At 59.6% G+C, this 114,759-nt stretch carries 104 protein-coding genes, 4 tRNA genes, 1 pseudogene and 1 riboswitch (2 of these 110 only partly in view); of the genes and pseudogenes, 53 read left to right on the forward strand and 56 right to left on the reverse strand.

Annotated features, from left to right (window positions below; translation table 11 throughout):
* The 3 genes from ACV8MC_RS24695 to ACV8MC_RS24705 all read left to right on the forward strand — a co-directional run.
* Positions 1–467, forward strand: the 3' portion of a protein-coding gene (locus tag ACV8MC_RS24695) for a Smr/MutS family protein (protein WP_252883427.1). It extends 91 nt beyond the left edge of the window; 467 of the gene's 558 nt are visible here — the last part of the coding sequence; its start codon lies off the left edge, out of view; the stop codon is at positions 465–467.
* Positions 468–544: 77 nt separating this feature from the next.
* On the forward strand, positions 545–1,090 hold the full coding sequence (folE, locus tag ACV8MC_RS24700) for a GTP cyclohydrolase I FolE (protein ID WP_011062625.1): 546 nt from the start codon (positions 545–547) through the stop codon (positions 1,088–1,090).
* A gap of 102 nt (positions 1,091–1,192) precedes the next feature.
* Positions 1,193–1,564, forward strand: coding sequence for a glutathione S-transferase N-terminal domain-containing protein (locus tag ACV8MC_RS24705; protein WP_056784038.1), 372 nt, complete (start codon positions 1,193–1,195; stop codon positions 1,562–1,564).
* A 167-nt stretch (positions 1,565–1,731) separates the two neighbouring features.
* Here ACV8MC_RS24705 and ACV8MC_RS24710 read toward each other — a convergent pair whose 3' ends face one another.
* Positions 1,732–2,898 carry an aminotransferase-like domain-containing protein gene (locus ACV8MC_RS24710; RefSeq protein ID WP_457263865.1) on the reverse strand — a complete coding sequence of 389 codons (1,167 nt, stop codon included), beginning with the start codon at positions 2,896–2,898 and terminating at the stop codon, positions 1,732–1,734.
* Between the two features lie 81 nt (positions 2,899–2,979).
* Between ACV8MC_RS24710 and ACV8MC_RS24715 the strand changes: the two genes are divergently transcribed.
* The 5 genes from ACV8MC_RS24715 to ACV8MC_RS24735 all read left to right on the forward strand — a co-directional run bounded on the left by ACV8MC_RS24715 (position 2,980) and on the right by ACV8MC_RS24735 (position 11,430).
* A complete protein-coding gene (locus ACV8MC_RS24715) occupies positions 2,980–3,426 on the forward strand; it encodes a MarR family winged helix-turn-helix transcriptional regulator (protein ID WP_056786765.1) in 447 nt (148 codons plus the stop codon).
* A gap of 289 nt (positions 3,427–3,715) precedes the next feature.
* Positions 3,716–5,065, forward strand: coding sequence for an NCS2 family permease (locus tag ACV8MC_RS24720; protein ID WP_024012217.1), 1,350 nt, complete (start codon positions 3,716–3,718; stop codon positions 5,063–5,065).
* A gap of 85 nt (positions 5,066–5,150) precedes the next feature.
* Complete coding sequence (locus tag ACV8MC_RS24725) at positions 5,151–5,780, forward strand: LysE family translocator (RefSeq protein WP_041479336.1); 630 nt, start codon at positions 5,151–5,153, stop codon at positions 5,778–5,780.
* 193 nt (positions 5,781–5,973) lie between these two features.
* Complete coding sequence (locus tag ACV8MC_RS24730) at positions 5,974–9,495, forward strand: calcium-binding protein (RefSeq protein WP_457263868.1); 3,522 nt, start codon at positions 5,974–5,976, stop codon at positions 9,493–9,495.
* A gap of 96 nt (positions 9,496–9,591) precedes the next feature.
* Entirely contained in the window at positions 9,592–11,430 is a 1,839-nt protein-coding gene (locus ACV8MC_RS24735; protein WP_457263870.1) for a hypothetical protein, read from the forward strand.
* A gap of 127 nt (positions 11,431–11,557) precedes the next feature.
* Here the strand turns inward: ACV8MC_RS24735 and uraH are convergent, their stop codons facing one another.
* On the reverse strand, positions 11,558–11,911 hold the full coding sequence (gene uraH / locus ACV8MC_RS24740; RefSeq protein WP_041479332.1) for a hydroxyisourate hydrolase: 354 nt from the start codon (positions 11,909–11,911) through the stop codon (positions 11,558–11,560).
* 420 nt (positions 11,912–12,331) lie between these two features.
* Between uraH and puuE the strand changes: the two genes are divergently transcribed.
* From puuE to ACV8MC_RS24780, 8 genes are all read left to right on the forward strand, one after another.
* On the forward strand, positions 12,332–13,258 hold the full coding sequence (gene puuE / locus ACV8MC_RS24745) for an allantoinase PuuE (protein ID WP_056784025.1): 927 nt from the start codon (positions 12,332–12,334) through the stop codon (positions 13,256–13,258).
* Positions 13,255–13,770 carry a 2-oxo-4-hydroxy-4-carboxy-5-ureidoimidazoline decarboxylase gene (uraD, locus tag ACV8MC_RS24750; protein WP_016773760.1) on the forward strand — a complete coding sequence of 172 codons (516 nt, stop codon included), beginning with the start codon at positions 13,255–13,257 and terminating at the stop codon, positions 13,768–13,770. Before puuE ends, uraD begins: the two co-directional genes overlap by 4 nt.
* Before the next feature lie 87 nt (positions 13,771–13,857).
* The gene (alc, locus tag ACV8MC_RS24755) at positions 13,858–14,859 is read left to right on the forward strand and encodes an allantoicase (protein WP_024012212.1); all 1,002 of its coding nucleotides are present in this window, start codon (positions 13,858–13,860) and stop codon (positions 14,857–14,859) included.
* Between the two features lie 120 nt (positions 14,860–14,979).
* Positions 14,980–15,483, forward strand: a complete 504-nt coding sequence (locus ACV8MC_RS24760; RefSeq protein ID WP_016773758.1) for an ureidoglycolate lyase — start codon at positions 14,980–14,982, stop codon at positions 15,481–15,483.
* A 51-nt stretch (positions 15,484–15,534) separates the two neighbouring features.
* Complete coding sequence (locus tag ACV8MC_RS24765; protein ID WP_236169474.1) at positions 15,535–16,848, forward strand: urate hydroxylase PuuD; 1,314 nt, start codon at positions 15,535–15,537, stop codon at positions 16,846–16,848.
* Positions 16,849–17,016: 168 nt separating this feature from the next.
* A complete protein-coding gene (locus ACV8MC_RS24770; RefSeq protein WP_252877736.1) occupies positions 17,017–18,369 on the forward strand; it encodes a nucleobase:cation symporter-2 family protein in 1,353 nt (450 codons plus the stop codon).
* Between the two features lie 162 nt (positions 18,370–18,531).
* On the forward strand, positions 18,532–19,317 hold the full coding sequence (locus tag ACV8MC_RS24775) for an outer membrane protein OmpK (RefSeq protein WP_457263873.1): 786 nt from the start codon (positions 18,532–18,534) through the stop codon (positions 19,315–19,317).
* Positions 19,318–19,688: 371 nt separating this feature from the next.
* Positions 19,689–20,474 carry an outer membrane protein OmpK gene (locus ACV8MC_RS24780; RefSeq protein ID WP_056784020.1) on the forward strand — a complete coding sequence of 262 codons (786 nt, stop codon included), beginning with the start codon at positions 19,689–19,691 and terminating at the stop codon, positions 20,472–20,474.
* Positions 20,475–20,565: 91 nt separating this feature from the next.
* Here the strand turns inward: ACV8MC_RS24780 and ACV8MC_RS24785 are convergent, their stop codons facing one another.
* Positions 20,566–21,738, reverse strand: a complete 1,173-nt coding sequence (locus tag ACV8MC_RS24785) for a patatin-like phospholipase family protein (RefSeq protein WP_457263875.1) — start codon at positions 21,736–21,738, stop codon at positions 20,566–20,568.
* A 35-nt stretch (positions 21,739–21,773) separates the two neighbouring features.
* Positions 21,774–22,706: a lipid A biosynthesis lauroyl acyltransferase gene (locus ACV8MC_RS24790; protein WP_041479319.1), complete on the reverse strand. Its 933-nt coding sequence runs from the start codon at positions 22,704–22,706 to the stop codon at positions 21,774–21,776.
* 117 nt (positions 22,707–22,823) lie between these two features.
* Here ACV8MC_RS24790 and minC point away from each other — a divergent pair, with 117 nt between their 5' ends.
* The 9 genes from minC (at position 22,824) to ACV8MC_RS24835 (ending at position 31,753) form a co-directional block, all read left to right on the forward strand.
* Positions 22,824–23,561, forward strand: a complete 738-nt coding sequence (gene minC, locus ACV8MC_RS24795) for a septum site-determining protein MinC (protein ID WP_041479318.1) — start codon at positions 22,824–22,826, stop codon at positions 23,559–23,561.
* A 169-nt stretch (positions 23,562–23,730) separates the two neighbouring features.
* Positions 23,731–24,543, forward strand: coding sequence for a septum site-determining protein MinD (minD, locus tag ACV8MC_RS24800; RefSeq protein WP_056784017.1), 813 nt, complete (start codon positions 23,731–23,733; stop codon positions 24,541–24,543).
* Positions 24,543–24,797 (forward strand): cell division topological specificity factor MinE, encoded by a 255-nt coding sequence (gene minE, locus ACV8MC_RS24805; RefSeq protein WP_003223146.1) that lies wholly within the window; start codon positions 24,543–24,545, stop codon positions 24,795–24,797. Before minD ends, minE begins: the two co-directional genes overlap by 1 nt.
* A 169-nt stretch (positions 24,798–24,966) precedes the next feature.
* A complete protein-coding gene (locus ACV8MC_RS24810) occupies positions 24,967–25,602 on the forward strand; it encodes an RluA family pseudouridine synthase (protein ID WP_024012204.1) in 636 nt (211 codons plus the stop codon).
* A 152-nt stretch (positions 25,603–25,754) separates the two neighbouring features.
* Positions 25,755–26,597, forward strand: coding sequence for a protein kinase family protein (locus ACV8MC_RS24815; protein WP_056784015.1), 843 nt, complete (start codon positions 25,755–25,757; stop codon positions 26,595–26,597).
* A 93-nt stretch (positions 26,598–26,690) separates the two neighbouring features.
* Positions 26,691–27,785 (forward strand): hypothetical protein, encoded by a 1,095-nt coding sequence (locus ACV8MC_RS24820; RefSeq protein ID WP_457263878.1) that lies wholly within the window; start codon positions 26,691–26,693, stop codon positions 27,783–27,785.
* 78 nt (positions 27,786–27,863) lie between these two features.
* Complete coding sequence (locus tag ACV8MC_RS24825; RefSeq protein WP_457263880.1) at positions 27,864–29,153, forward strand: M18 family aminopeptidase; 1,290 nt, start codon at positions 27,864–27,866, stop codon at positions 29,151–29,153.
* 192 nt (positions 29,154–29,345) lie between these two features.
* Complete coding sequence (locus tag ACV8MC_RS24830) at positions 29,346–29,522, forward strand: hypothetical protein (RefSeq protein WP_016773747.1); 177 nt, start codon at positions 29,346–29,348, stop codon at positions 29,520–29,522.
* 74 nt (positions 29,523–29,596) lie between these two features.
* Entirely contained in the window at positions 29,597–31,753 is a 2,157-nt protein-coding gene (locus ACV8MC_RS24835) for a mechanosensitive ion channel family protein (RefSeq protein WP_457263882.1), read from the forward strand.
* 47 nt (positions 31,754–31,800) lie between these two features.
* Here the strand turns inward: ACV8MC_RS24835 and ACV8MC_RS24840 are convergent, their stop codons facing one another.
* Both ACV8MC_RS24840 and ACV8MC_RS24845 read right to left on the reverse strand, forming a co-directional pair.
* Positions 31,801–32,076 (reverse strand): bacteriocin immunity protein, encoded by a 276-nt coding sequence (locus ACV8MC_RS24840; protein ID WP_290127533.1) that lies wholly within the window; start codon positions 32,074–32,076, stop codon positions 31,801–31,803.
* On the reverse strand, positions 32,051–33,958 hold the full coding sequence (locus ACV8MC_RS24845) for an S-type pyocin domain-containing protein (RefSeq protein WP_457263885.1): 1,908 nt from the start codon (positions 33,956–33,958) through the stop codon (positions 32,051–32,053). Before ACV8MC_RS24845 ends, ACV8MC_RS24840 begins: the two co-directional genes overlap by 26 nt.
* Before the next feature lie 304 nt (positions 33,959–34,262).
* Between ACV8MC_RS24845 and ACV8MC_RS24850 the strand changes: the two genes are divergently transcribed.
* Positions 34,263–35,597 (forward strand): amidohydrolase, encoded by a 1,335-nt coding sequence (locus ACV8MC_RS24850; protein WP_041479306.1) that lies wholly within the window; start codon positions 34,263–34,265, stop codon positions 35,595–35,597.
* A gap of 528 nt (positions 35,598–36,125) precedes the next feature.
* On the opposite strand, the gene phnR is transcribed toward ACV8MC_RS24850, so the two are convergent.
* A complete protein-coding gene (gene phnR / locus ACV8MC_RS24855) occupies positions 36,126–36,839 on the reverse strand; it encodes a phosphonate utilization transcriptional regulator PhnR (protein WP_236169468.1) in 714 nt (237 codons plus the stop codon).
* A gap of 349 nt (positions 36,840–37,188) precedes the next feature.
* Here phnR and ACV8MC_RS24860 point away from each other — a divergent pair, with 349 nt between their 5' ends.
* The 6 genes from ACV8MC_RS24860 (at position 37,189) to ACV8MC_RS24885 (ending at position 42,499) form a co-directional block, all read left to right on the forward strand.
* Entirely contained in the window at positions 37,189–38,256 is a 1,068-nt protein-coding gene (locus ACV8MC_RS24860) for an ABC transporter substrate-binding protein (protein ID WP_041479304.1), read from the forward strand.
* Between the two features lie 133 nt (positions 38,257–38,389).
* Entirely contained in the window at positions 38,390–39,196 is an 807-nt protein-coding gene (locus ACV8MC_RS24865; RefSeq protein WP_236169467.1) for an alkaline phosphatase family protein, read from the forward strand.
* Positions 39,197–39,201: 5 nt separating this feature from the next.
* Positions 39,202–40,038, forward strand: a complete 837-nt coding sequence (locus tag ACV8MC_RS24870) for an ABC transporter permease (protein ID WP_162245414.1) — start codon at positions 39,202–39,204, stop codon at positions 40,036–40,038.
* Positions 40,025–40,825, forward strand: coding sequence for an ABC transporter permease (locus ACV8MC_RS24875; RefSeq protein WP_016773742.1), 801 nt, complete (start codon positions 40,025–40,027; stop codon positions 40,823–40,825). Before ACV8MC_RS24870 ends, ACV8MC_RS24875 begins: the two co-directional genes overlap by 14 nt.
* Positions 40,822–41,811: an ABC transporter ATP-binding protein gene (locus tag ACV8MC_RS24880; protein WP_457263889.1), complete on the forward strand. Its 990-nt coding sequence runs from the start codon at positions 40,822–40,824 to the stop codon at positions 41,809–41,811. Before ACV8MC_RS24875 ends, ACV8MC_RS24880 begins: the two co-directional genes overlap by 4 nt.
* A 34-nt stretch (positions 41,812–41,845) precedes the next feature.
* A complete protein-coding gene (locus ACV8MC_RS24885; protein ID WP_095180777.1) occupies positions 41,846–42,499 on the forward strand; it encodes an HAD family hydrolase in 654 nt (217 codons plus the stop codon).
* A gap of 97 nt (positions 42,500–42,596) precedes the next feature.
* Here the strand turns inward: ACV8MC_RS24885 and ACV8MC_RS24890 are convergent, their stop codons facing one another.
* Complete coding sequence (locus ACV8MC_RS24890; RefSeq protein WP_457263891.1) at positions 42,597–43,559, reverse strand: zinc-binding dehydrogenase; 963 nt, start codon at positions 43,557–43,559, stop codon at positions 42,597–42,599.
* Between the two features lie 138 nt (positions 43,560–43,697).
* Between ACV8MC_RS24890 and ACV8MC_RS24895 the strand changes: the two genes are divergently transcribed.
* Positions 43,698–45,782, forward strand: a complete 2,085-nt coding sequence (locus tag ACV8MC_RS24895; protein ID WP_252879691.1) for a carboxy terminal-processing peptidase — start codon at positions 43,698–43,700, stop codon at positions 45,780–45,782.
* Between the two features lie 118 nt (positions 45,783–45,900).
* A complete protein-coding gene (locus tag ACV8MC_RS24900) occupies positions 45,901–47,679 on the forward strand; it encodes a bifunctional diguanylate cyclase/phosphodiesterase (RefSeq protein WP_457263894.1) in 1,779 nt (592 codons plus the stop codon).
* 57 nt (positions 47,680–47,736) lie between these two features.
* Here the strand turns inward: ACV8MC_RS24900 and ACV8MC_RS24905 are convergent, their stop codons facing one another.
* The 7 genes from ACV8MC_RS24905 to ACV8MC_RS24935 all read right to left on the reverse strand — a co-directional run bounded on the left by ACV8MC_RS24905 (position 47,737) and on the right by ACV8MC_RS24935 (position 55,793).
* Positions 47,737–48,093: a hypothetical protein gene (locus ACV8MC_RS24905; protein WP_457263896.1), complete on the reverse strand. Its 357-nt coding sequence runs from the start codon at positions 48,091–48,093 to the stop codon at positions 47,737–47,739.
* Positions 48,093–52,859 (reverse strand): RHS repeat-associated core domain-containing protein, encoded by a 4,767-nt coding sequence (locus tag ACV8MC_RS24910; protein WP_457263898.1) that lies wholly within the window; start codon positions 52,857–52,859, stop codon positions 48,093–48,095. Before ACV8MC_RS24910 ends, ACV8MC_RS24905 begins: the two co-directional genes overlap by 1 nt.
* A gap of 239 nt (positions 52,860–53,098) precedes the next feature.
* Positions 53,099–53,506, reverse strand: coding sequence for a sel1 repeat family protein (locus tag ACV8MC_RS24915; RefSeq protein ID WP_457263900.1), 408 nt, complete (start codon positions 53,504–53,506; stop codon positions 53,099–53,101).
* Positions 53,507–53,878: a hypothetical protein gene (locus tag ACV8MC_RS24920; protein WP_003223109.1), complete on the reverse strand. Its 372-nt coding sequence runs from the start codon at positions 53,876–53,878 to the stop codon at positions 53,507–53,509. It lies immediately after the preceding gene.
* Complete coding sequence (locus tag ACV8MC_RS24925; protein WP_056783977.1) at positions 53,875–54,216, reverse strand: helix-turn-helix domain-containing protein; 342 nt, start codon at positions 54,214–54,216, stop codon at positions 53,875–53,877. Before ACV8MC_RS24925 ends, ACV8MC_RS24920 begins: the two co-directional genes overlap by 4 nt.
* 112 nt (positions 54,217–54,328) lie before the next feature.
* Entirely contained in the window at positions 54,329–54,784 is a 456-nt protein-coding gene (locus ACV8MC_RS24930; RefSeq protein WP_016773733.1) for a YkvA family protein, read from the reverse strand.
* 292 nt (positions 54,785–55,076) lie between these two features.
* Positions 55,077–55,793 (reverse strand): FKBP-type peptidyl-prolyl cis-trans isomerase, encoded by a 717-nt coding sequence (locus ACV8MC_RS24935; RefSeq protein WP_016773732.1) that lies wholly within the window; start codon positions 55,791–55,793, stop codon positions 55,077–55,079.
* Between the two features lie 269 nt (positions 55,794–56,062).
* Here ACV8MC_RS24935 and ACV8MC_RS24940 point away from each other — a divergent pair, with 269 nt between their 5' ends.
* Both ACV8MC_RS24940 and ACV8MC_RS24945 read left to right on the forward strand, forming a co-directional pair.
* Complete coding sequence (locus ACV8MC_RS24940) at positions 56,063–57,874, forward strand: di-heme-cytochrome C peroxidase (RefSeq protein WP_457263903.1); 1,812 nt, start codon at positions 56,063–56,065, stop codon at positions 57,872–57,874.
* Positions 57,871–59,040, forward strand: coding sequence for a catalase family protein (locus ACV8MC_RS24945; protein ID WP_236169113.1), 1,170 nt, complete (start codon positions 57,871–57,873; stop codon positions 59,038–59,040). Before ACV8MC_RS24940 ends, ACV8MC_RS24945 begins: the two co-directional genes overlap by 4 nt.
* 89 nt (positions 59,041–59,129) lie before the next feature.
* Here the strand turns inward: ACV8MC_RS24945 and ACV8MC_RS24950 are convergent.
* From ACV8MC_RS24950 to ACV8MC_RS24965, 4 genes are all read right to left on the reverse strand, one after another.
* Positions 59,130–59,206, reverse strand: a tRNA-Asp gene (locus ACV8MC_RS24950).
* Between the two features lie 19 nt (positions 59,207–59,225).
* Positions 59,226–59,301: transfer RNA gene (locus ACV8MC_RS24955), tRNA-Val, on the reverse strand.
* A gap of 190 nt (positions 59,302–59,491) precedes the next feature.
* Positions 59,492–59,568: transfer RNA gene (locus ACV8MC_RS24960), tRNA-Asp, on the reverse strand.
* Between the two features lie 19 nt (positions 59,569–59,587).
* Positions 59,588–59,663, reverse strand: a tRNA-Val gene (locus tag ACV8MC_RS24965).
* A 159-nt stretch (positions 59,664–59,822) separates the two neighbouring features.
* Here ACV8MC_RS24965 and rdgC point away from each other — a divergent pair.
* The 3 genes from rdgC (at position 59,823) to sugE (ending at position 62,287) form a co-directional block, all read left to right on the forward strand.
* A complete protein-coding gene (gene rdgC / locus ACV8MC_RS24970; RefSeq protein ID WP_457263905.1) occupies positions 59,823–60,743 on the forward strand; it encodes a recombination-associated protein RdgC in 921 nt (306 codons plus the stop codon).
* Positions 60,744–60,886: 143 nt separating this feature from the next.
* A complete protein-coding gene (locus ACV8MC_RS24975; RefSeq protein WP_130900882.1) occupies positions 60,887–61,852 on the forward strand; it encodes a bile acid:sodium symporter family protein in 966 nt (321 codons plus the stop codon).
* Positions 61,853–61,972: 120 nt separating this feature from the next.
* Positions 61,973–62,287, forward strand: a complete 315-nt coding sequence (gene sugE, locus ACV8MC_RS24980) for a quaternary ammonium compound efflux SMR transporter SugE (protein WP_041479526.1) — start codon at positions 61,973–61,975, stop codon at positions 62,285–62,287.
* 103 nt (positions 62,288–62,390) lie between these two features.
* Here sugE and ACV8MC_RS24985 read toward each other — a convergent pair whose 3' ends face one another.
* The 3 genes from ACV8MC_RS24985 to ACV8MC_RS24995 all read right to left on the reverse strand — a co-directional run bounded on the left by ACV8MC_RS24985 (position 62,391) and on the right by ACV8MC_RS24995 (position 66,813).
* Positions 62,391–64,262, reverse strand: a complete 1,872-nt coding sequence (locus tag ACV8MC_RS24985; RefSeq protein WP_353188234.1) for an MFS transporter — start codon at positions 64,260–64,262, stop codon at positions 62,391–62,393.
* Between the two features lie 96 nt (positions 64,263–64,358).
* Complete coding sequence (locus ACV8MC_RS24990) at positions 64,359–65,510, reverse strand: TDT family transporter (RefSeq protein ID WP_457263909.1); 1,152 nt, start codon at positions 65,508–65,510, stop codon at positions 64,359–64,361.
* 115 nt (positions 65,511–65,625) lie between these two features.
* Positions 65,626–66,813, reverse strand: coding sequence for an MFS transporter (locus tag ACV8MC_RS24995; protein WP_423522856.1), 1,188 nt, complete (start codon positions 66,811–66,813; stop codon positions 65,626–65,628).
* 103 nt (positions 66,814–66,916) lie between these two features.
* Between ACV8MC_RS24995 and ACV8MC_RS25000 the strand changes: the two genes are divergently transcribed.
* Positions 66,917–67,459, forward strand: a complete 543-nt coding sequence (locus ACV8MC_RS25000; protein ID WP_457263911.1) for a TetR/AcrR family transcriptional regulator C-terminal ligand-binding domain-containing protein — start codon at positions 66,917–66,919, stop codon at positions 67,457–67,459.
* Between the two features lie 257 nt (positions 67,460–67,716).
* A complete protein-coding gene (locus ACV8MC_RS25005) occupies positions 67,717–71,187 on the forward strand; it encodes a hybrid sensor histidine kinase/response regulator (protein ID WP_122880937.1) in 3,471 nt (1,156 codons plus the stop codon).
* Positions 71,188–71,763: 576 nt separating this feature from the next.
* Here ACV8MC_RS25005 and rmuC read toward each other — a convergent pair.
* Both rmuC and ACV8MC_RS25015 read right to left on the reverse strand, forming a co-directional pair.
* Positions 71,764–73,128, reverse strand: coding sequence for a DNA recombination protein RmuC (gene rmuC, locus ACV8MC_RS25010; RefSeq protein WP_457265601.1), 1,365 nt, complete (start codon positions 73,126–73,128; stop codon positions 71,764–71,766).
* 175 nt (positions 73,129–73,303) lie between these two features.
* Positions 73,304–73,627 (reverse strand): SEL1-like repeat protein, encoded by a 324-nt coding sequence (locus ACV8MC_RS25015; RefSeq protein ID WP_024012181.1) that lies wholly within the window; start codon positions 73,625–73,627, stop codon positions 73,304–73,306.
* Positions 73,628–74,536: 909 nt separating this feature from the next.
* Between ACV8MC_RS25015 and ACV8MC_RS25020 the strand changes: the two genes are divergently transcribed.
* The 3 genes from ACV8MC_RS25020 (at position 74,537) to ACV8MC_RS25030 (ending at position 76,933) form a co-directional block, all read left to right on the forward strand.
* Positions 74,537–74,761: a hypothetical protein gene (locus ACV8MC_RS25020; protein WP_016773719.1), complete on the forward strand. Its 225-nt coding sequence runs from the start codon at positions 74,537–74,539 to the stop codon at positions 74,759–74,761.
* A 271-nt stretch (positions 74,762–75,032) separates the two neighbouring features.
* Positions 75,033–75,515 (forward strand): hypothetical protein, encoded by a 483-nt coding sequence (locus ACV8MC_RS25025; protein ID WP_073472662.1) that lies wholly within the window; start codon positions 75,033–75,035, stop codon positions 75,513–75,515.
* A gap of 146 nt (positions 75,516–75,661) precedes the next feature.
* Positions 75,662–76,933 carry an OmpP1/FadL family transporter gene (locus tag ACV8MC_RS25030; protein ID WP_076566733.1) on the forward strand — a complete coding sequence of 424 codons (1,272 nt, stop codon included), beginning with the start codon at positions 75,662–75,664 and terminating at the stop codon, positions 76,931–76,933.
* A gap of 203 nt (positions 76,934–77,136) precedes the next feature.
* Here the strand turns inward: ACV8MC_RS25030 and ACV8MC_RS25035 are convergent, their stop codons facing one another.
* From ACV8MC_RS25035 to cobO, 14 genes are all read right to left on the reverse strand, one after another.
* Entirely contained in the window at positions 77,137–77,697 is a 561-nt protein-coding gene (locus tag ACV8MC_RS25035; RefSeq protein ID WP_071171497.1) for a glutathione peroxidase, read from the reverse strand.
* A gap of 54 nt (positions 77,698–77,751) precedes the next feature.
* Positions 77,752–77,874 (reverse strand): hypothetical protein, encoded by a 123-nt coding sequence (locus ACV8MC_RS25040; RefSeq protein ID WP_423664655.1) that lies wholly within the window; start codon positions 77,872–77,874, stop codon positions 77,752–77,754.
* Entirely contained in the window at positions 77,871–79,079 is a 1,209-nt protein-coding gene (locus tag ACV8MC_RS25045) for an MFS transporter (RefSeq protein WP_056783951.1), read from the reverse strand. The genes ACV8MC_RS25040 and ACV8MC_RS25045 overlap by 4 nt, the downstream gene beginning before the upstream one ends.
* A 52-nt stretch (positions 79,080–79,131) precedes the next feature.
* The gene (locus ACV8MC_RS25050; protein ID WP_016773714.1) at positions 79,132–79,536 is read right to left on the reverse strand and encodes a MarR family winged helix-turn-helix transcriptional regulator; all 405 of its coding nucleotides are present in this window, start codon (positions 79,534–79,536) and stop codon (positions 79,132–79,134) included.
* 174 nt (positions 79,537–79,710) lie between these two features.
* Positions 79,711–80,433 carry an adenosylcobinamide-GDP ribazoletransferase gene (locus tag ACV8MC_RS25055; RefSeq protein WP_457263916.1) on the reverse strand — a complete coding sequence of 241 codons (723 nt, stop codon included), beginning with the start codon at positions 80,431–80,433 and terminating at the stop codon, positions 79,711–79,713.
* Position 80,434: 1 nt separating this feature from the next.
* On the reverse strand, positions 80,435–81,010 hold the full coding sequence (gene cobC / locus ACV8MC_RS25060) for an alpha-ribazole phosphatase family protein (protein WP_236169118.1): 576 nt from the start codon (positions 81,008–81,010) through the stop codon (positions 80,435–80,437).
* On the reverse strand, positions 81,007–82,062 hold the full coding sequence (cobT, locus tag ACV8MC_RS25065) for a nicotinate-nucleotide--dimethylbenzimidazole phosphoribosyltransferase (RefSeq protein ID WP_236169119.1): 1,056 nt from the start codon (positions 82,060–82,062) through the stop codon (positions 81,007–81,009). Before cobT ends, cobC begins: the two co-directional genes overlap by 4 nt.
* Positions 82,059–82,580 carry a bifunctional adenosylcobinamide kinase/adenosylcobinamide-phosphate guanylyltransferase gene (cobU, locus tag ACV8MC_RS25070; protein WP_039763697.1) on the reverse strand — a complete coding sequence of 174 codons (522 nt, stop codon included), beginning with the start codon at positions 82,578–82,580 and terminating at the stop codon, positions 82,059–82,061. Before cobU ends, cobT begins: the two co-directional genes overlap by 4 nt.
* A 120-nt stretch (positions 82,581–82,700) precedes the next feature.
* Entirely contained in the window at positions 82,701–84,152 is a 1,452-nt protein-coding gene (locus tag ACV8MC_RS25075) for a cobyric acid synthase (RefSeq protein WP_252879678.1), read from the reverse strand.
* Positions 84,149–85,141 (reverse strand): threonine-phosphate decarboxylase CobD, encoded by a 993-nt coding sequence (cobD, locus tag ACV8MC_RS25080; RefSeq protein WP_150636724.1) that lies wholly within the window; start codon positions 85,139–85,141, stop codon positions 84,149–84,151. Before cobD ends, ACV8MC_RS25075 begins: the two co-directional genes overlap by 4 nt.
* Positions 85,134–86,042 (reverse strand): adenosylcobinamide-phosphate synthase CbiB, encoded by a 909-nt coding sequence (gene cbiB / locus ACV8MC_RS25085; RefSeq protein WP_095180761.1) that lies wholly within the window; start codon positions 86,040–86,042, stop codon positions 85,134–85,136. Before cbiB ends, cobD begins: the two co-directional genes overlap by 8 nt.
* Complete coding sequence (gene bluB, locus ACV8MC_RS25090) at positions 86,039–86,689, reverse strand: 5,6-dimethylbenzimidazole synthase (protein WP_457263921.1); 651 nt, start codon at positions 86,687–86,689, stop codon at positions 86,039–86,041. Before bluB ends, cbiB begins: the two co-directional genes overlap by 4 nt.
* On the reverse strand, positions 86,686–88,068 hold the full coding sequence (locus ACV8MC_RS25095; protein ID WP_457263923.1) for a cobyrinate a,c-diamide synthase: 1,383 nt from the start codon (positions 88,066–88,068) through the stop codon (positions 86,686–86,688). Before ACV8MC_RS25095 ends, bluB begins: the two co-directional genes overlap by 4 nt.
* Positions 88,065–88,676: a cob(I)yrinic acid a,c-diamide adenosyltransferase gene (gene cobO, locus ACV8MC_RS25100; RefSeq protein ID WP_150636720.1), complete on the reverse strand. Its 612-nt coding sequence runs from the start codon at positions 88,674–88,676 to the stop codon at positions 88,065–88,067. The genes ACV8MC_RS25095 and cobO overlap by 4 nt, the downstream gene beginning before the upstream one ends.
* Before the next feature lie 83 nt (positions 88,677–88,759).
* Positions 88,760–88,989, reverse strand: a riboswitch (cobalamin riboswitch).
* A 161-nt stretch (positions 88,990–89,150) separates the two neighbouring features.
* On the opposite strand from cobO, the gene ACV8MC_RS25105 reads away from it, so the two are divergent.
* Together ACV8MC_RS25105 and ACV8MC_RS25110 are read left to right on the forward strand one after the other, a co-directional pair.
* The gene (locus ACV8MC_RS25105; RefSeq protein WP_457263926.1) at positions 89,151–89,735 is read left to right on the forward strand and encodes a hypothetical protein; all 585 of its coding nucleotides are present in this window, start codon (positions 89,151–89,153) and stop codon (positions 89,733–89,735) included.
* A gap of 66 nt (positions 89,736–89,801) precedes the next feature.
* Positions 89,802–91,115 (forward strand): PQQ-dependent sugar dehydrogenase, encoded by a 1,314-nt coding sequence (locus tag ACV8MC_RS25110; RefSeq protein ID WP_457263928.1) that lies wholly within the window; start codon positions 89,802–89,804, stop codon positions 91,113–91,115.
* A gap of 127 nt (positions 91,116–91,242) precedes the next feature.
* Here ACV8MC_RS25110 and ACV8MC_RS25115 read toward each other — a convergent pair whose 3' ends face one another.
* From ACV8MC_RS25115 to ACV8MC_RS25135, 5 genes are all read right to left on the reverse strand, one after another.
* On the reverse strand, positions 91,243–91,779 hold the full coding sequence (locus ACV8MC_RS25115) for a C40 family peptidase (protein ID WP_150741317.1): 537 nt from the start codon (positions 91,777–91,779) through the stop codon (positions 91,243–91,245).
* Between the two features lie 215 nt (positions 91,780–91,994).
* Positions 91,995–92,612, reverse strand: a complete 618-nt coding sequence (locus tag ACV8MC_RS25120; RefSeq protein WP_016773699.1) for a C40 family peptidase — start codon at positions 92,610–92,612, stop codon at positions 91,995–91,997.
* A gap of 191 nt (positions 92,613–92,803) precedes the next feature.
* Entirely contained in the window at positions 92,804–93,508 is a 705-nt protein-coding gene (gene hda, locus ACV8MC_RS25125) for a DnaA regulatory inactivator Hda (protein WP_007919828.1), read from the reverse strand.
* 206 nt (positions 93,509–93,714) lie between these two features.
* On the reverse strand, positions 93,715–94,788 hold the full coding sequence (locus ACV8MC_RS25130) for an AI-2E family transporter (protein WP_095180755.1): 1,074 nt from the start codon (positions 94,786–94,788) through the stop codon (positions 93,715–93,717).
* Positions 94,789–94,822: 34 nt separating this feature from the next.
* Positions 94,823–95,887, reverse strand: a complete 1,065-nt coding sequence (locus ACV8MC_RS25135; protein WP_252877705.1) for a DUF2066 domain-containing protein — start codon at positions 95,885–95,887, stop codon at positions 94,823–94,825.
* A 373-nt stretch (positions 95,888–96,260) separates the two neighbouring features.
* Between ACV8MC_RS25135 and purM the strand changes: the two genes are divergently transcribed.
* The 3 genes from purM to ACV8MC_RS25150 are packed head-to-tail and all read left to right on the forward strand — an operon-like array spanning position 96,261 to position 98,691.
* The gene (gene purM / locus ACV8MC_RS25140; RefSeq protein ID WP_016773695.1) at positions 96,261–97,319 is read left to right on the forward strand and encodes a phosphoribosylformylglycinamidine cyclo-ligase; all 1,059 of its coding nucleotides are present in this window, start codon (positions 96,261–96,263) and stop codon (positions 97,317–97,319) included.
* Complete coding sequence (purN, locus tag ACV8MC_RS25145; RefSeq protein ID WP_150741314.1) at positions 97,319–97,969, forward strand: phosphoribosylglycinamide formyltransferase; 651 nt, start codon at positions 97,319–97,321, stop codon at positions 97,967–97,969. Before purM ends, purN begins: the two co-directional genes overlap by 1 nt.
* Before the next feature lie 8 nt (positions 97,970–97,977).
* Positions 97,978–98,691: a DUF3108 domain-containing protein gene (locus ACV8MC_RS25150; RefSeq protein ID WP_056783915.1), complete on the forward strand. Its 714-nt coding sequence runs from the start codon at positions 97,978–97,980 to the stop codon at positions 98,689–98,691.
* A gap of 240 nt (positions 98,692–98,931) precedes the next feature.
* Here ACV8MC_RS25150 and ACV8MC_RS25155 read toward each other — a convergent pair whose 3' ends face one another.
* The 3 genes and pseudogenes from ACV8MC_RS25155 to ACV8MC_RS25165 form a co-directional block, all read right to left on the reverse strand.
* The gene (locus ACV8MC_RS25155; RefSeq protein WP_371699267.1) at positions 98,932–99,795 is read right to left on the reverse strand and encodes a methyl-accepting chemotaxis protein; all 864 of its coding nucleotides are present in this window, start codon (positions 99,793–99,795) and stop codon (positions 98,932–98,934) included.
* A 39-nt stretch (positions 99,796–99,834) separates the two neighbouring features.
* Positions 99,835–100,557, reverse strand: a pseudogene (locus ACV8MC_RS25160) (MCP four helix bundle domain-containing protein); the annotation flags it as partial.
* 138 nt (positions 100,558–100,695) lie between these two features.
* Entirely contained in the window at positions 100,696–101,742 is a 1,047-nt protein-coding gene (locus tag ACV8MC_RS25165) for an amidohydrolase family protein (protein ID WP_150741312.1), read from the reverse strand.
* A gap of 129 nt (positions 101,743–101,871) precedes the next feature.
* On the opposite strand from ACV8MC_RS25165, the gene ACV8MC_RS25170 reads away from it, so the two are divergent.
* A complete protein-coding gene (locus ACV8MC_RS25170) occupies positions 101,872–102,288 on the forward strand; it encodes an OsmC family protein (protein ID WP_457263933.1) in 417 nt (138 codons plus the stop codon).
* A 61-nt stretch (positions 102,289–102,349) separates the two neighbouring features.
* Positions 102,350–103,216 carry a pirin family protein gene (locus ACV8MC_RS25175; RefSeq protein ID WP_457263935.1) on the forward strand — a complete coding sequence of 289 codons (867 nt, stop codon included), beginning with the start codon at positions 102,350–102,352 and terminating at the stop codon, positions 103,214–103,216.
* Between the two features lie 457 nt (positions 103,217–103,673).
* Here ACV8MC_RS25175 and ACV8MC_RS25180 read toward each other — a convergent pair whose 3' ends face one another.
* From ACV8MC_RS25180 to ACV8MC_RS25195, 4 genes are all read right to left on the reverse strand, one after another.
* Positions 103,674–104,402 (reverse strand): dienelactone hydrolase family protein, encoded by a 729-nt coding sequence (locus ACV8MC_RS25180; protein WP_252879670.1) that lies wholly within the window; start codon positions 104,400–104,402, stop codon positions 103,674–103,676.
* A 69-nt stretch (positions 104,403–104,471) separates the two neighbouring features.
* Entirely contained in the window at positions 104,472–106,376 is a 1,905-nt protein-coding gene (htpG, locus tag ACV8MC_RS25185; RefSeq protein ID WP_071171478.1) for a molecular chaperone HtpG, read from the reverse strand.
* Positions 106,377–106,458: 82 nt separating this feature from the next.
* Positions 106,459–106,911, reverse strand: a complete 453-nt coding sequence (locus ACV8MC_RS25190; RefSeq protein WP_236169132.1) for a PaaI family thioesterase — start codon at positions 106,909–106,911, stop codon at positions 106,459–106,461.
* Positions 106,908–107,384, reverse strand: coding sequence for a PaaI family thioesterase (locus ACV8MC_RS25195; RefSeq protein ID WP_024012154.1), 477 nt, complete (start codon positions 107,382–107,384; stop codon positions 106,908–106,910). The genes ACV8MC_RS25190 and ACV8MC_RS25195 overlap by 4 nt, the downstream gene beginning before the upstream one ends.
* 158 nt (positions 107,385–107,542) lie before the next feature.
* Between ACV8MC_RS25195 and ACV8MC_RS25200 the strand changes: the two genes are divergently transcribed.
* Positions 107,543–107,779: a hypothetical protein gene (locus tag ACV8MC_RS25200; RefSeq protein ID WP_007959016.1), complete on the forward strand. Its 237-nt coding sequence runs from the start codon at positions 107,543–107,545 to the stop codon at positions 107,777–107,779.
* A gap of 62 nt (positions 107,780–107,841) precedes the next feature.
* Here ACV8MC_RS25200 and ACV8MC_RS25205 read toward each other — a convergent pair whose 3' ends face one another.
* Both ACV8MC_RS25205 and ACV8MC_RS25210 read right to left on the reverse strand, forming a co-directional pair.
* A complete protein-coding gene (locus ACV8MC_RS25205; RefSeq protein ID WP_056783897.1) occupies positions 107,842–108,243 on the reverse strand; it encodes an MAPEG family protein in 402 nt (133 codons plus the stop codon).
* Complete coding sequence (locus tag ACV8MC_RS25210; RefSeq protein WP_016773682.1) at positions 108,243–108,980, reverse strand: DUF599 domain-containing protein; 738 nt, start codon at positions 108,978–108,980, stop codon at positions 108,243–108,245. Before ACV8MC_RS25210 ends, ACV8MC_RS25205 begins: the two co-directional genes overlap by 1 nt.
* Positions 108,981–109,212: 232 nt before the next feature.
* Here ACV8MC_RS25210 and ACV8MC_RS25215 point away from each other — a divergent pair, with 232 nt between their 5' ends.
* Complete coding sequence (locus tag ACV8MC_RS25215) at positions 109,213–110,442, forward strand: NHL repeat-containing protein (protein ID WP_236169133.1); 1,230 nt, start codon at positions 109,213–109,215, stop codon at positions 110,440–110,442.
* Between the two features lie 95 nt (positions 110,443–110,537).
* Here the strand turns inward: ACV8MC_RS25215 and brnQ are convergent, their stop codons facing one another.
* From brnQ to lpdA, 4 genes are all read right to left on the reverse strand, one after another.
* Positions 110,538–111,851 (reverse strand): branched-chain amino acid transport system II carrier protein, encoded by a 1,314-nt coding sequence (brnQ, locus tag ACV8MC_RS25220; RefSeq protein ID WP_056783892.1) that lies wholly within the window; start codon positions 111,849–111,851, stop codon positions 110,538–110,540.
* Positions 111,852–112,333: 482 nt separating this feature from the next.
* Complete coding sequence (gene sucD / locus ACV8MC_RS25225) at positions 112,334–113,218, reverse strand: succinate--CoA ligase subunit alpha (protein WP_016773680.1); 885 nt, start codon at positions 113,216–113,218, stop codon at positions 112,334–112,336.
* On the reverse strand, positions 113,218–114,384 hold the full coding sequence (gene sucC, locus ACV8MC_RS25230; RefSeq protein ID WP_016773679.1) for an ADP-forming succinate--CoA ligase subunit beta: 1,167 nt from the start codon (positions 114,382–114,384) through the stop codon (positions 113,218–113,220). Before sucC ends, sucD begins: the two co-directional genes overlap by 1 nt.
* Positions 114,385–114,566: 182 nt before the next feature.
* A protein-coding gene (gene lpdA / locus ACV8MC_RS25235) for a dihydrolipoyl dehydrogenase (RefSeq protein ID WP_016773678.1) crosses the window boundary here: on the reverse strand, positions 114,567–114,759 show its 3' end. It continues 1,244 nt past the right edge of the window; only the last 193 of its 1,437 coding nucleotides appear in the window; the start codon falls outside the window, past its right edge; it ends in the stop codon at positions 114,567–114,569.

The raw sequence follows: 114,759 nt of genomic DNA on the forward strand, positions 1-114,759 counted from the left end.
CTGACCGCGCGCAGATTGCCAAGCTGCGTCAGTCCGCCACCGTGCGCAGCGAAACCACCATCATTGACGGCTTGTCCGACCAGTTCGTGATCGACGTCGGCCCGGAAGACGAACTGATGTGGTCCCGCGACGGCGTGCAGGAAAGCCAGATGCGCAAGCTCAAGGTCGGGCAGATCCCGTTCGAAGGCAGCCTCGACCTGCACGGCATGAGCGTGGAAAAGGCCCGGGAAACGCTTTGGGCCTTTCTCGCCGAAGCGACCAAGTTCGAAATCCGCTGCGTGCGCGTGACTCACGGCAAGGCCGTGCGCCTCGATGGCAAGCGGCCAATGATCAAAAGCCATGTCAACACCTGGCTGCGCCAGCACGCCCAAGTCCTCGGCTTTTGCTCCTGCCAGGCCCGTCACGGCGGCGCCGGCGCGGTTTATGTGATGCTGAAACGGACGATGATGGAAGGCCGCGACGAATAAAGCCATCACACCGAACTTGCAGGGTTGTGTCCGCCACCGTACCCTTGCCCTTTGCGAAAATCCCCACAGGTAGTTTCATGTCCCTGGAACAGAATTACACCGCGATTCTCGGCCAACTGGGCGAGGACGTGTCCCGCGAGGGCCTGCTCGACACGCCAAAGCGTGCCGCCAAAGCCATGCAGTACCTCTGCCGCGGTTATGCACAGACGCTCGAAGAGGTCACCAATGGTGCCCTGTTCAGCTCCGACAACAGCGAAATGGTGCTGGTCAAGGACATCGAGCTGTATTCGTTGTGCGAACACCACTTGCTGCCGTTCATCGGCAAGGCGCATGTCGCCTATATCCCGAGCGGCAAAGTGCTGGGCCTGTCGAAGGTTGCGCGGATCGTCGATATGTACGCCCGTCGCCTGCAGATTCAGGAAAACCTCAGCCGCCAGATCGCCGATGCGGTGCAGCAAGTCACCGGCGCACTGGGCGTGGCCGTGGTGATCGAAGCCAAGCACATGTGCATGATGATGCGCGGCGTCGAAAAGCAGAATTCGTCGATGATCACTTCGGTGATGCTCGGTGAATTCCGCGAAAACGCGGCAACCCGTAGCGAATTCCTCAGCCTCATCAAGTAATTCGCAACAGAAAAGAGCCGGCGTTGATCGCCGGTTTTTTTTCGCCCGTGAAAAATCGGGTAAGCTGCGCGCCTTCTTCATTTGCACCGTGAGGCTTTCAACGTGTTCGTCAAAGCGCTTCGTGTCGGCCTCGGCCAACTGGTTATCTTCATCGACTTTATTACCCGCCCGGGGAAGAAAAAACGCCCCACCGCTGCTCAGGCGCAAGTCGACGCTGCCGCGAAGGACCTGACGCTGTATCAATTTCACGCCTGCCCGTTCTGCGTGAAAACCCGCCGCGCCCTGCATCGCCTGAATGTGCCGGTAGCGCTGAAAGACGCGAAGAACAACGAGCAGGATCGCCAGACCCTGCTGGAACAGGGTGGCCGAATCAAAGTGCCTTGCCTGCGAATTGATGAGAATGGGCAGACAACCTGGATGTATGAATCCAAGGTGATTATTGATTATCTGGATAAGCGGTTTGCTGCAGTCTGACATTGATGTGCTGTGGCTGATGGCGCCATCGCTGGCAAGCCAGCTCCCACATTGATCTCAGGTTGTAGACAAGAATTGTGGGAGCTGGCTTGCCAGCGATGAGGCCCGTCAAATCATCACAAAACTCAGACAATGATAAACCGGCCCTCCAGCCGGTTTATTGCTTATCAGGCCGCCCTCTCCATCTGCGCCCGCCGCACCACCGCCGCCAACCGCTTCAACCCCTCATCCAGCCGCGCCGGATCAATGTGGCTGAAGTTCAAGCGCAAATGCCCATGATGCTTGTCCGGCTCGGGAAAGAACGGCTCACCGGGCATGAATGCCACATCATTGGCCAACGCCTCATTGAGCAAAGTGCGCGTATCCAGCGGTTGCTTCAGCGTCAGCCAGAAGAACAGTCCGCCTTGCGGCATGTCCCAGTCAGCCAGATCGGCAAAATGGCTTTCCAGCCCCAATTGAAACGCATCTCGCCGCAGCCGATAGAAATCCCGCAACTCACTTAAATGCTGTTGATACTTTTCCGAGCCGATCCATTGCAGCGCCTGCCACTGACCGATGCGATTGGTGTGTAGATCCGCCGATTGCTTGAGCTTGAGCAGGTGCGGGAACAGATCCGCACTGGCAATCAGGTAACCGACACGTAAACCCGGAAGCAGGGTTTTCGAGACGGTGCCGGTGTAGATCCAGCTGGCTTTTTTCAGGCGCGCCGCAATCGGTTTTGCGCTGCCACCATCGAAAGTCAGTTCGCGGTATGGCTCGTCTTCGATGAGAGTGACGCCGAATTCATCGAGCAATGCCGCGACCGCTGCGCGCTTGGCCTCGCTGTAGCGCACGGCGGATGGATTCTGAAACGTCGGGATCAGGTAGATAAACGCCGGGCGGTGTTGTTCCAGACGCTTGCGCAGTTGCGCCAGGTTGGGGCCGTCGGCTTCTTGCGGCACGGTCAGGCAATCGGCGCCGAACAGTTGAAAGATTTGCAGCGCGGCCAGATAAGTCGGCGCCTCCAGCAAAATTTCCGTGCCCTTGTCGATATACAGTTTTGCCGCCAGATCCAGAGTTTGCTGGGAACCACTGACCACCAGCACCTGACTCGCATCGCACTCGAGGCCCAGCGCCCTCGCCTCTGCCGCCAAAGCTTCGCGCAAGGCCGGCTCGCCTTCGCTCATGCCGTACTGACCCAGCGATAACGGCATCTCGTCCCACTCCACCTTCGGCAACATCGCCTCAGCGGGCAAACCGCCGGCGAACGACATGACCTCCGGAAGCTGGGCCGCCGCGAGGATTTCTCGGATCAAAGAACTTTTAAGGCGCGAGACACGTTCGGAAAAAGCCATGGAGGTCACCGTAGCAAGGCATGCAGGAAATGAGTCAAACTGGTTGACTGAAACTACGACAGCTTGAGCGAGTACGTCAATATGCTTGACCTTAAAAACCCCTCCACTCAGCAACAGGCCATGGAAGCGTTTTTCTTCGGCTATCAGGCATTCACTGCCAAGGCTGATGAAATGCTCGAGCGTCGCGGCCTCTCGCGGGTGCATCAGCGCATCGTGTTTTTCATCGCGCGCTATCCGAACCTCAGCGTAAAAGAGTTGCTGGCCCTGCTGGGCGTGAGCAAACAAGCGTTGAACATGCCCCTGCGCCAGTTGCAGGAAATGCACCTGGTCGACAGCGTCGCTTCGCAGACGGACAAGCGTAAGCGCCTGCTTGAGCTGACGGCGGAAGGCGCGAAGTTCGAGCAAGCGCTGCGCCGTGAGCAGGTGAAATTGCTCGAGCGGGTATTTGCCGAGGCTGGGGAAGCGGCGGTGAATGGGTGGTTGGCGGTGAATCTGGCGCTTGGGGGGAATCAGCTGCAACTCGATTGACAGGACCGCCCTCTTCGCGAGCAGGCTCGCTCCCACATTGGAACGCATTCTCCTGTGTGAGCGAGCCTGCTCGCGTAGCCATCCTGATAGCCATATATCCCTATCGGCAAAAAAATCGGCGACAAAAACCAAAACAATATTTGCTTTATTTGTACACAAAAGCATAATCCACTGCGTGCGAGTTCCTGACTATACGGTCAACAAATTCGCGTATGCCTCAAAGGGCCGCTGCCACCCCTCATGGGTCCGGCCCTGGAAATAACAATAAAACTCTTGAGGAGTACTCGCTGTGGAAAGCCGCAAATCCGAAGCACCGCCGCTCGAGCTCACGCCGCCATTACGCAATGGCCTGCTGGAGCGTCTGTTCAAACTCAGCTTGCATGGCACCACGGTGAAGACCGAGCTGATTGCCGGTCTGACAACCTTCATCACCATGGCTTACATTATTTTCGTCAACCCGAACATCATGGCCGACGCAGGCATCGATCACGGTGCGGCCTTCGTCGCCACCTGCATCGCCGCTGCGCTCGGTTGCCTGTTGATGGGGCTCTATGCCAATTGGCCGGTGGGTCTTGCACCGGGCATGGGCCTCAATGCTTTCTTCACCTACACCGTGGTCGGCACCATGGGCTACAACTGGGAAACCGCCCTCGGCGCGGTGTTCGTCTCGGGCGTGCTGTTCATGTTCCTGACCTTTTCGCGGATCCGCGAGTGGCTGCTCAACAGTATCCCGGTCAGCCTGCGGTTCGCGATGGGCGCCGGTGTCGGTCTGTTTCTGGGCCTGATCGGTCTGAAGACGGCCGGTATCGTCGTCGACAGCCCGGCGACGCTGATCAAGCTGGGTTCGCTGCGTGAACCTGGCCCGCTGCTCGCCGCGATCTGCTTCCTGATGATCGCGATCCTCAGTTACCACCGCGTGTTCGGTGCGATCCTGATCAGCATCATCACCGTCACGCTCGCCGGCTGGGGCCTGGGTCTGGTGCACTACGAGGGCATCATGTCCGCGCCGCCGAGCCTGGCACCGACCTGGATGGCAATGAATGTCGCCGGCGTGTTCAACGTCAGCATGATCAGCGTGGTGCTCGCGTTCCTCTTCGTGCACATGTTCGACACCGCCGGTACGCTGATGGGCGTGGCCCAGCGCGCCAACCTTGTCGCCGCTGACGGTCGCATCGAGAATCTTTCCCGAGCCATGAAGGCTGACAGCGCATCCAGCGTATTTGGCGCCGTGGTGGGGGTTCCACCCGTGACAAGTTACGTGGAAAGTGCCGCTGGCGTGGCCGCTGGTGGTCGGACTGGTCTTACCGCAGTTACCGTGGGTGTGCTATTTATAGCGGCCATGTTTTTCGCACCGCTGGCTGGCATGATTCCCGCTTATGCCACAGCAGGTGCACTGATCTACGTGGCGATGTTGATGATGGGCGGTATGGCCCACATCGAATGGGACGAAGCGACCGACGCCATTCCGGCGATCGTCACGGCGATCATGATGCCGCTGACCTTTTCGGTCGCCGACGGCATCGCGCTGGGCTTCATCACTTACGTCGCGTTGAAGGCTGGCACCGGCAAGTACAAGGAAATTTCCGTCAGCCTGTGGGTGCTCTGCGCGATCTTCATCGCCAAGTTCATCTTCCTGTAAACGCTGCGCGGTTCAGGCTTCAAACCAGCCTCACCCTCACCGGTGGGGCTTTTGCACATCTCGATAACAACAAAGGAGCAATACGATGAGTCTGGAAACCTGGCTGCTGTTCAGTGGCGCTGCGCTGGTGGTGATCCTGATCCCGGGACCGCTGTCATTGCTGATGATCAGCAACAGTCTGAATTACGGTTTGCGCCGGTCGTACCCCGCGTTCCTGGGTGGCGTGATCGCCTCGATCTGCCTGCTCAGCGCGTCGGCACTTGGCCTCGGCGCATTGCTAATGGCTTCGGAGCAGTTGTTCAGCGCACTGAAAATAGTCGGTGCGCTGTACCTGTTCTACCTCGCCTGGCAGAGCTGGCAGCAGTCGCGGCAGCCATCGACGGGCGCCGAAGTACCTGAGGCTGCACCGGTGCCGCGCTTTCGCACATTGTTCGGACGCGCCTTTGTACTGGGTGCGAGCAATCCGAAGGACATCCTGTTTTTCGCCGCGTTTCTGCCGCAGTTCCTCCGCGCTGAGCAACCTTTTCTGCCGCAATTGCTGATCATGATCGCGACCTGGGTAGTGCTCGATCTGTGCTGCAAGCTGGCCTATGGCCTGGGCGCCCATGGCGCCGCACGTTATCTGCGCAGCGGCAAAGGCCAGAGTTGGTTCAATCGGGTCAGTGCCGGACTATTTGGTGGTGCTGGCGCCGCGTCGTTGCTTGGCAGCCACTGAAAAGCGCCACTATTGATCATCCTGCCGGAACGGACCTCGGGCGGGATGATGTGTTGTTTTGAATCAATTCAACTCGAACAACATTCAATCTTTGATATGCAATAGATAGCAACAACCCCCCGATATACAGCTCTGGAAAAGCCAACGTAATATTCTTCGCCTTAACGACAATTGCCGGAACAAGGAAGTTCTAATGGCCACACTGATAAGCGAAGCAACAGCACAAACCGACCCTTCAATACACGCGGACCTGCAACCTGTTTCCGATACCGTAATAATCATGGATCTGGGCTATGAAGCCAACGAATACAAGCCCTCAACCATTGATCAGAGCCGAACTAACGAAAAATCGAGTCAGTTGCAAATGGTGGACGAAGTGTTCGGCCCCTTGGAAATTGGCGATATTTCAATTACCCGTACCGCACTCGACGGATTAGGCGCGACCATTGACGGTCAGCCGTTGAATGGCGAGAACAGTTTCTTTCGCCGCCCCAAGCGCTCTTTTATCAATAGCCTGCAGTTCGACGCCAATAAAGTTGAACACTACCTGAAAACTTCAACGGGCAGCGATAGCTACTTGTTGCCCACGCTCCTGTTTGAAATGGCCAGCCAGCGCCCGCTCACCGCTCCCCGGCTCTTGAGGGAGAGTGCTGCAGATACTGTATCCGGCAATTACCGCGACAAACTTGTCAAACTTCTGAGTGCCGCACAGTCGCTTGATCTGCAACACGTGCACGTCCCCAAACATCATCCCCGCTGGGCCGCATTGACCAAAAGTTACGCGACGCTGGGCTCCAGCGTGGGCATCCAGGGCTTCGGCATCTTCATGGGAATTCGCGGCGTTGTCGATGCGATCAAAGCCGAAAACACTGCTGAAATAGCGATAAACAGCGCAGGCATTGTATCGGAGCTGGGCTCCATCGCGGCCGATGTCGCGGTGAGCAAGATAGCCACGCAGATGCTCACAGCCGGGCAAAGTGCTTATCGGGACTTCGCCAAAACCCGCTTTGCACTCAGATTGGGTCGATCGGGAGGGTTGGTCGGCGGCATGCTGACGCTGCCCTTCGACATCTTTACCGCCGTGAGGTCGATGAACGCCGCTCAGAATGCCACCGGCAAAGAAGCGATGGATCACTACGTCAGCGCTGGTCTGAGTATTACCAGTGCAGCCATGACTGTCATCCTCGGGTCCGCCGCGATGGCCGGGTTCTCGTTTGCCGGCCCTGTCGGACTTGCAGCCGGCGCGATTCTCGCCATCGGCTCACAGGTCTACGGCGCAGTACGTATCGTTGACGATATAGATGACTACATTGAATTGACTGTCGATGAACGGTGGCGTAGCGGTTGGTTTTCGTTCTGCATGATGGAGGTCGATCAAAGCGTTCAAAACCGCTATATCAAGGCAAAGACGCTGTTGCAGCACTCTCTGCAACTGAAAAAGTCCGCCAGAACGCTGCTCGACGGCCCCTTGAAAGAGACCACCGAAGCCATCGTCAACGGCAAGTTCGATGTGCGCCTGAAACCAACCCGGGTCTGGAAACGAAACTGGTGGACCAAACAGGATGCGTGGGAATCGGTCAATGTCCCTGAAGTGGTAGGCACCGATGACATCATTGATGCACGCGCAGGGGTAACAAAAGATACACCCGGCGCGGAGTTGGGGGTCGCCGCAGAGGGCAAGAACGTTCTCTGGTTCATCAGCGAGGGCAACGACTCGATCAAAGGGGTAGAAAAAAAACCCAACACCTTCCATTACAAGTCAGGAAAAAAACAACTTTCGGGCGGCGAAGAAAATGACCAGTTCCTGTTTGAGAACGCAGCGGACTTCCTTGAAAGGGGTCGCCATGTCGCAGATCATTCGACGCTGAGCGGCGGCGCAGGAAATGACACACTGGTACTCGGCGGCAGCTACTCCTCCCGTAATACCAACAGAACTGGCTATGACGTAGATCTGCTGGCTGGAACATTGCAGATCATCACGAGCGATGTCGATGCCGACAATAACCGGATATTTATCCTGCACAGTTTGCTGGACAGCATCGAAAACGTTGAGACAGTCCATCGCGCGGCAAGCGTGGTAACGGGCTCCGCGCAAAACAACATCATCAAATCCCGGGGCAGCGACAGCATTGAAGCTGGCGCTGGGGACGACCAGATATTTCTCTCTCACGAAAGAGCAAAAGCGTCGGGAGGCGCCGGCACCGATCAATATTACATTGCGCATGTGGCGGGCCGTTTTTCCATTGTCGATGATGGTGAACAGACCAGCTACATCGTCATGAACTGGCGCAAGGAGTTGATTGAATCCTTTGATATCGAGGGTAACGATCTGGTCATCCGCTCAGGTTTCGAAACGTCTGACCACCTCAAAAACGTGTTGACCATTCATGACGTTTATACGAACACCGAACACACTAGAAAGTTGAGCAACAAAAACCTGGTTTTCGTAACCAGCGATGATTTCCATTTCAGACTTGATCTGCCAGACACAATCCCGGACGGCCACACCGTAGAAATAACCGAAATTTTCCTCAAACGAGGAAAACCGGTAAACCCGATCATTATTTATGCAGCGGAATGCTGGATCCGCCACCGCAAACCCGCTGCCTATTACGTCCCGAGAACCGGCAAGACAACCACTTTTTACGCAGTTTTACGTTCTGATGTAATCACCCGGATATATCTGGATTTCCGCAGCGACGAGCTGACAAAAGCGGAGGCGCATTTTTTCTCGGACAAACCCAAGTCATATCACCTGACTGTTGGTTGCCATCTCGTCTATCACTTCGGCGCGAAAAGCATCAAGCTCAATTATTACTCCGCTGCGCGTAACGAAGACGATCACGACAATATTACGAAAATCCTGCGCACCATGGCTGTTCGTCCGTTCAGCCGTTACGTATTGATTTTCAAGGACGGTGTCGTTGCAGATGCCGAGCTTACAGCGCAAACCGAAATCGCACCTGCCTTTACGGATTTCACGGTATCGCGGGATTGGGTGACCCAGATGAAACTGCCGCTCGAGGTTCGCTCTCAGCGTTACTTTCACAATCTGGCTGAAAAAGCAGCTGAACCGATGGGCCGTACAAGAGTTTGCGCAACGCCGATTCGACTGGCCGTGCAAACCGACATGGACAACTACGAAGGAGAGGGTTCGAGTTATCTCATCCACGTACTCCCGGACATGACCATCAAACTCTCGACTCCCGGCGCACTTGCCGATGCCAAAGTTCGCCTGCCCTATTCATCCACTTGGGAACTTGATGCAACGCAGCTCGGCAAGGTCGAAATAAGGCTGGAAGAAAACCGGCTCTCCATCGGCACCACCACTTTTTATCTGCCGGTCTATGGAAGCGAAGATCTGATAGATCAAATCCGCGTTATTACCACCGGTGGAGTTGTGCACACGGTCGATCTGGTCTTTGATCGCATTTATCTGGATGGGCTTGATGCACGTTTTTTCGAAGAGCCAGACGCCTCAAAAGCGCTCCCGCCATATCTTGCCGCATTGGCCAACGACGAAGTCAAAGTCTGGAACGTTATCTGCGTCAACGACGAAACCGCGCGCGTGGGCTACAACCTGGCCGCCCATGGCTGGGTATTGCGTGCCGACAAATCCCGCATCGAAAAGTCTGCGTTAAGAGTAGTGAATCGCTGCAGTCACCAGACCAACATTTTCCGCCCTGTTTCGCTGATGAAAGTGCCTCCCGCGTAATTCGCGGTAACCCGTCAACAAACACCCTTTTTTTATCAGCGTACTGTCTACGCGGCACCCGCACGCGTCTGCGCGCTCTTTTTCCGAGTATTTCCCATGGCCAAATCACCCAAAAAAATCCCGACCATAAAATCGCCCGATTCGCCCGATGCCACACATCCCGGATCACCGCCCCTCGTCAAAAATGTGGGCCTGGACATGCCTGACGCCCTGCTCCTGGGCATCGATTCGCCGGCGATCAGCCAAGCGCCAGCCACCTCTGCCGCAGCCAACGCAGTGCCCACGGTCAGCCTTCATGCCTTGCTAGATGCAGCGCATGATTTCAGCGCCACTCGGAACGCAATCGCCTGGCCGCAAGAGCGTTTCCACGAATTGGTACCGGTGACGCAGAACGATGGCTTGTTCACTGGACCGGATCAGCGCACCTACGCTCAAATCGCCAATGAAGGCCAATTTGTCGTCGAGCAGGACGGGCAAGGCAACTACCATGTGCCACTGACCTTCGCGCCCGGCGTGCCCGGCCTGCCTCTGACGCGAACCGAGGGTCAGGCGATCTGGCAAATCCAGCGGCCCGCGAGGCCCTCCAACCGGCTTGCGTCCTCCACGCCACACTTGCCCTCATACATCTCGCCGGCCGACGCCATGACGTTGACCAAGCCGGAAATGGCGACAGAAGGCCTTCGTTACAACAGACTCAGGCAGACCTTCGTAACCACGGTAGACGGCACCGTCATGGTGCGCAAAAACCAGGACGGTGAATATCAACAAGCGTTTGCCTCAACGACCAATGCACCCGACGTTTTCTTCGAGCAAATCCCCGGCACCGTTTTCTGGCGGCGAAAAACACCCGGGACGAAGCCATCAGGTACCAAGCCCGAAGCCAGCCAGTCCGACAACGCAGTACCCGGCCCGAGCAAGCGTCCACGACTTGCCGAGGCCACAGAAACGCTAACCGCGCCGAAAGCCACGACTCCGCCTGAGGAGCTGACCCCGTATTTCTGGCTTCCGTGGGGGCACCTGAACAAACCTGTGCACATCGAATCGGTACAGCTTGGCTGGCTGCATTATCCAATCGTCCCTGTCGGCTCGAACACGACACCCAAAGTGTATTTCGTATGTCATCCCGAGTTTGTCCCGACAGATTTCAATACTTTCGAAAGCATGCTGATAAACATGCCCGAGCGACAGCCGGTAGCGACTTTTCGCATCGGCAGTGATCCGGGTGAGGTCAATCCGGGCAAACGCTTTTTTGAAGAGCCGATATCAACGTCCGTCGCTCGCGCGTTCCCCGATTTCTCTGAAGCAACAGCAAGGGCCGTCGCCCGCAGGTTGTTCGAACTCGCTGATCACTCCGAGACGATTACCGGCACCGGATTGATCAATGTCCAGGCCGTTCTGCATCAGTGGAAACAACTGCCGTTTTCCACAGCTCCCGATTTTGCCGACCCGCTGAACATGCTGGCCGTTGCGCCGGACATCGACCTGGGAAGCAAACGGCTTATTCCGATGCCTTCCCAGACCGACAGCGAATTGCAACGCCTGAGCTTCGATCCGCAGCATTTCCCCTCTGCCTGGAATCATTACAAGACCTATCCCTCGGATCTGAATCTGCGGCGATTGCTCGGCGCGTTGCTGGTCGGCTGTGGTTACGAGCTGTTTCCACTGACTTATGAGCACAGAATGCCGACGCTGGTCTTCAAACGAGCCGGTCACGATCAGATCTTCTTTTTGAAACTGGGAGCGATCAGTCAGGCCGGCCTGACTCATGTGCCTGGCAACGAACTGGCGGAACCGGGCTTGCCCGCCAGAATCGGTCAGGACGCCTTCAAGGCACTGACCGATGCAGCCGCGCAGAACAAAGTGGTATGGCTGATCGGGGGCGTATTGAAGGTCGCGTCCACGCCAGATTCGGTATTCATTATCCGCGAGCGCTGAGCAGCTACCCGCCTGCACCGGCAGATGAGCTGTAAACAGGCATAAAAAAAGCCCGCAGTGTGAGCGGGCGAAAGACCAAAGAAGCTATATGCGCAGTCGCTTCCCGGTGGGGGCAGCTGCTTGGGGGTCAGCTGCCCCGATACGTGGAATAGCTGTAAGGCGAAATCAGCAGGGGCACGTGATAGTGCTCCTGCTCGGCGGAGATGCCGAAACGCAGCACCACCACGTCCAGGAAGGCCGGCTCGGGCAGTTGCACGCCCCGGGCGCGGTAGTAATCGCCGGCATGGAACTGCACCTGATAAACCCCGGTGCGGTAATCATCGCCTTGCAGCAACGGCGCATCGACCCGGCCATCGCTGTTGGTTGTCGCACTGGCGACCAATTCCAGGTGCGAACCTTCAACGCGGTACAGCTCGACCTTGATCGAACTGCCCGGGCAACCGTGTGCAGCGTCCAAAACGTGTGTTGTCAAACGTCCCATTGATTCTGCGCGCCCGGCCGCAACAAGCGGTCAGACCTCGCGCCTCCCGAAGTCAGTTGAAAAGGAGACCGCACCGTTTCGGAGCACGAAACGCTGCGGCGAGCGACTGATTAAGACACTTTTCAAAAAAATTGTACACAATAAAAACGACATTTTTCGCCTCACCCCCGCCATCCGGGCCTTTATCGCCAATCTGTAGCCAAAGCGCCTGATCATTGAACCTTCTATTCATTAGCTGACTGGTCAGGCAGGTTTCTTGCAGGCCGGAACCATTAACAGCAAAAGATGACAGCCGGTGAAAAATGCGAAAATTCAGGCTTACAAAATGTAAATAAAGTTGTATACAATCAGCCCATCGCTGTGACGCCAGCCTGCCAGGCCGCCACACCAATCTGTCAACGTACAAGAAGGAAGACTGCAGTGAGCGCTGACTACCCACGCGACCTGATCGGTTACGGCAGTAACCCTCCTCACCCACACTGGCCGGGCAATGCCCGGATCGCCCTGTCCTTCGTGCTCAATTACGAAGAAGGTGGCGAGCGCAATGTTCTGCACGGCGACAAGGAATCCGAAGCCTTCCTGTCGGAAATGGTCGCTGCCCAGCCGCTGCAGGGCGCGCGCAACATGAGCATGGAATCGCTTTACGAGTATGGCAGCCGTGCCGGCGTCTGGCGCATTTTGAAGCTGTTCAAGGAATTCGATATTCCGCTGACCATCTTCGCCGTGGCCATGGCCGCCCAGCGTCACCCGGACGTGATCCGTGCGATGGTCGAGGCCGGCCACGAAATCTGCAGCCACGGCTACCGCTGGATCGACTACCAGTACATGGACGAAGCGCAGGAACGCGAGCACATGCTCGAAGCGATCCGCATCCTCACCGAACTGACCGGCGAGCGTCCGCTGGGCTGGTACACCGGCCGTACCGGGCCGAATACCCGTCGCCTGGTCATGGAAGAAGGCGGTTTCCTCTACGACTGCGACACCTACGACGACGACCTGCCCTACTGGGAACCGAACAACCCGACCGGCAAGCCGCATCTGGTGATCCCCTACACCCTCGACACCAACGACATGCGCTTCACGCAAGTGCAGGGTTTCAACAAGGGTGACGATTTCTTCGAATACCTCAAAGACGCGTTCGACGTGCTCTACGCCGAAGGTGCCGAGGCGCCGAAAATGCTCTCGATCGGTCTGCACTGCCGCCTGATCGGCCGTCCTGGTCGCCTCGCTTCGCTAAAGCGCTTTATCGAATACGCCAAAAGTCATGAACAGGTGTGGTTCAGCCGTCGCGTCGACATCGCGCGTCACTGGCAAGAAACCCACCCGTACCAAGGGACTGCAAAATGAGCCGCTTTCAAACCCTGCAACCGTCGACCCTGAGCCGCGACGCTTTCGTCAAAGCCTTCGCCGACATCTACGAACATTCGCCATGGGTGGCCGAAAAGGCCTACGACCTCGGTGCGGACGCTTCGATCGACGAGATCGAAACCCTGCACCAGCGCATGAGCGATATCCTGTTGAGCGCCGATCATGCCAGCCAGCTGGCCCTGATCAACGCTCACCCGGACTTGGCCGGCAAAGCTGCCGTCCAGGGCCAACTGACCGAAGCCAGCACCAATGAACAGGCTGGCGCCGGTATTCACCAATGCACGGCCGAAGAGTTCCAGCGCTTCACCGAGCTGAACGACGCCTACAAAGCCAAGTTCAAGTTTCCCTTCATCATGGCGGTAAAAGGCAGCAACCGGCATCAGATCCTCGCGGCGTTCGAAACGCGCATCAACAATTCGGTGGAAGCCGAGTTCAAATGCGCGCTGGCGGAGATCAACAAGATTGCCCTGTTCCGTTTACTGACTCTTTAGCAAGCCTGGCCCGAGCGTGAATGAACGCGCAAACGCCCAGGGCCCTGCGAGCATCCCCAGCCAACTTATCAAAGGCAGACAAGAAGAATGAAAGCTTACGCCGTACCTTTCGAAAAATACGTCAACCTGGCCGACGCCCGTCTGGGCACCAAGATCATTTCGGTCACCGATGACTGGTTCGCAGACGCCAATCGTCTGTTCCAACCGACCCCGGCCGTATGGAAGGAGGGCGTGTTCGATGACAACGGCAAGTGGATGGACGGCTGGGAGTCGCGCCGCAAGCGCTTCGAAGGTTTCGACAGCGCGGTGATCCGTCTGGGCGTACCGGGCTCGATCAAAGGCGTGGACATCGACACTTCATTCTTCACCGGCAACTACCCGCCATCGGCCTCGCTGGAAGCGTGCTTCCTGGCCTCGGGCGAGCCGGATGAAAACACCCAGTGGACCGAAGTGCTGTCGGCCGTCGAGTTGCAGGGCAACAGCCACCACTACCACGAAATCAGCAACGACAAAGCGTTCAGCCACCTGCGCTTCAACATCTACCCGGACGGCGGTGTGGCCCGTCTGCGCGTGTACGGCATTCCGTTCCGCGACTGGTCCGCTGTGGGCGACAACGAGCAGGTCGATCTGGCCGCAGCCCTTAACGGTGGCCGCGCCCTCGCCTGCTCCGACGAACACTTCGGCCGCATGAGCAACATCCTCAACCCGGGCCGTGGCATCAACATGGGCGACGGCTGGGAAACCGCGCGTCGTCGCACGCCGGGCAATGACTGGGTGATCGTCGCCCTGGGTCATCCGGGCGAGATCGAAAAAATCGTCGTCGACACCCTGCACTTCAAAGGCAACTACCCGGACACCTGCTCGATCCAGGGCGCGTTCGTCAAGGGCGGCACCGACAGCCAGATCGAAACCCAGTCGCTGTTCTGGCGCGAACTGCTACCAAGCCAGAAGCTGGAAATGCACGCCGAACACACCTTCGTCGAGCAGATCAAGGCACTCGGCCCGATCACCCACATCCGCCTGAACGTGTTCCCGGATGGTGGCGTGAGTCGCCTGCGTGTATTGGGCAAGGTCGCTAAACAAGGTTGAACCCAATCGCTGGCAAGCCAGCTCCCACAGGTTTTGTGAACGCCACAGTCCACTGTGGGAGCGGGCTTGCCCGCGATGGCGATAGATCTAACAACACAGAATCCGGATAAGAAGAACAGCATGCGCACATTGACGATTGAACCGCTGACCAAAGAAGCCTTCGCCCCTTTCGGTGACGTGATCGAAACCGACGGCAGCGATCACTTCATGATCAACAACGGTTCGACCATGCGCTTCCACAAACTGGCGACGGTCGAAACCGCGACGCCTGAGGACAACGCGATCATCAGCATTTTCCGCGCCGACGCGCAGGACATGCCGCTGACCGTTTGCATGCTGGAACGCCATCCGCTGGGCAGCCAGGCTTTCATACCGCTGCTCGGCAACCCCTTTCTGATCGTGGTCGCGCCAGTTGGCGATGAACCTGTATCAGGCTTGGTCCGCGCCTTCGTCACCAACGGCAGGCAGGGCATTAATTACCATCGCGGCGTTTGGCACCACCCGGTGCTGACGATCGAAAAGCGGGATGACTTCCTGGTGGTTGATCGCAGTGGCACAGGCAATAACTGCGATGAGCATTTTTTCAAAGAGGATGAGCGGTTGATCCTCGCCCCCCACCAATAAGAGAAGGTCTGATCACTCGACAACAAGAGTGACAGGCGAGAGGTAAAGACTGTGGAAGCACATCTGTTGGAATGGCTGAACCTGAGCGTGCGCTGGGTTCACATGATCACTGGCGTGGCCTGGATCGGCGCGTCGTTCTACTTCGTCTGGCTGGAGAACAACCTCAACCGCGTCAACCCGAAAACCGGTCTGGCCGGTGATCTGTGGGCGATCCACGGCGGCGGCATCTACCACCTGGAAAAATACAAACTGGCCCCACCGTCCATGCCGGACAACCTGCACTGGTTCAAGTGGGAAGCCTACTTCACCTGGATGTCGGGGATCGCGCTGCTGTGCGTGGTGTTCTACTCCAATCCGGTGCTCTACCTCGTGGCACCGGGCAGTGGCCTCAGCGGTCCTGAAGGCGTGGCCATCGGTATCGGCTCGCTGATCGTCGGCTGGTTTGTCTACGACTTCCTCTGCGATTCGGCCCTGGGCAAGAAACCCGCCCTGCTCGGCTTCATCCTGTTCGTGCTGATCATTGCCGCCGCCTATGGCTTCAGCAAAGTGTTCAGCGGTCGGGGTGCGTACCTGCACGTCGGCGCGATCATCGGCACCATCATGGTCGGCAACGTGTTCCGCATCATCATGCCGGCGCAACGGGCACTGGTCGCGGCGATTGCCGAGAACCGCACGCCGGATCCGGCCCTGCCGGCCAAGGGTCTGCTGCGTTCGCGTCACAACAACTACTTCACCCTGCCAGTGCTGTTCATCATGATCAGCAACCACTTCCCGAGCACTTACGGCAGCCAGTACAACTGGTTGATCCTCGCCGGGATCGCGGTGTTGGCGGTATTGGTGCGTCACTACTTCAACACCCGTCACGACAGCCACAAGTTTGCCTGGACCCTGCCGGTGGCAGCGGTGGGCATGATCTGCCTGGCCTACGTCACTGGCCCGGCGCCGATGTCGAGCGCACCTGAAGTGGCCAAGGCACCGGCGAAAATCGAGTACCAACCGCTGCCGGAAACGGCACTGGGCGGTGGCGCGAAACCGGCCGAAGCGGCGCAACCTGCGGCACCCGCAGCCCCTGCGGCGGCACCCGCGCAAGCCTCGAATGCCGGCCCCGGTTTCGACAAGGTGCACAACGTGATTCAAGAGCGTTGCACGGTGTGCCATTCGTCCAAGCCGACCAGCCCGTTGTTCAGCGCAGCCCCGGCCGGTGTGATGTTCGACACCCCCGAGCAGATCCGCCAGAACGCCGCGCGCATTCAGGCGCAAGCCATCACCACGCAGATCATGCCACTGGGCAACATCACCCAGATGACCCAGCAGGAACGTGACCTGATCGGTGCCTGGATTGCCCAGGGAGCACAAACCAATTAATCGTTAAAAGCATCGCTGGCAAGCCAGCTCCCACAGGGTTTTGCATAGCCTGTGTGGGAGCGGGCTTGCCCGCGAATGGCCGCTCCGCGGTCTGCCTGATGCAAAGAAACAGCTGCAAGCAACCCGGCAGCTGTTAATCACAAGAATAAAAAAGATCCGAGGTGTTGCATGTCCGAGCTGTCCAAAGCGCGCATCCCCGACGCACCCGCCATTCAGCGTTTGCCCCTTTTGCAACTGATCCTGGTCGGTCTGCAACATGTTCTGCTGATGTACGGCGGTGCCATCGCGGTGCCGCTGATCATTGGACAGGCCGCTGGCCTGAGTCGTGAAGAAATCGCCTTCCTGATCAACGCCGACCTGCTGGTCGCCGGCATCGCCACCATCGTGCAGTCGCTCGGCATCGGCCCGATGGGCATTCGCATGCCGGTGATGATGGGCGCCAGTTTCGCTGCGGTCGGCAGCATGGTGGCCATGGCCGGCATGCCCGGCATCGGTCTGCAAGGGATCTTCGGTGCGACGATAGCTGCCGGTTTCTTCGGCATGCTGATCGCGCCGTTCATGTCCAAGGTCGTGCGTTTCTTCCCGCCACTGGTGACCGGCACGGTCATCACCTCGATCGGTTTATCGCTGTTCCCCGTGGCCGTGAACTGGGCCGGTGGCGGTGTCGACGCCGCGCAATTCGGTTCGCCGATTTATCTGGCCATCGCTGCGCTGGTGCTGGCGACCATTCTGCTGGTTCATCGCTTCATGCGCGGATTCTGGGTCAATATTTCGGTGCTGATCGGCATGTGCCTGGGCTATGTACTGTGCGGCGTGATCGGCATGGTCGACCTCAGCGGCATGGCCAGCGCACCGTGGATTCAGTTCGTCACCCCACTGCATTTCGGCATGCCGAAATTCGAGCTGGCACCGATTCTGTCGATGTGTCTGGTGGTGGTGATCATCTTCGTCGAGTCCACCGGGATGTTTCTCGCGCTGGGCAAGATCACCGGCCAGGAAGTCTGCCCGCGCATGCTCCGTCGTGGCTTGTTGTGCGATGCCGGCGCGTCGTTCTTCGCCGGTTTCTTCAACACCTTCACCCACTCCTCGTTCGCGCAGAACATCGGCCTGGTGCAGATGACCGGCGTGCGCTGCCGTTCGGTGACCATCGTTGCCGGTGGCCTGCTGATCGTCCTCAGCTTGTTGCCGAAAGCGGCGTTTCTGGTGGCATCGATTCCACCGGCGGTGCTGGGCGGCGCGGCGATTGCGATGTTCGGCATGGTCGCGGCCACTGGCATCAAGATCCTCCAAGAGGCCGACATCGGTGACCGCCGCAATCAGTTGCTGGTCGCGGTAAGCATCGGCATGGGCCTGATCCCGGTGGTGCGTCCGGAATTCTTCGCCCACTTGCCCATGTGGATGAGCCCGATCACCCACAGCGGCATCGCCATGGCCACCCTCAGCGCGCTGACCTTGAACCTGCTGTTCAACATCCTCGGCGGCAAGGAGCGTACGGCGATCAACGATTGCCATGCGCACTGATTGAAACCACCACACCACCTGTGGGAGCGAGCCTGCTCGCGAAAGCGCTGTGTCATTCAACATTGATGGCGACTGACACAACCGCTTCGCGAGCAGGCTCGCTCCCACAGGGACTACGCAACTGCTTGTGCCTCAAACAATAAAAACAACAGGGAGCAACAGATGATCCGCACGCAAAGCAACGTTCTGTTGAGTGGCGGCCTGCTGGCCGCGAGTCAGGCCATGGCCGGCGATCTGCTGCTGTGGCAGAGCAACAGCCTCAGCTATCTGTACGGCAAGAATTTCGCGATCAACCCCTCGTATCAGCAGACGGTCACCTTCGAGCACGCCGACAAGTGGAAGTACGGCGACAACTTTCTGTTCGTCGACAAGATCTTCTACAACGGCAAGGAAGACCCGAACAAAGGGCCGCATACTTTCTACGGCGAGTTCACCCCGCGCTTTTCCTTCGGCAAGATCCTCGACCGCAAGATCGAGTTCGGCCCGATCAAGGATGTGCTGTTGGCGATGACCTACGAGTACGGCGAAGGCGAAAGCGAGGCCTATCTGATCGGCCCCGGCTTCGACCTGAAAGTGCCCGGCTTCAACTACGTCACCCTGAACATTTTCCGCCGCCAGACCGAAGGCCCGCGGCCCGGCGATGGTGTCTGGCAGATCACCCCCGCATGGTCCTACAGCTTTCCGTTGGGCAATTCCGATGTGCTGATCGACGGCTACCTCGACTGGGTCGTCGACAACGACGAAAACTCGCGCGGCACCTACCACGCCAACCTGCACATCAATCCGCAGATCAAATACGACCTCGGCAAAGCCATGGGCTGGAACCAGAAACAGCTGTACGTCGGCACCGAGTACAGCTACTGGAAGAACAAATACGGCATCGAAAACAGCCACGCGTTCGATACCAACCAGAACACCGCCAGCCTGCTGCTGAAGGTGCACTTCTGAGATGGCCCGCAACCGTGCGCCATGCCTGCCGTCGGTGCTCTGTTGCGGGGCACTTGAGCGTTGGCCGAGGAGTCAGTATTCTCCGCGGCCTTCCGAATTCGCTCTAAAAAAAAGCCTGAATTCAATTTCTGACCGAAAAGCCAACTTATCCCGGCTGCGGTCAGTCCTGAGGCATCCCGAAAACACGCTCGTCGACTGTTTTTCAGCAGCCGAACGGGCGTTTTTTGGTTTTTCAAAAGCCTTGGCGCAGCTTTTGCTACCAGCATTCAAAGCTGACCGATCGGATGAAATTTGCGGTACGAAAAAAGGCGCCACATCAGAGCGCCGATCTTAAAAAAATAACGTGGAACACCTACTTTGGGAGCAACCGAATGAAACGTATGTGCACCAGCCTGATGCTGGCCGGATCGATGTTCGCCGGCGGCCAGGCGATGGCCGAAGGCCTGCTGCAGTGGCAGAACAACAGCCTGACCTACCTGTATGGCAAGGACTTCCAGGTCAACCCGCGCATTCAGCAGACCGTGACCTTCGAGCACGCCGATGCCTGGAAGTATGGGGACAACTTCCTGTTCATCGACAAGATCTTCTACAACGGCAAGGATGATGGCGGCGTCGGCTCCAACACCTACTACGGCGAGCTCAGCCCGCGCCTGTCATTCGGCAAGATCTTCGATCAGAAACTGGCCTTTGGTCCGGTGACTGACGTGCTGCTGGCCATGACCTACGAGTTCGGTGAAGGCGATACCGAGTCGTACCTGATCGGTCCGGGCTTCGACCTGGCGATTCCGGGCTTCGATTACTTCCAGCTGAACTTCTACCAGCGTCACACCCAGGGCGCACGCGCCGGTGACAATGTCTGGCAGATCACCCCGGTGTGGTCCTACACCATCCCGGTGGGCAAATCGAACATCCTCATCGACGGTTTCATGGACTGGGTGGTCGACAACGACTCCAATTCCAAGGGCGACTACCACGCCAACCTGCACTTCAACCCGCAGGTCAAATACGACCTGGGCAAGGCGCTGAATTTCGGCGAGAAGCAGTTGTATGTCGGTGTCGAGTACGACTACTGGTCGGACAAGTACGGGATCAAGGACAGCCAGTACTTCAAGACCGATCAGAGCACCACGAGCTTCCTGGTCAAGTTCCACTTCTGACCCTAAAAGCTTCGCGAGCAGGCTCGCTCCCACATTCAGACCGAGTTCCAATGTGGGAGCGAGCCTGCTCGCGAAGGCCTCACCGCAGATTTCAGGCGGGAACTACGGCTTCGGAAATCCGCAAAAACCGGCACAGCTCCTCACGCTTGGCCAACGCATCCCGCCGCCCCAACTCGATCAACTCGCTGCAATACCCCGCCTCGAACAGCAGGTAACTGAGCACCCCCGCCCCGCTCGTCTTCGTCGCGCCCGGCCCGCGCAGAAACAGGCGCAACGCCGCTGGCAGCTCCTGGCGATGCCGCGCGGCGATTTCGTCGATCGGCTGACTTGGGGCAATCACCAGCACCTCCACCGGCGCCACACCCAGTGCACGAGTGGGTGTGCCGGCCGGGAGCAAATGACTGAACTGATTCAGACGCTGCAGCAACTCGATATCGCTTTCCAGGCTGTCGATAAACGTGCTGTTGAGCATGTGCCCGCCGATCTGCGCCAGCGTCGGTTGCTGGCCGCTGTAGGCGCGCTCCAGCGGCTGCTGCGGATCAACGCCGCGCGGGTTGCCGCTGACGCCCACCACCAGCACGCGACTGGCACCCAGATGCAGCGCCGGGCTGATCGGCGCCGACTGGCGTACTGCGCCGTCACCGAAATATTCCTCGCCGATTTTCACCGGCGCGAACAACAGCGGGATCGCCGAACTGGCCAACAGGTGATCGACCGACAATTGCGTCGGCACGCCAATGCGGCGGTGCCGCAGCCAGGCGTCGATGGTGCCGCCGCCCTGATAGAACGTCACCGCTTGCCCCGACTCGTAGCCGAACGCGGTCACCGCCACCGCATGCAATTGCTTGCGCGCGATGGATTCGGCGATGCCGGGCAGGTGCAGTTTTTCCTCGAGCAGTTCGCGCAGCGGCGAACTGTTGAGCAGCGCCACCGGCATCTGTCGACCGAGACCGAGCAGGCTGTGGCTGACGAAGCGGCTGGCTTGATGGATGACTCCAGGCCAGTCGCTGCGCAACACGCGGTGGCTGCGAAAGCCCTGCCAGAACTGGGTCAGGCGTTCGATGGCGGCGCGAAAATCCGTGGCGCCACTGGCCAGGCTGACCGCATTGATCGCCCCGGCCGAGGTGCCGACGATCACCGGAAACGGATTGTCCGCACCGACCGGCAGCAACTCGGCAATCGCCGCCAGCACCCCGACCTGATAAGCCGCCCGAGCCCCGCCGCCGGAAAGAATCAAACCTGTGACCGGTTCAGCAGGACTCATCGCAACACTCCACAGTGCTTGTCAGTACGGGTGAATCAACGACGCTTGGGATAAAGCTTCGGCTCGCCCGGTGGGCGACTCTTGAAGCGCCGATGCGCCCACAGATACTGCTCGGGGCAGGCACGCAAAGCACTCTCGACCCACTGATTGATGCGGATGCAATCGGCCTCCTCGCTCTCGCCGGGGAAGTCTTCCAGCGGCGGATGGATCACCAGGCGATAACCACTGCCGTCGGCCAGACGTTCCTGAGTGAACGGCACCACCAGCGCTTTGCCCAGCCGTGCAAACTTGGTCGTCGCAGTGACGGTGGCGGCCTGAATGCCGAACAGCGGCACGAAGATGCTCTGCTTGGCGCCGTAATCCTGATCCGGCGCATACCAGATCGCCCGCCCCGAGCGCAGCAGTTTGAGCATGCCGCGCACGTCATCGCGCTCCACCGCCAGCGAATCGAGATTGTGCCGCTCGCGGCCACGGCGCTGGACGAAGTCGAACAAGGGGTTTTTGTGTTCGCGGTACATGCCGTCGATGGTGTGCTGCTGGCCGAGCAGCGCCGCACCGATTTCCAGGGTGGTGAAATGTGCGGCCATGAGAATCACGCCTTTGCCTTCGCGCTGGGCTTTCTGCAGATGTTCAAGGCCTTCGACGTGGGCCAGTTTCGCCAGACGCTCGCGCGACCACCACCAGCTCATCGCCATCTCGAAGAAGGCGATGCCGGTGGAGGCGAAGTTTTCCTTGAGCAGGCGTTTGCGCTCAGCGGCGGATTTTTCCGGGAAGCACAACTCAAGATTGCGCCGGGCGATGGTTCGCCGGTCGCTGGCAACGCGATACATCAACGCGCCCAAAACTCGACCGATGGTCAGCAGCGCCGGATACGGCAACTGCACGATCAGCCACAAAAGCCCCAGGCCGCACCAGAGCGGCCAGAAGCGCGGAGCAAGATATGCTTTTCGAAAACGCGGGCGATCCATTAAAGCTTCCGTAAATACAGTGGCCGCGCATTCTACATCGTTCGACCCGGCTTGCGGCTCGCGGGCGTTCTCGTTATAAGTCTCGGCACTTTTAGTGACAAGCCGTTGTATGCCGACATGAGCCAAACCGACCCGTTAGACCAAGATCCCGTATTCCAGCTCAAGGGCAGCATGCTGGCCATCACTGTGCTGGAACTGGCCCGTAACGACCTCGAAAGCCTCGATCGGCAATTGGCCGCCAAAGTCGCCCAGGCGCCGAATTTTTTCAGCAATGCACCGCTGGTTCTGGCGCTGGACAAACTGCCGCCGAACCAGGGCGCGGTTGACCTGCCGGGGCTGATGCGCGTCTGCCGTCAGCACGGTCTGCGTACCCTGGCCATTCGTGCCAGCCGCATCGAAGACATCGCCGCCGCCATCGCCATCGACATCCCCGTGCTACCGCCCTCCGGCGCCCGCGAGCGTCCGCTGGAGACGCCGGAAGCCGAAGTCAAAAAGAAGCCGGAAAAGCCACCTGAGCCGACCGTCAAACCGACCCGCGTAATCACCACGCCAGTACGTGGTGGCCAGCAGATATATGCCCAGGGTGGCGATCTGGTCGTGGTCTCATCGGTCAGTCCGGGGGCGGAACTTCTCGCCGATGGCAACATCCATGTATACGGCCCGATGCGCGGCCGTGCGCTGGCCGGCGTCAAAGGTGACACCAAGGCACGGATTTTCTGTCAGCAATTGAGCGCTGAACTGATCTCCATCGCCGGTCATTACAAGGTCTCCGAGGATTTGCGTCGTGATCCGATGTGGGGCTCGGGCGTCCAGGTCAGCCTGTCAGGCGACGTGTTGAACATCATTCGGCTTTAACGGATACTGCCGCATTTTCCAAGCATCTCTAAAACGTAGCGAAAACGGCTCAAACGAAGTAGGAAAAAGGCTCAAAGCCAAATTCCAGCCAAGGCTGTCCGACTGCAGTAGTTTTCAAGAGATGTTTTTCAGGGGCTGAACAGTCCTTCTTCCTTAGGGGTGAAACACCTTGGCCAAGATTCTCGTGGTTACATCCGGCAAGGGTGGTGTGGGTAAGACCACCACCAGCGCCGCTATCGGTACCGGTCTCGCTCTGCGCGGCCACAAAACAGTGATCGTCGACTTCGACGTGGGCTTGCGTAACCTCGACCTGATCATGGGTTGCGAGCGCCGCGTGGTGTATGACTTCGTCAACGTGGTAAACGGCGAAGCCAACCTGCAACAGGCACTGATCAAAGACAAGCGCCTGGAAAACCTCTACGTGCTGGCGGCCAGCCAGACCCGCGACAAAGACGCGCTGACCGTCGAAGGCGTGGAAAAAGTCCTGATGGAGCTCAAGGAACAATTCGAGTTCGTCGTCTGCGACTCCCCGGCGGGCATCGAGAAAGGTGCGCACCTGGCCATGTATTTCGCCGATGAAGCGATCGTCGTGACCAACCCGGAAGTCTCCTCGGTACGTGACTCGGACCGCATGCTCGGCCTGCTGGCGAGCAAATCGCGCCGCGCCGAACGGGGCGAAGAGCCGATCAAGGAACACCTGCTGATCACTCGCTACCACCCGGAGCGTGTCGAGAAGGGCGAGATGCTTGGCGTTGAAGACGTCAAGGAGATCCTCTCGGTGACCCTGCTCGGCGTCATCCCGGAATCCCAGGCGGTACTCAAGGCTTCCAACCAGGGCGTGCCAGTGATTCTCGACGACCAGAGCGATGCCGGTCAGGCTTACAGCGATACCGTCGACCGCCTGCTGGGCAAAGAAAAAGCCCACCGATTCCTCGATGTCGAGAAGAAGGGATTCTTCGAGCGCCTGTTTGGAGGTAGGTAATGAACCTTTTTGACTTCTTTCGTGCCAACAAAAAGCCAAGTACCGCCTCGGTAGCGAAAGAGCGTCTACAGATCATCGTGGCGCATGAGCGCGGCCAGCGCAGCACGCCGGATTACCTGCCAGCCTTGCAGAAGGAACTGGTCGACGTGATCCGCAAGTACGTCAACATCGGCAACGACGACGTACATGTTGCACTGGAAAGCCAGGGCAGTTGCTCGATTCTGGAACTCAACATCACCCTGCCCGATCGCTGAGTCGATTTGGCAGTCGCTACGGCGGCTCGGGCTGTTGATGCTCGTGTAGGAGCTGCCGAAGGCTGCGATCTTTTGATCTTCAAAGTCAAAAGATCGCAGCCTTCGGCAGCTCCTACAGAGTTATCAGCAGTCCCGAGCCGCCGTTGGCATTTGTTACGAGGCTGTTTTAATGCCGCTGTCCAACATCCGCATCATCCATGAGGACGCCGCCGTACTGGTGGTCGACAAACCGACCCTGCTGCTCTCGGTGCCCGGTCGCGCTGACGACAACAAGGACTGCCTGATTACCCGCTTGCAGGAAAACGGCTACCCGGAAGCGCGCATCGTTCATCGCCTGGACTGGGAAACCTCCGGCATCATCCTGCTGGCCCGTGACGCCGACACTCATCGCGAACTGTCGCGGCAGTTTCACGACCGCGAAACCGAAAAAGCCTACACCGCTTTGGCCTGGGGTCAGCCTGAGCTGGACAGCGGCAGCATCGATCTGCCCCTGCGCTACGACCCACCGACCAAGCCGCGACACGTGGTCGATCACGAATTCGGCAAACACGCGCTGACCTTCTGGAAGGTGCTGGAACGTTGCGGCGACTGGTGCCGTGTCGAACTGACACCGATTACCGGCCGCTCGCATCAATTGCGCGTGCACATGTTGTCGATCGGCCATCCGTTGCTCGGTGACGGACTCTACGCCCACGAGCAAGCGCTGGCGGCCTGGCCGCGTCTGTGCCTGCACGCGAGCATGCTCAGCTTCACTCATCCGCAGACCGGCGAGCGCCTGCGCTTCGAGTGCCCGGCTCCGTTCTGAATTGCGTGAATACTTTAAAAGCCCTTCGCAATGAAGGGCTTTTTTTGTCCTGCCAAAAATCCACCGGCAATAGATTGACGTAAAGAACTGTCATAAAATTGTAATCAAATATAAAATCATGGCACTTCGATATCAGGCAGGAGGCCTTTCCCGTGTTCTGCAGCAAAACACTTCAATCCGAATACCCGATCATCTACGCATTCGGTAACACGACCCTGCACTTGAGCGAAGCACCCAGCATCCAGGCACGCCAGGCCCTGGAGCAGCTCATTAAAAAACGCCGCGCGCACAAACTGACCCGGGCCAGCGCACCGTTATCGTCCTGTGAAACACCACTATTTGCCAAGGTCCAGCCATTGGACACGTTCAAGGCAAAGGTGCGGGTGAGCCTGAACAAACCGCAACGCAACGGGCGCTTCGACTGGCCTCTCGAAGAGCTGATGAATTCCCTCGAAGCTCAGCGCCGGGGCGTGGAGATGCCTCCACTGAAGGGCTATGGCTATACCCGCAGCAGACTCGGCCTGACCGAGGAGTTCTTCCTGCTGACTCACCTGCTCGAAGGCCATATGGATGGGGCCGAGTGCATCAGACGCAATCCCGAAAACATCGAAGCCTTTATCCTCGACGCGTTTCAACTGCTCAGCTCGCTCGCCAGCAAGAACATCACCCACATGGATTTCTGGGTGGGCAACATCATGGTGCCCGAGCAAACGCAAAGGCCACTCAAAGCCATCGACTTTGAAAACTGCTTCGCAGGCCCGACCGCGCACGCAAGTGAAACACTCGGTTTTCAACTCGGCTTCTTCTATCGTCGGGATATCTACAAATTCATCACCGAAGCCGCCTACGATCGCCTGGTAGATCAATACCTCAGTGCACTGCCTGGCTTATCGAGAGACAGGTTCGAGGCTGTCTATCAGTTGAGCAAACATGAATACGTCGGTCGCAAGCAACGCCGTGAAGTCTTCCTCTCTGGCAGATTGATCACTGGTTGACGCCCTCCCTGGCAACACTTTGAAGCAAGTGTCCGGCCTGCAAATCAGCGGAGCAATACGGTAAACTCGCGCCCCCGCCGTATGGAGCCGCTTATGCGCGAAGCCTTCCCCCCCCTGGAAAAAGTACCGCACCAGCTGCTCTACCTGATCTATGGCGAAAAAGACGTTTATCGGCGCGAGGCGAAATTCAGCATCCTCACCGCCCTGGCACAACTGCAGCCAGGTGAATCATTGTGCATCCGAGTCCTGACCGATCGTCCGCAGGACTATGCCGGCTGGCCGGTCGATACCGTCCCTTTGAGCGAGCAGACCCTGATCCAGTGGCAGGGCGAGAACGGCTACCATCACCGCCGCAAAGCGTGCGCCATTGCGCTGGGCCTGACACTCGCCGAAAAAACCCTGTTCGTCGACACCGACACGCTGTTTCTCGATTCGCCGCACCGGTTGTTCAGCATGATCACGCCCGGCCGTTACGTGATGGACCGCTTCGAATATGACTGGAGTTACGTCTGTAACCGGGCGGACTACGAAAAACTCGCGCGCTGCCTGCAAGTCCACGGCATCTCGTCGACGAACAGCTTCAAACTCTACAACAGCGGCTTGTGCGGCGTCACCGATGGCGATGCAGCGCTGCTGGAGAAATCGGTCCGGCTGATCGATGAGTGGACGCAGGGATCGTTCGACATCCATACGATCGAACAGATTGCACTGTCTTTTGCCATGCGCGACCAGCCGATCCAGGAAGCGAAGAAATTCATCTATCACTACTTCGCCGACAAGAACTTCTTCCACGCCATGCAGAAACATTTTTTCGCCCGCTACGGCGAGGCCTTCCACCTCGAACTGCCAGAGCTGTGCAACGAGGTTCCGCGCAGCAAACCCGTTCCCTCAACCTGGGACCGTCTGCGCATCAAGTGGAAGCTGCGCAAAAAGCGCGGCGGCATGAAGAAAGTCGGCCGGGCGTTGCTGTTCGGCAGTGCTGCACCTGCCCACCCGTATTACGAGATCTGCCGTCACGAATGGTGGGAATCGGCGTCGCGGGAAATCCTGCGTTGGGACAGCGTCACGCAAAAGGCCTTCTTCGGCAGCGGCAAGGGCTGGCCGAAGCACCTGCCGAAACCCGCCAGAAAGGATGATCAACAAGCCATCATTGCCTACCTGCGCAAGCGCATCGATCAGCACTCCTGAGCGTGCTTGCGCAAACCACTTGCCCAATGGCGCTGAGTGATGCGTTAAACTGCCGCCCATTGCTGTCTGGAGTTTCTTATGCGCGCAGAGTTGAACCAGGGCCTGATCGACTTTCTCAAGGCCTCCCCTACCCCGTTCCACGCCACCGCCAGCCTCGTTCAGCGTCTGGAGGCCGCCGGTTATGTGCGCCTCGACGAGCGCGAGCCATGGTCCACCGAGGCCAACGGCCGCTATTACGTTACCCGTAACGACTCCTCGATCGTCGCGATCAAAATGGGCCGCAACTCGCCACTGCACGACGGTATCCGTCTGGTCGGCGCGCACACCGACAGCCCGTGCCTGCGGGTCAAGCCGCAACCGGAACTGCAACGTCAGGGCTTCTGGCAACTGGGCGTCGAAGTCTACGGCGGCGCGCTGCTGGCGCCATGGTTCGACCGCGATCTGTCGCTGGCCGGCCGCGTGACCTTCCGCCGTGACGGCAAGGTCGAGAGTCAGTTGATCGACTTCAAGGCACCCATCGCGATCATTCCCAACCTGGCCATTCACCTCAACCGTGAAGCCAACCAGGGCTGGGCGATCAACGCGCAGACCGAACTACCGCCGATCCTGGCGCAATTCGCCGGTGACGAGCGCGTCGATTTCCGCGCCGTGCTCACCGACCAACTGGCCCGCGAACACGGTTTGAACGCCGACGTGGTGCTGGATTACGAGCTGAGTTTCTACGACACGCAAAGCGCTGCGGTGATCGGCCTGAACGGCGATTTCATTGCCGGTGCGCGTCTGGACAACCTGCTGTCGTGCTACGCCGGCCTGCAAGCGTTGCTCAACGCCGAAACCGACGAGACCTGCGTGCTGGTCTGTAACGACCACGAAGAAGTCGGCTCGTGCTCGGCGTGCGGTGCCGACGGCCCGATGCTCGAACAGACTCTGCGCCGCCTGCTGCCAGAAGGCGACGAGTTCGTGCGCACTATTCAGAAATCCCTGCTGGTCTCCGCCGACAACGCCCACGGCGTGCATCCCAACTACGCGGACAAGCACGACGCCAACCACGGCCCGAAACTCAACGCCGGCCCGGTGATCAAGGTCAACAGCAACCAGCGCTACGCCACCAACAGCGAAACCGCCGGTTTCTTCCGCCACCTGTGCATGGCCGAAGAAGTCCCGGTGCAAAGCTTCGTGGTGCGCAGCGACATGGGCTGCGGCTCGACCATCGGCCCGATCACCGCCAGCCATCTGGGCGTGCGCACCGTAGACATCGGCCTGCCGACCTTCGCCATGCATTCGATTCGCGAGCTGTGCGGCAGCCATGACCTGGCGCATCTGGTGAAAGTGCTCAGTGCGTTCTATGCCAGCCGTGAATTGCCGTAACGGCTGACAAGCTTCGCGAGCAGGCTCGCTCCCACAATGGAATGCCATTCACCTGTGGGAGCGAGCCTGCTCGCGAAATCGCCTGTGCAGACAGCAGAATCCTCCCGGCCTGATGCATTCCTGAGCCACATCACACCCCGCCTCGAAAACCCGCCTAGACTGCAAACATCCCCCACAGACAAGGCAGTCTTCATGATCTCGATGTCCTCCTTCCACGCCATGCTCATTCCCATCCTCAGCGGAATGATCCTGCTGGCCATCGGCTTCAACTTCCGCGACAAGAACGCCGGGGTGTTCGCCATGTGGATCGGTATGCTGATGATCCTCGCCACGGTGGTCTACAAGATCCTCGCCAAACTCAACGAATGACCGCGCCCGGCTCGCATTGAGCCAAAGGGCCTCGTACACTCCAGCGCATCCGCCTATCGCGAGGTTGTCTTCTGGTGTTCGCTCGTCTTTTTGCTTTGCCCGGTCTGCTGCTTGTCTGCCTGATGACGCTGCTGCCGCTGGCGCCCGTCCAGGCGGTCGGTTTGCCCGGCCTGCTCAACACTTCCAAACCGCAGCCTGAAGCCGTAGAACCCCTTGGCCAGTCGCTGGACGAAGTGATCAAGTCGCTGGAAAACGACAAGCAACGCGCGCAGTTGCTCAGCGATCTGAAGAAGCTGCGCGACGCCACGAAAAAAGCGCAGGCCACCCCCGAAGAAGGCGTGCTGGGCCTGATCGGCGGCACCCTCGCCAACTTCGAAAAGCAGTTTTCCGGCGCCGACAGCCCGATTACCCGCTGGTCCAACGAATTCGATCTGGCCAAGGACGAACTGACCAGCAAGCTGCTGCCGGCCAATGAATGGCTGCCGATCATCTTCGGTTTCGCAGTGATCCTGATGGTCTGGAGCCTGCTCGCCGCCGCGCTGATCTGGCTCAGCCACCGCGTGCGTCTGCGCTTCGGCCTCACCGAAGAACTGCCGCAACACCCCAAGGCCCTCGACATGCTGCGCTTTGCCCTGCGCAAGCTCGGGCCGTGGCTGATCGCGTTGGTAATGACGGTGTACATGAGCTACGTGCTGCCGTCTTCCCTGGGCAAAAGCCTGGCGATGGTGCTGGCCTATGCCTTGGTGGTCGGCACCTGTTTCTCGGCGATCTGCGTGATCGCCTTCTCCCTGCTCGACGGCCCGCACCGCCATCGCGCGCTGTACATCCTGCGTCATCAGGCGTTTCGGCCGCTGTGGCTGATCGGCAGCTTCGCCGCGTTTGGTGAAGCGCTGAGCGATCCGCGTCTGGTCGAGAGCCTGGGCGTACATCTGGCGCACACCGCCGCGACCACGGCCAATGTCCTCGCTGCGCTGTCGACCGGCCTGTTCATCCTGCGATTCCGCCGACCGATCGCGCACCTGATCCGCAACCAACCGCTGTCACGCCGCCTGACCCGCCGCGCCCTCAGCGACACCATCGAGATCCTCGGCACCTTCTGGTACGTGCCGGCACTGGTGCTGGTCGGCATCTCGCTGTTCGCCACGTTTGTCTCCGCCGGCGACACCAGCACCGCGCTGCGCCAGTCGCTGATCTGCACGGTGCTGCTGGTGTTGTGCATGGTGATCAACGGCCTCGTGCGCCGCCATTCGCTGAAACCGCAACGCGGGCCGAAACGCCATGCGCTGTATTCGGAGCGACTGAAAAACTTCTTCTACACCCTGACGCATTTGCTGGTGTGGCTGATCTTCATCGAACTGGGCCTGCGCGTCTGGGGCCATTCGCTGATCGCGTTCGCCGAAGGCGATGGCCATGACATCAGCGTCAAACTGTTCAGCCTGATCGGCACGCTGATTTTCTCCTGGCTGATCTGGATCCTCGCCGACACCGCCGTGCACCACGCCCTCACCCGCTCGCGCAAAGGCCTGGCGAATGCACGGGCGCAGACGATGATGCCGCTGATCCGCAACGTGCTGTTCGTGGCGATTTTCATCATCGCGCTGATCGTCGCGTTGGCGAACATGGGCATGAACGTCACACCGCTGCTGGCCGGTGCCGGCGTGATCGGTCTGGCCATCGGCTTCGGCGCGCAGTCGCTGGTCGCTGACCTGATCACCGGCCTGTTCATCATCATCGAAGACTCGCTGGCCATCGACGACTACGTCGACGTTGGCGGCCACCTCGGCACCGTCGAAGGTCTGACCATCCGCACCGTACGCCTGCGCGACATCGACGGCATCGTCCATACCATCCCGTTCAGCGAAATCAAAAGCATCAAGAACTACTCGCGGGAATTCGGCTACGCGATCTTCCGCGTCGCCGTGCCATACAACATGGAAATCGACGACGCGATCAAACTGATGCGCGACGTCGGCCAGAAGATGCGCAGCGATCCGTTGCAGCGCCGCAATATTTGGTCGCCGCTGGAGATTCAGGGTGTGGAAAGTTTCGAGTCCGGCAGCGCGATTCTGCGCGCACGGTTCAAGACTGCGCCGATCAAGCAGTGGGAAGTTTCCCGGGCGTTCAATTTGTCGCTGAAAAGGCAACTGGATGAGGCGGGGCTGGATCTGGCGACGCCAAGGATGAGTGTGCAGGTGATTACGCCTGGGGTGGAAATCAAAAAGGAAAGCTGAACAGAGATGGCCCCCTATTGGCAGGTAATACCAATAGGGGGTTGCTTTTATTTATCTTTGAAACCGGGTTTACCATTAGCGGAACGCCAGTTTTTTACCTCCAAGACAACATTTTCAGGCCCATCCTTACCTTCCTCCGGGTAGTAAATCAAATCGTAACCAGATGGATGTTCAACTAGCCGAGAGAACTCAAGAATGGCAGCAATTTGTTGCTTCTCTGTTGTAAACCCGGAATCATATATTTTCCTGACAAACTCAAGAAAATCTTCCTCTCTCATATCCTGTATCGACCTCATATCAAAGCCCTTTATGAATTTCAACATGCGCTTTCGGGGTAACGATATTTATGTTGTCAGCATTATATAAATCCCCTCCCTCGGCCAAGCCGACCTTATGATGCAGTTCGTATTTCACTCTTGCTCCTGCTGAGTCGTTCATTCTAACTATCGGGGCTTTGCCCTTTTTCATTTCGTTCAAACTTGTTTCATTAAATAAGCCAGCCAGTTTTTCGTCATTGAAAACAGCTTTCCAGAATGTTTCTCTGAATGCTCTGAAACTGTTGAACTGACGACCCCGTAACTGATCAGCAATGTGCGATGGGATTGGCGCCCCATCACCCTGCGCAGCAGCCCCTAGCCATCCACCCGCAACCGGCGCTCCATGACCACTCGCCACCCCTGGATCATTGCGTCGATCCCGGAACATGACGTACTGCGGTGGCAGGCCCGATTCCGACGGGAAGACCAGAATGAAGTCGTCGAAACGAATGCTGCCCCGCCCCGGGTGAGCGTCGATCCGTCCTTCAATCGGCACGAGGTTGCCGCCGATATATCGCGGTGGGGACGGATTCTCGATGGGGAACAGCGTTGAACTGTCTGCCGGCGTTACTGCGGGAGTCCAGACCGCGGTTGTCGGCGGGATGTCGGTGAGGGTTGCGCTGTAAGTGTTGTTCCCTGCGTTGAAACCAGCTGCAACCACGCGAACGCCGGAAGGCAGTTTTGTCCCCGCTACCGGAACGACAAGCAGTTCGGCGAGAGAGCCCGTCAGCGGCCGGGCGCTCAAACGTACCGGCAGATTCAGTCGTGCTCTTTCGCTTGCCAGCCTGTCCAGATCAGGCAATTGACCGGGCAGCAGATCTGCCAGTGGGAGGCTGAGCAGAAAGCGTTCAGGCAATTCCCCATTACCCAACACCGGGGAGTAGACAAACGCACTTACCCCCACCATCAGACCAGACGCCGTGCCAGCAGCCAGCCCCGACAAACCGGCCACCGCCGAGCGAATCGAAGCGGCAAAACCCGCCATCAGGTTGTCGGCAATCGCGACCGCACCAGCGGACGTCGCAAATACCAGTTGGGCGTGGCTGGTATTGCCCTGAAAGCGCAACAGGCTACTGTGCCCACCGGAGGTGTCCTGCCGACGCTTTTCCTCAGCAACCCTGCGTGCTTCGGCTTCAGCCTCAAGCGCCGCCTGTTCCTCGGCACGCTTGCGCTCTAGTGCCTCAGCCGCCAAACGGGCCTGTTCTTCTTCGAGCCGCCTGATTTCATCGGCAGCGGCCTGCCGTGCCAGCTCCTCCGCCTGCCGCCGCGCCTGCTCTTGAGCGACGCGGGCCTGTTCCTGTGCAACCTGCCTGGCGTATTCCGCCGCCAACCGCGCCTGCTCCTGAGCGATCCGCTCGGCTTCCTGCGCTTGCACCACGGCAATCATGCCCTTGACCGTGGCCGACTGGCTGTTCAACACGCCAATGCCTTCAACCAGTAACTTGGCGTTGAACAGAGCGCTATAAGCCTGCCGTACGCTGACGCTGGCGCTTCGCCGATTGACTTGCGGTAAGCGGCCTCCGTTGAAAAAGGTTTCAACCTGGGCGTGGCCGAAACGTTCGATGGCCACGTCCTTGGCCACCAAAAGCGCACCAAACTTCCTGGCGATCAGGGAATCCCTGAATTGCATCTCCCGCGCCAGCGCATCCAAAGGCGGCAAGACACTTTGATCACCTGCTGCCCGCGCTTCTGCCAGTTCATTTTCAATGACCTGAGCAATATTCCTGGAAGTATCTTTATAGATACTTTCCATATCGAGTATTTCACCCAACGGCGCAAAGTTAATGCCTGGTCCCGAGCCGTCCCCTGCACCTAAATAATGTAAATATTCATCTTGTTTATCCGGACGCACAACAATCGGCGGAAGCGTTATTCCATTACGCTGCATTTATAAGTCCTCCATGGACAATAGTTTTGTCGCACTGACCCGTTACCCTCAAACAGCCAATAACGTGACCGGCACCTGGAGAAATTTATGGAAATAGATGTTGTGCGGTGCGGTACATGGTTATCGCCCGCGTTTTATCTGTCACGCCGGACGGAACTGATAAAGCGGTAGGAGTTTTCGCTGATAAATTATGCTCAAACGTAAATCTGTCGGAGCGCATAGCGCTTTCCGGACCCGATCGCACTTGCGTGCAAAGCCTTTGTCACAGGCAAGGAAGCCAACAACAATAATCAAGGAGAAGCCCATGCAACTGACGCGCATTGCCCAGACCCTTTTGCTCACCCTGGTCGCCAGCCACGCCAGTGCCGCGACGATGGACAGCGCCCGCACGCGCATCGCCGAGCAGGCGCAGAAGCTCGAGCCGGAGCTGCTGGAAACCCGCCGCGACCTTCACGCTCATCCAGAACTTGGCAACACTGAAAAACGCACCGCTGAACTGGTCGCCAAACAGCTGCAAGCCATGGGCCTGGAAGTGAAAACCGGCGTCGCCCGCACCGGCGTTGTCGCCATTCTCAAAGGCGCCCTGCCCGGCCCGACCGTCGCCCTGCGCGCCGACATGGACGCGCTGCCGGTCAAGGAAGTCTCCGACTTGCCGTTCGCTTCGAAAGCCAAAGGCACGTATCTCGACAAGGAAGTCGACGTCATGCACGCCTGCGGCCACGACGCCCACACCGCAATCCTGCTCAGCGCAGCGAAAATTCTGACGGGCATGCGCGACACCCTGCCCGGCACCGTGGTGTTCTACTTCCAGCCCGCCGAAGAAGGCCCGAGCGACTTCATTCCCGACGGCAAAAACACCTGGGGCGCGAAGATGATGGTCGAGGAAGGCGTTATGAAATCGCCGAAACCAGACGCGGTGTTCGGGCTGCACGTCTGGGCCGGCGTCCCCGCCGGCCAGATCGCCTACCGCCCCGGCCCGACCCTGGCCAGCTCCGACGACCTGCGCATCAAGATCCACGGCAAACAAACCCACGCCGGCCGCCCCTGGGATGGCATCGACCCAATCACCGTCGGCGCGCAAACCATCGTCGGCCTGCAAACCGTGGTCAGCCGCCGCACCGACATTTCCTCTTACCCGTCGGTGGTCAGCATCGGCACCATCAACGGCGGCACCCGCTACAACATCATCCCCGAATCACTCGACATGACCGGCACCATCCGCTCCTACGACTACGGCATCCGCCAGAAACTGCACAGCGACGTACGCCAGACCATCGAGAAAATCGCCGAAAGCGGCGGCGCCAAAGCCGACGTCACCATCATCGAAAAATACGACCCGACGATTAACAACCCTGCACTGACCGAGAAAATGCTGCCGACATTGAAGTGGGCGGCCAAGGATGATGTGGTGCAGGGACCTCTGGTGGGTGGGGCGGAAGATTTCTCGTTCTTCGCCAAGGAAGCGCCGGGACTGTTTGTGTTTCTTGGAGTGACCCCGCGGGACCAGGACATGAGCAAAGCCGCGCCGAATCACAATCCGGGGTTCTTTGTGGATGAGTCGGCGCTGGTGGTTGGGGTGAGGACACTGGCGTCGTTGGCGACGGATTATCTGTATGGGAATGCGGCGGTGGGCAAGTAGGAAGGGGTGACTGTGGGGGCGCTTTCGCGAGCAGACTCGCTCCCACAGGGATTAAGTACATCCGACAGAGATTGGTCGGCTGACAGGCCGCCTTCGCGAGCAGGCTCGCTTCCCACAGAAAAGCGAAAGCAAAAACAAAAGATCGCAGCCTTCGGCAGCTCCTACACACGATGAGCGTTAGCTCGAGCACCGCTTTTGATCTTGATCTCGGAGCCCGTCGGCAGGCTGAGTGGAGGGATTGATCCGGGCGTGGGAGCGCAGCGACCGTACGACGCAGTCGTACACAGCGAGTGTAGGTGCAGCGAAGCAAACCGGAGCCGCTGCGCCAGGATCGATCCCGCAGCGAAGGAACCCCGAGCCCCAGCGAGCGGGCCGAACGTCAGGGCGCAGCCTTTTGGTTACTTTTTGGCGTTTGAAAAAGTGACCCGCCGTAAGGGCGGAACCATAAGAAGCCGTTACCGCAGCAACGGATATTCACCCAAACCCCCAAAACCTGGTCGGCCCAAAGGCCGCCAAGGTCAAAAAAGATCAAACCACATCAACCCCTACGTGAATCGCATCATGCCGCCAAAACTCCAGATCACAATCAATCAGCCGCCCATGCTGATCATAATTGACCCGAGCAATCCTCAATCCCGGACTCCCCACCGACACCCGCAAAGCCGCCGCCGCATCGACAGATAAAGACGTAGGCACAATCTCAAACCGCACCCGCCCATAGTGCAAATCGAAATGCCGCGCATACAACTCAGTGATCGACTGATTCAAATCAAACTCAAGAATCCCCGGAAAAAACTGCGGATTCAGGTAGTGCTCGACATACAACACCAGTCGGCCATCAATCCGCCGCGAGCGGCAAATCTGGATCACGCTCGACAACGCCGGCAGCTGCAACCACGCACACACCGCCGCCGAAGCCGGCTGCAACCGCGCTGAAATCACCTCGGTCGACGGCTCACGCCCCTGCGCACTGACCATCGCGTGAAAATGACTGCGCTGCATCAGGTTGTACGCCAGACGCGGCGGCGACACGAACCAGCCGCGCCGCTCCTCACGATAAATCTGCCCTTGCGCCTCCAATTGCAACAGCGCTTCACGCACAGTGATCCGCGTCGTCCCGAACAACTCGCTGAGCTTGCGTTCAGCGGGCAACTTGCTCCCGGCCCCCAGCAAACCATGATCGATCTGCTCCTGCAGCACCTGGCCAATCGCTGTCACCGCTTTCGTTGCCTCATCGCGCATCAACGTTACCTATCTGGACTAGACCAGCACTGTTTCAGGGCAAATCCGGGCGCTGCTCAGAGCGCTTTCGTGTGTTGCAAGCCTAGGCAGTGCAGATGACCGACAGATGACAAAACTACCCAACGGTCGTTTTCACGGCTTGCAATACATCGGCCAAGTCCCTTGCTTATCGGGCCTGCGTCATGGTCTACGCTTGTTTGGCAACCGCCAATCCCGGGCGGAGAAAAGATCAGCCATAAGGCCATCGACATCAAAATGTCATCCAGCCCGCCTAAATTGGCTCAGGTATTGCTGACCTAGACCAACACAACCGCAATCGCAGCGTTGAACACGACCAAGGAGCTTCGGAATGAAACAGCTTTTCCTGGCAACACTGTTAGGCTCGACCATTGCAATGTGCAGCGCCGCCATGGCGGCCGACACCGATCTGAAAACCCTAGAAGCCGCTGCGAAAGCGGAAGGCGCCGTCAATAGCGTCGGCATGCCCGACAACTGGGCCAACTGGAAAGGCACCTGGGATGATCTGGCTGCGAATTACGGCTTGAAACACATCGACACCGATATGAGTTCGGCTCAGGAAATCGCCAAGTTCGCCGCTGAAAAAGACAACGCCACCGCCGACATCGGTGACGTCGGCGCCGCCTTCGGCCCGATCGCGGTCAAGCAAGGTGTGGTGCAACCGTACAAGCCAAGCACCTGGGATCAGATTCCGGACTGGGCCAAGGACAAGGACGGCAACTGGGCACTGGCCTACACCGGCACCATCGCCTTCATCGTCAACAAGAAGCTGCTGAACGGCTCCGACGTGCCGACCAAATGGGCTGACCTGAAAACCGGTAAATACAAAGTCTCCATCGGCGACGTGAGCACTGCTGCCCAGGCCGCCAACGGTGTCCTCGCTGCCGCACTGGCCAATGGCGGTGACGAGAAAAACATCAAGCCTGCCTTGCTGCTGTTCGCCGACCTCGCCAAACAGGGTCGTCTGTCGATGGCCAACCCGACCATCGCCACCATGGAAAAAGGCGAGATTGAAGTCGGCGTGGTCTGGGACTTCAATGGCCTGAGCTACAAAGCCAAGATGGCCAACCCGGATGATTACGTAGTGCTGATTCCATCCGACGGCTCGGTGATTTCCGGCTACACCACGATCATCAACAAGTACGCGAAAAACCCCAATGCCGCCAAGCTGACGCGCGAATACATCTTCAGCGACGCCGGCCAGACCAACCTCGCCCGCGGCAACGCCCGGCCGATCCGCGCCGAACACCTGCAACTGCCGGAAGACGTGAAAGCCAAGCTGCTGCCGAACGAGCAATACAAAAACGTTACGCCAGTCAAGGACGCCGACGCGTGGGAAAAGACCTCCAAAGCCCTGCCGCAGCAGTGGAACGAAGAAGTCATCGTAGAGATGAAGTAATCCTTCATCTGTAGGAGCTGCCGAAGGCTGCGATCTTTTGATCTTGCCCTTTAAAAGCAACATCGAAAGATCGCAGCGTCCGGCAGCTCCGACACAGATTGGTTCCAGATTTGTTTTCGGAGTTCTTGCCCCTATGAAGCACAACGTCATCCTTGTCGTGCTCGACGGCCTCAACTACGAGGTTGCGTGTCACGCCATGGGGCATCTGCAGGCTTATGTTGGCGCAGGACGCGCGGCGCTCTATCAACTGGAGTGCGAACTGCCGGCCCTGTCCCGACCGCTTTACGAATGTATCCTCACCGGCGTGCCGCCGATCGACAGCGGCATCGTCCACAACAATGTCTCGCGCTTGTCCAACCAGCGCAGCATCTATCACTACGCCCGTGATGCCGGATTGAAAACCGCCGCTGCGGCGTATCACTGGGTCAGCGAGTTGTATAACCGCTCACCGTTCGTGGCTGCGCGCGACCGCCACACCGACGATCCGACGCTGCCGATCCAGCACGGGCATTTCTACTGGAACGACCATTATCCGGATTCGCACCTGTTCGCCGACGCGGAGAACCTGCGCCTGCGTCATGCGCCGGATTTCCTCCTGATCCACCCGATGAATATCGACGACGCCGGGCACAAGCACGGCCTCGACAGCGCGCAATACCGCAACAGCGCGCGCTCGGCTGACGTCATCCTCGCCGACTATCTGCAGACCTGGCTCGACGCTGGTTATCAGGTGCTGGTGACCGCCGACCACGGCATGAACAACGATCGTTCGCACAACGGCCTGCTGGCGGAAGAACGTCAGGTGCCGCTGTTCGTCCTCGGCGAGGCGTTCAGCCTCAACCCTGACGCCACACCAACGCAGACCGAGATCTGCGGCACGGTCTGCGAACTGCTCGGCGTACCCCACGACAAACCTGTGTGCCGGGAGCTGCTCAAGTGAATGCCATGACTCGCGGCAAATGGCTCGCGGCGCTGTGTCTGGTGCCTTTCGCGCTGTTCTTTATCGTCTTCGAAATCGCCCCGCTGGTCTGGGTGATGATCAACAGCCTGCAATCGGAAGAGTCCGGCTGGGGCCTGGCCAATTTCAGCAAGATCTTCGGTTCGAAGTTCTATCGGCAGGCAATCCAGTACAGCCTGGAGATCAGTTTCTGGTCGAGCGTATTCGGCATCATCATCGCCGTGCTTGGTGCGTATTCACTACGCCGCGTCGATTCGAAGCTGCGCAACTTCGTGAATGCCTTCGCCAACATGACCAGCAATTTTGCCGGCGTGCCGCTGGCGTTCGCGTTCATCATCCTGCTCGGTTTCAACGGCAGCATCACCATCATGCTCAAGCAGTCGGGGATCATTCAGGACTTCAACCTGTATTCGAAAACCGGCCTGATCATCCTCTACACCTACTTCCAGATACCCCTTGGCGTGCTGCTGCTCTACCCGGCGTTCGACGCTCTGCGTGAAGACTGGCGCGAGTCCGCCGCACTGCTCGGCGCCAACGGCTGGCAGTTCTGGCGGCACATCGGCCTGCCGGTATTGACCCCGGCGTTGCTCGGCACGTTCGTGATCCTGCTGGCCAACGCCCTCGGCGCCTACGCCACGGTTTATGCGCTGACCACCGGCAACTTCAACGTTCTGCCGATCCGTATTGCGGCGATGGTCTCCGGCGACATTTCCCTTGACCCGAACCTGGCCAGCGCGCTGGCGGTGGTGCTCGTGGCGCTGATGACCATTGTCACCGTCGTGCATCAATTGCTGTTGAAGAGGAGCTACCATGTCTCGCGCTGAATCCGGCCCGGCCGGCCTCTACCACCGCGTCGTGGTCTATCTGCTGTTCGCCATCCTGTTGTTGCCGCTGCTGGGCACGCTGGTCTATTCGATCGCCAGCAGTTGGTCGGCGACCATTCTGCCGAGCGGCTTCACCTTCAAGTGGTACATCCAGTTGTGGAGCGATCCGCGCTTTCTCCACGCATTCGGGCAGTCGCTGATCGTCTGTGTCGGCGCGCTGGTGTTATCGGTGGTGCTGATCCTGCCGCTGCTGTTTGTCGTGCATTACTACTTTCCGAAACTCGATGCGCTGATGAACATCCTCATCCTGCTGCCCTTCGCGGTGCCGCCGGTGGTGTCCTCGGTGGGGCTGCTGCAGCTATACGGTTCCGGGCCGATGGCGATGGTCGGCACACCGTGGATTCTGATCGGCTGCTACTTCACCGTAGCGCTGCCGTTCATGTACCGCGCGATCACCAACAACCTGCAAGCGATCAACCTGCGCGACCTGATGGACGCCGCTCAACTGCTCGGCGCCAGCACCTTTCAAGCGGCGTTTCTGGTGGTGCTGCCGAACTTGCGCAAAGGCCTGATGGTGGCGCTGCTACTGTCTTTCTCGTTCCTCTTCGGTGAGTTCGTGTTCGCCAACATCCTCGTCGGCACCCGCTACGAAACCTTGCAGGTGTACCTGAACAACATGCGCAACAGCAGCGGTCACTTCACCAGTGCGCTGGTCATTTCGTATTTCTTTTTCGTGCTGGTCCTGACCTGGATCGCCAACATCTTGAACAAGGACAAAAGCGAATGAGCTACGTCAGCGTCCGACACCTGCAGAAAAGTTATGCCGGCACCACGGTGTTCAGCGACATCGATTGCGAGATCAACAAAGGCGAGTTCGTCACCCTGCTCGGCCCGTCCGGGTGCGGTAAGTCGACTTTGCTGCGTTGCATCGCCGGGCTGACCCCGGTGGATGGCGGCAAGATTTTGCTCGATGGCGTCGACATCGTGCCGTTGAGTCCGCAGAAACGCGGTATCGGCATGGTCTTTCAGAGCTACGCGCTGTTCCCCAACATGACCGTCGAACAGAACGTCGCCTTCGGCCTGCGCATGCAAAAGGTCAACGCCGATGACAGCCACAAGCGCGTCTCTGAAGTGTTGAAACTGGTCGAACTGCACGACTTCGCCAGCCGCTATCCGCATCAACTGTCAGGTGGGCAGTGCCAACGTGTCGCCCTCGCCCGATCGCTGGTGACCCGCCCGCGCTTGTTGCTGCTGGATGAGCCGCTGTCGGCGCTCGACGCAAGGATTCGCAAACACCTGCGCGAACAGATTCGTCAGATCCAGCGCGAACTCGGCCTGACCACGATCTTCGTCACCCACGATCAGGAAGAAGCGCTGACCATGTCGGACCGGATTTTCCTGATGAATCAGGGAAAAATCGTCCAGAGCGGCGACGCCGAAACCCTCTACACCGCGCCGGTCGATGTATTCGCCGCCGGCTTCATCGGCAACTACAACCTGCTCGATGCCGATGCCGCCTCAAAGCTGTTGCAACGGCCGGTCAACCACCGCATCGCCATCCGCCCGGAAGCCATCGAACTGAGCCTTGACGGCGTACTCGACGCGCAGATCCGCAGCCACAGCCTGCTCGGCAACGTCATTCGCTATCGCGTCGAAGCACGCGGCGTGGAACTGGTGGTCGACGTACTCAACCGCTCCGCCGCCGATCTGCATCCCGACGGACAACGCCTGGCACTTTCCATCGATCCGACGGCCCTGTGTGAGGTAGCCTGATGACTTTGCTGACGTTGAAGAGAGAACTGCACTGATGGCCCTGGCAATTTTTGATCTGGACGAAACGTTGATCCACGGCGACTGCGCCACCCTCTGGAGCGAGCAGATGGGGCGCCTGGGCTGGGTCGATCCCGAGTCGTTCATGCGCAAGAACAACGAACTGATGGACGCCTACAGCCATGGCAAATTACGCATGGAAGATTACATGGCGTTCAGCCTCGAACCGCTGATCGGCCGTACGCCAGAAGAAGTCGAGCACCTGGTCGGGCCGTGGGTTGAAGACTTTATCGAACCGATCATCTTCAGCGACGCGACCAAAACCATCGCCGCGCACCGCAAGGCCGGCGACCGGATTCTGGTGATCTCGGCGTCGGGCACGCACCTGGTCAGACCGATTGCCGATCGACTCGGCATCGACGAGATTCTAGGGATTGAACTGGAAGTCGCGCACGGCGTTTACAGCGGCCATACCGTGGGCACGTTGACCTACCGCGAAGGCAAGATCACTCGCCTGCTGGAATGGCTGGACGCCGAAGAAGAAAACCTCGAGGGCGCGAGTTTCTATTCCGATTCGCGCAATGACTTGCCGCTGCTGTTGAAAGTGGATTTTCCACACGTGGTCAATCCGGATCCGGTGCTACTCGAGCACGCGGAAAAATCCGGCTGGCCGATCCACCTCTGGAAATAAAAGCAAAAGATCGCAGCCTTCGGCAGCTCCTACCTTTGAAATACGGTGCAACTGTAGGAGCTGCCGAAGGCTGCGATCTTTTGACCTTGCTTTGCTGTCAGCTCAAACCCTCATTGATCACCAACACCAACTTGCCCGCCACCGTATTGCTCGCCAGTTCGGCAAACGCTGCTTCGGCATCCTTCACCGCAAAGGCTCTGGCCAATTGCGGACGCAAGCGGCCCTCGGCAAACAGCGGCCACACATGCTGGCCCAGATCACTGAGCAGATCGGCCTTGAATTGATCGCTACGGCTGCGCAACGTCGAGCCGAGCAGTTGCACACGCTTGGCCAACACCTGCGCCAGATCCAGTTTCGCCTCGCGCCCGCCCATCAAACCGATCAGCACCCAACGTCCGTCCAGCGCCATCAGCTTGAGGTTCAGCGCCGCATAATTGCCGCCCACCGGGTCGAGAATCACATCGAACGGCCCGAAGTCGCGCAGGCTTTCAATTTCATCGGTGCGCACCACGCCGCCCTGCGCACCCAATGCTTCGCAGTAAGCCAGGCGTTCGGCGGAACCGACGCTGACCCAGCAAGGGTTACCGAAGGCTTTGCACAGCTGAATGGCGGCTGAACCGATTCCACTTGCGCCGGCGTGCAGGAGAATTTTCTCACCGGGTTTCAGCGCTGCAAGTTGAAACACATTCAGCCAGACGGTGGCGTACACCTCGGGCAATGCCGCCGCCTCGATCAGCGAAACACCTTCGGGCACGGGCAGCACATGCCGTCCGTCGACGACCACCTCTTCAGCAATGCCGCCCCCGGCCAATAAGGCGCAAACCCGGTCGCCAACCTGCCAGGACGAGCCCGCGCCGACCTCGCTGATCACCCCGGAGCACTCAAGACCAAGCACTTGGCTGGCCCCGGGTGGTGGCGGATAAAGCCCTGCTTTCTGTAATAAATCGGCGCGATTGAGGCCGGCTGCCGCCACCCGGATGCGGACTTGTCCTACATCGCACGTCGGACTCGGCTCTTCAACCCATGCCACTTGACCTTCAACGCCTTGCAATGCCTTCACACTGCCTCCATAGTGAGTCTGGACTGAGCCCGAAGCTGTAGCGCCGGGCTTTTTGCATTATGCGACCGGCTCTCAAAGAACCGGCGACTTCAAAGACGGCCTAATATGCGTTATCAATTGTCCCCGCGTCGAATCAGCATGAAGCATCTGCTCCCCAGCACCGCCCTCGCTCTTTTCATCGGTATCGGCCTGTTGCCGGTGTCGGGCACCACATTCGCAGCCAACAGCTGGGACAAGTTGCAGCCTGATCGCGATGAAGTCATCGCCAGCCTGAACGTCGTCGAGTTGCTCAAGCGTCACCACTACAGCAAGCCGCCGCTCGACGATGCGCGCTCGGTGATCATCTACGACAGCTACATCAAGCTGCTCGACCCGTCGCGCAGCTATTTCATGGCCAGCGACATCGCCGAATTCGACAAGTGGAAGACCCAGTTCGACGACTTCCTCAAAAGCGGCGACCTCAACGCCGGGTTCACCATCTACAAGCGCTACCTGGACCGCGTCAAATCGCGTCTGGACTTCGCACTTGCCGAGCTGAACAAAGGCGTCGACAAGATGGACTTCAACACCAAGGAGACCTTGCTGATCGATCGCAAGGACGCGCCTTGGCTCAAGTCCACCGCGGAACTCGACGACCTGTGGCGCAAACGCGTCAAGGACGAAGTGCTGCGCCAGAAGATCGCCGGCAAAGAGCCGAAGCAGATCCAGGAAACCCTGACCAAGCGCTACAAGAATCAGCTGGCGCGTCTCGACCAGACCCGCGCCGAGGACATCTTCCAGGCGTACATCAACACCTTCGCCATGTCCTACGACCCGCACACCAACTATCTGTCGCCGGATAACGCGGAAAACTTCGACATCAACATGAGCCTGTCCCTCGAGGGCATCGGTGCCGTATTGCAGAGCGACAACGATCAAGTGAAGGTCGTGCGTCTGGTGCCGGCAGGCCCGGCGGACAAGACCAAGCAGGTCGCTCCGGCCGACAAGATCATCGGCGTTGCTCAGGGCAACAAGGAAATGGTCGACGTGGTCGGCTGGCGTCTGGACGAAGTGGTCAAATTGATTCGCGGTCCTAAAGGCACCGTGGTGCGTCTGGAAGTCATTCCGGCGAGCAATGCGCCGAACGACCAGACCACCAAGATCGTGCCGATCACCCGTGAAGCGGTGAAGCTCGAAGATCAGGCCGTGAAGAAGTCGATTCTCAGCCTGAAACAGGACGGCAAGGACTACAAACTTGGCGTGATCGAGATCCCGGCCTTCTACCTCGACTTCAAGGCATTCCGTGCCGGCGATCCGGACTACAAGAGCACCACTCGCGACGTCAAGAAGCTGCTCACCGAGCTGCAGAAGGACAAAGTCGACGGCGTGGTCATCGACCTGCGCAACAACGGCGGCGGCTCCCTGCAGGAAGCCACCGAGCTGACCAGCCTGTTCATCGACAAAGGTCCGACCGTACTCGTGCGTAACGCCGACGGCCGTGTCGACGTGCTCGAAGATGAAAACCCGGGCGCGTTCTACAAAGGCCCGATGGCGCTGTTGGTCAACCGCCTGTCCGCCTCGGCCTCGGAGATCTTCGCCGGCGCCATGCAGGACTACCATCGCGCATTGATCATCGGCGGCCAGACTTTCGGTAAAGGCACTGTGCAAACCATTCAGCCGCTGAACCACGGCGAACTGAAACTGACCCTGGCCAAGTTCTACCGTGTCTCCGGGCAGAGCACCCAGCATCAGGGTGTACTGCCGGACATCGACTACCCGTCGCTGATCGACACCAAGGAAATCGGCGAAAGTGCCCTGCCGGAAGCCATGCCGTGGGACACCATTCGCGCGGCGATCAAGCCGGCGGCCGATCCGTTCAAGCCGTTCCTCGCCCAGTTGAAGTCCGAACATGACTCGCGCACCAACAAGGATGCCGAGTTCGTGTTCATCCGCGACAAGCTGGCCCTGGCGCAGAAACTGATGGAAGAAAAAACCGTCAGCCTCAACGAAGCCGATCGTCGTGCCCAGCACGCCGACATCGACGCCAAGCAACTGGCGATGGAGAACATCCGTCGCAAGGCCAAAGGCGAAGAACCGCTCAAAGAGCTGAAGAAAGAAGACGAAGACGCACTGGCCGCTGCCGAGCCGGACAAGGTCAAACCAGAAGACGATGCCTACCTGAGCGAAACCGGGCGCGTGCTGCTGGATTACCTGAAACTGAGCAATCAGGTGGCCAAGAAGTAAGTGATGGCAATTTAGTGCTGACGATCCCCGGATCGTCATCAAACAGTCATCATTCTGTCGTGCAATAAAGGACCGGGAGCAAGCGCTCCCGGTCCTTTTTTTATCGCCAGAGACTGCCATGACCACGACCGAACAGCTGAGCGCCTTGGGCTCGATCCTGACTCAAAGCGGTTTACACAGTCTGTTCCAGCCGATCATCTGTCTTTCCGAACGCCGCATTCTCGGTTACGAAGCCCTCACCCGTGGCCCGTCCAACAGCCCTCTTCACTCTCCGATTGCCCTGTTCGCCGTGGCGCGACAGGCTGGTCGATTGAGTGAACTGGAAATCGCCTGCCGACAAAGCGCCTGCCGACGGTTCAATGAGCAGCAACTGCCGGGCAAGCTGTTCCTTAACGTGTCGCCAGAATCCTTGCTCGAAGCCGCGCACCAACCCGGCCGTACGTTGCAACTGCTGCAGGACTTGGGCATTGCGCCGAGCCAAGTGGTCATCGAGCTCACCGAGCAGACGCCAATCGATGACTTCCAGTTGCTGCAAACCGCCCTGCATCACTACCGGGCGATGGGTTTTTCCATTGCGCTGGACGACTTGGGCGCGGGGTATTCGAGCCTGCGCCTGTGGTCGGAATTGCGTCCGGATTACGTGAAGATCGACCGGCACTTCATTGATGGCATTCATCAGGATGCGTTGAAAAGAGAGTTTGTCGGTTCGATTCTGCAAATTGCCAAAGCCTCGCGCGCGCAAGTCATCGCCGAGGGCATCGAGCTACCGGAAGAACTCGCGGTGCTGACTGAAATGGGCGTCGACCTGGTGCAGGGCTACCTGCTCGGCCGCCCTCAGGAACATCCGTCCCGCGACGCTCGCGCGATGATGCCCAAACACGACAGCAGCGCCGTCGCGCTGAATGACGAAGGCAGCGACCTCAGCGCCCTGCTCAACGACCAGCCCGCCGTGCAACGCGATACGCCCACCGCGACGGTACTGGAAGCCTTTCGCCGCCAGGCCAACCTCAATTCGCTCGCGGTGCTCGACGAACAAGGCCAGCCCTGCGGCATCGTCCATCGCCACTCGCTGTCGGACGCACTGCTCAAACCGTTTGCCACCGATCTGTTCGCGCGCAAACCGATCAGCCGCCTGATGAACGATGATTTCCTCGCCGTGGAAATCAGCCAGTCGCTGCAGCAAGTCAGCCGCCTGATCACCAGCCGCGCACGCCAGCGCATCGAAGAAGACTTCATCATCACCCTCAACGGCGGTTATCTAGGCCTCGGCCGAGTGATCGACGTGCTGAAACTGATCACCGAACTGAAAATCCAGCAGGCGCGCTACGCCAATCCCCTCACCCTGCTGCCGGGCAACGTACCGATCCAGCAGTGCCTCACCCGCCTGCTGCAACAGGCCCGCGAATCGATCATCTGCTACGTCGACATTGACAGCTTCAAACCCTTCAACGACATCTACGGCTATGGCCGTGGCGACGAAGTCCTGCTCTGCCTGGCCCAATGCCTCAACGAACGCATCGACCCCACCCGCGACTTCGTCGGCCACATCGGCGGCGACGACTTCCTCCTCGTCCTCGGCCCCGAAGACTGGCGCAAACGCCTCAACCAACTGCTCGACGATTTCCAAAGCCAATGCCGCCGGTTCTATCGGCCCGAGCATCTGGAAGCCGGTTGTTTTGTAGCGCCAAACCGACAGGGTGTGCGGCAGGAGTTTGCGTTGTTGTCGTTATCGATTGGGGTGGTGCATCTGCGACCTGAGGCTTGTGCAGCGCTTGATGCCAGCCAGCTTGCGGAGATGGCTTCGCAGGCTAAGCATCATGCGAAGGGGGTTGTGGGGTTTAGTGTGTATTTGCTCGATCCTACTGCGTCTCCAAAGGCATCACAGTTAGTCGGTTAAACTCGGCGTAGTAGAGTGCGTGCTTACTTGCCAGGCGCCACTCCAGAATGCAGATTTTTAGCCACAGCCCTTTTCATCCCGATACCTTGTTAAGCACTCCAATAGAAGTCTCATAAAACTAGACCTATCGGTAATTTCTTCGTCAAAATAAGTTGTCATTCGGTTAAATACACGGTCGAAATTGTCGTTTCTCTCCAAAAAATGTTCGACAGTATTTATTAGCGATTCTTGTTCTGCATCTGTGTATTCAAAAAATTCAGGCCTTAACACAGTATCGAAAAGCTCTTTTAACTGACGCGAATCGTTTACATTTTTTTCAACTATTAATCGCTCCCTCTCGACATCAGTAGTATTTTCTATATCAAAAACAAACAATAAGTTTTTTATATCTACAATTTCATACGTTTTTTTCATCATTCAAAATCCGCATATGAAGTCACGGTATCGCCATTAGCTCTCAGAATAACCACGGCTTTCCTCTGCTGCCCATAAATGCCGTCTCTGGTATAACCTTCCCCAATTATCTTTCCCATGTCCATAGGCCTTCTAGATGTTTGAAGATTAGTCTGACGGAATATAAGTTTTGCTCTATAGATAGCGTTCAGCTGATCTCTATGGCTGAAAAAATGAGTAGCCGCGCTTGGAATTTTAGGTTCTCCATGGTGTGATCCACCGGTGTAGGTCTCTATAACGCCAGTCGTTGGATTTTTTCCTGTCATGATCCTTTCAAATTGCGACCGTAGTGTTGTTTGGGCGCCGTGCTTTTCCAGAAAATGCTCTCCATTTTGTGGATTCTCCATTTCATGCAAACGTCGGTATGCGTTTTCTTCAGCTAATTCATCAATCCTCGCCCGACGCTCCTGAGCCGTCATCTTCGGCAGCGCAGGTTCACCATCATCCACTTTAGCCCCACCAATCCCACCCGGAACCTCACACCCAGGCTTCTTCGGCGGCGGGCAGTTGGACGTCAACCCCAACGGATCCACCCACCCCGTCGGATTCGGCACGTATTGGTACTGATTCAACCCACCCGCCAGCTTCACCGGGTCCGGCGTTAAATACCGCCCAAGCCTCGGGTCGTAATACCGATGTCGGTTGTAATGCAGGCCACTTTCAACATCGAAGTACTGCCCCTGAAAACGCAGCGGTTGGTCGAGGTAGTCTTCGCCGGCCAAGGTCACAGCGGCGACTTTGCCGTAGGCGTCGTATTGCGCGGACCAGACGATTTCGCCGCTGTAGTCGGTGAGTTCCTGTGGGGTGCCGAGGTGGTCGAGTTGGTAGTAGAACGGGCAGGCTTTTTTCGGGCCTTTGCCATCGAGCATCGCGAGTGGGCGGAAGGTGCCGGGTTCGTAGAGGAAGCTGCGGTATTGCGTGGCGCTGCTTTCGGCGACGAGGTGGTCGCCTTGCCAGAAAAATTCGGTGACGGCGCCGTCGACGGTTTTGCGGATACGGCGGCCGAAGGCGTCGTAGTGATAAGTGGCGGTCTGGCCGTCGGGGCGGGTCAGGCCGATCAGGCGGTGCTGGCAGTCGTAGCGGTATTCGGTGACCAGGGTCTGGCCGTGGCCACGGCGTTCGCGGATCAGGTTGCCGAAGGCGTCGTAGTCGTAATGACGGTCGCCCTGCATCAGCAGGCGATTGCCCTTGATCTGCGCAGGGCCGGGACGATCCTGCATCAGCAGGTTGCCGGCCGGGTCGTGGGCGAAGGATTCGGGCAGCTCGTCGCGCGAGTGACGGACGCGGATCAACCGGTCGAGGGCGTCGTAGCCGTAGGTGCGCTGGCCGTGGCGGCTGTCGGCAATGTGCTCGAGATTGCCGTTGGCGCTGTAGGCATAATCGCGGCGGTACAGCGAAGCGTGGCGATGACCTACAGCGTGGGCAAGCAAGCGGCCCTGATCGTCGTAGGAGTATTCGCTGAGCAGCAGACCTTGCTGGCGTTGCTGTTCGCGACCGGACTGATACACATGCCGGGTCAGCGGCGTGCCGTTGAGGTCGATGGCTGACAGCGCACCGCCCTTGGCGTAGTGATAATCGAGCTTGCTGTTGTCCGGCAGACGCAGGCGTTTGAGCTGACCGCAGGCGTCATAGGCGTAGCGCAAGGTGCCCCAGCCCTGATGCTCGGTGATCAGCCGATCCTGACGGTCGTACTCGAAGGCCAGCGGATGGTTTTGCCCGTCCTCGACACCGATCAACCGACCGAGGCGATCGTAGTCGTAGCGGACTTTGAGCCCATCGGGCAGGGTTTTGACCAGCAAACGCCCGGCCTTGTCGCGCTCATAGTGGGTGACCAGACTGGGGCCGAAATCACCAAACTCGGTCTTCTCCAGCAAATGACCATTAAGGTCGTAGGCATAAGCCGTGCGCCGCCCATCAAACCCGGTTTCCTGTCGGATCAATCCGGTCGGCGTGTAATCCAGTCGGTACTTTTCTCCGGACTCGTTTTCAATCTCGGTCAGCAACAGCCGCGCATGGTCATAGCGGTACTGCACGCGGGTGCCGTCAGGATTGATCCGCCGCGAGACCAGGTGCAGGTCGTCGTCATATTCGTAGCGGGTGATGCGCCCGAGCTCGTCGCGCTCAGCGGTGATCTGGCCGTAGGCGCCGTAGCTGTAGGCGCGCGTGCTGCCCGTAGGAGAAGTCGTCAGGATCAGTCGGCCGGCCGCGTCCCACTGCTGACGACTGACAACACCAAATTCGTCCTGGGTGGTAATCCTCCGTCCCAGCGCATCGTAGGAAAAGCGCCGCACGCCACCATCGGGCAGGGTTTCTTCGATGAGCTGACCGAGCTCGTTCCACACCCAGCGATGGCGGCTGCTGTCCGGATAACGCAGCGACAGCAATTGCCCGCGCAGGTTGTAGTAGTAATGGGTGACCTGGCCGGCGGGATCGACCGCTTCGGTGACGGCGCCTTCAGCGTTGCGCCGATAGATCCACGCCGCATCACCACGGCAACGCTTGTAGAGAAAGCCGTTGCGGTACTCGTAGGACGTTGGTGCATCGTCCGGCGGAATCAGCGCGATCAGCCGTCCGACCTCGTCATAGCGGTATTCAGTGACCGCGCCCAAAGCATCCTGCTCGGCGATCAAGCGCCCCTGCTGGTCATAAGCCTTGAGCTGCTCGCCACCATCGGCCGCGACCTGGCGCACCAGCCGCGCGCGCTCGTCGTGGACGTAGACTTCTTCGGTACCGTCGACGTAATGCACGGTCACGCTGGCGTCGTCATCGTTCCAGACGTAACGGGTGTTCATCTGCGAGAACGAAGCCCAGTGCCTCACGCAGCGCGCCGCTTTGCCCTCGCGCTGCCACTCCCAGAAGAAGCTCGCGCCGCCGGTCATCTGGCGCTGGAGGATGACGTGATGGTCGTCGTAGTCGTAGCGCTCGCTGTCGCCGACCGCGTTGGTCGCGGTCAGCAGCCGTTGCCGGGCATCGAAGCTGTAAGTGGCGAGGGTTTGCTCGGTGGTCCACTCGCCCTGGACGAACACCTGATAATCGATCGCCACCAGCTGCGTGCGGTCATAACGCAACAGCAATGAGCGGCCGGCGCCATTGTCCAGACGCTGAATGCGGTCGGAGCGATCGCGTTGCAGGGTCAGACGATTGCCGTAGACATCGCTGATCGCCGTCAGCCGGCCGGCGCGAAAGTGATAAAAGCGCGCGCTGTCGCCGGCCAAAACCAGAATCAGTTCTTCCGGCTCATCGCCGAGAAAGATCGCCGCCCGCGACAGGCTGTTGTGAATCGCTGGGCGCGCGACGTTGGGCAGGGGAAAACGAGTGCGGCGGTTTTCGTGGTCGATCCAGATCACGCCATCGCCGTCGAAGGCAAGGCGATGGGCCAGCGTGTGGCTCCAGCCGAAACCCAGGCCCATATCGATCTCGACCGCGCTGCTGCGGTACAAGCGGGTGAACTCGAAGGGCAGCACGCCATCGAGCACCGCGTCGGTCAGGGTCAGCAGTTCTTCGCCGGTGACCATCGACACCGGGCAGCCGTTTTTGCAGGTATTGGGGACGCAGTCCGCGGCGTCGCCGTTGGGGTTTTTCGCCTGGTCGGGGACGTCGTCGTGGGGCTCGTCTTTCTTCAACATGGCGTTGCGCTTGGCATCCCAGCGCAATTGCATCCGGCCCTTTTTCACCCCGGCGGCGATGCCCCGCGCGGCAACGGCTTTGTAGCGGTCGACGTATTCAATAAAGGCGTTGACGATGCTGAACAGCGCCTTGACCAGACGCTTGGCGACGTTGAACAGCTGCGCTGCGCGGTCAGCCAGACGCAGCGTCAGATAAGCGATCCCCGCCCCCGCTCCGACAAACGTCAGCACCACGCTGATCAACACATCGATGATCAGTTGCACGATCATCATCGACGCCACTTCAGCAGACTTGCCGGCAATCTCGCTGGGCGGCAGCATGTCCAGCCACAGGCTTGCCGACCGCAGCAGCAAGCACATCGCCGCTTCGTCACTGACCAGCAACTGCAGCTTTTCCATGAGATCCGGAGCGGTCTGTGCCAGCTCGATCAGATCAGCCGCGCCACTGCCCAAACGCTCGGCGAACTTGCCGGGTTCCTGAAGAATTTCCGAGAGCAGTCCGAGGCTGTCCCATACCCCCTCGATGGCCGCCCAACTGCCGGCGAGCATGCCGTTGCTGGCTGCGGCCGCTACCGACTGTGACCACTGCGGCTTGAAACCTTGCCACTCGCTACGCAGCCAGCCGTCCAGCTCGCCGGTCAAACCGTCATAGGATTCGAACAGCTTCGCGACTTGATTGGAGGTGACAGCGCTGTGCACAAGAACGCGGTAGAACTTGCCCTCTTCACCTCTGAATTCGCCCTTGCCCTGCTGATCAAGGGTGACCGGCGCGGTCTTGCCGCTATCCACGTCGACCACATCGACGGAAATGTTGCCCAGCGGGATGTCGTAGACCGATTCGAACTTGCTCTCGATCTGCATGAGCCCGCCCTGCGGGCACTGGACAACGCTGGAAGAAAACTCCTCGTCGCTGCTATTGACCGCCGTGCTGCGATCGCCGAAGCGGATGATCCGCTCCATGCCCACCAGCGATGGCAGGTCTGCTGCCTCGCTGATCTGGTCCACCCTGCGACTGAGCCAGTGATCAAGCTGTTTGCGGTAGAGGCTGAGCGTTTGCGGAAAGCTGTCGAGTTCCTGCTCGATGCGCGCGATGGCTTCCATCAACACACGCAGGCAGACAAGGTGGGCTGAAAAACGGGCTGAAGCATGAGCGGTCCCTCGCGCAAGAAATTAGTCGCGGGAACTGTGCGGGGGATCAGAAAGGAAAGAAGTCAGGCGAGTAGGCAAAGGATGTAGGACTAATCTGCAATCCAACATCCAGCGAAAAACGTGCAGGCAAAAACGTAAACGCGGCGTGAGGAAAACCTCACGCCGCGTTTACTTAGAAGACATACATGGAATTACTGCGTTGAATCACCAGCCATCAGCTGTTGCAGCTTAAGCTCGGCCAACGGGTGGCCGGCTTCGGCGGCCATGCTCCACCAACGAGCGGCCTCAGCGGGATCCGGCGCCTTGCTCGGGGTACCGGCGAGGCTGATGACGCCGACTTGATACGCCGCTTTACCGTCGCCGGCAAACGCCGCCAGACGCAGTAAACGCACACCCTCTTCACGCGCGCCCAACCCGACGCCGCGAAAAGTTAGAATGTGCCCATAAAAGCTTTGAGCATCGACATCGCCGAGGTTGGCCATGCGCGCGAACTGGCCTTCAAGCCAGCGCCAGCCACGCGGCTGGCGAACGAACCACGACCAACGAAACAGCCGGCGGGCCAGCCAATAACCGGCCCGCGCCTTGAGGCGCAGAAACACTCAAGCCTCCGCCGATTCCGGGTATTCGTATTCGAAGACGCGCACCACTTCCGACGCATGCCAGGACGCCGCCGCAACGCCATCCGACGGCCCGGAAAAGCGCCCCAGACGCTCGACACATTCAAAAAAACCGGTACGCGGCAAACGACTGGCGCCCTGACTGATGACCAGCGAACTGCGCAACGGCTGCTCGGCTTTGGCATCCAGTGCGGCCAGATGCTCCAGCGCAGCCGTCAGTGTCTGCATCGCCGGCGTCGGCAGCTGCAAACGCTCAAGCAAGGCTCGATAAGTGAGAAGATGGCGCTGACGACGCGCCTGGTCCAGTTCCCCCAGCAATCCGTCCCAATGTTGACGACTGATGCGTACGCTCACGATTCGTCCCTCCAACCCGGCACCGTCAGTTCCCAGGCCAGGCTGCGGCGAATCGCGGCGTCGGGCTGACGCTCACCACTTTCGATCATGGCCAGATAAGACGGGCTGATACCTACCGTGCGGGCCAGCGCCTCGATGGCGATGCCCTTCCCTTCGCGCAAACTGCGTAATTGATCCAGACCCGGAAGAATCGGCTCCGGCGAGGCGGCGAGCGGCGCTGCTGGCTGCTGCACCGGTGTTGCGTTGATCCCTGCTGCTTTCAGTAAAGCCTGATATTGAGCCCACGGCAGAACCGCGTATTCGGGTTCGCCATCGCGTGCAATTATCTGAATATCCATGACTACCCCGTAGGACAACACCACTTAGCGAGTCGGCACTTTTCCCTAGAAGTGTAATCCTAACAGCGGCCAAGGTCGCGAGTGGTATCTATCTGTAGGCAGTCTTCGTCAGTCAGGGCTTTTTCGGGCCTTGCAGCTGCAATTGTTCAGGGGTATCAGGAAGGCGCTCAACCACCGCCAGCTTCTCGGGTTGCTGGCGCTTGCGCCACAGGCGGAAGGCGTTGAGCTCGTCATCGAGGGTTTTCATCAGCCAGGCGAGGACAGCGATGTCATCGAGCATGCCGAACATGGGAATGAAGTCCGGAATGGCATCGACCGGGCTGAGGAAATACATCAGGCCGGCCACCACCGAAATCAGCGACTTGGCACTGATCGCGCGATACTCGCCACGCCAGTAGGCCAGGCACAGCGACTGCAGCAAGCGCAGATCATCCTTGAGTTTGCCCAGGCGATTGCCTTGCGCGGCGCCTTTGCTGGCCACGGCAAACAACAGGGTCGGCAAGCGTCCACGGGCCAGCAGGCGACCGGCCAACGGCAGGAATCGAGCGAAATTCCACGGAGCTTTCATCTATTCTTCCCGTTGAAATGTTATCCACACAAATTGTGGATAACCTTGTGAACAGAGCTGCATTTCAGCGCTGAGAGCCCCGTTTCATAAGGGCTCCGCTCAGATCGGGCGTTTTTTACTCACATAAAAAAGCCCAATATTTCATTGACTTGGCAGCTCAGGGCGTCTAGCGCGGGCAGCCTCAAAGCTATGACTGTGTTGAACGGCGTCAGTTCGCTCTGTTTACCTTTCCTGACCTGCAGATGCAACAACGCCCCGCATAAGCGAGGCGTTGTTTTCCAGCCGTTGCGTGTTACTTGGCAGCGGCGTCTTCTTTGGCTGGATCCTTGATGGCCAGCAGTTCCAGGTCGAAAACCAGAACCGAGTTGGCCGGGATTGCCGGGCTTGGCGACTGAGCGCCATAAGCCAGATCGCTAGGGATGTACAGTTTGTACTTCTCGCCAACGTGCATCAGTTGCAGACCTTCAACCCAACCCGGGATCACGCCACTGACTGGCAGATCGATCGGGCTGCCGCGCTCGACGGAGCTGTCGAACACGGTGCCGTTGGTCAGCTTGCCGGTGTAGTGAACAGTGACGACGTCGGTCGGCTTAGGCTGTGGGCCATCGGCTTTCTTCACTACTTCGTACTGCAGGCCGGAAGCGGTAGTGGTTACACCGGCTTTCTTGCCGTTTTCTTCGAGGAATTTCTTGCCGGCGGCTGCCGACTCTTCGCTCATCTTGGCCATACGCTCTTCAGCACGCTTTTGCAGCGAGGCGAAGGCTTCGACCAGTTCTTCATCTTTCAGCTTCTGTTCTTTCTTGCCAACGGCATCTTCGATGCCCTGGGCTACCGCTTTGGAGTCCAGATCATCCATGCCTTCCTGGGCAAGGCTTTTGCCCATGTTCAGGCCGATGCCGTAGGAAGCTTTTTGCGCCGGGGTTTTCAGCTCTACGCTGGTCTGCGAGTCACAACCCGCGAGTACCAGGCTAACCAGGGCTACCGCCGCCGCCAACCGATGCTGTTTCATGCTATTTCCTTGTTCATGCGCCGAATGGGCAATCGAGTAAAGCCGCGAGCTTATCAGGCCGCCACGACCAATGGCTACCGGCATGAGAGCAGGAATCTTCCGATAAGTTCAGGGATTAAAACGCATTTGGGCAACGGCTGGATGAAGCTTCTGTCATCCACGGACGACAAGCGTCATCGGAGCTTGCCTCAGCGTCTGGCGTAATGGCCACTTGCCCAGCAGTCATGGCTCAGGCATAACAGCGCAACAATTCGACAAGGATGTTTAACTTGCGCCTTCTATTCCGCGTTCTCACTCTGGTGATCGTGCTGGCGATAATCGCCCTCGCGGTGATCGTCTATTACGTCGCCAGCCCGAAATTGCCCTTCTACACCCCGCCGCAACAGGTACGTTACCTGGATCAATGGAGCGAAGAGCAACGGCAGACCTACTACTTCACGCCCCAAGGTACGCAAGTCAAAGGCCTGCGTTACGAGTGGTTTCAGGCATTGGAATTGCCCTTCTCCGAGCAGCGCTTCGCCTCCCCTGAATATCTCGCCCGTTTCGGCTTCCTGGTCGACCCGCAGCAGAAAGCGAGCGCGAACAACCCCGGCAACCTTCCCGTCGGTTTTGCCCGGCACCAGAATCCCGGCAACGCCTCGGAGCATTATCTGGACATCACCTGCGCCGCTTGCCACACCGGCGAGTTGCGCGTCAAAGGCCAGGCCGTACGTATCGATGGCGGCAGCGCACAGCACGTGCTGCCTTCCAGCGTTCCTACGTTGCGCGGTGGCAGTTTCGGACAGGCCCTGGTCGCCAGTCTCGCCTCGACTTACTACAACCCGTGGAAGTTCGAGCGCTTCGCCCGCCAGGTGCTCGGAGATGATTACGAAGCGCGCCGCGAACAATTGCGCAGCGAGTTCAAGACCTCGCTGAACACCTTCATCAAAGTGGCGTGGAACGACACCCATCGCGGCCTGTACCCGACCGAGGAAGGCCCGGGGCGCACCGATGCGTTCGGCCGGATTGCCAACGCGACGTTTGGCGATGCGATTTCCCCTGCCAACTACCGCGTAGCCGATGCCCCGGTGGATTATCCGCAGCTGTGGGACATGTGGACGTTCGACTGGGTGCAGTGGAATGGCTCGGCCCAGCAGCCGATGGCGCGCAATATCGGCGAAGCGCTCGGCGTCGGAGCCACATTGAATTTCTTCGACGGCAACGGCCAGCCGCTGCAAGGTGCTGAGCGCTACCCCTCCAGCGTGCGCGTGCGCGATCTGCACGCCATCGAAGAAACCTTGCAGCAGTTGAAGCCGCCGACCTGGCCGGAAGATCTGTTCGGTGCGATCGACAAGCCGCTGGCCGCCAAAGGCCGCGCGCTGTTCGCGGAAAACTGCGTCGGCTGCCATGTCCCGCGCCAATCGCAGGAAGGCGAACGCTGGGTGCAGCACTTGCACATGCTGCCCGTAGACGTGATCGGTACCGATCCCAATGCGGCCAACAACGTTGCCAGCCATCGTTTCGACCTGAGCGCGCTGCAATGGGATGTCAAAGAGTTGGAAAAAATGGACGTCAGACTGCACCCCGAACCTAAAGCGCCGCTTGATCTGAGCCAATTGTCGGTGGCCAAGGGCCTGGCTTACGTCACCGCGTTCGTGGAAAACCGTGCCTATCGCGACGCGCAGATCACGCCGGAAGAAAAACCGCGCATGGACGGTTTCGGCCTGCCGATCGGCGTGCGCGAGAAGGTCGCTTACAAGGCTCGACCGCTGGCTGGCGTGTGGGCGACTGCGCCGTTTCTGCACAACGGTTCGGTGCCAAGCATCTATCAGTTGCTGTCACCGCAGGATGAGCGCGCCACCACCTTCTATAAAGGCACGCTCGAATACGACCCGCGCCACCTCGGCTATCGCACCGAGCCTTTCGCCAACGGTTTTCTGTTCGACACGCGCATCAGCGGCAACCACAACAGCGGCCACGAATTCCGCGCTGGCGCTCGCGGCAACGGGGTGATCGGCCGCCTCCTGCAACCAGAGGAGCGCTGGGCGCTGCTCGAATACCTGAAAGTGCTGGGCGGATCACTGGAGGCGCAGTTGCCATGATCATGCCGACATTCAAAAAAGAACTGCCGCCACTGGCTCGCTTCTGGCTCTGGTTGGGGCGTTTGCTTGGCAAGACGCTGCTGATCCTGCTGATCATCGGCCTGCTCGGCTGGGCCATCGCCGCCGCGTGGTTCGCTTGGCAGCATCGTGGGCCGGTGTCGGCGCAGGAACAGATTCCACCAGGCGAAGCGGCGATGACCCAGGACATCATTCAAACCGCTGTGCGCATCGTCGACCAGCATCGCGAAAGCACGCGTTATCTGCGCGATGCCCACGCCAAAGCGCATGGCTGCGTGAAGGCGCAAGTGCAGGTTTTACCGGAACTGGCGCAATCGCTGCGACAGGGTGTGTTCAGCGAGCCGGGCAAGACCTGGCAGGCGCTGATCCGGTTGTCCAACGGCAATGCCTACCCGCAATTCGACAGCATTCGCGACGCGCGCGGAATGGCGATCAAGTTGCTTGAGGTTCCTGGCACGCAACTGCTAGGCAACCGCCAGGACCAGCATGAACAGGATTTCGTGATGTTCAGCCATCCGAATTTCTTTGTCAGCGATGTCGCCGAGTATCGTCAGAATGTGGCGGCGCAGGCTGACGGCAAGAAGGTAATGGCGTTTTTTCCGACATGGGATCCGCGCACCTGGCAAGTCCGTCATCTGTCTATCGCGCTGGCTACGCTGTCAGCGCCGCCGGACAGTCCGACCGAGACTACATATTTCTCGGTATCGCCCTACAAGTTCGGTGAGGCCAATGCGAAATTCCGCGTCGTGCCGGATCCGGAGCGTTGCCCGGCGTATACCTTGCCCAAACAGAATCACGACTTGCCGAATTTTCTGCGCAGTGCACTGAATCAACAGTTATCCACGGATCGGGTGCCGGCGTGTTTTGCCCTGCAGATCCAGCGCCAGGACGCGAACAAGTACATGCCGATCGAGGACACCAGCATTGAGTGGCGTGAGCAAGATGCACCGTTTGAAACCGTGGCGCGGATCACTCTGCCTGCGCAGGACTTCGATACGCCGGCGCTGAATCTGCAATGCGACAACCTGTCGTTCAACCCGTGGTTCGGCATCGAGGCGCATCGGCCGATTGGCGGGATCAATCGCTTGCGCAAGGCAGTGTACGAGGCGGTGAGCGATTATCGGCATGCCCGCAATGCGGCGCAGTAGCGCGGCGATTTCATAAATCGCAGACAGCAAAAAGCCCGCACAAGGCGGGCTTTTTGTGGTTTCTGGCGTTCAGTTCCAGATACCGAATATGGCGCAGCGGACGGGACTCGAACCCGCGACCCCCGGCGTGACAGGCCGGTATTCTAACCGACTGAACTACCGCTGCGCGAAACGCTTGAAACGAATGGTGGGTGATGACGGGATCGAACCGCCGACATTCTGCTTGTAAGGCAGACGCTCTCCCAGCTGAGCTAATCACCCTTCGCTTCGTTACGGGGCGCATTATGCCACAAGTTTTCGTAAAGTGTTGATTTAATTGAATATTTTTCAAAAAAATCTGAAAACCGGTGAAACGATACATCCCGCGAGTACAACCTTGAGACAGAAAAAAACCCGCCTCAGCGGGTTTTTCCGTGGTGACCTGGCGTTCAGTGGTCCAGGTTACCGAATATGGCGCAGCGGACGGGACTCGAACCCGCGACCCCCGGCGTGACAGGCCGGTATTCTAACCGACTGAACTACCGCTGCGCTAAACACTTGAAACGAATGGTGGGTGATGACGGGATCGAACCGCCGACATTCTGCTTGTAAGGCAGACGCTCTCCCAGCTGAGCTAATCACCCTTCGCTTCGGTGTGGCGCGCATTCTACGGAGCACCCCAACCTCTGGCAAGCACTTTTTTAAATAATTTTCCGAGGCCTTCCAAAGGCTTAGAGAAGGGTTGGCCTATGCCCCGGCGAAGACAATAATGCCCCCCTTTGTATAAAGGAGTGACTCGCCCCATGTGGTTCAAGAACCTGCTGATCTATCGCCTGACCCAAGACCTGCCTGTCGATGCCGAGGCGCTGGAAACTGCACTGGCGACCAAACTGGCGCGGCCGTGTGCAAGCCAGGAGCTGACCACTTACGGTTTCGTCGCACCATTCGGCAAGGGCGAAGATGCGCCGCTAGTGCATGTCAGCGGGGATTTCCTGCTGATCTCTGCGCGCAAGGAAGAACGTATTCTGCCGGGCAGCGTTGTGCGTGACGCGGTCAAGGAAAAGGTCGAAGAGATCGAAGCCGAGCAGATGCGCAAGGTCTATAAGAAGGAACGCGACCAGATCAAGGATGAAATTATCCAGGCGTTTCTGCCGCGCGCGTTCATCCGTCGTTCGTCGACCTTCGCCGCGATCGCGCCGAAACAGGGCCTGATCCTCGTCAACTCGGCCAGCCCGAAACGCGCCGAAGACCTGCTGTCGACGCTGCGCGAAGTGATCGGCACCCTGCCCGTGCGTCCGCTGACCGTGAAAATGGCACCGACTGCGGTGATGACCGAGTGGGTCACCACGCAGAAAGCCGCCGACGATTTTTATGTACTGGACGAGTGCGAACTGCGCGACACCCACGAAGACGGCGGCATCGTCCGCTGCAAGCGCCAGGACCTGACCAGCGAGGAAATCCAGCTGCACCTGAGCACCGGCAAAGTCGTCACTCAGCTGTCGCTGGCCTGGCAGGACAAACTGTCGTTCATGCTCGACGACAAGATGACCGTCAAGCGCCTGAAATTCGAAGATCTGCTGCAGGATCAGGCGGAACAGGATGGTGGCGACGAAGCCCTGGGCCAACTGGATGCCAGCTTCACCCTGATGATGCTGACCTTCGGCGACTTCCTGCCGGCGCTGGTTAAAGCGTTGGGTGGGGAAGAGATGCCGCAGGGGATCTGACCCTGACGAGCATCTAACCTGTGGGAGCGAGCCTGCTCGCGAATGCGGTGCGCCAGCAACATTAATGTATCTGGCTCACCGCTTTCGCGAGCAGGCTCGCTCCCACAATGTTTTGTGGTGTAACCAAAAATAAGGATCGAGCCATGCGCGCACTGGCTGCACTCAGCCGCTTTGTCGGCAATACCTTCGCTTACTGGGTTCTGATATTCGCCGTCGTGGCCTTCCTGCAACCGGCGTGGTTCATTGGCCTGAAAAGCGCGATCGTACCGCTGCTGGGTCTGGTGATGTTCGGCATGGGCCTGACCCTCAAGCTCGACGACTTCGCTGCCGTCGCTCGCCATCCGTGGCGGGTGGCGCTGGGCGTGGTTGCACATTTCGTGATCATGCCCGGTGTGGCGTGGTTGCTTTGCCAGGTGTTTCACCTGCCGCCGGAAATCGCCGTCGGGGTGATTCTGGTCGGCTGCTGCCCGAGCGGCACCTCTTCGAACGTGATGACCTGGCTGGCACGCGGTGATCTGGCGCTTTCAGTGGCGATTGCCGCGGTCACTACCCTCCTCGCCCCACTGTTGACCCCGGCACTGATCTGGCTGCTGGCCTCGGCGTGGCTGCCGGTATCGTTCATGGAGCTGTTCTGGTCGATCCTGCAAGTGGTGCTGTTGCCGATCGTTCTCGGCGTGGTCGCGCAGCGTTTGCTCGGCGACAAGGTGCGGCATGCGGTGGATGTGTTGCCGCTGGTATCGGTGGTCAGCATCGTGATTATCGTCACCGCCGTGGTCGCGGCGAGTCAGGCGAAAATCGCCGAGTCCGGCCTGCTGATCATGGCGGTGGTGATGCTGCATAACAGCTTCGGCTATCTGCTCGGCTACTTCACCGGGCGCCTGTTCGGCTTGCCGCTGGCGCAGCGCAAGTCGCTGGCACTGGAGGTCGGCATGCAGAATTCGGGACTGGGCGCGGCATTGGCCAGTGCGCACTTTTCGCCACTGGCGGCGGTGCCGAGCGCGCTGTTCAGCGTCTGGCACAATATCTCCGGGGCGCTGCTGTCGACGTACTTCCGGCGCATGAGCGAGAAGGAAGACCGCGACAACCTCGCGCAACGGGCTGTCGACTGAGGCTGAAAACTTGATCCCCGGGTTAATGCTCGTCACTATATTGCGCAACGCGGGGACGACCCTGCGGCTCGATCGAGTCATTCATCTGGGGACGACCCCGTCAATCGATGGAGGTCCTGCATGTCCTGGATCATTCTGTTTTGCGCCGGCCTGTTCGAAGTCGGCTGGGCCGTCGGCCTGAAATACACCGACGGCTTCACCCGCCCGCTTCCCACCGCCCTCACCGTTGCCGCCATGGCCATCAGCCTTGGTTTGCTCGGTCTGGCGATGAAGGAATTGCCATTGGGTACGGCGTATGCGATCTGGACCGGCGTAGGTGCGGTGGGTACGGTGATCGCCGGGATCATTTTGTTCGGCGAGTCGATGGCATTGATTCGGCTGGCCAGTGTGGCGTTGATCGTCACCGGTTTGATCGGGCTCAAGGTCAGCGCTTAAGCCACCAGCCCCATCGCTGGCAAGCCAGCTCCCACAAGATTGGTGTACACCATCGAACCTGTGGGAGCTGGCTTGCCAGCGATGAGGGCCGTCCAGTCAACAACTATCTGACGGATCCGCGCAACTCCCCCACCAACACCTGCAACTTCGCCGGCTCGGTCCCTTCGGTAATCGCCGGCCCCGCCACCAGCGTCACCCGCGACCACAAGCGATGGAACAAACCCTTATTCGGATCGCGACTGAAGAAACTCCCCCACAATCCTTGCAGCGCCAGCGGAATCACCGGCACCGGGGTCTCTTCGAGAATCCGCGTCACGCCGCCGCGAAACTCGTTGATCTCGCCATCGGCGGTCAATTTGCCTTCCGGGAAAATGCACACCAGTTCGCCGTCCTTCAGATACTGAGCGATACGCGTGAAGGCTTTCTCGTAGATCTGGATATCTTCCTGGCGTCCGGCGATAGGAATCGCGCCCGCCGTGCGAAAGATGAAGTTCAGCACCGGCAGGTTGTAGATCTTGTAGTACATGACAAAGCGAATCGGCCTACGCACGGCACCGCCGATGAGCAAGGCGTCAACGAACGACACGTGGTTGCACACCAGCAGCGCCGCGCCCTCGTCCGGGATCGCTTCAAGGTTGCGATGTTCGACGCGGTACATGGAATGGCTGAGCAGCCAGATCATGAAGCGCATGCTGAATTCCGGAACGATCTTGAAGATGTAGGCGTTGACGCCGATGTTCAGCAGCGACACCACCAGGAACAGTTGCGGGATCGACAGCTTGGCGACGCTCAACAACGCGATCGAAACAATCGCCGACACCACCATAAACAGCGCGTTGAGAATGTTGTTGGCGGCAATCACCCGCGCGCGTTCGTTTTCAGCCGTGCGCGACTGGATCAGCGCGTACAGCGGGACAATATAGAAGCCACCGAAAATGCCCAGGCCAAGGATGTCGATCAACACCGCCCAGGTGTGCACGAAGCCCAGCACCGCAATCCAGCTATGGCCGGTGACGCTGTCCGGGATCCCACCGGAATGCCACCACAGCAACAGGCCGAACACGGTCAGGCCAAACGAGCCAAACGGCACCAGACCGATCTCGACTTTGCGCCCTGAGAGCTTCTCGCAGAGCATCGAACCCAGCGCGATGCCCACCGAGAACACGGTCAGGATCAGCGTGACCACGGTTTCGTCACCGTGCATCCATTCCTTGGCGTAGGCCGGGATCTGCGTCAGATAGATTGCCCCGACGAACCAGAACCACGAGTTGCCGACAATCGAGCGCGACACCGCAGGCGTCTGGCCCAGACCGAGTTTCAACGTCGCCCAGGACTGACTGAAGATATTCCAGTTCAGGCGCATTTCCGGCGACGAGGCCGCCGCGCGCGGAATGCTGCGGCTGGCCAGATAACCCAGCACGGCAATGCCGACGATCGCGGCGGAGACTACTGGCGCGTAGTGCTCGGTCGACATCATGATCCCGGCGCCGATGGTCCCGGCGAGAATCGCCAGAAACGTGCCCATTTCCACCAGACCGTTGCCGCCGACCAGTTCGTCATCGCGCAAGGCCTGCGGCAGGATCGAATACTTCACCGGGCCGAACAGCGCCGAGTGCGTGCCCATGGCGAACAGCGCCACCAGCATCAACGACAGATGATCGAAGAGAAAGCCGATCGATCCTACGGCCATGATGGCGATTTCCGCGAGTTTGATCAGACGGATCAGCGCGTCCTTGGCGAATTTTTCCCCGAACTGCCCGGCCAGCGCCGAGAACAAGAAAAACGGCAGGATAAACAGCAGCGCGCAGAGGTTGACCCAGATCGAGCGATCGCCCTCGATGGTCAACCGATAGAGGATGGCGAGGATCAACGACTGCTTGAACACGTTGTCGTTAAACGCGCCGAGCGACTGGGTAATAAAGAAGGGCAAAAAGCGCCGGGTGCGCAACAGGTTGAACTGTGAGGGGTGACTCATCTTCCGTGTTTCCTGATGTTAGGTAGTGAGGCCTGGGTGCTTGTTATTGGAATCCCGCACCACGATCCAGGCCACACCTTACCTAAACTTTTCGGATTATTTCTTCAAACCTGCAATACACGGCGAGACAAACAGCTCGCCACGCCACGCGCCCTGCACGGTGCGCTTGCCGACGATCAGCCACATTGCCGCCAACAAAATCACCAGCGCCGTACCGAACACACTGAAAAACATGAGGCCGAGGACGCTTGCCAGCTTCAGCGTCGCCAGCGAATACACGCCCAATGGGAAGGTGAAGCCCCACCAGCCGAGGTTGAACGGAATGCCGTCACGCAGATAACGCACGGTGATCAACAGTGCCATCAACATCCACCACAGACCAAAACCCCACAGGGTGATCCCCGCCACCAGGCCCAGGCCCGAAGCGATTTCACCGACGCCAGCCAGGCCATTGGCGGCAAAAATCGCTGGCGCCTCACCGCCCAACAGCAACATGCCCAGCGCACCGGTGCCGATCGGACCGAGGGCGAGCCAGCTCGACGCGGCCATGTTTTCGTGGGGCAGTTTGTGCAAGGCCATACGCAACAACAGGATGGTCAGAATGCTGAACGCCACCGGCAGGGAGAAAGCCCAGAGCACATAGCTGGTGGTCAGTACGACGAGTTGCGCATGGGCGTCGGTCAGATGCGGGGCGAGCAAACCGCCGCTGGCCGCTGCCACTTCCGCCGCCACCACCGGCAGCAACCAGACCGCAGTCATCTGATCGATGCTGTGTTCCTGACGGGTAAACATCATGTACGGAATCAACACACCGCAGGCCAGCGACATCGCTACATCGATCCACCACAACACCTCAACGAGCTGAATGACACCGTCGCCCCAGCGCGGCAGCCCGAACAACAGAAAGCCGTTGATGATCGTCGCCAGGCCCATGGGAACGGTGCCGAAGAACATCGATACAGTCGAATGACCGAAAATCCGCTGCGCCTCGTCAAAGAACAAAATCCAGCGCGCGGCGTAGGCAGCAGTAAACAAGCTGAACAATAGAATGTTGAACAGCCACAGCCCTTCGGCCACAGCGCGCAATCCGGGAATGGCCAGCGGCAACTGGGCCAGCGCCAATGCCAGCACACCGGTGCCCATGGTCGCGGCGAACCAGTTCGGCGTGAACTGGCGGATCACTTCGCGCGGATGCTGAAGCTGGCTGAAAGGTTTGTAGCCGGGCGTGACACTATTAGGGCAAATCATCATGAACTCCTGTCCTCTGGTGAGGTGGAGTCCATGGTAGATCCGAATCGAATATCGATATAACGGGTAATATCTCTAACTGTTATCTGTTTTGCAGATAAGTGCCTACACGCGCTCAAGGAGCGCTGCAAACTCTGCCTGTCTGCGGACGCAGACTGAGCAGCAGCGCAGCCACGGCCAGCACGATCAATACAACGCCGTAACCATCAGTGGTCGCCAGCAACCCGAAACTGCGAGCGAGATGCCCGGCCAGCAGCGCCGGCAGACAGAACGCCAGATAACTGAGCACGTAATAAGCCGACATCAACCCGGCTCGTTCATGCGGCAAAGCCAGCGACACCAGACTGCGCACCGCACCGAGGAAACCGGAACCGAAGCCGCAACCGGCGACCAGGGTGCCGAAGAAAAACAGCGACAGACTGGCGCCATGCACGCCGAGGAGGATCAGGACCAGCCCGATCGGCAGCAAGCTCGCACCCAGCCGCAACGCCTGAGCGGCCGGACGATTGCGCATCATGAAAATCATCAACGCACCGGTCACGGTGAGCGCCGCGACCGTAGCGCCGCCGATCAGATTGGAGGAAGAGCCAGTGGCCGTGCGCACCAACGACGGTGCCAGCGAGGCATAAAAACCTCCGAGCGCCCAGGTTGCGGTGTTCAGCGGCAGCACTCGCCACAACGTTGAACGCGCTTGCACCGGCACGTGCAGGGTCGGCCGCAACGACGCCAGCGCCCCACCTTGCCGCGAGACACTTTCCGGCAGGCGCCAGACATACACGCCTTGCAACACAAACAGTGCCAACAGTAACCAATAGGTCAGCTGCAACGGCGCTGGTGCGAATTCTGCCAGCAAGCCACAGCCCAAACCGCCCAAAGCCATCCCGAGTAACGGCGCGACACTGTTGATCAGCGGCCCCTGCTGACGGTCGGTGTCGAGCAGCGTTGCACTCAATACGGCAGTGGCCATGCCGGTGGCGAAACCTTGCAGCACCCGTGCGCTGATCAACCACGACACGCTGTCGGCATAAATGAACAGCAGCATCGCCAGCGCATTGAGCAGCACTGCACTGAAGATCACCGGTTTGCGTCCGAGATGGTCGGAAAGCGAACCAACCGTCAGCAACGCCGCCAACAGACTGAAAGCGTAAACGGCGAAGATCAGCGTCAACATCGCTGCCGAGAAATGCAGCTGATCCTGATACAAGTGATACAACGGCGTCGGAGCGGTGGAAGCGGCGAGAAAACTGAGTAAGGTGATCGCCAGAAACCACAAGCTGGACCGGTGGGAAGCGACACTATTCAAGGGGCTGGTCATGGGCATACTCCGCAAAAGCTAATTTTTTGCTTTTGCGGAGTGTGCTACCGCCCAGCGCTTAAAGCAAATTCTTTGTGTTAAGGTCTGCCGCATGGCTATTAAAGAAGGTTTACGCCCCGGTGGCCGCAGTGCCCGGGTGCAGGAGTCGATTCATTCGGCGGTCAATGCGCTGCTGCAAGAGCAGGAACGTTCCACCGTGACCGTCCCGCAGATTGCCGCCCGCGCGGGGGTTACGCCGTCGACGATCTACCGCCGCTGGGGTGATCTGGCGGCGTTGCTGGCGGACGTCGCCCTCGCCCGCATGCGCCCGGACAGCGAGCCGGCGAACACTGGCAGCCTGCGCGGCGATATCCGCGCCTGGGCCGAGCAATATCTCGACGAGATGAGCTCGGAGGTCGGGCGCAACATGATGCGCGACGTGCAGGCCAGCGCTACGCCGGGCTATTGCGTGGCGATCATTGGTGCGCAGTTGCAGACCATCGTCGATCGCTATCCGCATGAGAAGGTGCCGAGTGTCGATCGCTTGATCAATCTGGTGGTGGCGCCGGTGGTGTTCCGGATTCTGTTTTCGGCCACGGCGCTGGAGGTGGATGAGTTGCATCGGTTGATCGATATTGCGCTGCATATGGACTGACGCAAGCTTTGATGGAGGAGCCGACGAGTGCAACGAGGCTGCGATCCTTTGATCTTCACATCAAGATCAAAAGATCGCAGCGTGCTGCAGCTCCTACAGGATTGCGCGTCGGGCAGGATCAACGCACAAACGCAACGATCCATGCCTGCGACACCCCGCCACGCCACGACCTTGGTCGACACTGACTAACCGCCGCGCGCGTGCGAGACTGTCCGCCCGGGCAGGAGTGCCGGGGAGTCTTTTGTCGGGAGTGCTGCATGTCGTTGTCCACCGGGCTGATCGCCGTCGTTGCCCTGGCCTACATGGCCATCATGTTCGCCATCGCCTTCTACGGCGACCGTCGCAGCACGCCGTTGCCGCCACGGGTGCGCGCCTGGGTGTACAGCCTGTCGCTGGCGGTTTACTGCACCAGTTGGACGTTCTTCGGCGCGGTCGGTCAGGCGGCGGAACAACTGTGGTCATTCCTGCCGATCTACCTCGGGCCGATCCTGCTGCTGGTCGGCGCGCCGTGGGTCCTGCAGAAAATGGTGATGATCAGCAAACAGGAGAACATCACCTCCATCGCCGACTTCATCGCCGCGCGCTACGGTAAGTCGCAATCGTTGGCGGTGGTGGTGGCGCTGATTTGTCTCGTCGGCGTCTTGCCCTACATCGCCCTGCAACTCAAAGGCATTGTCCTTGGCGTGAACCTGTTGATCGGCGCCGGCGCCGATGCCATGGGCACCCGCGCCCAGGACACGGCGCTGATCGTGTCGCTGGTGCTAGCCCTGTTCACCATCGTTTTCGGTACGCGCAACCTCGACGCCACCGAACATCACCGTGGCATGGTGCTGGCGATTGCCTTCGAATCGCTGGTCAAGCTGTTCGCCTTTCTCGCCGTCGGCGCCTTCGTCACGTACGGCCTGTATGACGGTTTCGACGACCTGTTCAATCAGGCGATGCTCGCCCCGCGCCTTGAGGCGTACTGGAAGGAAACCATCAACTGGCCATCGATGGTGGTGCAGACCGGCGTGGCGATGATGGCGATCATCTGCCTGCCCCGGCAATTTCACGTCACCGTGGTGGAGAACATCGACCCGCAGGATCTGCGACTGGCGAAATGGGTCTTCCCCGCCTATCTGGCTTTGGCCGCACTGTTTGTAGTCCCGATCGCCCTTGCCGGTCAGATGATGCTGCCCAGCCACGTGCTGCCCGACTCGTTCGTGATCAGCCTGCCGCTGGCCCAGGCCCATCCGGCGCTGGCGATGCTGGCGTTTATCGGTGGCGCATCGGCAGCGACCGGCATGGTGATTGTCGCCAGCGTCGCACTGTCGACCATGGTCTCCAACGACATGCTGCTGCCGTGGCTGTTGCGCCGCAACAACGCCGAGCGCCCGTTCGAGGTGTTCCGCCAGTGGATGCTCTCGGTGCGCCGCGTGAGTATTGTGGTGATTCTGCTGCTGGCCTACGTCAGTTATCGCTTGCTCGGCTCGACCGCAAGCCTGGCGACCATCGGCCAGATCGCCTTCGCCGCAGTGACGCAACTGGCGCCAGCCATGCTCGGCGCGCTGTACTGGAAACAGGCCAACCGCCGGGGCGTGTTCGCCGGCCTCGCCACCGGCACTTTCCTGTGGTTCTACACACTGGTGCTGCCGATTGCCGCGCACAGTCTCGGCTGGTCGCTGGCGAGTTTTCCGGGGTTGGCGTGGCTGCATAGTAATCCGCTGAACCTGCCGATTACGCCGCTGACCCAAGGCGTGGTGCTGTCGCTGGCCGGTAATTTCACCCTGTTCGCCTGGGTCTCGGTGCTGTCGCGCACGCGGGTTTCCGAGCACTGGCAGGCCGGGCGTTTCATCGGTCAGGAAATCAGCGCGCGGCCTAATGCTCGTTCAATGCTGGCGGTGCAGATCGACGATCTGCTGCAACTGGCGGCACGGTTCGTCGGCGAAGAACGTGCGCGGCAGAGCTTCATTCGCTTCGCCTACCGCCAGGGCAAAGGTTTCAACCCCAACCAGAACGCCGACAGCGAATGGATTGCCCACACCGAACGCTTGCTGGCCGGTGTCCTTGGCGCTTCTTCGACGCGCGCTGTAGTAAAAGCCGCCATCGAAGGTCGGGAAATGCAGTTGGAGGACGTAGTCCGAATCGCTGACGAAGCCTCGGAAGTGCTGCAGTTCAACCGAGCGCTGCTGCAAGGCGCGATCGAGAACATCACCCAGGGCATCAGCGTGGTCGACCAGTCGCTGAAACTGGTGGCGTGGAACCGGCGTTATCTGGAGCTGTTCAACTACCCCGACGGCCTGATCAGCGTCGGCCGGCCGATTGCCGACATCATTCGCTACAACGCCGAACGCGGTTTGTGCGGCCCCGGCGAAGCGGAAGTGCACGTCGCGCGACGCTTGCACTGGATGCGTCAGGGCCGCGCGCACACTTCCGAACGGCTATTCCCCAATGGCCGGGTGATCGAGCTGATCGGCAACCCGATGCCCGGTGGCGGCTTCGTCATGAGTTTCACCGACATTACCGCGTTCCGCGAAGCCGAACAGGCGCTGACCGAGGCGAACGAAGGGCTGGAACAACGGGTCAGCGAGCGCACCCAGGAACTGTCGCAACTCAACGTCGCGCTCACCGAAGCCAAGGGCAATGCCGAGGCGGCCAACCAGTCGAAAACCCGCTTCCTCGCCGCCGTCAGCCACGACTTGATGCAACCGCTGAACGCCGCGCGACTGTTCTCCGCCGCCCTCTCCCACCAGAACGAAGGCTTGAGCGCAGAGGCGCAGCAGCTGGTGCAACACCTCGACAGCTCGCTGCGTTCGGCGGAAGACCTGATCAGCGATCTGCTGGACATCTCGCGCCTGGAAAACGGCAAGATCAACCCGGACCGCAAAGCGTTCGCCGTCAATGAACTGTTCGACACCCTCGGCGCGGAATTCAAGGCGCTGGCTCAAGAGCAAAAGCTCACGTTCCGGGTGCGCGGCAGTCAATTGCGCATCGACAGCGACATCAAACTGCTGCGGCGGATTCTGCAGAATTTCCTCACCAACGCGTTCCGCTACGCCAAAGGCCCAGTGCTGCTGGGCGTGCGTCGGCGCGGTGGTGAGTTATGTCTGGAAGTCTGGGATCGCGGCCCGGGCATTCCGGAAGACAAGCAGCAAGTGATTTTCGAAGAATTCAAACGCCTCGACAGCCACCAGACCCGCGCCGAAAAAGGTCTGGGCCTGGGTCTGGCGATCGCCGACGGCTTATGCCGCGTGCTCGGGCATACCTTGCGCGTTCGTTCCTGGCCGGGGCGCGGCAGTGTGTTCAGCGTGACAGTGCCGATCGCCCGCACGCAAACCCCTCCAGTCAGCGCCACGGTGGAACTGAACGGAAAACTGCTCAGCGGCGCGCAGGTGCTGTGCATCGATAACGAAGACAGCATCCTGATCGGCATGAACAGCCTGCTGAGCCGCTGGGGCTGCCAAGTGTGGACGGCGCGCAATCGCGAAGAATGCGCAGCGATATTGAATGAAGGCGTGCGGCCGCAACTGGCGCTGGTCGACTATCACCTCGACCACGGCGATACCGGCACAGAGCTGATGGCGTGGTTGCGCACGCGCCTGGGCGAGCCGGTACCCGGCGTGGTAATCAGCGCGGATGGACGCCCGGAGACCGTAGCGCAAGTGCATGCTGCGGGCCTGGATTACCTGGCCAAACCGGTGAAGCCGGCAGCGTTGCGGGCACTGTTGAGTCGGTATTTGCCGTTGTAGAAGGTGACCTTGCAGAAGCCTTCGCGAGCAGGCTCGCTCCCACAGAACAGCAAAAGCAAGAGCAAGAGCAAGAGCAAGAGCAAGAGCAAGAGCAAAAGATCGCAGCCTTCGGCAGCTCCTACAGTTGGACCGTCGATATCTGAGTGAAATGGTTGGTCGGCAGATTGCCTTCGCGAGCAGGCTCGCTCCCACAAAAGCAAAAGCAAAGCAGCGAAGCTGCCCGCGGCGCAGCCGCCCCACTCAACAATGAGCGCAAGCTCGAGTGCTTTTGATCTTGATCCACCGGCGACGTCGGAAGGCTGAGTGGAGGGATTGATCCGGGCGTGGGAGCGCAGCGACCGTCTGGCGCAGCCAGACACAGCGGAAGGAGGTGCAGCGAAGCAAACCGTAGCCGCTGCGCCCGGATCGATCCCGGAGCGAAGGGACCCGAGCCTGCGAGGGCCGAACGTAGGAGCAAGCCTTTTGGGTTACCTTTTTGGCGTTTGAAAAAGGTGACTCGCCGTAAGGGCGAAACCGCCAGCCGCCATCACCGCAGCAACGGATATGCCCCAAAAATCAGCCCAAAAAAAAGACCTCTTACTCAGGCAACTCAATCAACCCATCAACATCCGTCATCGCCCGCTCCAGCAAATCCGCCGGCAAGCTCTTGCTCGCCCGCGCACCGAGCAACTTCAACTGCTCACTGCGGCTGACCAGATTACCGCGCCCCTCTGTCAGCTTGTTACGCGCTGAGCTGTAAGCCTTGTCCAGTTGCTGCAGACGATTGCCCACTTCGTCCAGATCCTGAATAAACAACACGAACTTGTCATACAGCCAACCCGCGCGCTCAGCGATTTCCCGGGCATTCTGGCTCTGCCGTTCCTGCTTCCACAGACTGTCGATCACCCGCAGCGTGGCCAACAGCGTAGTCGGACTGACGATCACGATATTGCGGTCGAAAGCGTCCTGAAACAGCGAAGGCTCAGCCTGCAACGCAGCGGAAAATGCCGCTTCGATCGGTACGAACAACAAAACGAAATCGAGGCTGTGCAGGCCTTCCAGACGCTTGTAATCCTTGCCGGCCAGACCTTTGACATGATTGCGCAGCGACAATACATGCTGCTTGATCGCGATCTGTCCGAGGGTGTCGTCATCGGCCGCAACATATTGTTGATAGGCCGTGAGGCTGACTTTCGAGTCGACCACGACTTGCTTGTCGCCGGGCAGATAAATGATCACATCGGGCTGGAAGCGTTCACCGTCCGGGCCTTTGAGATTGACCTGGGTCTGGTACTCGCGGCCCTTCTCCAGACCTGCATGCTCAAGAACGCGCTCGAGGATCAGTTCGCCCCAATTGCCCTGGGTTTTCTGGCCCTTGAGCGCGCGAGTCAGGTTGGTGGCTTCGTCGCTCAGACGCAGGTTCAACGCCTGCAAACGCTCCAGCTCCTTGGCCAGCGAGAAGCGCTCGCGGGCTTCGGCCTGATAGCTTTCTTCCACGCGTTTTTCAAAGGACTGGATGCGTTCTTTCAACGGATCGAGTAACTGCCCGAGCCGCTGCTGGCTGGTTTCGGCAAAGCGCTGCTCACGCTCATCGAAGATCTTGCCGGCCAGCTCGGCGAATTGCGCGCGCAGTTCATCGCGTGAGCCTTGCAGGTCGTTGAGACGTTGTTGATGGCTTTCCTGTTGCTCGCGCAGTTCGGCACTCAGCGAGGCCGCGTGGGCGTCGAGGCGGCGTAACTCAGCATCCTTGTTGGCGCGTTCGAGGTTCCAGGCGTGGGAGGCGTCGCGGGCGTCGTCGCGCTCGATCTGCAGCAATTCGACTTCGCGGCGCAGCGCGGCGAGGTCTGCCTGTTTGGCGGCGTTGGCCTGGCCAAGATCGGCGATTTCATCGCGGCTCGCTTCAAGCTGCGCGGTGAGGCCGTCCTGGGCCAGTTGCGCCATCGCCAGGCGCTCTTCGAGCAAGGCCAGATCGGCCTGGGCATTGCTGGCCCGGCGTTGCAGTTGCCAGGCCAGCGCCAGCAGCGGCAACCCTGCCGCCGCAAGACCGAGCAATACGCTGGTCAAGTCCATAGCCATAGCGACTCCTGCCAATCGGATAAAGCCTGAAGGTTAACCAAGGTGCCTGGGCTTGGACAGCTCAGTCTTCGATCAGACCGAGTTCCTGCTGCGCGCGACGGTCACCGGCACGGGCGGCCTGACGCAGCAACTCCTGACCGATACGCCGGTCACGGGCATTGCCGCACTCCCGGCAAATCAATTGGCCGAGGCGGCTTTGTGCGGCGACCACGCCTTCTCGGGCCGGTTGCTTGAGCAGACGGCCGGCCAGGTGCTTGGCGCTGGGACTGTCGCTCAGGCGCGGCGCATCGAGCAGCCATTCGGCCACACGCACGGAAAAACGCTTGGGAGCGGTAACAGAGGTCGGATTGGAGGTAACAGAGTCTGATACTGAGCGAAACTTCATAAAGCACTGCGGGACAGATCGGAAGGCGCGCCACTTTACTCTCTTTTTCTTACAGGTAAAGTCGAAAAAAACCCGGCACGCCCGTCCTAGAGCAAGCGCTAGGGACAATCCACAGAAGCTGTGGATAAGTCAGTGGACAACCGCTCTACGATCCCCGCAAAGCCTTATGGAATGGGGCTCGCAGTCAAACTGACGATTTTTTCACCAACAAAAAAAGACGATATTTTTCATTGACTTAAACTTTTGATACAGGCAGTGACTGGAGTCAGGATCGATGTGACAGTTGCGTTACGCTCTGCGCAACTAATGTGCACAAGTACCTGTGAGCCGGTTATATGCGTGCGCTTTTTCGGGTCATTTTGCGCAGCTGCGAGCGACCGAAAGGCTCTGCGAAAAGCATGCACGCCGACGGACGGTGCGACCCGACCATTCCCTGTGAAGTTTTTTTTGACCTGGGGTTTGCTTCGCCCGAACGGATCCGTTACTATCCGCGGCGTTAGTACCAAGCTGAAAGTCAATTCCGGTCGAACATCTCCCACGGTCAACTTCCAACAGGAAGACACTGCCGAAAAAAGCGGGAACGACCCCTCGATGGTTTCCAGGTAACTTTTGCGACGACGCTGCCTTTGAACGAAAGCAAAGGGCGTTGCGAAGAACACTTACTCTGACCGAACCAACCTGCAAATTGATCAGGATCTTCACCCCGGGCCCAGAACCTTTGCCCTCGCTGTGATGCCTGTCCTCCTAAGTACCTACCTGCCAGCCCAAGCGCGCTCACTTATCAGCGCTTCAAACTGGCTGCTTTGTTCCAGTCGGGTTCTTCGTTCGATCAATGGTGATCAACGTTACTGGAACGTTTTAACGTTGCACGGTTCTTATCCGTGTCATTTGTAGGAACACCTAATAACTATGTCTACTCAAATCCAGACTCAGGATGCCATTCGCACCCTAACCAACGCTTTTGCTCCAATGAACTGCCTGATCATGGCCGCTCGTAAAGGCTGCTTCAGCTTCACCGTGGTCAATGAACACGGTATCGCGCGTCACAGCGAGCGTCTGTACCCCGATCAATACTCCAGCGCCGAACCGCTGCAGGCCGTGATCGAGCGTACCCGTCAGGCACTGGTTGCCTGAAAGCCGGACAGGCTGCAAAAGCAAAGCCCTGCTGAAAAGCGGGGCTTTTTATTGCCTGATATTTCACTTTTAGCGCAACGCTTCTAAGCATGTTCCGATCTAACGCCCGGAATGCGATGGCGGAAATATTTTAAAAACAGGCCTTTACAGGCTGAATATGACACTACACTTCAACTCAAGCGGCTTGACCCGCTTGCGGCGAGCCTGAGTCGATCCACTGCTGCCAAAGCCCCTTCAGGACTCGCCCTCAACAACAAGAACCGAGGGTGTTATGGGTATCGCTGCCAGCGAACTGTGCCGCTATGTGATCCGTCCCACATTGATCTATCTGGGACGCCACTGCGCAACCGCCGAATCCCTGCTGCTGGGTATCGCTGCCAGCCAATCCGCCCTCGGCTCTGCCCTGCACGACCGCCGCGGCCACGGCCTCTACCGGATTGCCGAGCATCGCCATCAGGCGCTCTGGGACGATTATCTGGCGCTCGACCCGGAGCGCGCCAGCCTGGTGCGCGGCCTCGCCAGTCAGCATGCATTCCTCAGCGGCCCGCATCTGGAACTGACCGTCAACCTGCGTTACGCCACGGCCATCGCCTGGCTGCTGGTAGAAGAACAGAACCCCATCCTCCCCGCTCCGACCGACCTGCTCGGCATGGCGCGCATCTGGCGCCAGACCTTTCAACCGCAAGGCCGTTTGCGCGACTTCACCTATGCCTGGCAAACCTGTGTTTCACCGTTGAATCAGGTCGCTTGCTGACCGGGCGGTTTCACAAGTTCTCGCAACAAGTCGCCATTTTGGTCGGATTGTCCTACAAAACCGCTCTAACTCAAGGCTTACAAGCTATAGCGCTGGGACGAAAATGTTGGTAATTTTCGCCCCGGTGATCACCAGGAGTTCTAATAATGAAAAAAGTCATGCTCAAAACCACCCTTAGCCTCGCCGTTACCCTTGCCTCCACACAAATCTTCGCGGCAGGTTTTGCCCTCAACGAACAAAGCATCAGTGGGATGGGGACTGGTTTTGCCGGGCGATCTTCTTCTGCCGACGACGCAAGCACTGTTTATGGCAACCCGGCCGGCATGGCGCGCATCAAGCGCGAACAAGTCACCGGCGGCGTCGCCCTGGTCGACGCGCATACCGATATCAGCGATACCAGCTCCAGCCCTAATGGCGGCAGCAACAAGGGCGACATGGTGCCCCTCACTGCCGTACCGATGGGCTTCTATGTAAAACCGATCGATGATCACTGGGCATTCGGCCTCGGTGTGTACGTACCGTTCGGTCTGATCACGGATTACGAAAACGGCTTCGCCGGTCGTTACTTCGGCAGCAAGTCCGAAGTGCAAGTCATCACTTTCCAGCCAACCGTCAGCTACGCCTTCAACGACAAGGTGTCGATCGGTTTCGGCCCGACCATCAACCGTATCGACGGCTCGCTGGAATCCAACCTGTCGATCACCCAGGCACTGCCGGACGGCAAGGTCAAGATCAAGGGTGACGACACCGCGCTGGGCTACAACGTCGGCTTGCTGGTCCAGGCCACCGACACCACCCGTGTCGGCCTGACCTATCACTCCAAGGTCGACTACAAGCTCGAAGGCGACACCAAGGTCAACTACAACGCTCTGGCGCTGGTGGGCGTTGGCGCCAACCAGAAGTACGACGCTTCGTTGAAGATCACCACGCCGGAATCCGTGGACCTGTCGGTCACCCAGGCGATCAACGATCGCTGGAACGTCTACGCCGGTACCACCTGGACCCGCTGGAGCCAACTGGAAAAGATCACCGTGAAGAACTCCGGCGTGCAGCCTCTGCTGGCCGGTCAGTTCGGTTCGATCAACGAAGACCAGAACTGGCATGACTCCTGGGCCTATGCCGTGGGTACCTCGTACCAGTTGAACAAGGAATGGGTCCTGCGTACCGGTCTGACCTTCGACCAGTCGCCAACCAATAACGAAGACCGCTCGCCGCGTATCCCGACTGGCGACCGCACCATCTTCAGTATCGGTGCCGGCTGGAGCCCGACCGACGACCTGACCATCGACGTCGCGTACTCGTACCTCAAAGAAGAGTCGGTCAACATCCGCAACGAAAACGCGCGTGGCCAGACTTACGATGCCAAGTATGAAAACTCGGCAAACGGCTTCGGTGTCGGCGCGACTTACCGCTTCTGATGCACCGTGGCGAGGCTAACCCCTCGCCCACGAAAAAGCCCCGCTCTCTTCGCAGAGGCGGGGCTTTTTCATGCTTGGGCATCGAACAAACCGGTAGGAGCTGACGAGTGCAACGAGGCTGCGATCTTTTGATCTTGAATTCGAGGATCAAAAGATCGCAGCCTCGTTGCACTCGTCAGCTCCTACAGGATCATCACAGGGCTTCAGGGCTTCAGCGGTTTGGAGGCAATTGCCTTTTCGATCGCGGCGATAAACTCGGGATCATCCGGTTTGGTCAAGCTGGAAAAACTCGCTACCACCTTGCCCTGCCGGTCGACCACGTACTTGTAGAAATTCCACTTCGGCGCATTGCTCTGCGCGGCCAGCACCTGGAACAGATGCGTGGCGTCATCACCGCGAACCTTCTGCGGCTCGGTCATGTTGAAGGTCACGCCATAATTGGCGTAGCAGACCTTGGCGGTTTCGGCGCTGTCCTTGGACTCCTGCTTGAAGTCATTCGACGGCACGCCGAGCATTTCCAGCCCTTGCGCCTTGTAGCGCTTGTTCAGCGCCTCGAGGCCTTCGAACTGCGGGGCGAAACCGCAGAAGCTGGCGGTATTGACCACCACCAGCGGCTTGTCGGCGTACTGCTTGCACAGATCGATGGATTCCTTGGCGCGCAGCTTGGGCAGCGAGCCTTGCAGCAGCTCAGGACAGTCGGCGGCCTGGGCCAGGCCAGTCAACGCCATCAGCAACGCGGGAACAGCACACCAGCGCATCAACATGTCGAATTTCCTTGGGCAGTCATCAGGCTTCGACGTTACTCGCCACGCTGCCATCTAGCAAATGCTCATGCCCAACTGCATCAGCGCCAGACCGCCGCGTTGCCAGCCCCACCACACCAGCGCCAACAGCGCAGCAGCCAGTGCGGTCACGGCGAATCGCGTGCAGATCCGGCTCATGCTGCGCTCGCCGCAGCTTGCAGGCGCGCCACCGGACGCTCGCGCACCGGCCAGTTCAGCGCCGCCGCGAGCAGGCTCAAGAGAACCGCCACTTGCCAGATCAAGTCATAACTCCCGGTTCGGTCGTACACCACCCCGCCCAGCCAGCCACCAAGGAATGAGCCGAGCTGATGGAACAGAAAGACAATGCCACCGAGCATGGACAAATTGCGCACGCCGAACAAGGTCGCCACCGTACCGTTGGTCAACGGCACCGTCGACAGCCACAGGAAGCCCATGGCCATGCCGAACAGATACGCTGTGGTGGTCGTCACCGGCAACCACAGGAACAGCACGATCACCACCGCGCGCAACAGATACAGCGCAGTCAACAGACGCGGTTTGGACATGCGGCCACCGAGCCAACCAGCGGTGTAAGTGCCGAAAATGTTGAACAGCCCAATCAATGCCAGCACCGTGGTGCCGACACTGGCGGGCAGATGCTGATCCACTAGATACGCTGGCAAGTGCACGCCAATGAACACCACCTGAAAACCGCAGACAAAAAAGCCGAACGCCAGCAGCCAGAAACCGGAGTGCGAACAGGCCTCACGCAGCGCTTCGGAAAGAGTCTGTTCATGGCCAAGCACCGGCAGGGGTTTGTCCTTGAGCATGCTCACCAGCGGCACAATCATCGCCACCAGCAGGCCCAGCACCAACAGCGCGGCCGACCAGCCGAGCCAGCCGATCAGGCCCAGCGTGCCCGGCAACATCGCGAACTGGCCGAACGAACCGGCGGCGCTGGCGATACCCATGCCCATGCTGCGTTTCTCTGGCGGCACAGCGCGACCCACAACACCAAGAATGACTGAAAACGAAGTGCCCGAAAGACCGATACCGATCAGCAGACCGGCACTGAGTGACAGAGTCACCGCCGAATCAGACAGGCCCATGCACACCAGGCCCGCCGCGTAGAGGATCCCACCGACCAGCACCACTTTCGCCGCGCCGAAGCGGTCAGCCAGCGCGCCGGTGAACGGCTGCGCCAGGCCCCAGATCAGGTTTTGCAGGGCGATGGCGAAGGCAAACACTTCGCGACCCCAGCCGAACTGCGCGCTCATCGGCGACAGGAACAGACCGAACCCGTGGCGCACGCCCAATGACAACGCCAGGATCAGCGCACTCCCCAGCAACACCCAACCGCACGTACGCCACATCGATGTCATTGTTATTCTCCAGTCACGGGTATATACCCGCTTGAGCGCGAAAAAACCGCCGTCAGGCCAGTTCGTCGAGCAGTTTGAGCAAGGTTTCGCGCTTCTCGGCACCGAGACGGTCGATCAGTCGCTGTTGCGCCGCTTCCCATGCCGGCAATGCCGCTGCCAGGCGCTGCACGCCGGTTTCGGTGAGGCGTACGATACGGTTGCGCATGTCCTCGCCTTCGGCCAGCGCCACCAGACCTTCGCCCTCCAGCACACGTAAATTGCGCCCCAAAGTGCTGCGATCCAGGCCCATGGCTTCGGCCAGTTCGGAAATGCTCGGTTGCTCCAGCCGCTGCAGATTGCACAGCAGAGAATACTGGGCAACGTTGATCCCGAAGCCGTCGAGAGCGCCGTCGTAATGCCTGCTGACGCCACGCGCGGCGCGACGCAGGTTGGTGCATAAACACTGAGAAGGAAGCATGATGCGTGTATATACCCGCGAGTGTGTTAAATCAAGTTACAGATCAGTTTACTCTGAACATCATTGTTGCCGGTGAGGCCCCTTCGCGAGCAGGCTCGCTCCCACAGGGGATTGCATTTCGAAGGTGGGAGCGAGCCTGCTCGCGAAGGGGCCGGTATCATCTCCGCAAATCCTTCAGACCAAAGCGAGCCCCACCAACACCCCCATCTCCAGCAATTCCAGCAACGCCCCTGCCGTATCCCCGGTAGCCCCGCCCAACCGCCGCATCATCAATCGCCGCAGCCAGACAAACCCGACCAGCGAAATCAGCACCGCGCTGATACCCGCGATCAACACGCAGCCCAGCGCACTCAACCCCAGCACCCACCACCCCGCTTTGCGCGGCAGATGATCGGCCAGCGCCTGACCCAAGCCACCCGCACGCACATACGGCGTAGTCAGAAACAACCCCAACAGCGCCGCTCGCCCGAGCACCGGGACGATGATCAGCGCCAGGGTATGCCCTTGCTCGATCAGCGCCAGCAGCGCGGCGAATTTCAGCAACAACACCAGCACCAGCGTGACCACCGCGATCGGCCCGCTGCGCGGATCTTTCATGATCGTCAGCGTGCGCTCGCGATCACCGAAGCCGCCGAGCCAGGCATCAGCGCTGTCGGCCAGGCCATCGAGATGCAGCGCGCCGCTGAGCAATACCCACACGGTCAACAACAGCGCCGCATGCAGCAACATCGGCGCGCCGACCAATAACAGATTCAACGCATAGAGGATCAACCCGAACAGCAATCCCACCAGCGGATAAAACAGCAGCGAACGGCCGAGCTGTTGCGGCTCGGGCATGCCCGGCAGGCGAATCGGCAGGCTGCTGAGAAACTGCAAGGCGATCCACAGCGGCAACATCTCAGTGACCTTCCTTGAGCGCGCCATCAGCCTCGACCGTCAGCGCAAACAGCGCGCCGTGGCCGACTTCGACATTGAGCAACTGTTCGCGCGGCAGACCACGTGCCTGCGCGAGCAACAAGCGCATCACGCCGCCGTGGCTGACCAGCAGAATCCGTTCGCCGGCGTAAGCCGCCTGCAACCGCGCGACCGCCGCCAACACCCGCGCGGAAAACGCGCTGACCGGCTCCCCCTGCGGTGGCGTGAAGCCATAGGGATCAGCCCAGAACAGCCCCAGCGCTTCGGCGTCCGTTTCCATCAACGCCGCCGCGCTCTGCCCTTCCCACGCGCCGAAATGCAGCTCTTGCAGATCCTTGTCCAGATGCACGGACAGGTTCAATTGCTCACCGAGTTCGGCGGCGAAGCGCGCACAGCGCTGCAATGGCGAACTGACGATACGATCCCACGGCCCGCCGCCGACCACCGCAGCACGCATCTGCGTCCAGCCGTTTGCGGTCAGCGCATCGTCGAGGCTGCCGCGCAAGCCGCCGCCGAGTTCCGTTTCGCCGTGGCGCAGCAGATCCAGACGCAGACTCATGCCGGGCGATCCGCGACAGCCGCTTCGGCGAACGTCGCCATTTGCCCGTGCAGGTCACAGGCCAGACGCAACAACGGCACCGCCAACGCTGCGCCACTGCCCTCGCCCAAGCGCAGGTCGAGTTCCAGCAACGGTTCGGCGCTCAAGGTTTCCAGCACATGACGATGGCCCGGCTCGGCACCGCGATGGCCGAACAACAGCCACTCGCGACAGGCCGGATTCAAGCGCACCGCGACCAGCGCGGCGACCGTGCAGATAAAGCCGTCAACCAGCACCGCAATGCCTTCCTGCGCGCAGGCCAGATAGGCGCCGACCAACGCGGCAATCTCGAAACCGCCAAGATTGAACAACGTCTGCAAGGCATCGCCACGCTGTGCGGCATGCAGCGCCAGCGCGCGTTCGATGACTTGCGCCTTGTGGCTGACGCCAGCGGCATTCAGCCCGGTACCGGGGCCGGTCAGGTGCGCTACCGGGCAATCGAGCAAGGCACAGGCCAGCGCACTGGCCGCCGTGGTATTGCCGATGCCCATCTCGCCGCCGATGAACAACTGGGTGCCGGCGGCTTTCGCGCGCACGACACTGTCGCGACCGGCCTGCAAGGCCAATTCGCCCTGCGCCTGAGTCATCGCTGCGCTCTGAGCGAAGTTCGCCGTTCCCGCGCCAATGTTCAGATGGCGCACGCCGGGCAGATTCAGCGTCGGATTCACTGTGCCCAGATCGACCACTTCCAGTTGCGCGCCGAGCTGACGTGCCAGCACGCTGATCGCCGCGCCGCCGCTGACAAAGTTGAGCAGCATCTGCCCGGTGACTTCCTGCGGATAAGCCGATACACCTTCGGCTACCACGCCATGGTCGCCAGCGAAAATCGCGATCCAGACTTGATCGAGCGTTGGCTTGAGCTGACCTTGCAGACCGGCCAGTTGCACGGCCACCGATTCAAGGCGCCCCAACGAACCGGCCGGTTTGGTCAGTTGCTGCTGGCGCTCGGTCGCTTGCGCGATGATGTCCGAGTTCACGGTTTTGCACGGGTTCAGCCACCAGGTTGGGCTCATAACGCAGGTCCTTTCAAAGTCAGGGGCAGGCCGGCAACAGTCAGGACAACTCGCTGACAACGCTCGGCCAGAGCTTGATGCAGCCAACCGGCTTCATCGACATAGCGGCGAGTCAATTCGCCCAGCGGCACGACACCCATTCCGGTCTCGTTGCTGACAAAGATGATTTCACCCGGCAACGACGCCAGGCAGTCGAGCAAGGCTTCACGCTCGGCGGCGAGACGTTCGGCGTCGTCGAGCATGAGCAGATTGGTCAGCCACAGGGTCAGGCAATCGACCAGCAGGCAGCGCTCGGCGCCGGCGGATTCGCGCAGCACGCGGGCCAGTTCCAGCGGCTCTTCGATCAACGCCCATTCAGCCGGGCGGCGTGCGCGGTGATGGGCGACGCGTTGATTCATTTCGCCGTCCAGCGGTTGGCTGGTGGCGATGTAGGTGACCGCCAGATGGCTGTCGCTGGCGAGTTTTTCCGCCAGACGACTCTTGCCGGAACGGGCGCCGCCGAGGATCAGTTGGAGCATGGGTTCATCCAAAAATGTGTGGTAAGGCAGCCGCCCCCTTCGCGAGCAGGCTCGCTCCCACGGTTGATCGCAGTTCCCTGTGGGAGCGAGCCTGCTCGCGAAGAGGCCAGTCCAGACAACTCAAATCCCGCAGAGCTGACGCAACAGCCCGGTATCCAGATGCTTCTCCACCAGATCTGCCAGCCGTTCGATATCGCGTTCGCGCAAGCCGTGGTAATCGACCTCTTGTACATCACTCAGCCCGGCCCAGCGCAGCAACGCCGCGCTCGCCTCGGGGGATTCGAACAAGCCATGCAGATAGGTGCCGAACACCTGACCATCAGCACTTTGCGCACCATCGCAACGACCGTCGTCCAAATGCACCGCCGGATTCTCCAGCGCCGGCCCGCTGGTTACGCCAGCATGTATTTCGTAACCGCTGACTGCGGCGCTTTCCAACGCCAGCCGCCCGCGCACGTTGCGCAATTGCTTCTCGGCTTCGAGTTGGGTTTCGAACGCCAGCAGCCCCAGACCGGCGCTGGAGCCGGCAGCGCCTTCCAGCCCAAGCGGATCGTGTACTTGCTCACCGAGCATCTGCAGACCGCCGCAAATCCCCAGCACCTTGCCGCCGTAGCGCAGATGCCGATTGATCGCAGCGTCCCAACCATTGGCGCGCAGATAAGCCAGATCACTGCGCACGCTTTTCGAGCCCGGCAGGATGATCAGATCGGCGGCGGGAATTGCCTGGCCCGGACCGACAAATTGCAGATCCACCTGCGGATGCAGACGCAGCGGGTCGAAGTCGGTGTGATTGCTGATGCGCGGCAGCACCGGCACCACCACTTTCAATACCTGCTCGGCCTTGTCGGTCTGGCGTTGGTCGATTCCGTCCTCGGCCTCAAGGTGCAGGTCCATCACGTAGGGCAAGACGCCGACCACCGGTTTGCCGGTGCGCTGCTCCAGCCAGTCGAGGCCCGGTTGCAACAAGGCGATATCGCCGCGAAAGCGGTTGATGATGAAGCCTTTGACCCTCGCCTGTTCGCTCGGCGAGAGCAATTCCAGCGTGCCGACCAAATGCGCAAACACGCCGCCGCGATTGATGTCGGCGATCAGCAAAACCGGGCAATCCACCGCCTCGGCAAAGCCCATGTTGGCAATGTCGCCGGCGCGCAGATTGATCTCCGCCGGCGAACCGGCGCCTTCGACCATTACCAACGAGTACGCAGCGCTGAGTCGCTCGTGCGAGGCGAGCACCGCTTGCATCGCGATGGCCTTGTAATCGTGATAGGCGACGGCGTTCATCGTCGTCACCGCGCGGCCATGAATGATCACTTGCGCGCCGGTGTCGCTGTTGGGCTTGAGCAGCACCGGGTTCATGTCTGTGTGCGGTTCAAGACCGGCCGCTTGCGCCTGCACTGCCTGCGCGCGGCCGATCTCGCCGCCGTCAGCGGTGACTGCGCTGTTGAGCGCCATGTTCTGCGGTTTGAACGGCACCACCGCCACGCCCTGGCGAGTGGCCCAGCGGCACAACGCGGTCACCAATGTGCTTTTGCCGGCATCGGACGTGGTGCCTTGCACCATCAGAGTGGTCATGGGTGGTCCTTGGCGAATGCTTGCAAAGCCTGTTCGAGACGCAGCTCTTGCGCGGCATCGGCTGGCAGGCCGAAACGCACGCTGCTGTTGTGGCTGAACAGGCGCAGGAGGATGCCGCGCCGGGCGAGGAATTCGTGCAGCGCTTCGGCGTGCTCGGTGATCAGCCACTGAAACAGCGCGCAGCCGCCCTGCGGTGCAAAACCGCAACGCGTCAGCAACGCCGCCAGCCGTTCGCTCGCTTCATCGCTGCGAATCCGCTGACGGGTATGGCCCTCGGTGTCTTGCAGGCACGCCGTACCGAGTACCCGCGTCGGCCCGCTCACCGCCCACGGCCCGACCTGTTCGGCGAGCAGTTTGAGCAACTTGCGCTCGGCCAGAACGAAACCGAGGCGCACCCCGGCCAGACCGAAAAACTTGCCGAACGAACGCAACACCACCAGCCCGACCTGATGCGCATAGGGCGCCAGGCTCAGCTGCGGCGTGTTGTCCATAAACGCCTCGTCGACCACCAGCCAGCCACCGCGTTGCGCCAGCCGCGCATGCCAGTCGAGCAGGCGTGCCGGGGTCAGGCTGAGGCCGGTCGGATTGTTCGGATTGACCACCACCAATACATCGAGGCTGTCGAGAAAGAACTCGACTTCCTGCTCGAGCACTTCACGGACGATGTAACCGCTGCGCCGCCAGGCTTCGGCATGCTCGGCATAGCACGGCGACAACACGCCGACCTTGCCGGCCCGGCGCAGACGCGGCAGCAACTGGATGGCCATTTGCGAGCCGGCCACCGGCAACACCTGCGCGGCGCCGTAGTAATCGCAGGCGGCCTGTTCCAGACCGTCGTCGGTTTCCGGTAAGCGCGCCCAGGCGCGCAGCGGGATTTCCGGGATCGGGAATGGCCATGGCGCGAGGCCGCTGGACAGGTCGAGCCAGTCGGCTTCGGCAATCCCGTAATCGAGTGCAGCCTTGCGCAACCGGCCACCGTGCTCAAGCATAAAATTCCGCCCCCAGGCAAAGCATCAGCAGCCATAACCATACGCCGCGCTGGACCAATTGCCAGCCACGGTCAATGGAATCGGCATCCGCCGGCGCACCTTCGCCCAGTTGTGGGCGCTCATGCAGTTCGCCGTGATAGATCGCCGGGCCACCCAACTCGACGCCCAGCGCACCGGCACCGGCCGCCATCACCGGGCCGGCGTTAGGGCTGTCCCACTGCGACGCTTGGGTGCGCCAACACTTCAGCGCGAGGCGGGTCTTGCCGAGCAGCGCGTAGGTCAATGCCACCAGACGCGCAGGAATGTAGTTCAACACGTCGTCGATTTTCGCCGCCGCCCAGCCGAAACGCTCGAAGCGTTCGTTGCGATAACCCCACATCGCATCGAGGGTATTGCTCAAGCGATACAGAACCACGCCCGGGGCGCCGGCGACGACAAACCAGAACAGCGCAGCGAACACCGCATCGCTGCCGTTCTCCAGCACCGATTCAGTGGCGGCACGGGCCACGGCAGTGCTGTCGAGTTCATCGGTCTGGCGGCTGACCAGATAACCGACACGCTTGCGCGCCTCGTCCAGATCATCGGCGCGCAACGCAGCCGCGACCGGCGCGACATGTTCGCCGAGGCTGCGCATGCCGAGGGCGCAATACAGCGCGAGAATCTCGACAATCCAGCCCACATAGGGCGCCCAGGAAAATGCGGTGGCGAGCAGAGTCAGCGGCAGCACCGCGAGCACCCACGCGGTCACACCATGGCTGCGCCAGCCACGGCCGCCGGCGTTGAAGCGTTGCTCGATGCGCCCGGCAAAATTGCCGAACGCCACCAGCGGATGCCAGCGTTTCGGTTCACCAAGCAGCGCATCCAGCGCTACTGCGGCGACACTCAGCAACGCCACACTCATTGACTCACTCCCCAATAATTTTCGTACAGCAACTCGTTGAGCGGCCGCGCCTGCGCCCAGCCTTCAAGTACCAGCATCGGCGCCGGATAGAATTCCTTGACCGGGCCGAGACACAACACCGCCAGCGGCTTGGCACCGGCCGGCAACTTGAGCAAATCCGCCAGTGCCTGCGGTTCGAACAGCGAGACCCAGCCCATGCCCAGGCCCTCGGCACGGGAGGCCAGCCACAGATTCTGGATCGCGCAGGACAGCGAGGCCATGTCCATTTCCGGCAACGTGCGCCGACCGAAGATGTGTTTTTCGCGATCGTCCATCAGCGCTGCGACCAACACTTCGGCGCAATCGTTGATGCCTTCGACCTTGAGCTGCATGAACTCATCGCTGCGCTCGCCAAGGGCCTCGGCGGTGCGGATGCGTTCTTCTTCCACCAGATCGCGGATCTGCCCGCGCAGAGCGCGATCGCTGATGCGGATGAAGCGCCACGGCTGCATCAGGCCGACGCTCGGCGCTTGATGAGCGGCTTCAAGCAGACGACGCAGCAACTGCGGCTCGACGCTGCCGCCGGTGAAGTGGCGCATGTCGCGGCGCTCGGCGATTGCCTTGTAGACCGCTGCGCGCTCGGCTTCGGAGAAGGTGTCGTCGGTCATGGGCCTTTCGCGAGCGGGCTCGCTCCCACAGGGTTCAGGTCATCCATTGTGGGAGCGAGCCTGCTCGCGAAGGCGGCCTCACGATCTGGCGCAAACAATGCGGCAATCGCAGTCGGATTCGACGGGAAATAAAAATGCACATAAGAAGCCGTCATCCGCCCCTCGCGATAAACCGCCTCAGCGCCGCGCCCGCCATTGGGACTCAGCCCACGGGCAATCGGCGTCAGCTCTGTGGTGGTCAGGGAATGATGATAGGTATGCCCACGCAACTCCCCTTCCGGCAATTCAACCGCCTGCAACGCCAGCGCCGCCAGACGCTTCTGCATCACCGCCTCGCCCTTGAGCAAACCGACCAGCTCAGCACGGGTGCCTTCCACGTCGGTCAGCGAATCAAGCAGATAAAGCATGCCGCCACACTCGGCGAGCAACGGCTTGCCCGCCGCATGGTGCGCGCGGATCGCCGCCAGCATTGAGGCGTTTTGCGCCAGCGCGACGTGATGCAACTCTGGATAGCCGCCCGGCAGATACAGGCTGTCCGCCTCGGGCAATTGCGTGTCGCGGATCGGCGAGAAGAAGCGCAATTCGGCGCCCATCGCCCGCAGCAGATCGAGACTGGCGCCATAGGTGAAGGCAAAGGCTTCATCGCGGGCAACGGCGATGCGCACACCTTTTAATAGAGGCTCGGCGGCGATGACGTCAGGCCCGGCGAATTCAACGGCCGGTGGCAGCGCGACCTCGCAACTGCTGGCCAGCGCATCGGCGGCCGCGTCGAGGCGCAGATCCAGATCATTCAATTCGCTGGCCTGAACCAGGCCGAGGTGGCGGCTCGGCAATTCGATACCGGTTTCGCGGGACAGCGCACCGTACCAGCGCAGACCTTCGGTGAGGCTGCCTTCGAGTAATTGCGCATGGCGCAAGGTGCCGACGCGGTTGGCCAGCACGCCAGCGAACGGCAAGTCCGGCTGATACTTGGCCAGGCCCAGCGCCAAGGCGCCAAAGGTCTGCGCCATGGCGGTGCCGTCGATCACGCCGAGCACCGGCACACCGAAGTGGCGTGCCAGATCAGCGCTGGATGGCGTGCCGTCGAACAGGCCCATCACGCCCTCGATCAGAATCAGGTCGGCTTCGGCGGCGGCTTCCCACAACAGCCGGCGACTTTCCTGCTCGCCGACCATCCACATGTCCAGTTGATACACCGGCGCACCGCTGGCGCGCTCGAGGATCATCGGGTCGAGAAAATCCGGGCCGCATTTGAACACGCGCACCTTGCGCCCTTGGTTGCGATGCAAACGGGCGAGTGCGGCGGTGACGGTGGTCTTGCCCTGACCGGAGGCCGGCGCGGCGATCAACACCGCCGGGCAGTGACGTGGTTGCTTCAAAGTTCGACGCCTTTCTGCGCTTTGATCCCGGCCTGGAAGGCGTGCTTGAGCATGCCCATTTCGGTGACCGTGTCGCCCATCTCGATCATTTCCGGCTTGGCGCCGCGACCGGTGACCACTACGTGCTGCATCGGTGGGCGCGCCTGCAAATCGCTGAGCACCTGATCGAGATCGAGGTAGCCGTGCTTGAGGGCGATGTTCAACTCATCGAGCACTACCAGACCGATCGAAGGGTCGCGCAATAATTCGCGGGAGACTTCCCAAGCGGCGGTCGCCGCGGCGATATCGCGCTGGCGATCCTGGGTTTCCCAGGTGAAGCCTTCGCCCATGACGTGGAAACGCACCTGCTCGGGGAAGCGGCGGAAAAACAATTCTTCGCCAGTGCTGTTGCGGCCTTTGATGAACTGCACAACGCCGCACTGCATGCCGTGGCCCATCGCGCGGGCGAGCATGCCGAACGCCGAGCTGCTCTTGCCTTTGCCATTGCCGGTCAGCACCAGCACCAGGCCACATTCGTCGGGCGAGCTGGCGATGCGTTCGTCGATCACGGCCTTCTTGCGCTGCATGCGCGCCAGATGGCGTTCGTCACGCTCGGGGGAATCAGTCATGGGGGGAGCTCTCCGTTGAGGCTGGATAACGGCGGGCAGGCACAAGAATAGACGGCAAAAAGCCTGGCATCGCCCACCGTGATGCCGCTGAGATGGATCAGGCCGGTCTCCGGGCTCATGAGCGGCGTTTCGCCGGACTGCGCGCCTTCCCGCTTCTTTCGAGGCAGTGGCTCAAGGCGCAGTTTTCACTCATTTACCGTTGCGGGGGCAGCGCCGGGATCGTCGTGGCTTCGCTTGAAGACCACCCTCACCGGCTTCCCTGTTTCACTCTGTCGACGCGGGGCCACAGAGCACCTGAAACAAGCGGCGAAGGTTAGAGGGTTGGAGGTGGAGCGTCAATTGAAGAGGCGCTTTGCGCGCGAATAACTGCCGCTGATCCATTGTGCAGCGGCAATCTTGTGCCAGACTGCGACAAGTGATATCAAAGAGCCATGCTTTTTTCGAAAGCCCACTACAACAATAAGGATGACGACGATGCAAGGCATGATCATCAGCAACCCGCGCCTGGAATTTCTGCGCCCGGTGCTGGAACGCTGGTTTGACTGTATCGATCGCTACAACACCGTACGCGGCGACAACGAAACGCCATATTGGCACGACGAGAAAGCCAATCTCGGCCTGCTCTCGGCAGCGGCGTGGATGGCTGAAATGGTCACGCTGAACGACACGGCCACGCGCAAACAGAACGAAGAAGGCGAACGCAATGCTCGCGCCGACCTGCTGATTGCCGGCGCCGAAGACCGCGCGTTCATTCAGGCCACGCAACGCTGGCCACGGGTCAACAACCTCAACCTGACCCAGGCACTGCTCGACGTCACCGCCGATGCCAAGCGCATCAGTTACGCCAGCGATCTCAAGCTCGGCTGCCTCTTTGTTGCTCCGCAAAAACCTCAGCACAGCGCCAGCCCCGAAGAATTGCAGGACATGGTAGACGACCTGCAAAAGGAACACACCTGCGCCGTGGCCTGGTATTTCCCCTACGCCTATCGCAAATTGCACAGCGACGCGGGCAACTATCATCCGGGCATCGCCATGCTGTTCAAGGAAGCCCGCGGTTGAGCAGTTGAACCATCGGGCCTGCGCCCTCCTCTATGTTTAGGAATGCATTCATAGGGAAGATCAGCAATGCGCAAGGCCCAACTCGCTCTTATCATCGCCGTCGCTGGCGGGCTCGCCGCCTGCGGTGAAACCTCCAGCCTGCAAGTCTCCGACGGCACCGGCCCGTCACCGAAACTGCCCGAACCGAACAAGACGCTGATCCCGACAGTCAACATCGCCCCGGCGGTGGGCTGGCCGGACGGCGCGAAACCGATCGCAGCGGCCGGCACCCAGGTCGCCGCGTTTGCCGAAGGCCTCGATCACCCGCGCTGGCTCTACGTGCTGCCCAACGGCGATGTGCTGGTGGCGGAGACCAATGCGCCGCCCAAGCCCGATGACAGCAAAGGCATTCGTGGCTGGGTGATGAAGAAAGTCATGGGCAAGGCCGGTGCCGGCGTGCCCAGCCCGAACCGCATCACCCTGTTGCGCGATGCCGACCACGATGGCGTCGCAGAAACCCGCACGGTGTTCCTGCAGAACCTCAACTCGCCGTTTGGCATGACGCTCGTCGGCAATGATTTGTATGTGGCCGACACCGACCGCCTGCTGCGTTTCAACTACGAGCCGGGCGCCACCGAGATCAAGACCCAACCGATCAAAGTCGTCGACTTGCCCGGCGGTACACTGAATCACCACTGGACCAAGAACGTCATCGCCAGCAAGGACGGCAACAAGCTCTACGTCACCGTCGGCTCGAACAGTAACGTCGGCGAAAACGGTCTGGATCAGGAAGAAGGCCGCGCGGCGATCTGGGAAGTGGATCGTGCGACCGGCAATCACCGGATCTTCGCCTCGGGTATCCGCAACCCCAACGGCCTGGCTTGGGAACCCACCAGCGGCGCCTTGTGGACAGCGGTCAACGAGCGTGACGAAATCGGCAGCGATCTGGTGCCGGACTACATCACCTCGGTCAAGGACGGCGGCTTCTATGGCTGGCCGTTCAGCTACTACGGGCAACACGTCGATGTGCGGGTCAAACCGCAGAATCCTGATCTGGTGGCCAAGGCCATCGCTCCGGATTACGCGGTCGGTCCGCACACCGCTTCGCTGGGCCTGACCTTCGCAGAGGGCAACCGGTTGCCGGCGCAATTCAAGGAAGGCGCATTCATTGGCCAACACGGCTCGTGGAACCGCAAACCGCACAGTGGCTACAAGGTGATTTTCGTGCCGTTTACTGGCGGCAAGCCGACCGGGCAGCCGGTGGATGTGCTGACCGGCTTCCTCGACAAGGACGAGAATGCGCTGGGCCGCCCGGTAGGCGTGGTGATCGATCAGCAAGGTAGCTTGCTGGTGGCGGATGATGTCGGGAACAAAATTTGGCGCGTTTCGGCCAGCAATTAAGCTAAGCGCGAAGCAAAAAATGTGGGAGCGAGCCTGCTCGCGAAAGCGGTTTATCAGTCAAATCATTGTCAACTGACACTCCGCCTTCGCGAGCAGGCTCGCTCCCACATTTAGTTATGCATACGCACTAGGGGTTACGCGCCAACTGCCCCGGCTGCAACACCCGCTTGGCGCTCAGATACGCCTTCTGCCAATACGCCTTCGACAGGCTATCGAGCTTGACCGTGCCGCCCGTGGCCGGCGCATGCACGAAGCGCCCCTCGCCGACGTAAATCCCCGCATGACTGACCTGCGAGCCGCCATTGGTGGCGAAGAAGATCAGGTCGCCGGTCTGCAGGCCTTCCTTGCCGACATTCGGCGCCTGCATGACGATCATTTCGCGGGTCGAGCGTGGCAGCGAAATGCCCGCCGCGTCGCGGTAGACGAAACCGATCAGACCACTGCAATCGAAACCGGAATCTGGCGTGTTGCCGCCCCAGCGATACGGCGTGCCGACCAGGCCGAGGGCGCGGAACAGCACGTCTTCAGCAACGGGGGAAAAAGCCTGGGAGGGAGCGAACACGATCGGCGCGCGAACCACGGGGGCTGGCGGCGGTGTGCGGCTGGCGCAGGCGCTGAGCAGCGCGGCGCAAAGGATCAAGGTGAGGCGGGCCGACATCGTCATAAGCAGAACATCCTGATCTGGCTGCGGCTTTCTCTGCCGAATGGACAGAAACAAAACCGCCTGCGTCATCACGCAGGCGGTTTGCCATCAATATAGATTCAGGATTCTAGCGGCTACGCGGCAAACTTCAAGTAAGACTTTAACTTCACCTTGTAAAGTTTAGGTCTACTCCGTTGCCGTGCCGTTTTGTCGCCGCGAACGCAGCGACATCGCGCTTACTTGCGAGCGGTGACCACGGTCGGCGCCATGGCGAGTGCACGCTTGGCTTCGATGAAGGTCTTGCTCCAGTAGCTGTCACCCAGGCTGTCGATGCGAACACCGCCGCTGCGACGACTGCTGGAGTGAATGAACTGGTTGTCACCCAGGTAGATGCCGGCGTGACTGACACGACCGCGACGACCATTGGTGGCGAAGAACAGCAGATCACCCGGCTCAAGGTTGCTGCGCGAAACCAGGGGCGCATCAACGTTGATCATTTCGCGAGTGGAGCGCGGCAGGTTCATGCCCGCCTCTTCGCGGAACAGGTAACCGATGAAACCGCTGCAATCGAAACCGGCTTCAGAAGTACCGCCGAAACGGTAACGAGTACCGATCAGGGACATACCGCGTTCGAGGATGCTGTCAGCCAGTACAGGAAGCTGATAAGGCTTGCTGCCGTTGAACTGGTTGAGTTCTTTTTCGGTGTCCAGCTCTTCCTGGTAAATAACGGAAGACTGGGCGGTAGCAGAATTCTTGACCTGTTGCGGCGGCTCTTGAACCGGAGAATGAGCAGCACAACCGAATAACAGGGTAACGAGTGCGAGAGGCACGAGGGGTGCGAAGCGCTTTAGCATGGGCACGACCGTGGCTGATAGTTGTAAAGAAGCCGAGACTATGCCCGCTATCGTCCTCATTTGCAAATTCAATCGAACTTTATGTGACTTCCCGGTTTCGCGTTTACATCTAAGCGCGTAACTCGTCTGGCCGGTGAATCGGCGCAGGGACGCGGGTTTTCTGGCGCCTGAAAGCTGGCAAAAGCCCACTACTACCAGCCAAGAGTTTCCTTGAGGAAGGGAATGGTCAGCTTGCGTTGCGCTTGCAGGGACGCCTGATCAAGCTGCTCGAGAAGATCGAACAGCGCGCTCATGCTGCGCGTGCCGCGAGTGAGAATGAAGTGCCCGACTTCATCGGTCAGGTGCAGACCGCGACGGGATGCGCGCAATTGCAGCGCACGCAATTTGTCTTCATCGGAGAGTGGGCGCATCTGGAAGATCAGCGCCAGGGTCAGGCGCGATTTCAGGTCGGCCAGCTTCACTGGCAATTCGCGCGGCGAAGTGGACGCGGCGATCAGCAGGCGCCGGCCGCTGTCACGCAGACGGTTGAACAGATGAAACATCGCCTCCTCCCAGTCCGCCTTGCCAGCAATCACCTGCAAGTCATCCAGGCAGACCAGTTCGTACTGTTCAAGGTTGTCGAGGATTTCCACGCCACGATCCATCAACTCGGCCAGCGGCAGATACACCGCCGGTTCGCCCATCTGCTCGAAGCGCAGGCACGCGGCCTGCAACAGATGCGTGCGCCCGACGCCGTGTTTGCCCCACAGGTAGATCAGGCTCTCCGTCCACCCGGCGTCGGCTTCGCAAAGACGCTCGACATAGCCGAGTGCAGCGGCATTGGCGCCTGGGTAGTAGTTGATGAAGGTGGCGTCGTCACGCAGACGCACACCTAGGGGCAGCTGAATCGGTTTCATGCTGACTGAACAGTTCTCAAAGGAACCGTTAGTGGCCTCTGTGTAAAGTTGGCGAAGTTTATACCCGTGAGGCTGAGCGCACAATGCGACAGACCCCAAGCAAAATCAAAGGTTTGCGTTGACGCAGCGGTTTGATGACAGATTCTCTGGCGCCCTCGCTCGAACGAAACGCGGCAGCCCGGCCAAGCGCCGGGCCGCCCGCGCCATCACAGCTCAGGTTCGTCAACGCCGCTGTAGATCCCGGAGTCCTTATACAAGTCGTGGACATGACGCACCAGCACCATGATCACCGCCGCCACTGGCAACGCCAGCAGCACGCCGGTAAAACCGAACAGCTCGCCACCCGCGAGGATCGCGAAGATCACCGCCACCGGGTGCAAGCCGATGCGGTCCCCGACCAGCAGCGGCGTCAGCACCATGCCTTCCAGTGCCTGACCGACCATGAACACTGCGACGATCCCGACCATCGGGTACAGATCGCCCCCGAACTGGAACAATCCGGCGATCAATGCCGCACCGATGCCGATGACAAAACCCATGTACGGCACAATCGCCGCGAGCCCGGCAATCAGGCCGATCAACAGCCCCAGTTCCAGACCGACGATCATCAGGCCGGCGGCATAAATCACCCCCAACGCAACCATCACCAGCAACTGCCCGCGCACGAACGCGCCGAGCACTTCGTGGCACTCGCCCGCCAGCGCAACCACGCGCTCTTCGCGATCACGTGGGAGCAGGCTGCGGATCTTGCCCATCATCACGTCCCAGTCGCGCAGCAGATAGAAGCTCACCACCGGAATCAGCACCAGGTTTGCCAGCCAGCCGATCAGCGCCAGGCTCGAGGCCGTCGCCTGACTCAGCACCACACCGACGATGTCGGTGGTCTGGCCCATGTGCTCGCTGATCGCGGCTTTGACTTTATCGAACTTCCAGAAGCCGTCCGACAAACCAAGCTTCGCTTGCGCCCACGGCACAGCGGTGTGCTGCAACCAGTCGAGCATCTGCGGCGCCAGCTCGTACAGACGCAGCAACTGCTTGGCGAGCATCGGTACCAGCACCAGCATCAACGCCGTGACGATCAAGGTGAACAAGGCAAACACGGCAATCACGCCCCAGGTTCGCGACAGCCCGAGCCGCTCCAGACGATCCACCAGCGGATCGAACAGATAAGCCAGCAACAACGCGACCAGAAACGGCGTGAGGATCGGATGCAGCAACCATACAAACGCGCAAAGCAGGACTACCCCACCGAGCCAGAACCAACGCCGCGTATCGGCCATTTACCACTCCTGATGCTTCTATATAAGGAAAGACTTACCAGCGAAACCGCAACGACGGTGCCGCCGCTGCCGGGGCTGGCGCTGGCGCTGCAACCGCAGGCGTACCATCCGCCGCTGGCTGGGCAGGCGCCACCGGAACCGGCGCTTCGGCCGGCAGCTCCTGCAACTTCGCCAGCGACAATTGCGCGCGCAACTGATCGGCGCTGCCATTGACCCGATAGACGATCCGATCGCCCTGCACGCTTTGCAGACGCACGCCGAACGGTTCGAGTAACCGCAGCAGCGCCGCATAATGCTCCAGATTCATGCCCTGCACTTCCAGCGTCTGCTGACCCGATGCGCCGGGTTTGGCGACGAATCGCGGCGCCAGACGCTCGGCCACCGCCAGCATCACCGCATCGGCAATCGCAGCCTGATCGGCGCCCTGCACGCTGCCGGCCTCTTTCTGATCACCGAGCCACAAGCGCCATTTTGCCTGCCACTGTCCGCCCTCTTCGCGGGCATGCACCGCCAGCAAGGCGTCGGCGTTGTAGCGCTCCGAAGCACTGCGCAAGGGCGCGGGGTCAGCGCTTTCCAGCGCGGGTGCGGTGGCAACCAATTGCTCGCTGAGATCAGCCAGCGGCAAGCGCAGTGGCAAACCGCGATGTTGTGCGGCCGTGCGCAACGCTGAGGCTGCGGCCTGACCGTCACCGACCAGGCTCGCACCTTCAGTTGAATCGTTCAGCCACCAGCCGAGGATCGACGGTCGACTGGCGCCCCACACCGGCAACCCGGCCCGACGCAAGGCCTGCTCGGTGGTTGCCGGATCGAAATCGACTTTCAGCACTTCCGGTGGCCCGGCATCGAAACCGAACTGGCTGATGATCTGCTGCGGGTCCTTGCGGATCGGCGCCAGCCCCGGGTTCTGCGCGGCTTTCGGGTCGCCGGTCAGGCGCAGCACCAGGGTATCGAGCGCCGCCTGCGTGGCGCGATCGCGCTCTTCCGGCGCCTGGCCGTTGACCGGCTGACGCACCTGATACAGACCTTTGAGGTTTTCGGCATGGCTCGCCAGGCTGACCAGCGTCAGGCAGCCTACAAATAACAATTTACAAAAACGCATGGAAAATTCCCGTCGACAGGAGCGGCTGGAACACGCCGCGTGAACCGGTTGAGCAAGGCTGTGACCCCCACCTCTTGCAAAACATTCACACGGTGGCGGTAAGTTTTTGCACAGTCCTAACGATAGACGGTTAATCGCCACACCTTATACAGGCAGTCATACCCTGCGATTGCAAAAAATTTCCGCCGATATGGCCCTGCCCGTCGGTGCGAGGATGGCCGCTGCCCCTCAAGCCTGATAAAATCGCGCGCCTTCGCAGACCGGCAACAGCCGGGCCCCTCGAAACTCGCGTGAGGCGATCGCCCATCGAGTTCGATGTTCCCGCTGAACTCGGTCGTTACCCCCTGAATCCCCTCCCCTAAAGGCCTGGATCATGAGCAAGCAACCCTCCCTGAGCTACAAGGACGCCGGTGTAGACATCGACGCCGGTGAAGCATTGGTCGAACGCATCAAGAGCGTCGCCAAGCGCACTGCGCGCCCGGAAGTCATGGGCGGCCTGGGCGGTTTCGGCGCCCTCTGCGAAATCCCGGCCGGCTACAAGCAGCCAGTGCTGGTCTCCGGCACCGACGGCGTCGGCACCAAGCTGCGTCTGGCGCTGAACCTGAACAAGCACGACAGCATCGGCATCGACCTGGTCGCCATGTGCGTCAACGATCTGGTGGTGTGCGGCGCCGAGCCGCTGTTCTTCCTCGACTACTACGCCACCGGCAAACTGAACGTCGACACCGCTGCCCAGGTTGTCACCGGCATCGGCGCTGGTTGCGAACTGTCGGGTTGCTCGCTGGTCGGCGGCGAAACCGCTGAAATGCCAGGCATGTACGAAGGCGAAGACTACGACCTGGCCGGCTTCTGCGTCGGCGTCGTGGAAAAAGCGGAAATCATCGACGGCTCGAAAGTCGCCACCGGTGACGCCCTGATCGCCCTGCCATCGTCCGGCCCGCACTCCAACGGCTACTCGCTGATCCGCAAGATCATCGAAGTCTCCGGCGCCGACATCGAAAACACCCAGCTCGACGGCAAACCGCTGACCGACCTGCTGATGGCCCCGACCCGCATCTACGTCAAGCCACTGCTCAAGCTGATCAAGGACACTGGCGCTGTGAAGGCCATGGCCCACATCACCGGTGGCGGCCTGCTCGACAACATTCCGCGCGTACTGCCAAAAGGCGCGCAAGCAGTGGTTGACGTGGCCAGCTGGACTCGCCCGGCCGTATTCGACTGGCTGCAGGAGAAAGGCAACGTTGATGAAACCGAGATGCACCGCGTATTGAACTGCGGCGTCGGCATGGTCATCTGCGTGGCTCAGGAGCACGTCGAAGTGGCCCTGAACACCCTGCGTGACGCCGGCGAGCAGCCTTGGGTCATCGGTCAGATCGCCGTGGCCGCCGAAGGCGCTGCGCAGGTCGAGCTGAAGAACCTCAAGGCTCACTGATGCCAAAGCCCTGTGATGTCGTGGTGCTGTTGTCCGGCACCGGCAGTAACTTGCAGGCTCTGATCGACAGCACGCGGACCGGCGACAGCCCGGTCCGCATCGCTGCGGTGATTTCCAACCGCGCCGACGCCTACGGCCTGCAACGCGCCCGCGACGCGGGTATCGCCACCCGCTCGCTGGATCACAAGGCATTCGAGGGCCGCGAGGCCTTCGATGCCGCGCTGATCGAACTGATCGACCAATTCAACCCCGAACTCGTGGTGCTGGCCGGCTTCATGCGCATTCTCAGCGCTGATTTCGTGCGTCACTACCAGGGTCGCCTGCTCAACATCCATCCGTCGCTGCTGCCCAAATACAAAGGGTTACACACTCATCAGCGCGCGCTGGAGGCCGGCGATACGGAACATGGCTGCTCCGTGCACTTCGTCACCGAGGAACTCGATGGCGGACCACTGGTCGTACAAGCAGTATTACCGGTAGAGTTGCACGACACGCCGCAGAGTCTGGCGCAACGAGTCCACGCCCAGGAACACCTGATCTATCCGATGGCAGTACGCTGGTTTGCCGAAGGCAGGCTGACACTCGGTGACCAGGGTGCTTTACTCGACGGTCAGCCACTCGCCGCCAGCGGCCACTTGATTCGACACTAGGAGATATTATGCGTCGCGCCCTGCTCTTCGCTTGCGCTCTGCTCGCCCTGCCCTTCGCGCAGGCAGCGGACCTTCAACCGTTCTCCGCCAGCTACACCGCCGACTGGAAGCAGCTGCCCATGAGCGGCACCGCCGAACGCAGCCTGACCAAGGAAGCCGACGGCGTCTGGAAGCTCAGCTTCAAGGCCTCGATGATGATCGCCAGCCTGACTGAAGAAAGCACCCTGAAGCTGGACAAGGACACCCTGCTGCCGCAGTCCTACCACTTTGAACGTGGTGGTCTGGGCAAAGCGAAAAAAGCTGATCTGGACTTCGACTGGGCCAATAAACTGGTGACCGGCACCGACCGTGGCGACGCGGTGAAGATCCCGCTGAACCGTGGCATGGTCGACAAGTCGACCTATCAACTGGCGCTGCAGCACGACGTTGCCGCCGGCAAGAAAAGCATGAGCTATCAGGTGGTTGATGATGGCGAAGTCGATACCTACGACTTCCGCGTGCTGGGTTCGGAAAAGGTCGACACCAAGGCCGGCCAGATCGATGCGATCAAGGTCGAGCGCGTGCGCGATCCGACACAAAGCAAACGCATCACCGTGCTGTGGTTCGCCAAGGACTGGGATTACCTGCTGGTGCGCCTGCAACAGGTCGAGACTGACGGCAAGGAGTACAACATCATGCTCCAGGACGGTACGGTCAACGGTAAGACTGTCAAAGGCAGCTGATCCGTCGCAAGAACAGAGAGCCCCGCGAATGCGGGGCTTTTGTTTATCTGTTCGATGATACTGCGCGGCGGCCCTACCCCTCACCCCAGCCCTCTCCCGAGGGAGAGGGAGCCGACCGAGGTGTCTGCCGCTAACCATCGACCTGAGAAACCGAGTCGAATATGGATTCCAAAGCATCGCACGATTAGTCCCCTCTCCCTCCGGGAGAGGGTTAGGGTGAGGGGCTTTTGAAGGTCAAACTCACACCGAAAACCGCGCCACCATCCCGTTCAGATCCACCGCCAACTTCGACAACTCCTGACTCGCCGCACTGGTCTGATTGGCCCCCGCCGATGTCTGCATCGCCAGATCACGAATATTCATCAGGTTGCGATCCACCTCCCGCGCCACCGCTGCCTGCTCTTCCGAGGCGCTGGCGATGACCAGATTGCGCTCGTTGATCAAGGTAAACGCCGAGGCAATTTCCTCCAGGGCCGAGCCTGCGCTCTTCGCCAGCTCGAGGGTCGAGCGCGCCCTTGAGTTGCTTTGCTGCATCGAACTGACCGCTGAATCGGTGCCCTGCTGGATCCCGCCGATCATTTGCTCGATTTCCTGGGTCGACTGCTGGGTGCGATGCGCCAGCGCCCGCACTTCATCTGCCACTACTGCAAAGCCACGCCCGGCATCACCGGCGCGCGCGGCTTCGATCGCGGCGTTGAGGGCGAGCAGATTGGTTTGTTCAGCGATCGAGCGAATCACGTCCAGCACTTTGCTGATGCCATGAACCTTTTGCGCCAGCGCCTCGACCTGCGCGGCATTATTGGTGACATCGCCAGCGAGAAACTCGATCGACGTCACCGTCTGCTGCACTTGCTCGCGCCCTTGCCGGGCGATGCGGTCGGACTCGCGGGAGGCTTCGGACGTGGCCACGGCGTTGTTCGCCACCTCTTCCACCGCTGCTGTCATCTGGTTGACCGCAGTGGCGGCCTGTTCGATTTCCTGGCTCTGCTGATGCAGGCCGCGAGTGGCGTCTTCGGTGACACTGCTGAGTTCTTCGGCTGCCGAGGCCAACTGCGTTGACGACTCGGAGATGCGCCGGATCGTGTCGCGCAGATTGTGCTGCATGCTTTTCAACGCTTGCAGCAGACGCGCCGGCTCGTCTTTGCCAGTGATGTGAATGTCACCGGTCAAATCCCCACCGGCCACCACCTCGGCCACGCTGAGCGATTGCGACAATGGCACGACGATGCTGCGCGTCAGCAGCAACGCCAGGCCGACGGTAATCAGCGCAGCCATGGCGATCATTACTGCGACCCATAGCCGCGATTGCTTGAACACCAGTCGCGCGGCCTCAGTGGCCAGACCGGCATTCTGTTTATTCAACTCGACCAGCTCACGCAAAGTGGCGGCGATTTCATCGGCCAGCGGGCTCATCTGATCATTGAGAATCGTCGAAGCTTCAGCGATCCGATTCTGCGCCGACAGCTGTAGGACTTGTGCCTGAAGCTCAAGGTATTTGTGCTCGGTGCCCTTGAAGCGTTCGAACAATACGCGCTCTTCAGGCAGCACGATCAGACCGTCATAACGCTGCTGCGCTTCGCTCAAGCCACTGCGCAGCTCGTCGAGCTTGGCGACATTCTGCTCCAGTGCCTTGGGGTCACGGTTGAGCAACAGGCGCATGGTCAGCGCACGCAGGCGCAGCATGTCCTGACTCATTTCACCGACCGCCATCACGCTTGGCAGCCAGTTGTTGTCGACTTCATCGGACTGCGCTCGCATGTTCGACATTTGCAGCAAGGCGAACGCGCCGAGGGCAAACACCATCAGGGCCAGCAGGCCGAAACCGAGACCGGCGCGCGGGGCAATATTGAGACTACGGATATTCATCACTCTGGCTCCTTCCAAAAGCGCTGCATCAGCCTGCAGCGGGGTGCTTTAGAAGGTATCGGCATTGCCGTGAAATTGCGTAAGACGAAAAAGCGATAGGCAAACGAGCGGCTAGTCCGAACTCATGGCTTTGACGTTTCAGCGCGGAGCAGCGGGTTTTTCTGTGTTGCGCGGCAGTATTGCCAGGAAGTTATCGCGCGCGACTTTGCGCGCCACCCCTTCCGGCAGCGCATCGAGAAACGGCTTGTAGCTGTGCATTTCCTGACCAAGCTTGTTGAACCGTCCTACCACGTCAGAGCCGAGCATGAAGCGCTCGGGATACTTTTCCACCAGCGCCAGCCATTCGGCGCGCGGCTTGCCCTGCTCGTCCAGCAGATACGGCGTGAGCATGCTCCACGACAGGTCGATAAACAGATTCGGATAAGCCTCAAGCATGCGCGTCAGGGTTGGCAGGAGAAACGGCAACTGGGTCTGATGCCGATGGATCTCGGCGCTGGTGCCGGCATGCGCCCAGATGAATCGCGTGTGCGGATGGTTGCGCAGCGGCTCTTCGACTTCCTTCAGGTACAGCGGATTTTTCTCACGCTTGGAAGTGATGTTGGAATGCAGCATCACCGGCAGATCGTTTTCCGCAGCGAGGTGATAGATCTTGGTCATTGCCTCGTTGTTGGCTCGGGGCGTGTCGCCGGAGGTCAGCGCCGTCAGGTCATCGTGCCGGGTGAACACCTCGCCGATGCCCTGCCACAACCCCGGATACAGGTCGAGCATGCGCTGGATGTGCGCGGCGGAATTCTTGTCATTGGGATTGAAGCCGGACAGGAACGGATGAAAGTACTGGCGCTGCTCCGGCGCAAGTTTTTCCACCGCGTCGGCAATGATCACATCGGTGGCGCTGTACCAATAGGCATCGGCGTCATCACCGGCGTAATAACGCGGGCGCTTGGGTTCGTCTTCATGCCATTTCTTCGCCACGGGAATGCCGGAAATCATCACGTGCTCGATGGAATTGTCCTTCATGGCCGTGAGCAATTTCTGCATGCCGGCGCTTTCCTGGAAAAAATCCACGTAATGCAGGTGCGCATCGCTGTAGGTGTATTCGCGGGCACTGGCGCTGCCAGCGAACAGCAGCAGACAGGCAAGACTCAGACGAGACAAGGACACAAGTAATCTCCGGCAGATGGGCATAGCCTAGACCGCGCCCGAACGACAAGGGTTCAGCCCTGCCGAAAAGCGGAACGCCCACTGCTGCGAATGCTCTATAACTGCAAGGTCTGTTTTGTTCGAACGATTTTTCCTGCCGCCTGTGAGGTTTCCATGACTGTTACCGTCAATACCGTCTCTGCCGAAGGTTTTCGTCACACCGTCCAGATCAACGACCACGAATTGTTTGCCGATGTACCGAAAAACGCTGGGGGTGAAGGCACCGCGCCAGAGCCACACGACTACTTCGACGCCGCGCTTGGCGCCTGTAAAGCGCTGACCCTGAAGATGTACGCGAAGAAAAAAGACATCCCGCTGACCGGCGTGGGAGTCGAAGTGAAGCGCGACAACAGCCAAGAGCAGAAAGGCAAATACGCCCTGCATGTCACCCTCACCCTCAAAGGTGTACTGACCGACGCTCAGCGCGAGGAACTGCTGCGTGTGGCCGATCGCTGCCCGATTCACAAATTGATGACCACCACTGAAGTCAGCATCGAAACCCACGCACCACAAGGCTTCGACAGCCAATAATCCTCCTGATGCCAGCGGCGGGTTATGCTTCTGGCATCACCCGCTCAGCCTGGAATGCACCATGGACACGCCACTCCTGATCATCCGCCCGCGCGCCGAAGACGTCGAAGGCCAGCCGATTCTGCGCCCGCTGCCGTCAGCCAAATGCCGCAACGTCGGGCCTTTCGTGTTTTTCGACCACATGCTCGAGACGATTTATCCGACGGGTAAAGGCATGGATATCCGACAGCATCCGCACATTGGCCTGTCGACACTTACCTATCTGTTCGAAGGGCAATTGCAGCACAAAGACAGTCTGGGCTCCGATCAGGTGGTCGGTGCCGGCGATGTCAGCTGGATGACCGCTGGCAGCGCCATCGCCCACGTCGAGCGCACGCCTGCGCCGCTGCTTGCCGAGACGTTCACCTTGCACGGCCTGCAAGTCTGGCTGGCCTCGCCCAAGGCACACGAAGAAGGTCCGGGGCATTACAGTCATCACCCGGCAGCGACGTTGCCGGTCAGCGATAACCTCGGCGTGCAGATTCGCATGATTGCCGGGTCAGGCTTTTGCCTGGAATCGCCGGTGCCGGTGCTTTCTCCTACGCTGTATGCCGAAGTGAAGATGCAGACCGCGACCACATTGCTGATTCCGGCCGAGCATGAAGAACGCGCGGTGTATGTGTTGAGCGGCGATGCGCAGTTGAATGGCGACGCGATCGAGCCGCATGCGCTGGTGGTGTTGCCGGTTGGCGAAGAGATGAGCCTGTTTGCCGAAAGCGATGTGCACGCGGTGGTGTTCGGCGGCGCGGCGCTGGACGGGCCGAGACGGATCAACTGGAATTTTGTTTCAAGCGATCCGGCGGCCATCGATGAGGCGCGGCGCAAGTGGGCGGCCGGGGATTGGCCGACGGTGCCGGGGGAAGTCGAGCGGATCGAACTACCGCGCTAGGCCGCTTACCCTCACCCCAGCCCTCTCCCAGAGGGAGAGGGAGCCGACCGAGGCGTCTTGCGTTATACATCGACCTGAAAAGTCTCGGCGATTATGGATTCGCCTATTCACGTTCAGGTCGACGCCACTCCCGAGCAACCCCCAATCAGTCCCCTCTCCCAGAGGGATAGGGAGCCGACCGAGGCGCCTTGCGTTATACATCGACCTGAAAAATCCCGGCGATTATGGATTCGCCTATTCAAGTTCAGGTCGACGTCACTCCCGAGCAACCCTCAATCAGTCGCCTATCCCAGAGGGATAGGGAGCCGACCGAGGCGTCTTGCGTTATACATCGACCTGAAAAGTCTCGGCGATTATGGATTCGCCTGTTCGCGTTCAGGTCGACGCCACTCCCGAGCAACCCCCAATCAGTCCCCTCTCCCTCCGGGAGAGGGCTAGGGTGAGGGGCTTTTCGCTTTTAGCCGTTGAACACTTCATCCAGCAAATCATGCATCGACTTGAACGCGCGCTTGGCGGTCTTTTCGTCGTACATCATCTTGCCCGGCACATTGGCGTGCGGATCGGTAAAGGAGTGCACCGCGCCGCCGTAGCTGAGCAGTTGCCAGTCGACCTTCGCCGCGTTCATCTCATCTTCGAATGCCGGCAGTTGCTCTTTCGGCACCAATGGATCGGACGCGCCATGCAGCACCAGCACCGAGCCCTTGATGTTCTGCGCATCCGCCGGGTTCGGCGAATCCAGCGTGCCGTGGAACGACACCGCCGCTTTTACCGGCGCGCCGGTGCGAGCCAGGTCCAGCGCACAGCAACCACCGAAGCAGAAACCGAACACCGCCAGTTTCGAGGTATCCACTGCCGCTTCGCCCTGGCTCTGCAATTGCTCGAAAGCCACTTGCAGACGTTTGCGCAACAGCGCGCGGTCGTCCTTGAGCGGCATCATCGCTGCCAGCGCCTCATCAGCGTTCTGCGGACGTACGGTCTGGCCATAGACATCCGCAATCAGCACCACGTAACCCTTGGCCGCCACGGCTTTGGCGATGTCTTCAGCACCGGCGCTGACGCCCATCCAGTTCGGCGCCATCAGCAAACCCGGGCGCGCAGCCTTGTGCTCGGCGTCGAACGCCAGGCGACCTTCATAGGTCTGGCCGTCAATCTGATAGACCACGGAACGTACAGTGACTTGGCTCATTTCTGACTCCTGATTGTGTAAACACCAGAATGAAAAAACCCGCCGAAGCGGGTTTTTCCTACAACGTGATCAAACCGACAGTTCAACCAGCAGCTTGTTCAGACGGCGCACATAAGCGGCCGGATCCTTCAAGCTGTCACCCGCCGCCAGGGCGGCCTGATCGAAGAGGATGTGCGACAGATCGCCAAAACGCTCTTCGCTCTGCTCGCCATCGAGTTTCTCGATCAGCGGGTGGCTCGGGTTGAATTCGAAAATCGGCTTCGAATCCGGGACTTTCTGCCCGCTGGCCTCGAGAATCTGGCGCATTTGCAGACCCAGGTCCTGTTCGCCGATGGCCAGAATGGCCGGCGAGTCGGTCAGACGATGGGACACGCGAACTTCAGCCACGGAATCACCCAGCGCAGTTTTCAGGCGCTCGACCAGACCCTCTTTGGACTTGGCGACTTCTTCAGCGGCTTTCTTGTCCTCTTCCGAGTCCAGGTTGCCCAGATCGAGGTCACCGCGCGCCACGTCGACAAACGTCTTGCCGTCGAATTCGCTGAGGTAGCTCATCAGCCACTCGTCGATGCGATCGGTGAGCAGCAGCACTTCGATGCCTTTCTTGCGGAAGACTTCCAGGTGCGGGCTGTTCTTCACCTGCGCGTAGGTTTCGCCGGTGAGGTAGTAGATCTTGTCCTGACCTTCCTTGGCGCGGGCCAGGTAGTCAGCCAGACCGACAACCTGCTCGCCGTCGTCGCCCTGGGTCGATGCGAAACGCAGCAGACCGGCAATTTTCTCTTTGTTGGCGAAATCTTCTGCCGGGCCTTCTTTCATGACCTGACCGAAATTTTTCCAGAAGCCCTTGTATTGCTCAGGTTCGTTCTTCGCCAGTTTTTCCAGCATGTCGAGCACACGCTTGGTCAGCGCGGTTTTCATCGAATCGATGATCGGGTCTTTCTGCAGGATTTCACGCGACACGTTCAGCGACAGGTCGTTGGAATCGACCACGCCTTTGATGAAGCGCAGGTACAGCGGCAGGAACGACTCGGCCTGATCCATTACAAACACACGCTGCACGTAAAGCTTCAGGCCCTTCGGCGCTTCACGCTGGTACAGGTCGAACGGCGCGCGGGCCGGCACGTACAGCAGCGAGCTGTACTCGAGCTTGCCTTCAACCTTGTTGTGGCTCCACGACAGCGGATTCTCGAAGTCGTGAGCGATGTGTTTGTAGAACTCCTGATATTCCTCGTCTTTGACTTCAGTGCGCGGACGGGTCCACAGGGCGCTGGCGCGGTTGACGGTTTCCCATTCAACGGCCGGAGCCTCTTCGCCTTCGGCCGGAGTGACTTCCTTCGGCAGTTCGATCGGCAAAGCGATGTGGTCGGAGTACTTCTTGATGATGTTGCGCAGACGCCAGCCATCCGCGAATTCGTCTTCACCGGATTTCAGGTGCAGGACGATGCGGGTACCGCGCTCTGGCTTATCGATGGTGGCGACTTCGAACTCGCCCTCGCCTTTCGACGACCAGTGCACGCCTTCGCTGGCGGCAGTGCCGGCGCGACGGCTGTATACATCAACCTTGTCGGCGACGATAAAGGCCGAATAGAAGCCGACACCGAACTGGCCGATGAGGTGCGAATCTTTCTTCTGATCGCCGGACAGGTTTTTCATGAAATCGGCGGTGCCGGATTTGGCGATGGTCCCCAGGTGAGTGATCACATCGTCACGGTTCATGCCGATACCGTTGTCTTCGAGGGTGACGGTCTTGGCGTCCTTGTCGAAGCTCACACGGATTTTCAGGTCAGCGCCACCTTCGAGCAACTCAGGCTTGGCCAGGGCTTCGAAGCGCAGCTTGTCGACAGCGTCAGAGGCGTTCGAGATCAATTCGCGAAGGAAAATTTCCTTATTCGAATACAGCGAATGGATCATGAGGTGCAGCAGCTGCTTTACCTCGGTCTGGAAGCCCAGGGTTTCCTTTTGAGTTTCCACACTCATGGTCATCAAACTCCAATCAGATGGCAGTGGCCGCGACCCGAAATGGTCTGCGGCGGGTTGTCATCTGAGTTGGGGGCGCTGTTCAGGATTTCAAGGGCTCATCAATTTTGAAGTGCGCGCGGGCCGTGGCGATCGGTTCGCCCTCGGTACTCTGCCACGCCGTGACCGCAACGTTGGCCACGCGACGCCCCTGACGGCAGACCTGACACCTGGCCCACGTGTCGCGAAACTGCCCGGCGCGCAGGTAATCGAGGGAAAAATCGATGATCTTCGGCACGCCCGGCGTGCCGGTAAAAATCAGCAGATGCAGGGCCGCGGCCAGCTCCATGAAGCCGGCAATCACCCCGCCATGGATCGCCGGCAATAAAGGGTTACCAATGTTGTCCTTGTTCGCCGGCAGCTTGAACAGCAACTCATCGCCGACTCGCGAGCACTCGATACCGATCAGCCCGGCATAAGGAATCAGTGCCAGCAGCGGCGTGTAATCGCCGTGCGCGTGGGCCTGCTGCAGCTGCTCCCTGAGATCGTTGCTCATTGGCTCGCTCCCTTGATCGCGCCCGCGAAGCCTTTGCTGCCCTTCAGACCAATGCCCATGCGCATGAATGTGCCGACGACGTGGGCAATCGGTTGCTCGGGATCGTCCTGGTAGGCAAAACCACGGGCAAAGATCACGTCGGTGGTGACGCGGTAGCACTGGGCAAAGCCGTACACCGCTTTGTTCGGTTCAGCGGCGTGCATGTAGTCGATGCGCAGATCGAGGGTCGGACAGACTTCGAACTCCGGCAGCACGCACAGGGTCGACATGCCGCATGCAGTGTCCATCAGTGAAGTGATGGCACCGCCGTGGATGACTCCGGTTTCGGGATTGCCGACGATTTTTTCGCTGTACGGCAGGATCACCGTCAGCCCTTCGCTGGAGGCACTGTGCACCTGCAGACCGAGGACCTGACAGTGCCGCAATGCCGATAAAAAGCGCGTCGCGCGCTCAAAAACGGGGTTTTCGGCCATGTGATAATTACTCGCGTTTGGGCCTTGTGCCAGTATTGAGAAAAGCGGCAAAAGTTCCGTGATAAAACAAACTTATATATCTGAAACAATTGAGGAACTTAACCCGTAGCGCCGAGTTCTTAAGGCCAGTAGTTATTTTCCATAAGGAGATACACCCCATGCGTAAGACTTTAGCTATTGCCTTGATGTTGACCGCTTCCCTCGGTCTCGCTGCCTGCGATAAAAAATCCGAGGACAAAGCTCAAGATGCAAACCAACATGCTGAGCAAGCTCAGCAAGACATGAACAAAGCTCAGGATAAAGTGAACGACGCAGCAAAAGAAAACGCCGAAGCTGCCAAAGCTCAGGCTGAATCGAACGCCGCTGCTCAAGAAGAAGCCGCCAAAAAGCAATAAGCTTTGTGGTGTGAAAGGAAAACCCGCCAAGTGCGGGTTTTCTTTTGCCTGCGATTTACCGGCTAGAGCAACACGGTTCTAAAAGTCGGACTAATCATCAGCAACAGCGAACAGATGAAGCCAACTAGCCACATCAGGCTGCGCAACTTCGCCAGATCGGCCAGATAGAACCACAGATAGAAAATCCGCGAGATCACGAAGATGATCGCCAGCGCATCGATCAGCCAACCCGCGGTTTGCGTGGTATGCGCCATCAGCACGCCGACGGCGAAGAGGATGAAGGCTTCGATGCTGTTCTGATGGGCCGCCAGCGCCCTCGCACCGAAGCCAGTCAACTGCGCCTGCTGCTGCCGCGGCAAGTGATTGTCATACCCGCCCTGCTCTTTCATGGCCTTGGCCACCGGCATACGCGCCACATAGATCAATAAAGCACTGATAAACACACACCAGAACGGAATACTCATCAAACAGCCTCTTTGTTCGCCTCAGGGACGGGCGCCTCTGTAGGGGTATAGACCATGACATCGAGAACGTCGGAATGAAACTCGCGGCGATACAAAACCACCACGACTCCCGCGCTCATGATCATGAACAGCCACGGGCTGACGAACCACGCCAGCATACTCATGCCGAAGTAATAAGAACGCAGGCCGAAGTTGAACTGGTTGGCCGCCATCGAAATCACCCGCGCCGCCCGCGAAGCGAACGCCTTGCGTTCTTGCTCGGTCACTTGGCGCTCACCGATCATCGGCGCTGAACCGACCAGAATCGCAGCGAAGTTGTATTGGCGCATGCACCAGCTGAAAGTAAAGAACGCATAGACGAACACCAGTGCCAGACACAGCAACTTGATCTCCGACATGCCCTGCGACGCCTGCTGCACCATCGGAATATCCGCCAACAACGATACGGCTCGGTCGGACGCACCGAGCACGGTGAGGATACCGGCGAGGATGATCAGCGTGCTGGAGGCGAAGAACGACGCGTTGCGTTCCAGATTGCCGATCACGCTGGCATCGGCGATGCGGTTGTCACGCAGCAGCATGCGGCGCATCCAGTCTTCGCGGTACAGGTGCAACACGCTGGCCAGACACGCCGTATCACGGGCCTTCCAGGTGGCATAACGGGTGTAACCGCCCCAGCAGACGACAAACCAGACGGCGGCGAGCAAGTGGATCAGATTGGCTTGGATGAACGACATTCGTTGTCCTGAGCAAGAGGAATGATGGAGGGAACCCTTCGTTTCGACGTGTTGGCTCGTAAAAAGACACGCTCATTGAAGAGTCAAATTTATTCAAAATAGACCGCAGCTATCAGTTTTCAGAGGCTTATACCTGTCAACTCTGACAGTAGCGCCGAGGGTATGGCGAGGCATAAGGTCGTTTTCTCAAACGGGAACACTGACCGCTCCCCTATCAGACAAGGATTTGAGCATGAGACCTTTGAACGCTGCGCTGCCCATTGACACAACGTTTGGCAACCGGGGGTACGCCGAGTCATTTGCTACGGGAAGCCAGGCTTTGAAAATCGCAGGCTTGCGCCCGGATGGAAAGATCCTTCTCGTGGGACAAACTGTTGTAGAGGGCAAAGTCAGTTTTCATTTGGCGCAATTACTCGCGGACGGTACTAACGATACTGGCTTCAACGAAAACGGTTTGATCGTAGGTACGTTTACAGGTTCGGGACAAGCCAGCGGAACTGGCGCCTGTCTTTATAAAGACGGCAAGGCGCTGCTTTTTGGGTATCAATATGATGAGGACCAAGGAACCCGATTTGCGCTTGCCAGATTCTTCGCTGATGGTGAAAGAGATCGCGATTTCGGTCCCGATGGGACGGTTTACGTCCCTTTCCTGCCACAGTCCGAATCGCAATTGCCAAAACCGGAAGCTTCCATCACGTCGCAATCCAGAACCAGGTTAGTACTGACTGCTGATGAAAAAATACTCGTCGGTCAAAGCGACCGACTGTTCAGACTTGATCAGAATGGAGATTTCGATACCGCTTTCAACAACAAAGGCTGGCTGGATCTTGCAATGGGCATTGCTTCGATTTCAGTAGCAGAGGATGGAGTAATCACAGTTGCAGGTTCGAGGGCTGGAGAAGGGAAGATTGTGCGCCTGAACGTCGATGGAACGCCCCATAAAGACTTCGGCGATGATGGCACCGGGACCGTCTACATTCCATCGGATTACCCGGTCAGCGTACGAAGCCTGATGTTACGTGCTGACGGCAGCTTCTTTGTTGCTGGCCAGGTCGACACATCCCCCAACGACGTTTGGGGGAAAGGACGCAAAGCAATGATGGCCGCGTACAACCCGAACGGTAGACCAAATCTCGCATTCAATCAGGGTAAGCCTGTTGTCACTGATCTTGGATTAACCGACGGTTGCACTTTGTTCGATCTAAGTGGGGAGCCTGAGGATGGTTTGGTTGTGGTGGGGAGTACAGGGCAAATAACCAGGGAGCAAATGCTTGCCTGCCGCTATCTGGCAACGGGTGAACTGGACACAACCTTTGGGGATGGCAAGGGATACGTTACTCACTCTATGGGGCCAGGTATGCAATGGATCTCGGTGGCAGTGCAGCCCGACAAGCGAATACTCCTGAGCCGTGACAGCGACAACGTCAATGTGGGAGCTCTGGTCGTACGTTATCTGGGTTGAGGATTATCAGCTCTGATAAAAAATGCCCCGTATCGATTGATACGGGGCATTTCTGTTTAACCGTGCCTGACCCGCTTGTGGCGGGTCACATCACGTCAGGCAGGGACTTCGCTGCGCTTGCCCAGCAGGCGATCACAGACCACGGCGACCACCAGGGTCATCACGCATGGCACCAGCCATGCCAGCCCTTGCTCGCTCAGCGGCAGATGGGTCAGCTGAGTTGGCATCCAGTCGGCCAGACCAGCGCCTTTCAGGGCGTCGATGGTGCCGAAAACGAAGGAAACTAGCATCACCGGGCCAAGAATGCGCCCGTGCTCATGCCAGAAATCCTTGCAGAAGCTCAGTGCGACCAGAACGATGCACGGCGGGTAGATCGCGGTGAGTACCGGAATCGAGAAAGCAATGAGCTTGGTCAGACCGAGGTTGGAGACCAGCAGGGAAAACGCTGCGAGGATAATCACCAGAGTCTTGTAGGACAACGGCAGCACACGGCTGAAGTATTCAGCGCAGGCACAGGTCAGGCCGACCGCCGTGACCAGACACGCCAGCGAGATCAGCACCGCAAGGAAACCACTGCCCAGCGAACCGAAGGTGTGCTGCACGTAGGCATGCAACACCGCCGCGCCGTTGGTCGCGCCGACCGCGACTTCATGGCTGCCGGAACCGAGGCGGAACAGGCTGACGTAGACCAGTGCCAGACCCACGCCGGCAATCAGCCCGGCAATGATCGCGTAACGGGTGATCAGCGCCGGCGACTCGACGCCACGGGAGCGGATCGCGTTGACGATAACGATGCCGAATACCAGTGCGCCGAGGGTATCCATGGTCAGGTAACCATTGATGAAGCCCTGAGAAAACGGTGCCGCCACATATTCCGGTGTGCCGTGACCGATGTCACCCGCCGGCAAGGCGAACGCGGCGATGCCCAGTACTGCCAGCGCAATGATTTTCAGCGGTGCGAGGAAGCGGCCAACGGTATCCAGCAACCGCCCAGGGTAGAGCGAAATGAAGAACACCAGCAGGAAGTACACCGAGCTGTAGAGGAACAGCGCCAGCGGGCTTTCGCCGGTCAATGGCGCCAGACCTACCTCGAAGGATACGGTCGCGGTACGCGGGGTGGCGAACAGCGGACCCACGGCCAGGTAGCATGCCGCCGCGAGGATACCGCCAGCGATCTTGCCGATAGGGCTGCTCAACGCATCCATCGCACCGCCGACCTTGGCCAGCGCCACCACGGTGACCACCGGCAAACCAACGGCGGTAATCAGGAAACCCAGTGCGGCCATCCAGACGTGAGGTCCGGCCTGCAAGCCGACGATCGGCGGGAAAATGATGTTACCGGCCCCGACAAACAGGGCAAACGTCATAAAACCAAGTGCCAGGATGTCCTGACCTTTCAAAACTTTCATTAAGGTAATACCACACTACTGAAATCGGAATTTAGAGGGGGATTGCCCTGTTGGATTAGGGAAATGCTGTCGATCCGTATGGGACTGACCCTTAAAGCGCGTAGCTGCCTTGTGGGCGGCGGACGCAAAAATGGCTGCCAGCCTAACGAATTTGGCTGACAAACGCACTGTTAGAGGGCGAACTTTCCGATACGCGACGTTTCAGTGTCGCGTTTACATATCTATTTTTCATACAGAGAACCTGTATTCATCACAACGAACCTGTGGCGAGGGGATTTATCCCCGTTGGACTGCGCAGCAGTCCCAAAGAATCCGAGCTGGAACTGCCTGACTGATCATGGTCGCTAGCATGGGGGCCGCTTCGCAGCCCAGCGGGGATAAATCCCCTCGCCACTACAGCTCTCAAAATTCTCATACGCCAGGAACGACAAAGGCCACCCGAAGGTGGCCTTTGTTGCTGGAGCTAAAAAGTCAGCCGAAGCTTACTTCTTCACTTCCCAGCCAGTCAGCTCGGCCAGGGCCTTGCCGATGTCTGCCAGCGAACGCACGGTTTTTACGCCTGCGTCTTGCAGCGCAGCGAATTTCTCGTCTGCAGTGCCTTTGCCGCCAGAGATGATTGCGCCAGCATGGCCCATGCGCTTGCCCGGAGGAGCAGTCACACCAGCGATGTAGGAAACAACCGGCTTGGTCACGTTAGCCTTGATGTAGGCAGCCGCTTCTTCTTCAGCCGAACCGCCGATCTCGCCGATCATCACGATCGCCTCGGTCTTCGGGTCTTCCTGGAACAGCTTCAGGATGTCGATGAAGTTCGAGCCCGGGATCGGGTCACCACCGATGCCGACGCAAGTCGACTGACCGAAACCGGCGTCAGTGGTCTGCTTCACAGCTTCGTAGGTCAGGGTGCCGGAACGGGAAACGATACCGACCTTGCCTGGCAAGTGAATGTGACCTGGCATGATGCCGATCTTGCATTCGCCTGGGGTGATCACGCCTGGGCAGTTAGGGCCGATCAGGACTACGCCCAGCTCGTCGCACTTAACTTTGGCGTCCAGCATGTCCAGGGTAGGAATGCCTTCGGTGATGCAGACGATCAGCTTGATGCCGCCGAATGCCGCTTCCAGGATCGAGTCCTTGCAGAACGGAGCCGGAACGTAGATCACGCTGGCGGTAGCGCCAGTGGCAGCTACTGCGTCTTTTACGGTGTTGAACACTGGCAGACCCAGGTGCTCGGTGCCGCCCTTGCCCGGAGTTACGCCACCAACCATCTTGGTGCCGTATTCGATGGCTTGCTGGGTGTGGAAACTACCTTGCGAACCGGTAATACCCTGGCAGATAACTTTGGTGTCTTTATTGATCAGGACGCTCATTATTTGCCCTCCGCAGCTTTGACAACTTGTTGAGCAGCGTCGGTCAGGCTGGTAGCAGCGATGATGTTCAAACCGCTTTCTGCCAGTACTTTAGCGCCCAGCTCAGCGTTGTTGCCTTCAAGGCGAACAACAACCGGGATTTTCACGCCGACTTCTTTCACGGCGCCGATGATGCCTTCGGCAATCATGTCGCAGCGAACGATGCCGCCGAAGATGTTGACCAGTACTGCCGCGACGTTCTGGTCGGACAGGATGATCTTGAACGCTTCAGTAACGCGTTCCTTGGTAGCGCCACCACCTACGTCGAGGAAGTTGGCCGGCTTGCCGCCATGCAGGTTGACGATGTCCATGGTGCCCATGGCCAGACCGGCACCGTTGACCATGCAACCGATGTTGCCTTCCAGCGCTACGTAGTTCAGTTCGAACTTGGCAGCGTGCGCTTCGCGCGGATCGTCCTGCGACGGATCGTGGAAAGCCTTCAGCTTAGGCTGACGATACATGGCGTTGGCGTCGATGTTGATCTTCGCGTCGAGGCAGTGCAGATCGCCGTCAGCCTTGATCACCAGCGGGTTTACTTCCAGCAGAGCCAGGTCGTGGTCTTTGAACAGCTTGGCCAGACCTACGAAGATCTTGGCGAACTGAGTGACCTGCTTGCCTTCCAGACCCAGCTGGAATGCCAGCTCGCGACCCTGGGATGGCTGAGCGCCAACCAGTGGATCGATAGTGGCCTTGAGAATTTTTTCTGGAGTGTCGTGAGCGATTTTCTCGATGTCCACGCCACCTTCGGTGGAAGCCATGAACACGATGCGACGGCTCGAACGGTCAACGACAGCGCCCAGGTACAGCTCTTTAGCGATATCAGTGCACGATTCAACCAGGATCTTGGTGACTGGCTGGCCATTGGCGTCAGTCTGGTAAGTCACCAGACGCTTGCCCAGCCACTGCTGTGCGAAGGCTTTGGCGTCTTCTTTGCTGCGAACCAGCTTTACGCCGCCCGCTTTACCGCGACCACCGGCGTGAACCTGGGCTTTGACGACCCACTCGTTGCCGCCGATTTTGTCGCAAGCTTCTGCTGCTGCTTCCGGGGTGTCTACTGCGTAACCAGTGGAAACTGGCAGGCCGTATTCAGCGAACAGCTGCTTACCCTGATACTCGTGAAGATTCATGCTTTTTACCGTCTTCGTTAGGTACTGCGCATTCGGCGCTGCGCTCGTTTGAGTGCCGCGCCACCTGTGACTGCTGCTTGCGTAGCTGGGCTACGCAAGACTGCGTCCGGCGGACATTCCGCGGTGAGTCTTGCTCGCAAGGCTCACGACGGGCCGTTGCCGCCGTGGTTTCTTATTATGTCTTAACGCTTCTTGCGGTTGGCAATGTGAATGGCGCCGCCATTCACTGCCAGAGCAGCTTCGTGCAAGGCTTCGGACAGGGTCGGATGGGAGAAAACCATCATGCCCAGGTCTTCAGCGCTGGTGCCGAACTCCATACCGATCGCGCCCTGCTGAACCAGTTCTGCAGCGCTCGGGCCAATCACGTGCACGCCC

Source organism: Pseudomonas sp. PK-RTE-24, from assembly GCF_054052265.1.

What these genes read in the sequence shown, in the direction of transcription:
- folE (WP_011062625.1), top strand. Translation starts at nt 545, where the DNA reads ATGTCCCTGGAACAGAATTACACCGCGATTCTCGGCCAACTGGGCGAG.
- ACV8MC_RS24710 (WP_457263865.1), bottom strand. Translation starts at nt 2,898, where the DNA reads ATGGCTTTTTCCGAACGTGTCTCGCGCCTTAAAAGTTCTTTGATCCGA.
- ACV8MC_RS24715 (WP_056786765.1), top strand. Translation starts at nt 2,980, where the DNA reads ATGCTTGACCTTAAAAACCCCTCCACTCAGCAACAGGCCATGGAAGCG.
- ACV8MC_RS24725 (WP_041479336.1), top strand. Translation starts at nt 5,151, where the DNA reads ATGAGTCTGGAAACCTGGCTGCTGTTCAGTGGCGCTGCGCTGGTGGTG.
- ACV8MC_RS24730 (WP_457263868.1), top strand. Translation starts at nt 5,974, where the DNA reads ATGGCCACACTGATAAGCGAAGCAACAGCACAAACCGACCCTTCAATA.
- ACV8MC_RS24735 (WP_457263870.1), top strand. Translation starts at nt 9,592, where the DNA reads ATGGCCAAATCACCCAAAAAAATCCCGACCATAAAATCGCCCGATTCG.
- uraH (WP_041479332.1), bottom strand. Translation starts at nt 11,911, where the DNA reads ATGGGACGTTTGACAACACACGTTTTGGACGCTGCACACGGTTGCCCG.
- uraD (WP_016773760.1), top strand. Translation starts at nt 13,255, where the DNA reads ATGAGCCGCTTTCAAACCCTGCAACCGTCGACCCTGAGCCGCGACGCT.
- alc (WP_024012212.1), top strand. Translation starts at nt 13,858, where the DNA reads ATGAAAGCTTACGCCGTACCTTTCGAAAAATACGTCAACCTGGCCGAC.
- ACV8MC_RS24760 (WP_016773758.1), top strand. Translation starts at nt 14,980, where the DNA reads ATGCGCACATTGACGATTGAACCGCTGACCAAAGAAGCCTTCGCCCCT.
- ACV8MC_RS24770 (WP_252877736.1), top strand. Translation starts at nt 17,017, where the DNA reads ATGTCCGAGCTGTCCAAAGCGCGCATCCCCGACGCACCCGCCATTCAG.
- ACV8MC_RS24775 (WP_457263873.1), top strand. Translation starts at nt 18,532, where the DNA reads ATGATCCGCACGCAAAGCAACGTTCTGTTGAGTGGCGGCCTGCTGGCC.
- ACV8MC_RS24780 (WP_056784020.1), top strand. Translation starts at nt 19,689, where the DNA reads ATGAAACGTATGTGCACCAGCCTGATGCTGGCCGGATCGATGTTCGCC.
- ACV8MC_RS24785 (WP_457263875.1), bottom strand. Translation starts at nt 21,738, where the DNA reads ATGAGTCCTGCTGAACCGGTCACAGGTTTGATTCTTTCCGGCGGCGGG.
- ACV8MC_RS24790 (WP_041479319.1), bottom strand. Translation starts at nt 22,706, where the DNA reads ATGGATCGCCCGCGTTTTCGAAAAGCATATCTTGCTCCGCGCTTCTGG.
- minC (WP_041479318.1), top strand. Translation starts at nt 22,824, where the DNA reads ATGAGCCAAACCGACCCGTTAGACCAAGATCCCGTATTCCAGCTCAAG.
- minE (WP_003223146.1), top strand. Translation starts at nt 24,543, where the DNA reads ATGAACCTTTTTGACTTCTTTCGTGCCAACAAAAAGCCAAGTACCGCC.
- ACV8MC_RS24810 (WP_024012204.1), top strand. Translation starts at nt 24,967, where the DNA reads ATGCCGCTGTCCAACATCCGCATCATCCATGAGGACGCCGCCGTACTG.
- ACV8MC_RS24820 (WP_457263878.1), top strand. Translation starts at nt 26,691, where the DNA reads ATGCGCGAAGCCTTCCCCCCCCTGGAAAAAGTACCGCACCAGCTGCTC.
- ACV8MC_RS24825 (WP_457263880.1), top strand. Translation starts at nt 27,864, where the DNA reads ATGCGCGCAGAGTTGAACCAGGGCCTGATCGACTTTCTCAAGGCCTCC.
- ACV8MC_RS24830 (WP_016773747.1), top strand. Translation starts at nt 29,346, where the DNA reads ATGATCTCGATGTCCTCCTTCCACGCCATGCTCATTCCCATCCTCAGC.
- ACV8MC_RS24840 (WP_290127533.1), bottom strand. Translation starts at nt 32,076, where the DNA reads ATGTTGAAATTCATAAAGGGCTTTGATATGAGGTCGATACAGGATATG.
- ACV8MC_RS24845 (WP_457263885.1), bottom strand. Translation starts at nt 33,958, where the DNA reads ATGCAGCGTAATGGAATAACGCTTCCGCCGATTGTTGTGCGTCCGGAT.
- ACV8MC_RS24850 (WP_041479306.1), top strand. Translation starts at nt 34,263, where the DNA reads ATGCAACTGACGCGCATTGCCCAGACCCTTTTGCTCACCCTGGTCGCC.
- phnR (WP_236169468.1), bottom strand. Translation starts at nt 36,839, where the DNA reads ATGCGCGATGAGGCAACGAAAGCGGTGACAGCGATTGGCCAGGTGCTG.
- ACV8MC_RS24860 (WP_041479304.1), top strand. Translation starts at nt 37,189, where the DNA reads ATGAAACAGCTTTTCCTGGCAACACTGTTAGGCTCGACCATTGCAATG.
- ACV8MC_RS24865 (WP_236169467.1), top strand. Translation starts at nt 38,390, where the DNA reads ATGAAGCACAACGTCATCCTTGTCGTGCTCGACGGCCTCAACTACGAG.
- ACV8MC_RS24870 (WP_162245414.1), top strand. Translation starts at nt 39,202, where the DNA reads ATGACTCGCGGCAAATGGCTCGCGGCGCTGTGTCTGGTGCCTTTCGCG.
- ACV8MC_RS24875 (WP_016773742.1), top strand. Translation starts at nt 40,025, where the DNA reads ATGTCTCGCGCTGAATCCGGCCCGGCCGGCCTCTACCACCGCGTCGTG.
- ACV8MC_RS24880 (WP_457263889.1), top strand. Translation starts at nt 40,822, where the DNA reads ATGAGCTACGTCAGCGTCCGACACCTGCAGAAAAGTTATGCCGGCACC.
- ACV8MC_RS24885 (WP_095180777.1), top strand. Translation starts at nt 41,846, where the DNA reads ATGGCCCTGGCAATTTTTGATCTGGACGAAACGTTGATCCACGGCGAC.
- ACV8MC_RS24895 (WP_252879691.1), top strand. Translation starts at nt 43,698, where the DNA reads ATGAAGCATCTGCTCCCCAGCACCGCCCTCGCTCTTTTCATCGGTATC.
- ACV8MC_RS24900 (WP_457263894.1), top strand. Translation starts at nt 45,901, where the DNA reads ATGACCACGACCGAACAGCTGAGCGCCTTGGGCTCGATCCTGACTCAA.
- ACV8MC_RS24905 (WP_457263896.1), bottom strand. Translation starts at nt 48,093, where the DNA reads ATGAAAAAAACGTATGAAATTGTAGATATAAAAAACTTATTGTTTGTT.
- ACV8MC_RS24910 (WP_457263898.1), bottom strand. Translation starts at nt 52,859, where the DNA reads ATGGAAGCCATCGCGCGCATCGAGCAGGAACTCGACAGCTTTCCGCAA.
- ACV8MC_RS24925 (WP_056783977.1), bottom strand. Translation starts at nt 54,216, where the DNA reads ATGGATATTCAGATAATTGCACGCGATGGCGAACCCGAATACGCGGTT.
- ACV8MC_RS24930 (WP_016773733.1), bottom strand. Translation starts at nt 54,784, where the DNA reads ATGAAAGCTCCGTGGAATTTCGCTCGATTCCTGCCGTTGGCCGGTCGC.
- ACV8MC_RS24935 (WP_016773732.1), bottom strand. Translation starts at nt 55,793, where the DNA reads ATGAAACAGCATCGGTTGGCGGCGGCGGTAGCCCTGGTTAGCCTGGTA.
- ACV8MC_RS24945 (WP_236169113.1), top strand. Translation starts at nt 57,871, where the DNA reads ATGATCATGCCGACATTCAAAAAAGAACTGCCGCCACTGGCTCGCTTC.
- rdgC (WP_457263905.1), top strand. Translation starts at nt 59,823, where the DNA reads ATGTGGTTCAAGAACCTGCTGATCTATCGCCTGACCCAAGACCTGCCT.
- ACV8MC_RS24975 (WP_130900882.1), top strand. Translation starts at nt 60,887, where the DNA reads ATGCGCGCACTGGCTGCACTCAGCCGCTTTGTCGGCAATACCTTCGCT.
- sugE (WP_041479526.1), top strand. Translation starts at nt 61,973, where the DNA reads ATGTCCTGGATCATTCTGTTTTGCGCCGGCCTGTTCGAAGTCGGCTGG.
- ACV8MC_RS24985 (WP_353188234.1), bottom strand. Translation starts at nt 64,262, where the DNA reads ATGAGTCACCCCTCACAGTTCAACCTGTTGCGCACCCGGCGCTTTTTG.
- ACV8MC_RS24990 (WP_457263909.1), bottom strand. Translation starts at nt 65,510, where the DNA reads ATGATTTGCCCTAATAGTGTCACGCCCGGCTACAAACCTTTCAGCCAG.
- ACV8MC_RS25000 (WP_457263911.1), top strand. Translation starts at nt 66,917, where the DNA reads ATGGCTATTAAAGAAGGTTTACGCCCCGGTGGCCGCAGTGCCCGGGTG.
- ACV8MC_RS25005 (WP_122880937.1), top strand. Translation starts at nt 67,717, where the DNA reads ATGTCGTTGTCCACCGGGCTGATCGCCGTCGTTGCCCTGGCCTACATG.
- ACV8MC_RS25015 (WP_024012181.1), bottom strand. Translation starts at nt 73,627, where the DNA reads ATGAAGTTTCGCTCAGTATCAGACTCTGTTACCTCCAATCCGACCTCT.
- ACV8MC_RS25020 (WP_016773719.1), top strand. Translation starts at nt 74,537, where the DNA reads ATGTCTACTCAAATCCAGACTCAGGATGCCATTCGCACCCTAACCAAC.
- ACV8MC_RS25025 (WP_073472662.1), top strand. Translation starts at nt 75,033, where the DNA reads ATGGGTATCGCTGCCAGCGAACTGTGCCGCTATGTGATCCGTCCCACA.
- ACV8MC_RS25030 (WP_076566733.1), top strand. Translation starts at nt 75,662, where the DNA reads ATGAAAAAAGTCATGCTCAAAACCACCCTTAGCCTCGCCGTTACCCTT.
- ACV8MC_RS25035 (WP_071171497.1), bottom strand. Translation starts at nt 77,697, where the DNA reads ATGTTGATGCGCTGGTGTGCTGTTCCCGCGTTGCTGATGGCGTTGACT.
- ACV8MC_RS25040 (WP_423664655.1), bottom strand. Translation starts at nt 77,874, where the DNA reads ATGAGCCGGATCTGCACGCGATTCGCCGTGACCGCACTGGCTGCTGCG.
- ACV8MC_RS25045 (WP_056783951.1), bottom strand. Translation starts at nt 79,079, where the DNA reads ATGACATCGATGTGGCGTACGTGCGGTTGGGTGTTGCTGGGGAGTGCG.
- ACV8MC_RS25050 (WP_016773714.1), bottom strand. Translation starts at nt 79,536, where the DNA reads ATGCTTCCTTCTCAGTGTTTATGCACCAACCTGCGTCGCGCCGCGCGT.
- ACV8MC_RS25055 (WP_457263916.1), bottom strand. Translation starts at nt 80,433, where the DNA reads ATGTTGCCGCTGTGGATCGCCTTGCAGTTTCTCAGCAGCCTGCCGATT.
- cobC (WP_236169118.1), bottom strand. Translation starts at nt 81,010, where the DNA reads ATGAGTCTGCGTCTGGATCTGCTGCGCCACGGCGAAACGGAACTCGGC.
- cobT (WP_236169119.1), bottom strand. Translation starts at nt 82,062, where the DNA reads ATGAGCCCAACCTGGTGGCTGAACCCGTGCAAAACCGTGAACTCGGAC.
- cobU (WP_039763697.1), bottom strand. Translation starts at nt 82,580, where the DNA reads ATGCTCCAACTGATCCTCGGCGGCGCCCGTTCCGGCAAGAGTCGTCTG.
- ACV8MC_RS25075 (WP_252879678.1), bottom strand. Translation starts at nt 84,152, where the DNA reads ATGACCACTCTGATGGTGCAAGGCACCACGTCCGATGCCGGCAAAAGC.
- cobD (WP_150636724.1), bottom strand. Translation starts at nt 85,141, where the DNA reads ATGCTTGAGCACGGTGGCCGGTTGCGCAAGGCTGCACTCGATTACGGG.
- cbiB (WP_095180761.1), bottom strand. Translation starts at nt 86,042, where the DNA reads ATGAGTGTGGCGTTGCTGAGTGTCGCCGCAGTAGCGCTGGATGCGCTG.
- bluB (WP_457263921.1), bottom strand. Translation starts at nt 86,689, where the DNA reads ATGACCGACGACACCTTCTCCGAAGCCGAGCGCGCAGCGGTCTACAAG.
- cobO (WP_150636720.1), bottom strand. Translation starts at nt 88,676, where the DNA reads ATGACTGATTCCCCCGAGCGTGACGAACGCCATCTGGCGCGCATGCAG.
- ACV8MC_RS25105 (WP_457263926.1), top strand. Translation starts at nt 89,151, where the DNA reads ATGCAAGGCATGATCATCAGCAACCCGCGCCTGGAATTTCTGCGCCCG.
- ACV8MC_RS25110 (WP_457263928.1), top strand. Translation starts at nt 89,802, where the DNA reads ATGCGCAAGGCCCAACTCGCTCTTATCATCGCCGTCGCTGGCGGGCTC.
- ACV8MC_RS25115 (WP_150741317.1), bottom strand. Translation starts at nt 91,779, where the DNA reads ATGACGATGTCGGCCCGCCTCACCTTGATCCTTTGCGCCGCGCTGCTC.
- ACV8MC_RS25120 (WP_016773699.1), bottom strand. Translation starts at nt 92,612, where the DNA reads ATGCTAAAGCGCTTCGCACCCCTCGTGCCTCTCGCACTCGTTACCCTG.
- hda (WP_007919828.1), bottom strand. Translation starts at nt 93,508, where the DNA reads ATGAAACCGATTCAGCTGCCCCTAGGTGTGCGTCTGCGTGACGACGCC.
- ACV8MC_RS25130 (WP_095180755.1), bottom strand. Translation starts at nt 94,788, where the DNA reads ATGGCCGATACGCGGCGTTGGTTCTGGCTCGGTGGGGTAGTCCTGCTT.
- ACV8MC_RS25135 (WP_252877705.1), bottom strand. Translation starts at nt 95,887, where the DNA reads ATGCGTTTTTGTAAATTGTTATTTGTAGGCTGCCTGACGCTGGTCAGC.
- purM (WP_016773695.1), top strand. Translation starts at nt 96,261, where the DNA reads ATGAGCAAGCAACCCTCCCTGAGCTACAAGGACGCCGGTGTAGACATC.
- purN (WP_150741314.1), top strand. Translation starts at nt 97,319, where the DNA reads ATGCCAAAGCCCTGTGATGTCGTGGTGCTGTTGTCCGGCACCGGCAGT.
- ACV8MC_RS25150 (WP_056783915.1), top strand. Translation starts at nt 97,978, where the DNA reads ATGCGTCGCGCCCTGCTCTTCGCTTGCGCTCTGCTCGCCCTGCCCTTC.
- ACV8MC_RS25155 (WP_371699267.1), bottom strand. Translation starts at nt 99,795, where the DNA reads ATGCAGCACAATCTGCGCGACACGATCCGGCGCATCTCCGAGTCGTCA.
- ACV8MC_RS25165 (WP_150741312.1), bottom strand. Translation starts at nt 101,742, where the DNA reads ATGCCCATCTGCCGGAGATTACTTGTGTCCTTGTCTCGTCTGAGTCTT.
- ACV8MC_RS25170 (WP_457263933.1), top strand. Translation starts at nt 101,872, where the DNA reads ATGACTGTTACCGTCAATACCGTCTCTGCCGAAGGTTTTCGTCACACC.
- ACV8MC_RS25175 (WP_457263935.1), top strand. Translation starts at nt 102,350, where the DNA reads ATGGACACGCCACTCCTGATCATCCGCCCGCGCGCCGAAGACGTCGAA.
- ACV8MC_RS25180 (WP_252879670.1), bottom strand. Translation starts at nt 104,402, where the DNA reads ATGAGCCAAGTCACTGTACGTTCCGTGGTCTATCAGATTGACGGCCAG.
- htpG (WP_071171478.1), bottom strand. Translation starts at nt 106,376, where the DNA reads ATGAGTGTGGAAACTCAAAAGGAAACCCTGGGCTTCCAGACCGAGGTA.
- ACV8MC_RS25190 (WP_236169132.1), bottom strand. Translation starts at nt 106,911, where the DNA reads ATGAGCAACGATCTCAGGGAGCAGCTGCAGCAGGCCCACGCGCACGGC.
- ACV8MC_RS25195 (WP_024012154.1), bottom strand. Translation starts at nt 107,384, where the DNA reads ATGGCCGAAAACCCCGTTTTTGAGCGCGCGACGCGCTTTTTATCGGCA.
- ACV8MC_RS25200 (WP_007959016.1), top strand. Translation starts at nt 107,543, where the DNA reads ATGCGTAAGACTTTAGCTATTGCCTTGATGTTGACCGCTTCCCTCGGT.
- ACV8MC_RS25205 (WP_056783897.1), bottom strand. Translation starts at nt 108,243, where the DNA reads ATGAGTATTCCGTTCTGGTGTGTGTTTATCAGTGCTTTATTGATCTAT.
- ACV8MC_RS25210 (WP_016773682.1), bottom strand. Translation starts at nt 108,980, where the DNA reads ATGTCGTTCATCCAAGCCAATCTGATCCACTTGCTCGCCGCCGTCTGG.
- ACV8MC_RS25215 (WP_236169133.1), top strand. Translation starts at nt 109,213, where the DNA reads ATGAGACCTTTGAACGCTGCGCTGCCCATTGACACAACGTTTGGCAAC.
- brnQ (WP_056783892.1), bottom strand. Translation starts at nt 111,851, where the DNA reads ATGAAAGTTTTGAAAGGTCAGGACATCCTGGCACTTGGTTTTATGACG.
- sucD (WP_016773680.1), bottom strand. Translation starts at nt 113,218, where the DNA reads ATGAGCGTCCTGATCAATAAAGACACCAAAGTTATCTGCCAGGGTATT.
- sucC (WP_016773679.1), bottom strand. Translation starts at nt 114,384, where the DNA reads ATGAATCTTCACGAGTATCAGGGTAAGCAGCTGTTCGCTGAATACGGC.